Here is a 115,343-nt window from a genome sequence, read left to right as displayed (position 1 = left end):
TCCAGGGCGACGACGCGGCCCGCGTGGAAGCGCACGGGGCGGAGCGCGGCGCGCTCGCGCGAAAGCACCGCCGCCGTGTCATCGGTCGCCCACACCCGCGTGCCGCCGGCATCCACCGCGGCGGTGAGCGACAAAGTGGTGTCGGCCAGCAGCCTCGGCGGGAGCGCACCCACCGGCACCTCCACCACCGTGTCCGCCGCCTGAACGGCGCCGGAGCGCCAGACGACCTCGCGGGCCGCGTCCAGCACCAGCAGCTCCGCGCGCGCGTCCCCTTCCAGCGCCTCCAGCCGCAGGGCAACGCGGTCCCCCTCGAAGAGCGTGTAGCGGGCGGCGGGCAGCCGGACGCGAGGCGCGCCGTCATGAGTTTCCGGGTCGGGGCCGAACAGCGCGCCCTGGTCGATGCAGCCCGCGGCGCCGGCGAGCGCCAGGGCGAGGAGCGCGCGTTCAGTCGTGCGAGGCAGCCAGTTCATCGCTTTCGATCCGTGGCGTCAGGATGATGATCAGGTCCTGGTAGTGGTCCGCGTCCTCGTCCATCCCGAACAGGCCTCCCACCAGCGGCAGGTCCGACAGGAGCGGAATCCCGCTCTTCGCCCGGCTCCGGGCCTGGACAGTGAGGCCGGCGATCACGATCGGAGACCCGTCCGCGACGATCACGTCGGTGGTCGCCGTCTGGTTGCCGCCGCTGATCGACCGCCCGTCGGGCGACAGCTGGCCGCCGTCCCGCTGCAGCTCGATCCGCACGCGGATCAGTCCATCGCCCAGCGCGTAGGGGGTGACCCGGAGCGTCGTCCCGGTCAGGAACCGCGTGAATCCGCCCACCTGCGTCCCGTAGTCCGGCTGGATGCCCGTGGCGGGCTGCAGTCCCCCGCGTCCGTCGCCGTATCCGCCGGGAAGGGGCTGGGAGCCTCCGCCCTCCTGGCCGGTGCCCGGCTGGGCCCCTCCCCCCGGGAGGACGTAGCCGCCGCCCGCCAGGATCGGCTGGTTGTTGGGAAGCACGATCGCGTCGCCGATCCGCACCTCGGCCGGCACCTCGCTGGTCGTCGCCAGGAACGGCGTCGTCTGGGTCTCCGCGAACCCGGCGCCGAGCACCGCGTCGATGAAGACGTTGACGTCCACGCGGCCCAGCCCGCCGAGTGAGGACACCAGCTGCACCGCAGGCCCGCCCGAGCTCTGCAGCCCGCCCGGCGTCGTGGAGCGCACGTCCATCACCGGGGTGCGGGTGCCAGAGGAGTCCTGGGCGGAGCGGCCGAGCGCGTACATGATCCCGACGCGGCGCATGCGGGTGCGGTCGACGTTCACGATGCGGGTCTCGACGGAGATGGTGGGCGGCCGGCGGTCCAGGCGGGCGATCAGGCTGCGGACCTGGGAGATCTTCTCGGGGCTTCCCCACACCACGAGGCGCCGGGTGGTCTCGGGGTCCCCGACGAACTCCACGCGCGCCGTGGCGCTGTCTGCGCCCGCGCGGAGGATGCCCTCCAGCGCGGTGCGGACGTCCCGCGCGATCAGGAACCGGAGCCCGACCTCCTCCACCACCTGGTCGTCCCGCGCCGACTGCTCGGTGACGATCTTGATCACGCCGCTCGCCAGCTGGACGGGGCGAAGCCGATGGGCTTCCAGCACCGCCTCCAGCGCGAGCGGCCACGGGAGATCGTGGACCTCCGCGGTCAGCCGGGTGGCCCGGACGGCGCTGTCCTGGTCCAGCACGATGTTCACGTCGACGCTCTCCGACAGGCCGCGCATCACGTCCACGATCGGGTCCTCGTAGAGGATGAACGGGATCACCGGCGGGTTCGGGTCCGCCACCCGGATCCACCGGGGCGCCGGCCACCGGGCCGGGGCGCCCCGCCCTCCGGGACGCGGCGCCGGGGGGGGAGGCGCGGCCGGGGCGGGAGGCGCGACGGGCACCGGTGCGACCGGCGGCGCGTCGGGCGCCTGCACGTCGGCGGGCGCTGCCGGGCGCGCGGGCTCCGGACGGGGCGCCGGCGCGGTGGCGACGGGCGGGGTGGCGGCGTGGGGACGCGGCGCCGAGTCGGCGGGCGCGGCGGCCTGCCTGCGGGCCCGGAGCTCGGGCACGGTGAGCAGGTCGCCCCCGGCCGCTCTGGAGCCGCCCGCGCAGGCGGCCGTCGCGAGGAGCAGGAGCCCGCCGGGGCGGAAGGGGAGGCGCATCAGCGAATCCGGTCAGAGGTTCCGGCCGCGGCGCTCCGCAGCCCCGCCCGGGGGATCCACATCCGCCGCGGGCTTCCCAGCACGTACAGCCGCACCCAGAGCCCGTCGATCTGCACCCGGTCCACGACGTAGGGGCCGATCCGCGTCCCGGCGCGCACCACCCGGCGCTCCTCGAGCGGCTCCCCCAGCCGGACCACCGCGTGGAGCGGCGCGCCCCGGGCGCCCATCACCGCCGTCACGGAAAGCGGCGGCGCGAGACGGCCTCCGTAGAGGGCGGCCGGGGGCGCGAGCGGGTTCGCTCTCGCCTCGCTCCGCGGATAGCTCCAGCGTTCTTGCGCCCCCGCCGCGGCCGGGAGCGCCGCGGCGACGATCGCCACGACGGCCCACCGGCGGATCACCGGGCCTCCAGGGAGGAGGCGCCCGCACCGGGCGCCTGCAGCGCGTACCACCGCACCACGAACTCGACGACCGCGTCCAGCGGCTGGGCTCCCGGCAGCGGGGGCACGCCCGGCGCGGGCGGCGCGCCGGCGCCCGGCGCGGCGGGTGGCGATCCCCCCGCGGCCGCGCCCGCCGCCCGGAGGGTGGCCGTCAGCGAGTCGGGAACCGCGGCCAGGCGAGCCTGGCCCACGTCCAGCAGGCGGCCGTCGGAAAGCCCCTCGGTGATCCACGTACCCAGCGCGTGGTATCCCCCCGCGGCGCGGATCCGCACCCCGCCGATCTCCAGCTCCCCAAGCCGCTGGGCGGGCACGGCCTCGAAGCTAGGCGCATGCACCCCGTACCGGGCGGCGAGCCGGGCGAAGCGCTCCCTGACCTCCAGGGCCGCCGCGTCGCCGCTTCCCGCCGGCGCCAGCGCCTCTCTGCGCTCGACCTCGCTCCGGAGCACGCGGTTCTTCGCGGCGATCCCCTCCGGGCCTCGCCGGAGCAGCTCCGCGCGCGTGTCCGCCAGCCGGCGGCGGTCGGCGTCCAGAGCGGCCCGGCCCACGCCCAGGGACTCCGCGCGGGGGCGCAGCTGGACGGCCCACCGGGCCGCGCCCGCGGCCGCCCCGAGGACGACGAGCAGGAGCACCGTCCGGATGCGGGGAGCGAGGGATGCGGGACGGGTCATGGCGGGCTGGGCCGGAGCGTCGGAGAGGGAGTGCTTTCGCTGGACTGATACCCCGGACCTCCCGGCCGGGGCTGGTCGGGGGTGCCGGATGCGGCGGCATGATGGCCGGCCACGCGGAAGCCGACCAGCGGAACCGGGCCCGCCGCCAGGCTCTCGGAGTCGCCGGGCCGGACGTCGCCGAACCCCTCCACGCGGCCCAGCGCGCGCACGTACCGGCTGACGTCGTCCTGCGCCGGCAGGACCCCCTGCACCCGGAACTGGAGCGGGGCGCCCGGCGTCCCCGCCTCCAGCTCCACGCCTTCCAGCCACCCGTGCTCGGGGAGCGCTTCGGCCGCCGTGTGCATCAGGCGCGGCCATCCGTACCGGTCCGCCTCCAGGGACGCGAGCGTGCCGAGCGTACCCGCCAGCCGCGCGCTGTCCGCCCGGAGCGCTGAGACCCGCGCGCTGTCCGACGCCACCCGCGCCGCCTCCCGGCCGAACGCCTGGCGCGCCTCCGCCAGGCCCTCCTCTCCCCGGCGCACCCGGCGCTCCAGCTCCGCCGGAACCCCCGCCCCGAGGGCGAGCGCCGCCACGAGCCCCGCCCAGACGGCGCGGTCCCGCGCGAGGAGCACGACGCGGTCGCGGATCGCCACGCGCGCCGCCCCGGGTTCCGGGACCGACAGGTCCAGGAGCACGGGCCTCCGTGCGTCGTCACGGGACGGGGAAGATCCGGGCGACGCCGCGCTCGCCTCCAGCGCCGCGCCGAGCGCCAGGACCAGCCCCGGTCCGAGCGCGTCCCCACCCCCGCCTCCGCGAAACGCCTCGCCGGGATCCAGCACCCCGACGGCTCCCGGAAGCGCGCGCCCAAGGGATTCCATCACGCCGGGCAGCCGCGTGACCCCGCCGGACACACGTACCGGCAGCCCGTCAATGCTCAGCCGGAGGTGCCGCTCGGCCGCGCCCACCGCCGTGCGGTGCGCACCCCGCAGCCGCCCCACCCATTCGTCCAGCGTGGCGTCGCCGCCCGCCCTGTCCGGCTCGCTCCTCCCGCCGGACGCCAGCGTGTCCGTGCCCTGGACCACCGACAGGGCGAGGAGCGGAGCGCCCCCATGAACCACCACCAGCTCGCTCCGCGCGGAGCCGACGTGCAGCAGCAGAACGGGCTGGTCGCGCTCCTCGGGATGGAGCCGCGCATGGAGGGTGGCCAGCGCGGCGGCGGGCACCGCGAGCCGGAGCGGCCGCATCCCCGCGGCGTGGGCCGCGGCGGCATAGGCCCGGATCGCGTCTCGCCGCGCCGCCGCCGCGACCAGGCTCCCGCGGCCGTCCCCGCTCGCGGAGCCCGGGGTATCACCGACCGCGCAGACGGCGTAGTGAAGACCTCCCGGCGGCACGCCCGGAACGCGGAGCTCCGAGTCTTCCGCCAGCACACGCGCCAGGGACGCCGGATCGGGAGGAGCCTGAAGCCGCCGGACGCGGAGCGCGGCGGAGGGCAGCAGCAGCGCCCACGCGGACGGCGCCCCGGCGGAAGCGAGTCCGCGCGCCAGAAGGCCGGCCAGCACCCGCCCGGCGGCCACGGCGTCGAACCGGCCCTCGGGCCCGAAGACCCCCTCGGACGTCGGCACATCGGTCGCCCACACCAGTTCGGCCGCGCCGGGCGGCCCCCCGACCGCCGCGAGCTTGATCCGTCGGACGCCGAGGTCGGCACCCACCACCCATCGGCCGGTCCCACTACGGGCGGAACGGCCCAGATTCGAAAGCCACCCAGACATGACGAGAGCGAGATCGGAGGGAAGAACGGGGCGCCGGAACCCGCGCCGGGTGGCCCCTGATACCCCGCGCCACCCCGCCGGGAACGATGCGGGCTTCTCCGCGGCCGAGCTCCTGGTGGTCCTGGCGGCGCTCGCGGCACTGGCCACCGTCTACATGGCCCTCCAGCGCGCGCCCGAGATCTATACGGTCGAGAGCGCCGCCCAGCGGCTCGCGGCGGAGATCGAGCGGGCGCGCGCCGAGGCGGTCGCCCGCGAGGGCGAGGCGCTGATCGCGGTGCTCCCGGACGGCCGCTTCGCCGCGCGCGTGGGGGACGCGGGAAGCCTGTCCGTCACGGGCACGCCTTCGGAGGAGTGGGAGTCGCTGCCGGACGGCATGGGGTGGGGCGCGGGGGAGGCCGGAACGGATCCGCTGGGCCGGCCGGCGGGCCCGCTTCCAGCCCAGGTGTACTGCGGGGCGGACGGGGAATGCAGCCCGCCCGCCCCGTGGGCGGTCTACACGCTGCGCTCCGACCGGGAGCCGCACCGCGTCGCGGCCGTCACGCTGGACGCCGCCGGAAGCGTGGAGGTCTGGGCGTGGGCGGCCGGGACGGGGTCGTGGACGGCGGTGGCCCGGTGAGCGGCGCCGGCATGGGCGGGCGGCTTGAGCGGCGCCCGGGGTTCACGCTGGTCGAGGTGATGGTGGCGGTCGTGATCCTCGGGATCGCCGCGGCCGGGCTGATGGGGCTCCTCGACCAGGCACAGCAGCAGAACGCGCGGCGGAGGAGCTCAGGCATCGCGGGCCGGATCGCGGAGAGCGAAGTGGAGCGCGCGCGGATCGCGGGCTTGCGCAACGTGCCCGCGTCCGCGCCCCCGGCGCGCGTGGCCGCGGATGGCCGCGCGGCCACGGAAGGCGAGTACCGCGTGAGCGTGGTCCGGGAGACGGTGTGCGACGGGGCCGCCGCCACGCCGGACGACGCGGGAGGACCCTCCGCTTCGTGCGGGGGCGCCCGCGCGCGCGTCCGCGTGACGGTCGAGCACCGGCGGGGCGCGGGGTGGAGCACGCGCGCGGTCCGCGTAGTTGAGGAGGCGGGGGATCTGCCGGCCGCGGGTGCGTGGAGCCCCGTGGGGGCGCCGTGATGCCCGCGGAGGGAGCCGCCGCGCGCGGCCCGCGCGCCGGATTTACGATCATCGAGCTGCTGGTGGTCCTCCTCGTGGCCTCCGTGGTGGGCGCCATGGCGTGGACCCTGGCCCAGGTGGGGACGTCGGTGCACCGCCGGGAGCTGCGCCGCGCGGACGCCGAGCGCACGCGCCGGAACATCGAGACCGTAGTGGGCGGCGCGCTGGCCGGCGCCGCGAGCGGCGGGTTCTCCGCCCCGAACCTCGGCATGGTTCGCGTCGGCACCCCGGAAACCGCGCGCGGGGACGCCGCGGACACGCTGGTGGTGCTGCGGGTGTCCGGGGGAGCCCTCGCGGTGGCGAGCCGGCCCTGCGCGGTCGCCAGACCCCTCTGCATCGCGCTCCGGGGCGAGGCCGGAACGCGGCTTCGTCCCGGAGATCTCCTGGCCGTGGGCTCCTCGCGGGTCGGCTACCGCCTCCTCGAGGTGAGCGCCGCAGGGGCCCCGTACGCGGCCCCTTGCGGGGCGGACTGCCCGCCCGCCACGTTCTGTGCGCTGGAGGCGGTGCCCGGCGGGACCGTGGTCGAGGTCCTGCTCGGCAAGCACACCCCGGTCCGCGCCTCCGCGCCCTCCTGCGCCGAGTCCTACTATCCGGACGGCTCGCGGTGCACGGAGACCTTGGGATCCCGGCCCGTCGCCGCGCGGATGCGGTCGGTCTGCCGGTCCACGGAGGCGCGGGCCTGGTTCGTGGACGTCGAGACGTCGGACCGCACGGCGGCGCTGGGCTTCCCCGCCCCCCGTGAATGGGTGGGTGTCTCCGGTGGCGGGGCGCCGGACGTGCGGGCGATCCCGGTCGATGCGCTTCGCGTCTTTGCCGCGCCCGAGGGGCCGGAGCTCGCTCTCCAGGCGCAGCGCGGCTTTCAGGGGGGCAGCTGGGCCGCCGCGCGGCGGGTCGCGGGGCCGATCGCCTCGTTCCGCGTGGAGGCGACGCATGCGGGCTCCGCGGCGTGGATCCCGGGCGACGGCGTCGACCACGCCGGCCTCGCCGTCTCTCCCAACCGGATGGCGCACGGCGTGCCGGGCGGGGCCCAGGTGGGCTACCGCTACGCCCGCGGCTACCATACGCTGGTGGGTATCCGCGTGCAGGCGGAGGTGGTGGGGCAGGACCGGGAGGGCCGCCGGACAACGGAGCCCGTTCGCATCCTCCAATCGCTCGCGCCCGCCGCGCGAGGGGGTGCACGCGAAGAGCCATGAACGATCCCACGGGTACCGAGCAGTCCACATACACGCTCTCCGACGCCCTTGCCCTTCTCCGCGGGCAGGCAGCCGCCGATCCGGGCCACTGGAAGGTGGCCGGGAGCGAGAGAGCCGCGCTGACGCTGGAATGGGCCGTCGACCCCGAGGGCGTGGACACGCCGGAGGCACTCCGCCTCACGCGGCGGTACGTCCCGCCCGTGGGCGAAGACCTGGAGCGCACCGCGGCCGCGCTCCCGAAAGCGGTCGAGATCGGGCCGATCCGGCTGGACCGCGGCGCCCGGACGCTCACGCTCGGACTCCGGCCCCGGAGTGCCCGCGGGAAGGCGGAGCGCTGTGCCCGGTGCGGGGCGAGCCCCCGGTACGGCACCCGCCTGTACGGCGATGGCCAGCTCTGCGCGGTGTGCTCCCTGTACGGAGCAACGACCTCGGGCACGGAGGGCAGTGCGCTGATCGGCGCGCTGCTCGTCGCGATCCTGCTGTCGATCGTGGTGGGCGGCGCCATGCTGCGCCTGGAGGCCGCGGAACGGCTCCGGGGCGCGGAATCCGCGGCGGCCGGGCTCGACGCGGGCGGACGGGGAGTGATCGAGGCGATGACCGCCCGCCTCCGCGCCCGCGCGGCGCTCCGGCTGGGCGCGCTGGACGAGGCCGATGTCGCCGCCCTGAATGCCGACGTGGCTTCCCTCGCCGCGCCGGATGGCGTCACGATCGACGCCGCCGAGACCGGCTATCGCATCGTCTCGGTTCGCGAGGAGGATCAGGTGCCGGACGACGCGGAGCTCCTGGACCTGTGGACGGACCAGCCGCGCGACGCTTACGCGAGTGCGCCGCGGCCCCAGGGCCAGACGGCCAGCCGCACGCTGGAGGTCGAGATGCGCGTGCGGGTACGCGGAGCGGCCGGATCCCGCCGCACGCTGACCCGCGCCGTCGCGGTCTCGCGAATCCCCGCCTACCCGTACGCGCTGTACAGCCGCGGGGCGCCAGAGCTGTGCGCCGGGCCAGGCGGTGCGACGGTCTCAGGGGCGGTGCGGATCGACGGACTCGCGTACTTCCCCGCCTGCGCCGGTCCCACCACCCTGATCGGCACCCTGGACACGCGCGACGGCGTCCGGAACGACGATCCCCGCAACCGGTTCCTGACTGGGGACGGGAGCATCCCGATCGAGAGCTGGTCCCGGCTCGCGGCGGAGACCGGGGGGACGGTGCTGCTCGCCTCCTCCGGCGGGCGGCTCCGCGTCCCTCCGGCCGCGGGCGGGACGTACGAGGACGGGCGCCAGCAGGAGGCGAGCTTCGCGGGGACGGGGGAGTGCGCGGACGGACCCGGCGCCTGCGGAGGCCAGGGCTGGTTCGCGCCGGGCGCCTCCCTGCAGCGCACCGCCACGGGCGCCGCCCCCGGTGGCGCGATCACCTGCGGGCAGGCGTACGGCTTCGGGGGCGGGTGCCTCGCCGCGCTCGGCCCCGCCGTCCGCTACCACCCCTGGCCGTGGACGGCCCCGGTCCCCGCCGGTGTCGCGCTCCCCGACCCGTCCACCCCCGGCCGGCTGTGGAAGGGGCTCCTGTTCGACCCGCGGCGCGAGGCCCGGTGCACGGCGACCGTGGGGGGCCATGTCTACCCGACGCACCGCTGCCCGTCCAATACGTTCGGGTGGGTGCTGGACCTGGGGGCGCTGGGCCCCGTCGAAGGCGGGCTGGTGCACGTCCGGGCCGCCGCGGCTGACCCCGCCGGGCGCCGCGCGGCCGGCGCGCAGGAGGCGCTCGTCATCCGGAACGCCGGGCGGCTGGCCGCGCCGCTCACCCTCGTCTCCGAGATCCCGGTGTTCGTGGTCGGGAGCCTGAATACGGAGCCGCACGACGCCTGGCGCGGGCCGCCGCCGCTCATGATCGACGCGCCGCGGATCACGCTGGTGCCGGCGGAAGCGGACGTGCAGCTCGGGCTCGGGGCCGGCGATCTCGGCTGGGCGTCCGTGTGGGATCTGGTCCCCCCGGCCGGAAGCACTACGCCAAGTGCGCTTCCGCTCCGCTCCACCCGGAACGCTACGCTGTACGCCGTCCTCCGCACGCGCGTCTGCCACCGTCCCGGCGGCGACTACCAGGGCGGCGGCCTCGACCAGGCGCCGGCCGTCCTGGGCGACTGGTCCGAGGTGGAGGTCCGCGTGGCGGGGGCGGTGGAGCAGAGCGAGGATGCAGGGTTGAGCGCGGCGGAGTGCCGCTGGTGGGGCGCGGGGTACGGCGCCGCGGCGGACGGCTCCGCGTGGGCGCCGCCCGCCGCACGCACGCTGCTCTACGACCCGCGGCTCGGGCACCCGGGCTTCGTCGTCCCGGGATCGTTCCTGCCCGCGAACCTGCCGTCCGGAGGGGTGCCGGGGGCAGCGCGGCGCGACGAAGTCCGCCAGGCGCGCGCGACGGGTGGGTACGGGGTGATGCGAATCACTCGGCAGACCGCGCGGAGAGTCCCGCGTCCCGCCGTCCGAGCCATGCAGGCCGCGCTACTTCCCCCCTCTCCGGCCTCGTTGCCTGAATAGCTCGGAGCGGATTGCGGGGCGCGCGTCCGGGCCGTCGTGAGAGAGCGCACAAGCGAGAAGAACTCGCCTACTGCGACACGGACCTCCGTCCCTGAACTCGGGCGCCGTACCACTCCGCCAGCAGCTGAAACGAGTTCGACAACAGATCGCGAATGCGCATCGAAAGTGGGATGGATAATATTACCTGCCCAAGAGCGACAATGAAGAAGCCATCCCGGCTCTGTACGAGCGCTGACGTGCTCGATGCGCCGCCGTGGCCCTCGTAGCTGCGTTCATGGTGCATTCTTCGCAGTCGCGTACTGAAGACATCAGGATCTTCAATCGATCACGAGTTCCTCGTCGATCACTTCATCCTTATAAACCCACGTTCCACCGAGGCCCGGATTCCCGCAGTATTGCGGGGCAGGATGCAGCACGTCGGCCCAGTTGCACCGCCAGCCATACACGGTTCGCTGAACCGTCTTGAACTTCAGCCGGATTGCTTCGAAGAAGCACCGCGCCTGCTGGTGCGACGCAAAGATGCGCTCCTGGGCTTTCCGCAGTGCCTCCCGCGCCGCCTCTTCGGCGGTGTGACGCGCCTCTCGCGCCTCCTCGAGCCGCGAGCTGGCTCCGGCCGGAGCTGCATCCGGGTCGCTCCCCGACATTTGCGCGGCGTCCAGCGAGAAGTTGGATGTGACGCGTGGTCGCGCGTCCGTTGTCGTTGGGGCAACCCGCTTCGCGGCGGAGAGCCCCGACAGCTTGTCGAGCAGCCGGGCGGCCTCGCTCGGAGCGCCCGAGGAGACCGGCCGGCAGGGCTCGGCCACCTCCACGGCGGGGTCCAGGGCAGAGATCTCGGCGTCCAGCGCATCTACCGCGGCGAACGCCGACAGGACCTCCAGCACCGCCGCGTCTTCATCCAGCGCCTCGAGCATCAATTGGGCGTCGGCGGTCACCGGCGACTGGCAGTGCGGGCAGAAGTGGAAGTGTGTGATCGCCGAACACCGCGGGCACTCGGCACCCGCGGGCGGGTTGCCGCATTCCGTGCAGAAGCGCGCGCCGGCGGGCACCGGCGCCAGGCAGAACGGACAGGACCCTTCCAGCAGCCACCGCCCGCAACCCTCGCAGAGATCGCTACCCTCGGCCACCGCCGCCCCGCAGCCAGGGCACCAGCGCGAAACGTCCGCACTCCCTTCCGTCCCGGCCTCATCGGCCGATTCGATCTCGAAATCCTGCCATGCAGCGGCTTTCGGGGCCTGCTCGTAGGCCGAGAAGCGGTCGTCGGCGCGTTCGGACATGGTCACGCGACAGTTGAACGAGTCGGAACAGCTCGAATCGGGAGGTTGATTACGCCACTTTACGTGGAGGCTGGCAGCCGGTCAAGCCGATCCTCCGCCAGCCGATGAGCAACGTTGGGCGGAGCTCGCCCGGCCTCGCGTAACGATGTGCCGAGACAATGTCCTTTAGAGACGCTCGCAGTTACCTGATCTGATACAGCTTCGATTACGACAATTGATGATGGGTTGAGAAAACGTGCCCTCCTGTCCGACCAACAGAGCAACCTCACGGTGAGCATGAGCTCGCGCGAACGCCGTCCCTCCCAACCCATCCCAGAGCGGCCACCATGCCAGGAGACTCGCCCCCCGCTGCTCCCACCACCCGGGGCACGGAAGCGCGCACCACGCGCGGAACCCCCGGGCCCGCGCCTTCTGCGCCGGCGACGGTTCGCGGCGGCGGAGCCGTGCGCCGCCGCTCCACGTACGTGCCCGGCGACCTCGTGCCGCTGGGCAGGGGCGCCGTGGTGGTGGACGACTTCATCGCCGCCTCGGGCGAGGCCGAGCTGTACCGGGCCCACGTCGACGACTCCGAGCCCGTGGCCGACCTCCTCCCCGCGGCAACGATCGTGCTCAAGGTCTACCACCACGGCGCCGAGGCCAACCCGTCGGTGCTGGCGCTCTGGGCCGAGATGCGCGGAAAAGGTGTGCTCCGCCTGCTGGACTACGGAGTGCTGGAGCCCTCGGGGCGGGCCTACGAGGTGGTGGAATACGCGCAGGGCGGATCGCTCTCACGCCGTCTCCCGATCCGCGACGTGGACCAGCTGAGCCAAGTGCTGGAGCAGACGGCCGAAGGGCTGGAGGCCCTGCACCAGCGCGAGATCATCCACCGGGATCTCAAGCCCGACAACCTGCTGTGCCTGGACGCGGCCGGCCATACGGTAGTGCTGGCCGACTTCGGCGTGGCTACCGTACTGGGCGGCCGCTCTCTAGTCATCTCGCGCGCGGGGTTCGGAACGCCGGAGTACATGGCGCCCGAGCAGAGCACCGAGCTGTACGTGGACGGCGCCGCGAAGAACGCGCTCGCCCGCTCGGTGGACTACTACGCGCTGGGGATCACGCTGCTGGTGTGCTGGTCCGGCAGCTCTCCCTTCGGCCCCGGCCCGCACACGGCGGCCGAGCTGCTCGCCATCAAGCAGCACGGCCGCGTTCCCATCCCCGACGACCTGCCCGAGCGCTGGCGCCGGCTCCTGCGCGCCCTGCTCGCCGTGGACCCTTCGCGCCGGCTGGACTACGCGGGCGTGCGGCGCTGGATGCGGGGCGAACCCATCGACGTGCCCGAAACGCCGTCGAGCGTGGTGTATCCCCCGCTCGTCTTCCGCACCGAGCGCGGCGAGGACGTGCGCGTGGCGGACCCGCTGCAGCTGGCCACGCTCCTTGAGCAGAATCCCTTCGTGGGCCGCAAGTTCCTGTACGGCAAGTACGTGGAGCGCGCGGGGTGGGACGCGGCAAACCCCGGCCTGTGCGCGGCGCTCACCAACCTCATCGAGGAGAGCTACCCGCGCGACCAGGCGGCCGGCCTCACCGCGGCGCTGTACACCCTGGACCCGGGCCGCCCCTACCGCGCCGGGGAGAGCACGGTGGACACCTACGCCGGGCTGGCCGACCACCTGGCGCGGGAGGCCGGCACCTATCGCGACGCCCTCCGCGACCCCACGCACCGGGCCTGGCTGTACCTGGCGTCGCGGCCCGACCCACGGGTGCGAGACGGGATGCCGGCGCGGATCGAGGCGTTCGCCGCCGAGCCCTCCACCGAGGCCACGCGATCCACCGCGCTGCACCGGCTGATCCTGTGGCTGCGCGCGCTGGACGGCGACCGCACGCTCACCTTCGGCGGAGCGCGGCTGGAGGCGCCGGTCGAGCTCCTCTCGCTTCCCGACGCGGTGCTCACCTCGGCGCTGCAGGCGCTGGCAGCTCCGTCGTCGCTGCTGTCGGTGTGGGTGGAGGAAATGGCGCCCGAGCTGGGCCCGATCCTGGCCCGGTGGCGCGCGACCGCCACTCGTGACGCCTCCGCGCTGCCGTACGCGCTGGGCTTCGGCGTGCCCGTGGGCCCCGGCGAGGTTCGCCTACCCGCGGACGCCGTCTCCGACCACCCCGAAATGGCGGTGGCGCTGTGGGAGGGCCCGGCCCAGGCACGCGACGAGGTGGCCCGGTACCTGGAGACCTATCACAACACGCCGCTGGTCCAGGTCGCGTTCGAGTGGCTGGGGACGGCGCCGCAGGCGGACCACGTCGTCTCCGTGGTGCGCTACGTGGCCGGAGAGCTCGACGACCTGCTGGCGCTGCGCGCCGCGTCGGGGCGAGCCGCCGCGACGCCCGGCACCACTCTCCCCGTGCCGTCGGAGGCCGATGCGGTCGGCGCTCTCTTCGCCGGGGTCGCCAACGACGCGGCGCCGGACTGGGCCCAGCTCGCCACGCTCACGGAGGACGAGCCGTGGCACCTGCTGGTGACCGAGGTGATCCCCGTGCTCCTGCGCGCCCTCGACGAGGCCGAGGGCCGGGGCCGCCTGGCGCCGGAAGACCGTAATACGGTGCTCGACGCGCTGGCCGCGCAGGTCGGCGCCACGCTGGACGCGCCCAGCCGCGCCACTCCCCTGCGCCTGTATCGCCTCTCCGCCTGGATGCATGCCGCCGCCACCACGCCCGCCCTGGCGTCCACGCACGGAACCGCCGGGGAGCTGATGCGCTGCCTGGACAGCGTGGTCGAACGGCAGTACCGCCAGGGCTACGCGGAGATGGGCAACGCGCCCGCCTTCCTCGGCCCCGCCGCGGCGGCATTCCGCGCCATCGTGCCCCCCTTCGCATCCGCGACGGCGCTCTCCTTCGCGGAGCGCTTCGCGGACGAGGAGCGTGCCTACGCCACGCACGCCGCCGCCATCCACGGCTCCGTTACCGAGGAGCGACGGCTGCGGCGCGAGGAGATCGACTCCGCCGAATCGAAGGCGCTGACCTCCGTGCGAAAGGCGGAAGGCAAGGTCGGCCCGGTGGCCGACAAGCGGAAGGCTGCCAGGCGCGAGTGGCGGATGGTGGCCGCCGTGGTGACGGGGCTGGTGCTCCTGGTGCTCGGCGCGGTCAGCCAGGGAGGGCTGGGCATCATGATCTCCATCGCCCTAGGCATCGTGACGGGGCTCGCCGTCATCCGCCGGTTTCCCCGGCTCACGCCCCAGGCGGCGTTCGGGATCGGAGCGCTCGGGGCGATCGTGATCTTCCCCATGCTGCTCACGCTGGGCGTGATCGTCGGGCCGGTGCTGCTGGGGGTGGCTTTCTGGAGGGTGTCGATCGCGCTCAAGCTGAGCCAGGACGCCGCGACGGCGATGGAGGGCGTGGGGCTGGGCAACCAGCAATTGCGCGAGTTCAAAGACAAGCGGAAGGGGCTGGAGGAACGGCTGACGAACCGCGAGCGGGCGTGGGCGCTGGCCACCCGCCGCACCATCGCGCTGGCGCCCGACGTGGGGGCGGTAGACGTCCAGCGGGTGCGCGAGGAGGTAGCGAAGTGACCCCGGACACGGGCCGCCATCACCGGGTCACGTCACACGGCCAGCGCGGCGGAGCCCGCACGCGATGATGCTGCTGACGTGCCCATCGTGCCAGGCCGACACACCGAACGACGGCCGCCACTGCGACCAGTGCGGCACTCCGCTGCGCCGCTGCCCCACCTGCGGCACCGTGAGCACCGGCTCGTTCTGCCCGAACGACCGCACGCCGCTCACGGGCAACGCGCCGGCCGCCAGCCCGGTCCCGGTCCCGACGCCCGCCGGGCCCGGCGTCCGGATGCCGCCGCCCGTCTCGCCCGTCCCGGCACCGCCGGCCGGTCTCGTGCCCTCGCGCCCCGTTCAGCCTCCCTCCACGCGGCCGGGCGAGCGCCTGCGCCCCGCCATCCCCGTCCCACCGGCGGACGCCACCCGGCGCGGGCCCGCGCTTCCGGCCGCGCCGCCCGTGTTGCGCTTCGCCGCGGTGAACCTTCCCGTGGCTCCGTTCGACGTGGCGCCGGGTGACCTGCTGGGCCGGTCGGCGGGCCGTCACGCACCCGTACTGGCACCGCTCCACGACCAGGGCGTCTCGGGCCGGCACGCGCGCGTGGACTGGACGCCGGGTGGCGGCTGGACCGTCACCGACGTCGGCTCCTCATACGGGGTCGACGTGCGGCCGCAGAACGCATGGCCCACCCCGGAGCGGAACCTCCCCCGTGACCAGGCGCATCCGCTCTCCGGCACGTGCTACGTGCGGCTCGGCGACGCGATTTTCCAGGTAACCCCCGCACGCGAGGAACGATGACGGAGCTGATGGGAGACGTGCGTGAGGCCTCACCCCTGTGCGAGCTGACGCTGGCGATCTCGGCCTGGTCTCACCTGGGGCACGTGCGCCAGCGCAACGAGGACATGGCGGTGGTGGGCGATGCGCTGGTGCGCGACGGCGCGCACGAGCGCGCGGTGAAGCTGGCCACTCTCGAGCACGCGCTGGTCGTGGCGGTGGCCGACGGGCTGGGTGGGCACCTGGGCGGCGCCGAAGCCAGCCGCAGGGTGGCGGAGCGGGTGCGCGAGGCGGCGCCCGGATGGCCCGCGGCCTGGGGATACGAGCGCCTTTCCGGCGCGCTGCAGGCCGTCCTCTCCGCCGCGCACCTGGAGTTGCTGGCCGAGGGGGAGCGCGACGCCACCCTGGCCGGGATGGGCACCACCTGGACGGGGCTCGTGTTCACCCGCGAGGCGGCCCTGCTGGCGCACGTGGGCGACAGCCGCTGCTACCGCGTGCGCGACGGCGTACTCTCGCTCCAGACCCGCGACCACACGGCGCTCGCCTCGGTGGGCCCCGGCGCGACGAGAACCGTGCTCACCAACAGTGTGGGCGCGGGCGACACGGTGTCGGTGGACCTGGCGAACCTCACGCGACGGATGTACAGCGGCGACCAGTACCTCGTATGCTCCGACGGCGCCGCCGACGCCGTCGTTCCCGACGCGGAGGTGCTGCGCGCGCTCGAAAGTGCGCCAGGGGTCGAGGGCGTGGTGCACCACGCCCTAGAGCGGGGCGGCTCCGACAACATCACCGCGGTGCGCATCGTGGTGACGTAGCCACGCACCGGGCCATCTCCCGAACCTTCATTCATCTTCCACCTCGATCCTGGGCACCGATCATGGTTCTCCTCGCAAGCTCCGGCACGGCCCCGCTCGGGACCCTGCAGCAGATCGGCGTCATCTTCGCGGCGCTCTTCCTGGCTGGCGGCTACCTGTACGCCTTCCTGAACCTCGGGAAGCGCGGCGCCCGGTGGTTCCTCCGCATCTCCGCGCCGCTGGTTCTGGCGTTTCTGCTGTGGCGAGGGGAGCAGGGCGCGATCACTCTCTTCTTCGGGTTGGGCACCGGGCTCATCACCGCGATCGACCTGCTGGCCGACAACTTCAAGTGGCAGCCGGTGGTCATGCGGACGCTCGCGGTGCTGTTCCTGGGGGCCGTGCTCTCCGAGATGTACCCCGCGCATGGGTGGATCGACAACGTGGTGACGCTGATGGACACGATGTTCTGACGCGGCCGCCGCGCTGACAGAGACGCACCCGTCGTTCGTCCAGCCGCCACCCCAAACCTTCCCGCGACCATGCCGCTCGAGTGCCCTTCGTGCCAGCAGGCCAACCGCCCCGTTGCCCGTTTCTGCAAGGCGTGCGGAGCGAGCATCCCCGCGGCACCTCCGCCCGACCCGCTCCTGCAGCTCAACGGGCTGGTGGGGATGACGGAGATGAAGCGCGAGATCGACCGGCTGGTGCGCGTGGCGCGCGCGGCGGCGGGCCGAGGCGGCGGCCGCGCCAGCGCCCTCGGAAACCTGCACACCATCATCACCGGCAATACGGGCACCGGGAAAACCCACGTAGCGGGAATCATCTTCCGGCTCTTCCATCACCACGGGCTCACCGCCAGCCCGAACTACGTGCGCGTGGACGTGGTTAGCGTGAGCGAATTCGAGAAGGAGCTCGAGGGCCACTACAAGAAAGCCGCGGGCGGCGTGTTGTTCATCGACAACGCCCACCGGCTGGCGCGGCCGGGCCCTAGCGGCGGCACCCCACCCATCGACCGGCTGCTCAGCCGCATGGACGCGTCCGGGCACGACCCCGTGGTCGTGCTCGCCGGGCTGCGGCGCGACCTGCGCGACCGCGTGGAAGACAGCCCCGAGCTGCGCAGCCGGTTCCGCTACGTGTTCCACCTGCCGGACTTCGAGGCCGGCGAGCTCCTGGAGATCACCGAGGCGCACGTCCGCGGGAACGGGCTGTTGCTGCACCCCGACGCCGAGGAGCGGGTGCGCCTGCTGCTGCGTCACCGGGTGCGCACCCGCGACGCCAGCTTCGCCAACGCCCGCGTGGCGACCGACCTGGGCGAGGCCCTCTGCCTGCGCTACTTCCTGCGCGTGGACGGCGGCGACCCCGACGACGGGGTGATCCAGGCCGATGACGTGGAGAGCGACGCGCCACCCGAGCGCACGCTGGACCAGATCCTCGCCGAGCTCGACGGGTTCGTGGGGATGGACACGGTGAAGCGCGAGGTGCGCGCCCTGGCGCAGCAGATCGAGATCGAGCGCCGGCGCGCCGAACAGGGGATCGGCCGCGCGGGAAACGTGACGCGGCATTTCGTGATCACCGGCAACCCCGGCACGGGGAAGACCACCGTGACCCGGAAGCTGGCGGAGATCTTCTCCGCCATCGGCCTGCTCGACCGCGGCCACGTGGTGGAGGTGGACCCCGGGAAGCTGGAAGGGCAGTACATCGGCGAGGCTGCGCAGCGGGTCAACCAGGCGTGCGACGAGGCCTTCGGCGGGGTGCTGTTCGTGGACGAGGCCTACGGCCTGGCCGGCTCGGGCGTGGCGGGGAGCACCGGCGCCGGCTCGTACGGGCAGAAGGCCGTGGACACCCTGCTGAAGCGGATGGAGGACGACCGCGGGCGGTTCGTGGTGGTGGTGGCGGGATACCGCGACCGCATGGACGAGTTCTTCCGGATGAACCCCGGGCTACCGAGCCGCTTCGACAGCTACCTGCACATCGACGACTACACCCCCACGGAGCTGCGCGACATCTTCGAGCAGATGGCCGCCGCACAGCAGTTCCGGCTCTCTACCGAGGCGCGCGAGAGGCTGGAGCGGGTGACGAAGGACATGTACGATCGGCGCGGCCGCGACTTCGCCAACGGCCGAACGGTTCGGCAGCTTTTCGACCAGGCCCGCTCCGCGCTCGCCGGCCGCCTGGCTCGGCTCCCCGCCGGCGCGGTGGACGACGCGGCATTCTCCCTGATCGAGGCCGAGGACATCGTCCACGACCTTCCCGAGGCCCCGTCGCTCGAGCAGGCGCTGGGCGAGCTGCGCAAGATGGTCGGCATGGAGACTATCAAGGACTGGATCGGCGACCTGGCACGCCTGCTCCAGATGCAGGCCGAACGCGAGACGCGCACCGGGAGGAAGACCGTGCTCAAGCTGCACGTGGTCCTCACCGGCAACCCCGGCACGGGAAAGACCTCGGTGGCTCGGATCCTGGGGATGGTCCTGCGCACGCTGGGCGTGCTTCCCCGCGGGCAGGTGGTGGACGTGGACCGCTCGGGACTTGTGGCTCCCTTCCTGGGGCAGACCGCCCTCAAGACCAACGAGGCCATCGACCGCGCCCTGGGCGGCGTGCTGCTGGTGGACGAGGCTTACTCGCTGGCCTCGGACGCGTTCGGGCGCGAGGCCATCGACACACTGCTGAAGCGGATGGAGGACGACCGCGGCAAGTTCGTGGTGGTCGCGGCCGGGTATCCCGAGGAGATGCGGCAGTTCCTCGAAACCAACCCGGGGCTGTCCTCCCGCTTCTCCGACCATTTCCACATCGACGACTACCGTCCGGCCGAGCTGCTCGAGGTGTTCGAGGTCATGTCCACCGAACAGGGATACACCCTCGATCCCGCGGCACGCGAGCCGCTCCTGCGCGCCCTGGACGCGCTGTACGCGGCGCGGGACCGCAACTTCGGCAACGCCCGCACCGTCCGAGGGCTGCTGGAGAAGTCGATCGTGCGACAGAGCCGGCGCCTGGCCGCCGCCCCCGACCGCGACGAGGCCGACTTCGCCCTCCTCCGCGCCGATGACATCCCCGGGCTCGAAGCGGCGCAGCCGGTGGACCTGGCCACGTCGCTGGCCGAGCTCGACGCGCTCATCGGGATGGACTCGATCAAGCGCCAGGTGCGGGCCCTGGCCGACTTCCTGGTGGTGCAGAAGGCCCGCAAGCAGGCCGGCGAGAAGAGCTCGTCGCTCACGCTCCACTTCCTGTTCCGCGGCAACCCCGGGACGGGAAAGACCACGGTGGCGCGCGTCCTAGCCCAGGTGTTCAAGGCGCTGGGCGTGCTTCCCAAGGGGCACCTGGTGGAGGTGGACCGCGCCGGCCTGGTGGGGAGCTACCTCGGCCAGACCTCGCCGAAGACGAACGACGCCGTGGATCGCGCGATGGGCGGCGTGCTCTTCGTGGACGAGGCCTACGCGCTGGCCAGCGACGATTTCGGCCGCGAGGCGATCAACACCCTGCTCAAGCGGATGGAAGACGACCGCGGCAAGTTCGTGGTGATCGCCGCCGGGTACCATGCGGAGATGGACCGCTTTCTCGCCACCAACACCGGCCTGGCCTCCCGCTTCACCCAGTACGTGGACTTCGAGGACTACACGCCGGCCGAGATGGCGGAGATCTTCCGCCACCTGCTACGCACCGAGGGGTTCGTGCTGGAACTCGGTGCCGACGCGGCGGTGGAAGCGATGATGGAAGCCGTCTGGGCCGCGCGCAACGCGGCCTTCGCGAACGGCCGGACGGTCCGCAACCTCTTCGACCGGGCACGGCAGGCCCAGGCCACCCGCCTCGCGCAGGCAGGCGTCGGCGCGCCCGCCGACGGTTCGGACCTGAACCTGATCCTCGTGTCGGACCTGCCGCCGGCGTCCGGGTAGCACGCTTTCGACCCCGGCGTACGCGGCCGACGCATCAACACCAAGTCGGCGATTCGTTCTCCGGCTGGCGGCGGGTCGGCGCTGTTGTCATGAAGGGTGGTGCGTCGCTTCGTTTCCTGCTGAATTACTTCTTGCACCGACTCATCCATGCGCAAACGGTTGATCGTTAGGGAGTTCTGTGGATTAGTCCAAGTTGTGTTTCAACAGGTCGGGGCGGAGGTGCTGGAGGCCACGGTGGCGCCGCGACCGTTCGAGGCTCCGCTCTCTCACGGCGAACTGGAGGATCTCCGCTGGTACTTGGAGGACTACCTGACGGCGCCGTTCGCGGTGTACGAGGAGCGGGGATCGGCGATCCAGGGGCGAATCGAGGGGTGGGGAACACAGCTCTTCGAAGCGCTTTTCGGCCAGGGCAGGCCAGGGCGCGAGGCGTACCTGCGGGCCCGCTCGTTCGCCGGCGGGTGGAGCCTGTGGATGGAGTCTGGCTCGCCTGCCTTTCTTGCGCTCCCCTGGGAGCTGATGCGCGACCCGACGCTCCCGGCGCCGCTGGCGCTGGACGTCCCGGTGAACCGCACCATCGACACGCTCTCCGCGGCCGTGTCGGCCTCCTCCCAAGACCTGCGCGTACTGATGGTGATTGCCAGGCCGGACGGCGTGGACGACGCGGGGTTCCGCGTGATCGCGCGGTCGCTGGTGGAGCGCCTTCCCGCGGTTTCAGGGCGAGTAACGGTGGACGTGGCGCGCCCGCCCACGCTGGACGAGCTACGGCGGCGGATGGAAGAGGCACAGCAGGAAGGGAGGCCGTACCAGGTGGTCCACTTCGATGGGCACGGCACCTACGAGGGCGGACGCAAGCCCCAGGGATACCTCATCTTCGAGAAGGAAGGAGATGCGCACCCCGTCCCGGCGGATGAGATCGGAGCGGTGCTCGCGGGCGCGGGAGTACCGCTCCTGGTCCTCAACGCCTGCCATTCGGGAACGCTGACCCACGCCGAGACGGCGGAGGCGGCGGTGGCCACGCAGGTGCTGCGCGCGGGCGCCGCGGCCGTGGTGGCCATGGGTTACTCCGTCTACGTGCCGGCAGCGGCGGAGTTCATGGCGGCGTTCTACGAATCGCTCTTCGACGGCGAGACGGTGGAGGAGGCGGTGCGCTCCGGTCGCCGCCGGATGCACCGTGCGCCCCTGCGCCCCAGCCCGAGGGGGCCGCTGCCGCTGGACGACTGGATGGTCCCCGTCCACTACGCGCGCTCCGAAGTGCGCTTTCCGGGGCTGGCGCGGACGATCTCATCCCCACCGCCGCCGCCGGGCTTACCGACGCAGGAACCTCAGCCCGGCGCGGCGGCGGAGACCGCGGGGACGAGGCATGCGGAAGGCGCGCTCGAAGCGGCGGAAGGCGTGTTCGTGGGACGCGACCACGAGTTCCTGCGCCTGGAGTGGGGGTTGCAAAACCGGCGGGTGCTGCTGCTGCACGGGCAGGGCGGGACGGGGAAGACAGAGCTTGCAAAAGGGTTCGCGCGGTGGCTGCGCGACACGGGCGGAGCGGACCCCGGACTGGTGTTCTTCCACTCGTTCGAGCCGGGGGTCGCGTCATTCGGCCTCTCCGGCGTCGTGACGCCGATCGGCATCGAACTGTTCGGCGCGGACTTCGTGCGGGACGCGTCGGAGACGGCGGACCGCACGGCGGCGATCCTGGACCTGATGCGCCGGAAGCGCGTTCTGCTGGTGTGGGACAACTTCGAGACCGTCCGCGAGATGCCGGACCCCACGGGCACCACGCCACCGCTGGACCCAGCGGAGCAGGACGAGATCCGGGATTTCCTGGCGGAGGTGGCAAAGAGCGCCAGGGGCGGAGTCATCATCACCAGCCGCGCGCCGGAGAAATGGCTGGGCGACGTGCATCGGCTCGAGGTGCCTGGACTGGACTCCCAGGGAGCGGCGGAGTACGCGGACAAACTGCTCGCGCTCCATCCGGCCGCGCAGCCGCACCGGGAGGAGAGGGCGTTCGGGGAGCTGCTGGAGGCGCTGGGGGGGAATCCCCTGGGTATGCGCCTCACGCTGCCGCATCTGGAGCGCTCGAGCGCGCCGGAGCTCCTCCGGAAACTGCGCGAGGCGGCGCCCCTGGATGCTCCGGGGGGCAGGCTGGACTCCCTCGCGGCCAGCGTGCGCTATTCCTTCCGGCACCTGCTGGAAGGCGACCGGCGCCTGCTCCCCGCCCTGGCGCTCTTCGAAGGCGTCTGCGACGCGGATGTGCTAAGGGTGATGAGCGAGCATCCCGACGTGCCGCACCGGTTCCAGCGGGTCACGCGGGATACGTGGACCGCCGCGCTGGACGGGTGTGTAGCCGTGGGGCTTCTTACCGACCTGCGCGACGGCATGTACGGCATCCACCCGGTGCTCCCTTCGTTCCTGGAAGGATTGTGGCTGGAGCAGGCGGGGAGCGGCTACGACGCGGAGCGCACAGCGGCCCTCCGTGCGGCTGTCCGGGCATGCGCGGACCTGGGTGAGTGGGCGGCGTCGCAGATCGAGAGCGGAGACGCCACGTTCGCCTTCTCCTGGGTCAAGCGGCTGCGGCGCACGCTCGGTGCGATGGCCGTGTCGGCGGTGGGCGCGGGGGATTTCGCGGAAGCGTATCACATCCTCCTGCCGCTCCTGAAGGTGCTGGATGCAGAGGGCTGCTGGGTCGAGCTGCGCAGATGGGCGGACCTCTGCCGGACGGCGATCGAGGGCCCGCTCGGAGACGCTCCCGAGCCGGGGTCGGCCGCCGCCGCGCTCTGGATCCTGGCACTCACGGCCGAAGCCGGCATCGCGCTTCTGATGCGCGACGCGGCGGGGGCAGAGCTCACGCTCCGACGCATCGAATCGGTTCTCCGCGACTGCCGGGACGATGCGAGCCGCTTCTCGCTCGCGGCGATCCACCACCGCCTCGGAATCGCGGCGGAGCTGCGGAGCGACCTCGCCGCGGCGGATCAGTGGTACCGCAGGTCGATGGAGGTGATGGAGGAGCTGGGGAATCGTTCCTCCGTGGGGGACAGCTGCCACCAGCTTGGAGTGGCAGCACAGCGGCGAGGCGATCTCTCTGCGGCGGAGGAGTGGTTCCTCACCGCGCTGGAGATCCGCGAGGAATTGGGGGACCAGCCCGGCAGGGCGTCCGTCTTGCACCAGATCGCGGGAATCGCAAGGGACCGGGGCGACTTCTCTGCCGCGGAAAAGTGGTACAACAGGTCGCTCGCAATTGAGGAAGAGCTGGAAAACCGCCACGGCAGGGCTACCAGCTACCATCAGCTCAGCATCGTGGCGCAGAGGCGGGGAAACCTGGTCGCGGCAAAGGAGAAAGTCCGCAGGGCGCTCCTGATCTGGGAGGAGCTTGGGAACCGGGCCGGGGTGGCGCACAGCTGCCACCAGCTCGGCATAATCGCGCAGCTGGGAGGCGACCCCTTCGCGGCGGAGGAGTGGTACCGCAAGGCGCTCCCGATCATGGAGGAACTGGGGATTGGACCCGGCACGGCGTCCAGCTGCTTCCAACTCGGAAGGGTGGCGCAGGACCGGGGCGACCTCACGGCCGCGGAGGAGTGGTATCACCGGTCGCTCGCGATCACCGATCGCCTCGGTGACCGGTCCGGCGTGGCAACGGCGTACCAGCAGATCGGCATGGTGGCGCAGGAGCGGGGCGATCTCGCGGCCGCGGAAGGGTGGTACCGTCAATCGCTCGCGATCCACGAGGAGTTGGAGAAGCGGCCGGACCGGGCGCTGAGCTACGGCCAGATGGGAATGCTGGAAGAGCAGCGGAACAACCTCCCGGCGGCGATGAACTGGATGGTCCGCGCCAACGCCCTGTTCGCGGATTTCGGGAACCCGGCGACCGGCCCGGCTCCCTATCACCTGGCGCGCTTCACCCGCGCGCTGGGAATGCCCGCGCTGGAGGCGGCGTGGCTGTGCGTGGCCGGCGTGCCTCTCCCAGCGGATGCCTGGAACGCGGTCGGTTGGATGATCGAGCAACTCGAACGCATGGAGGCCGGCAATGCCGCCGATTCCTGAATACACTGAACTGGCGCGCGCGGCGGGCCAGCGGCTGGCCCTGGAACTCGATCCCGAGCTGGAGATGCGGGTGGAGCGCCTGCTCGCCCCCAACCGTTACGAGTCGTCCCCTGTGCGGTTCGACGCGGCGGGGATCGTCGCTGCGCTTGTGGTCGCGGTCGCGCAAGTGGCGTGGCAGATCTACCACGCCACGGCCATCCGCGAAAAGACCCACGAATCGATGGCTCGTCAGATCCGCATCCAGGTGGACCTGCCCGCAACCGTCACCCCGGCGGAGCGTGACCTCGTCATCGAAGCGGTCCTTGCGGAGCTGAAGCGTATGGACCCGCCGGAGGCCATCTCCGCCACTTTCGATTGTTCTCGTGGAAAGCGGCGGCGCGTGCCCCTCCATCAGCTACACGCCCGGGGTGTCGCTCCTTCTCACGCCATCGAACAAGGACGCATGAGCCAGGTGAGGGTGCTCTTCTTCGCCGCCGATCCCGCGTCGGCCGACGGAGGCCGTCAGCGCCTGCTGCTGGACGAGGACATGCGAGCCATACGCGAAAAGGTGCGCGCCGCGGAGTTTCGCGACGCGCTGTCGTTCGACGATCGCTGGGCCGCCCGCCCCGACGACCTGATCCAAGCGTTCAACGAGACGCGCCCGCAGGTGGTGCATTTCAGCGGCCACGGCAGCGAGCGCGGCCTCGTGCTGGTGGGTAACCACGGGACCCCGCAGTCGGTGGGTGCGCCGGCGCTCGCGCGCCTGTTCGCGACCTTCGCCGGCACGGTCCGGGTGGTGGTGCTCAGCGCCTGCCATTCGCGCGCGCAGGCGCAGGCCATCGTGCAGTGGGTCGACTGCGTGATCGGCACGCGCGGCGCGCTCCCCGACGAAGCCGCGCTGGCGTTCAACGCGTCGTTCTACCGCGCGATCGCCTTCGGGTGCTCGGTGCGCGAAGCGTACGACCAGGCGAGCGTGGCCGTGTCGCTGGGCGGATTCCCCGACGACGCCTGTCCCGAGCTGCTGGCGCGCGACGGCGTGGACCCCGCGCGGCTGTTCCTAGTCTCGCCCGACGCCGCCGAGCCGCGCCACTTCACCGAGGTGCGCTACGGAAGACGCGTGTTCGACCCATTCACCTTCAACCCCAGCGACGTGGGGACGCTGGCTATCGATGGCGCGCAGGCTCAGTTCCACGGTGAGAACGGCAGCGTCCGGATCCATCACGTCCGCGAGGTGAAGCACGCCCAGGAGACAGGCGGCCCGTTCAACAATTGGGTGAAGATCCGGTACGGCGCGGGCGACGGCGAAGTAGCCTATCTCTCCAGGGCGGGGGTGATGAACGAGCTGCTGGGCGGCAGCGACGACCTCTACGCCGCCCTCCGGGGCATGATGGAGAAGGGGCGGGGCGACGCTCCGGAGTGAGCCCGCCCGCCGTTCCTTCGTCTCCCCGCCGCGCCCCCGCTCCACTTCCGCGCCGCCCCGCCATCTTGGCGGACCGTCGGGGGGGCGTCAGCGATCCCAGCCACGACGAATGCCAGCACGATCAAAGGCTCGACACCCAACCCACTCGGGGTTCGAGCGAATCATCCGGTCGCGGAGGAGCTGGTCGAACGCATCGATCATCGACGCAAGCCGCACTTCCTAATTTAGCCAGGATGAGCGAAGTGGTGATCCTCCACCGGGAGCTCGCAAGCATGAAGACCACGGTTGCCGTGACGGACGAGCAGATCCGGCGGCTGCTGGCTGCGATGCCCTCGGGAAGATTGGCCGCGGCAGGGATCAGGCGCCTCGAGATTGTGCCGACCCTCAGAGACGAAACCTCCGTTCCGCCCCGTGATGCCTGAAACCATGCACCAGGCACCGAGTGCTAGCCGCCGCCTGGGCGAGTACCTCGTCCGGGAGAGGGCGGCGCACCACCTCTCCCGCAATCCCGAGTTCGCCAGCTTCCAGTTTCTGGCCTTCCACACCTCGGCGGCGGGCGTGGACCTGGTGGCGATGTGCGATGCGGACGCGATGACGGAGGGTGAGGTGGTGCGGCTTCGCGACGAGTTCTTCGATCTCGTCCGGCGGCTGCCGCACACCCTGAACCTCAAGCCGCGCGGCCGCAATCCCAACGGATTGCTGGGCTTCGTCTTTTCCGAAGGGTGCCCGGAGTCGATGGCCCGCTTCATCGCGCGGCAGACGCGCATCTCGCACGCGGTGGGGAGCGGCGGCGTATCGGTGTCGTGGGCCATCGACGCGCGCAATCGGCGGATTCACACGCACGACAACCCGGTGTCCATCCTCCCACCGGTCATCGTGGCAGCCCGGGCCGTTTATCCCGGATTGGAATTCCTGGACTCCCTGCTGGAGAGGACGGATCTCACAGGCGCGGAACCGGCGAAGGGCGATCGCGCAGCTGCCGGCGCACACGACGTCGTCACCTCTCCCCCGGCTGTCTGGAGAGCGCCGCCGGCTGACGCGGCCGCGCGGACGCCGACGGAGCTCCACGGCGCTGGGCCGGAGAGGATCCACATCCTCTTCTTGGCCGCCAACTCCGTCGACGCACCGATGGACCTGGAGCGGGAGCTGAGCCAGATCAAGAACAACCTTCGGCTGGCCAAGGAACGTGATCGACTGGAACTCACGGCGGTCATGGCGGCATCGATCGACGAGGTGATGCAGTCGATGCTGGACGCCCCGCCCACGATCGTCCATTTCTCCGGGCACGGCTCGGCGGAAGGCGTCGTGCTGCGGGATGCCGCCGGCAATCCGCACCTGGTTGCCGGCAAGGCACTCGCGAGCCTGTTCGCGCTGTTCCGGGAGACGGTAAGCTGCGTGGTGCTGAACGCGTGCTGGTCCGAACCGCAGGCGCGCGCCATCGGAAAGCACATTCCATACGTGATCGGCACGCGTGCCATGATTCCCGACAAGGCGGCCGTGGCGTTCTCGACCGGCTTCTACAAGGCGATCGCGGCCGGGAAGGACGTGCCCTTCGCGTATCAATTGGGGGTGGCGCGCAGCCAGGCGGACGGTGAAGACCTCAGCGATCTCGTCGTTCTTCTCTCCAGCGACGATCAGCTTGTCGTGTAGCTGTCCGCTGGCGCCGGCGGTCGCTTCCCCGGTCGCGCGGTGCCTGGGGTGGAGAGGGGTGAAGTCCATGAAAGTCCAGGCCGGGGAGTGGGCGTGGGCAACGCCCGCAGCCCGCACGCTCCTCGACCCGCGGGTCGGACATACGGGTTTCGTCGTACCGGGATCGTATCTGCCAGCGAATCTGCCGTCTGGATCGGTGCCGGGCGCGGCGCTGTCCGCCAAGTGCGCGACCGGGCGGTAAAGCGTGATGCGGATTACCAGACAGACAGACCGGCGGTCACCCCGGCCCGCAGTCAGCGTAGCCGGGTCTGGCTCCCTCTCGCCGGCTCCTGCGCGGCTTCCGGAGTAGTGACCATCTTGGAACGCCGACGAGAAGTATGACGTGATGATGCTGGTAAGGATCGGTGGCTGCGAGCGAGAGCGGCGCCGCACGCTTCGCCATTGGAGCGGCGGTGGGACATGCGCCGGGGAATAGGTAGCAATCCTCGATCATCCCCTTCCGGTACGGGTTCCGCTTTACCGAGGTAGCCCGAGGACAGCGCTGCATCGACCGGTGCCCGGAGTTCCACATCCAGGTCCACGACCTCGCCGTGCTTCTTGCCCTTCCGTGAACCGTTAAGCGGCCCAGTCCAATCCATCCACCGGATCCAGTACCAGATCACTGCTGCGTGCCCGGATAGCTGGTCGGCCCGCAGGTCAGCCGCGAGTTCAATCTGAAGTGGCAGGCGGGGTCTGCGAGGGCAGCCCCCGGAAGGCCGCCTCCATCTCATCCACCGGGTGGCGACGGATGTGAGAGTCCACACCGATCCTGAACGTAGGGTCGAACAGGCAAGTGTCGCATTCTTGGGTGCCATGTTCGCCAGCGGATATGCTTGACCATTCTCCTCTCACATAGCTATCTCCATCATCCAAGTCCTGGCCGACGACGAATGCAAGGCTAGCGCAAGCCACTCTGGATCCTCCTCGCTGGAAAAGCATGCCGCCCCACAATCCCATAGGCACGGGCCCCCTGCCCACCCTCCAGCTCCAATCCATTGTCGCGCTACGCGAATCGTTTGTGCCTTGGTCCCGGGCAGGGAAAGGGCTGTGGTTGCGGCTCGGAGGTCTCGCGACCGATGATGCCCGAGCGCATGGGGCGCTCTGCAACGCACTGGAACGCCTTTTCGCGCCGCCAGCCGGGGTGGGTCCCAAGGTACTGATCCTCGACTGGTCCGGCGTGAGCAACTGTTCGGCGGAAGGCCTCGCGCTGTTCGGTGTTGTCACCCGGCGGCTCGCCGAGCACGCGGTGCGGATCATTATCATCGAACCTGAATTTACCGACACCCGTTCCGCCGTGAACGGAAGCAGAATCCTAGACGGATGTGGCGGGCTGGAGTGGGTACCGTCCACCGCAAGCAAGAGAAGCATCTTGCACTGCTGCGCGCAGGCGGCCGCCTTCTCGGGATCTGCCAATGAGAGCGTGGATAACTTCTGCGACGGGCTTTCCGATACCCTGAAGGCGCATGCTGCGCCAAGGCGGGCAACCTTGGCGATGATGGGCACCGCGATCGAGCTGCTGCACAACGTGCTCTCTCATGCGGGTTCTTCCCACGCTGCCGCAGCGGCGTTCGTGCTGCCGAGGCGCCGACCGGCCGTCCTTCAAGTCGGAATCGCGGATGACGGAATCGGCATACCCGCCGCGGTGCTCCGGCACCCACGCCATGCGTGGTTGACTTGGTTCTCGGATGCTGGAGTTACCCGGGCCGTAATCCGGGAACAGCTCTCCGGTCGCAAAACTACCGAAGGGGAAACGGACTCCGGCGGAGGCGGGATGGCACGTGTAATCAAAAAACTGTTGGAGGAGACGTCGTCCGAGGTTACTCTGCGCAGCGGGTCAGCTCTCATCCGCCTCAGCAGCACCGATCCGGAGAGCTACAAAGTTCACCGGCTGACGTATGGGGCGGGAACACAGGTCCGTATCGAGTTGCGGCTTCCCTGACCAGGAGCTCCCCAAACTTTGTCGAATGGCCGAATCAACTCGTTGCGTTGACGAATTGGATCGCTTGCGCGTACACTTACCCACATGAACAAACTAGAAGCGACAGCACTCTTCCGAGACGCTCCCGTATTTCGGGTGCGCGAGCATACTCGCGGTCGATCGCTCTTCACCAGAGCAGATACGGAAACGGCGGAACTGGCCCTCCTTGAGCGGCTCGAGCGTGAACCCCCCGGCACACTTCTCACGGTGGACTTCTCCGGCGTGCGCATCTCTTCCGAAGCCGCGCGACAACTGCTTCGGCGTGCAATTTTGCGCATCACGGGCGGTGAACTCACGGAGAGGTTCCTTGTTCTCGGCGATCTCGGGGAAAGCCGTTACAATGTCGAGGTGATGTTGGCGGGAGAATCCCTCGTTGCGGTGGAACGATCAAAGGATGAGGGGGCGAAGGCTCGAGGGGCGGTTGATCCAGCCGTACGCACCACGTACGACTACCTGGCCAGCAAACCCACCGCCACCGCCAGCATGGTCCTGAACGATCTGGGGCTTTCTGCCATTGCTGCCGCGACAAACCGCCTTTCTAACCTCGCAAAGCTGGGGCTCGCCCGGCGCGTCGAACAGCGCCCTGTTTCTGGGGGCGGCCGCGAGTACGTCTACGCGGCAGTCCAGTGAATACAGAGGGGTCAACAGAAGCAGTGCCCAGAGGTCCGCAGTCTGTCGACAGTTCCCGGTGCGAGGCCCCGGACCCGCCGCTCTCCATCTCCCAACCAATAAGTTGTTCCTTCAGCAAGTGTTACACGGGAAAGCCTTGTCCGAAGACCCGCTGCAACGCCTCCCCTGCCCGTTTTTCGGTTCGCGCGCGACGCGCAGTTGCAAGGGCCCCATCCAGGCGCTGCAGCTTGGTTCGGAAAGCATAGACCTGCTCGGAGGTCATCATCCCGCAGAGGTTCGTATCAGGTACGACGGGTAGCATAATATCGACCCGCCACCGGCTTCCAAAGAACCATGCGCCTGGGCGATCATGAAATTGCTCCAACATCCCGCCTACTACGCCTTGGAGAGCAGCCAAGTCGTCCGGCCAATCGCGCGCCCGGTACACCGGTTCGAAAAACTCGTGACAGGCGACCGTAAGAGCGATACCCCGAGGAGCAGCGTTTCCGGTCACCCCGAACCGTTCATCCTTCCACCGCTTCAAATAGCGGATTACACGCCGGAACTGCCTTCCGTCATCCTCCCGGTAAGCGGACGTGATCCACTCGTGGAGCCCGCGCGGGTCCGCTACCTCCCAGCCCGAGTTTCCGGGCCCCGAATGCTCCTTCCCCATCGCGATGCGCGGCAGGCCATCTCTGAAGTTTCTGGAGTCCGCGTAAACGGCCAAGTCGACGTGGTACACCGGGCGTTCGTTCCGATGGTACTGGACGGTTACACACGGCCTGCGAATCCGCACTCCCGCCCTTCCCGGAGCGCCGTGCGTATGTCCCGCCAAGGCGTCTCGCACCCGCTGTTTCAGAGCGACTGCATCCCAACTCTCATCAACATCGAAGTAGAGTCCCTGATCGATGTCGAAGTCCCCGGTCAGCGGCACGATCCCGGTATTGGCCGCGTAGCTGCCCTGATCGAGAAAGTAGTAGTCGGGGCATTCCTCACCCCGGCGTTCGAAGATGGCTGGCAGCCGATCATCCAATCGCCGACGGATGACATCCCGCTTGTCACGCAGGGTTTGATTTTCGTCATAGCGGCGAAGCTTGATCGCCTCGTGAAAGGCGAAGATCTGCGCTTGCACATCTGCCATGGATCAAGAGAGCCTGGGTTAGAGGACGGAAGCAGTTCCGGAACTGTCAGGGTCGTGGGCACTCACCCCCCGGCTCCCGTCAGCAACCTGAAGACGACCCGGGATCCTGGAACTGAACGTCCGCGGCCCCGGGCCCGTGGGGATGAACGTGGATTTCCAGAAATGCCTCCCAAGACGGGTAGATCGCGATGCTGCTGTGCCCTGGGTTGTCGGAGCGCAGATCCGAGCGCCAGCAGACCACGACCTGGTCCGTGTGAAAGATCACGCCGTCGAGGATACGACCGGTCCCACTTACGCCCGTCTCATCGACATGGCGCACGAGCGTAAATACTTTCGGTTCGGCCATCGGAGCTTCAGAAAGTGAGAGTGGGTGCAAAGCCGCTCCGCATCTTCCCGGGATCATAGATCACCAGCCGCGGATCGACTTTGGGAAGCAGAGAACGACCAATCTCGACGGCGATGGCGTTGGGAACCGCAGGGAACAGGTGTACCTCGCAATTCTCACCGTGCTGCTCACGGAGGGTTCCCAGGAGCTGCCGCCATTCGTTGCGAAACAACTCGAGTTGCTCCTTCGCCTTGAGAAAGTCGGGCCGCGGCTGGGCAATGGTCATGGTGTACGTGGGCAACGACTCCCCCACCGCCCGCTCGATCTCGCTTGGATGGATGGTGCCACACAAAGAGAGGTTTACCGCGACTTTGCAGACCTCAGCATCGAGAGATTCGGGACGCAGGACCGTGTAGTTGAATCCGATGTCCGAGAGCTCCTGCCAGATCCAGTGGTTCGTGTTGCGGTGCCGCTGAAAGGCGTCGCCGGAGATTACATCTCCCACGGTCTTACCTAAGTAGATAAGCACAGGAATCGGAGCAAGCGCGAAAATCGATAAGTGGTTGATAGGATATCCTGTCGGGCCTTCCAGGCTGGACAGAAATGGCTGGAGCTTGCGGTCGATCAGCTGAGGGACCAGCGTCCAGTACACGGGATCCGATTCATCCACATCCAGTGAGGCAAGCTCGATCCTGATCCCGAGATCCGACGCAGGATAACGTTCCTCTGCGACAACGGCTTCCCGCGCCTGCTCGAAGTTGACCAAGCCCTGCCGGTCAGCGATCCGAGTGCTCAGCAGGAGAAGCTCGGTGCGCCGGTTCGTCTGGATCGCGGTCTGTCGCTCGATCCGCTCCTCATGCTCCCGCTTGTACCGGACAAGCAGTTCGGCCGGATGCCCCGCCACGTCCTCCACGTCGACGAGCCTGTGATGAGTGTCACAAAGGAGCATGATGTTCGCCGGATCCGCATTGAGCTTGTGGGAAAGCTCAGGATCACCTCGCGGCCCGTCGGCGGAATCCGCGACGATGTGCGCCAGGTAGGATCTGTTCATACGCTGGAGCGTGAGATCATCTCTCCAGAGCGCCTGGTTGCATCCCGCATACTGGCAGCGCCCGCCGGCACGAAGCCACACCTCGAACCGGGCCTTCTGCGGAATCGTCGTGATTGACATCGGTCAGATCTGAGCCAGGTGAAATACAGCCTTTCCGTTGCGTGCACCCTCCCACACGCGAATCTCTTCCATCCCGACGATCACGAAGAAGAGCCAGTCCGTAAATGCATCCTCCCGGAGCTTGCGCAGCCAGTCCTGCCGATCGACGCCGGACGGCCAAGGGTGGCGCTCCGGATGAGTGTGCCACTCACCCAGAAACGTGCACGTTCCCCCGCTCTCGCGCCAAGCCCGATCGATTGCCTCCTGATGGCGCTGCCGCGCGCGGACGAATCGGAAACGCTCTCTCTGGTCGCCCGGCAAGGGGATCGTCACGCCGTCCACTACTACGTCGGCCGTGTGCAAGATGTGGCGACCGAGCAGGACTCCCCCGGCCTCCCTCTTCTCACGCGAATCCTGAACATGCTGCCTCAGCACCGCCGCTGTTTGTCGGCTGATGTGCAGGCGCCCTCCTCCATGGCGTGCATACGTGAGCGCGCCGGGGTCACCGCCAGCGGCGGTCAACCGTTCCTCCCCTGATCGACGCTGCACACCGGGCAGGCAGAAACCCGGTACTCGTACCGCAGCCGGTCAAGCTGATCGTCACTCGCGGCGAATCGTTTCGAAAGCTCGAATCCGGCATCGAGGTATGCCGCTGGATCTCCCTTCCACGAGCGGAGTGGGTTGCCCGGCTCCTTGCCGGTCAGGGCGTCGATCGCCAAGCGTGTCGCAAGGCTGGCTGTTCGGACAGCATCCAGAGAGCCGTACGGAGTATGAAGGTTCCCGCACCCGGTAAGCACTCGTCCGAACGGCTTGGCGGGATCCGCGACGGCAAACGATGCCCGATTGACAATGCCAGCATCTGCGGCTCCAGGGTCCGTATACAGACACGAGAAGCAGCCGCCACCACCCGGCGCGTTGCCCGCCAGGAGCGCGTGCCCCCCGATCCCGAACGGGTCGACCCAGGTGAAGATCACTCGCCGGGAAGCGAGGTGGAGCTGCTCATTCAGGAGCAGCTCCAACGTTGGAGCACCCAATGCACAAATCACGATATCGTATGCTGCGATATCGATGAGTCCGCTGGACGTGACCGATTCGATGGAGTCGGTAAACGCACGCACACGCACGTACGGCAGATTCGCCTGGATCTCTTGCTTGAGCGCTTCAGCCTTCCTGATGAACCAGTACCGCCTGCCCAGAACGTGACGAAACGTATTCTCCGGGTGCAGCACGTCCGAATCCACCAGGGTCAGCTCCAGCACTCCGGCACGTGCCAGCTCGAGCGCGACGTGTCCACCAACCGCGCCACAGCCGATAAGCAGGACACGCTTGGATGCGAGGCCATTATCAGCTCCCCCGCGGGGAACGAGGAACGGTCTTTCCAAGCGGAGCAAAGCGAGCGGGCTTACTGCGCCAGCAGAACTGGAGGACAGCAGCGGATGCAGGCCGTCGGCGGCCGGGAGGCGGACCCCGAACAGATTGAAGCCACCCGAGGGCCGGGGAAGACCGACGATCACGTCCTGCGCCCCGGTGTACTTCCTAGAACCGATCAAGGACGTGGCTAGACGCCGGTTCTCTTCCGACAACGCGCCCAGCAGCTTCTCACGCGCTTCAGCCACCGACCACATCGGGCCGTTGGAACGGGGTGGAATGAGGAGCGTACCGGGCTCGAGCGGAAGGTACACCGCACCCCGGATCTTCCGGGGACTGGGCACCGTGTTCCCATTCCAGTACGCAGAGAGGGCGCTTTCGTTGGCGGCCACGAACGGCATCGCGTTGTCCGTCTCCACGACGGCGACAGAACGCACGAACGTCTCCGGCTCCAGAATACTCCACAGCCAGGTCGCACCCGGCATGCGGCTCCAGTGCGCCTCGAACTCGTCGACGAAGTCGGCCTGATTTGTCTTCCCGAATCCCGCCTCCAGCAGGTGGATCGTACGCCGCAGGCTTTCCGTCACCACCTGGGCCGGGCGAGCCCGATCCAGGATCACACCTTCCGGATCGAGGAAGCAGATGTACCCGTCCCCTTCGCGCACATGCGGAATGAACCCGAGAGCATTCCAAGGCATGAGGTAGATGTGGGGCAGGCATCCGGGGAACGAGTCCAGCAGGCAGATACGCAGCTTCACCCGCCGGGGACCAACCCTGACATCCCCCTCCAGTGCAGCCGCGTATCCACCTACGGGCGCAAGGATGCGGGGGGTGAGGAGGACTCCCCCCTCGCCCACCTCGCGCAACACCGCCTCAAGGTACTCCCTTCCCTTCCGCACGCTCAGGCGCTACTCGCCGAGGTGGCGATTGCCGGCGCGTGATACCTCGCCGTCTCCTGCTTCTCGGGAACCGGGAAGTCATCACCGAACTGCTTCCGGAGCTCCTTGCACGCATCGTGGGGGTCCACGGCATCGCTGGCGAAATCCAGCGCCTCCTTCAACCGCTTCAGCTTGTCCTCAAACGTCTCCATCTGCTTGTTGGACATCTGCTCGAAGACATCGTTGAAGGGCTCCACCGGAAGGGTCGCGGTAAGGCGGCGCATTAGCTTCTCCTCCTCGGCATCCCACACGGGCTTGAACCGTCCGAGCACCGCTTCGACCAGCTTGCGCAACGTCTGGAGATCGTCGGGCGTCCTAGCGAAGATATCGGAGTACGTGGCCTGCAGATCGTCGTACACGAGCACCGTCAAACCGATGCCCAAGGGCGCGGCGTTGCCGTCGGAGGAGAACTTCTTGTCCTTCCACCGCTTGAGTGCTCGCACTGCGCGGCGGAACTGCTTGCGGTCGTCCGCATCGGGAAACCGCTCCCGGATCTTCTCCTTCAGCGCTTTGGGGTGCGAAAGTTCCCACTTCCGCTTCTCGGTGGGGGTACTTTCGCGACCCACCGCAAGCCTCGCCTTCCCGTCGCCGTTAGCGTTCGCGTAGACCGCGATGTCCACGTGATAGACCGGTTCCCCGGCCTCATGGTACTGGACCGTGACGCACGGCCGGCGGATACGCACCTCGTCCGTGTGTCCGTCGAGGGCCTTCCAGACACGCTTCTTGAGGATGACTGGGTCCCACTCCCCCGTGCTCACCTCGAAGTACAAGCCCTGATCAATGTCGTAGTCGCTATCCAGCGGCTTGACCCCAGTTCCAACGTCGTAGCTGCCTTGGTCACGGTAGAAGTACTCGGGGCACTCCTCACCGTGATCTTTGAAAACGTCGGGCAGCTTCCTATCCAGCTTCCTGCGGATGATGTCCCGCTTCTCGCGCAGAGTCGCGTTCTCATCGAATCGGCCGAGGCGGATCTTCCCGTCGAACTCCTCGAACTGCTTCTGCACGTTCGCCATCTGCTCGCTCCTTCATCGGCCCCAGTTCCCGAATTAATACACCGTGTACCGGATTGCACACGGGACTCGCGGTGGCCTCGCATCGTGCAGGTTCCCGGACCCCGCCAACCAACGTTCACACGATCACCACGACATCGGACCCTTCCACGGGCACTCCGAATCTAGGCAGGGGCACTCAGCGCGTCAATGTATACACTCGTACAGGTGTACAACTGTAATCGATCACCTGCGGCGTGCGGGCCGCGCCCCCCCGGCGAGAATGGGGAAGGTGAAGCGCTCCCCGAGCACGGGTGGCTGGAAGGCGTGGAGCTGAAGGCGGGGGAGCCGGGCGCCCCGCTCCAGTTCCGGGTGCAGGGCGTCCTGCCGGCGCAGGACGCCGTCAGCCGGTACGTGCGCCTCCTGGGCCGCGTACAGGGGTGCGGCGACGTCCGGCCCGGCGACTCCGAGAGCCTGGCGGCGGGTCAGGTTCCGCTGGTCGGCTTCCGCGTGGACGGCCATCACGCCGCCGCGTCCGGCACCCCCGACCAGCCCCGGCCGGGAGGTGCGGGGTATCAGTCCAGCGACAGCACTCCCCCTCCGACCCGCCCAGCCCGCCATGATCCGCCCCGCATCCTTGGTGGTCGTGACGGGCAGCGGTGAGTCGGGTAAACCCGGCCCCGACGAACCACTCACGACCCTCTACCGGAGGCAACGCGTCTCTTCAGGTGCCTAACCAGCCGCTCGAGTGGCTCGACCATGCCGCGGCCCTCGTTGGCCTCTGGGTCGCTGCCGTCGCTCTGAACACCTTGTGGGAGGCAGCCGCCCCGAAGTCGTTTGCTCGAGACACACAGGCCCTTCTCACGATCAACATCCTGCTGCTGGGCGCGCTCGCCCGAGTCGTTTACGACAAGACACACAGCTTCAGCCTCGCCGCGATCGCAGTGGACATGATCTGGCGATGGTGGGCCGGTATCCTCGCGTGGGCCTGCGAGAATCTGGAGGAATGACGAGGCCCCCCGCCTGAAGTGAGACCCGCCCCGCCGCCCGGACCCCTGAGGTCTGGGCGGTTCGACGTTTTACCCCTCCCCCGGTTTGAAGCCATCCCGCCTCGACTCGCTCCGTCCCGCAGCCGCGGGCCGGGCGCGGCGGCGCCCGTCCGGGGAGAACGTGGCAAGCGGATCCGCCTCCGGGGACATCTCCTCCGCCCTCCTCACCGGGGAGGCACCCGCCGCCCGTTCACGAGACAACCCAGGAACGCCGTCATGTCGGGAAACCAGAACCGCGCGAAGCTGCTGCCCGGGTCGAAGAACGGACAGCCGATCATCATGTGGGACGGGGTGCCCGTCCACTTCCCCGTGCAGGACGAGCTGGTACTGCACGCGACGGAGGGCGGTACACAGCCTCCGCCTCAGGCCAAGGTCATCGACCGGTCGGGACGCGTGCTCTGCACCTATGAAGCGAGCCTGGAGGAGGTGATCACAGAGGCGGCGGAAGCCGAGGTCCGCGCGCGCGCCCGAGCGACGGTCGAGAGGCTGCAAGCGCTGCTTGAGACGGGACGCAACGCGCTGGCGGCCCGACCCGGTGGTCCGGCAGGCGGCGACATGAACGAGGACCGGGACGACGAGGACGACTATGACGACGATGAGGAGGCCGAGTCCTTCTCCGTCTCGGTTGAGGTCGATGCAACCGGCGCCCGGTCGCCCGTGCGGTCGTTTCTGCGCCACGCCAGCCGCGGAGCGGCCGCCTACCTGATCTGGGCGTTCCTCCTGCCGGTCATCGCCACCATGGCGGCCGGAATGCCCGGCGAAGGTGGCATCCTCTTCATCACCGGCATCACCGGCTTCTTCCTTCCCATCATCGCGTTTCTGAACGGAATCGCGGCCGTGTTCGACCTGTTCGACATGCTCTGACCCGGCCCGGACCGCCGCTCGGAATCGCGATGGAAGGCAAGCTGACCATCTGCTTCTCCGCGCCCGCAACATCGCCGGCCGCGACCGCACCAACCGTCGCGGAGACCGCGGAGGACCGTAGCGAGGCTCCCGGCGGCGACGCGAGTCCGCCGCGGGCCGCGGGTGACGCACTCTCGCCGCGTAGCGCTGCCACCGCGGAGCGTCGGTCCGGGCGCGGCGGCGCCCGCCCCGGCGGGAGAACGTGAGGAAAAATCCCCCGGGCGGCCCACGCACCGGCTCAGCGGTGACCCTCTCGACGATCCCCGACATGCGAACCATCGGCTCCGGCATCTTCACCTGGTGCTCCAGCGAGCGCCGGTCCGGCCGCTACGGCACCTTCTTCCTCGCGCCCAGCGACTTCGAGGAGCGCGTCCAGCGCGGCGTCCACCTCGACCTGGACGCCCTGCGTGCGCTGGAGGGGCGGAACGTCCGCATCGCGCTCCGCATCCTGGAGTCGCGCCAGCGGCCACGCGGGCGACCAGTTCCTCCAGATCTTCCCCGGCGCTCCCCCGGCCGTCGGGAGCGTGATCGAGCTCGCCGTCGGCCGCCTGCTGCTGGCGGACCAAAGCCATCACGACGTCCGCTACCATCCGACACAGGTCGGGATCGGAATCCTGCCGAGCGACGGTCGCACCGAGCTCTGGCTCGACCCGCGGATCCTGTACGTGCTGCACGACCAGACCGTGAAGCTGCTGATCGAGGAGACCGCCGCCCCGGAGTCCGCGCCGTCGCCGCTGCTGGACCAGCCGGTGGAAGACGGGGTGATCGTGAACGCCGACGGCGAGACCCTGCAGTTCCGCGGCGAGCGCTTCGAGGCGTGCGGCTCGGTGACGCTGCTGCCCGACGTCCAGCCGATTTCCGGCGGGTTCCTGATCACGCCGCCGCAGCCCGAGCCCGGTAAGCGGCTGAAGGCCCTGCCCGGGTCCCGCGGCACGGGGACGGACCTGAACTAGCCATCCGGCCCGTGCGCACCATCGCCGCGCCGCCGGAGATCTGCCGGCGGGTGGTCGAGCTCCGCGCCTGCAACCTCGCCGGCCGCGACCGCACCCACCCATCTCCCCGCTCCTGACGTCCATGACTTCTTCATCCACACCGCCGGGCTTCCGGCTGGCGCGCGGCCCGCGCATCCTCGCCCGCACTGCGGAGGCGGAGGTGCCGGTCGCGGAATTCCCCGCGTCGGGGAACCCTGCCCTGGACGCCCTCCGCCCCGTGTTCGCCCGCCTCTGCTTGGCGGCGCTCTCCAGCGGTTTCTCGCCCGACGGATCGGAGGCGGCCGAGACGCCTCCGCTGGAACTCCTCGGGCTCGCCCTCACCGCCTGCGACGAGGCGGACGTCGCCTTCGCGGTGCTGAACATCAACGACGGGCTCACGCCGCAGGCGCGGCGGGCACTGGGCGAGGCGTGGGCGCTCGTCCAGGAGGCGATCGGCGCTCGGCGCGGCGCCGACTCCGTCCATGCAGAGGCCGCGCGGGAGAACCGGGCTCTCCTGCGCGGCTGCGTGGCCGCCGACGCGGTGGACCGCTACGTCGCCGCCCTGTCGGCCGGCGCGGACCCCGGAGCCGCCCGCGAGGCGGCGGTGGCCGCCGCCATCGAACCGCCCGCGGCGCTCGATCCAGCCGTCGAGACGGTCTGGGATCTCGCGCGAGAATGCGTGACGGCTTGGCCGCAGCTGGGCGGCGAGGACCCGCTGAGCGGCGCAGACGTGGTCGAGTGGCTCGCCGGGATGCGCGACCGATTCCGCCGCGCGCTCCAGTTCCGCCCCCGGTGAGGCGGCGCGCACGGGCGCGGTGCGGCACGGGCGTGCTCGACCTGTTCGCGGACGCGCCTCCGTCGCCGCCGGAGCGCGTGGCGCCGGTGGAGGCGCGCGAAGCGCTCGCCTGCTCCCCCGCGCCGCCGGTGGACGCGGCGATGTGGGCGGCGGCGCTCGCCGCCGAGGCCGCCTCCACCGGAATTGATGCCCCCGACGGCGGCCCGCTGACCCAAGCGGCGGCCGCCGCGATCCGCGACGCGGTGATCGAGGGCACCCGCGTGGTGCTGGACCGCGCGCTCCCGCGCGAGGTCTACGAGGAGGTCCGGGATGCGTTCGCGCGCATCGGGGGACGGTGGGTGCGGGCGGGCCGGCGGCGCGACGACGGCATTCCGTCGGGCTACCACGCCTTTCCACCGGAGAGCGTGGACCTGGTCCGGGCCCTCGCGGAGACGGGGCGCATGCCGCCCCGGAACCCCACCTCCTTCTTCCCGAGTCCCCCGCCCGTCGTCGACCTGGTGGTGGAGGCGGCGGACCTGCCAAGCCCCGGCGCCTCCGGGTACCGCTTCCTCGAGCCGCACGCAGGCCAGGGCGCCATCGCGGACCGCATCCGGGCGCTCTACCCCGAGTCCGCGCTCGACGTGGTGGAGATCCTGGAGCTGAACCGCCGGGTGCTCGTCCGCAAGGGATACCGGCCGATCGCGGCGGACTTCCTCCGGTTCAACCCCGGCCCGGTCTACGACCGCATCCTGGCCAACCCGCCGTTCCGGCTGCCGGGCGCGCCGCGCGCGTACCAGGCACACATCCGCCACGCCTGGGACCTCCTCGCCGAGGGTGGCGTGCTGGTCTCCGTCGCTCCCGCCGGGGTGCTCCACGCGCAGCGGCAGGACCGGGAGTTCAATCGGTGGCTGGCCGACCGAGGGAGGATGGAAGAGCTCCCGGACGGCTCGTTCGAGGCCAGCGGCACCGGCGTCGCAACCGCGCTCATCACCCTGGAGAAGCGCTCGGTCGGGTGGAAGCGCCGGCCCTTCCAGGGCTGGGTTTCCTGGAATGCGTGGCAGGCGGCGCTCTGGGCCGACAACACGTCGGAGCTCTACGAACAGGAGCTTCGAATGTACGAGCAGATCCGCCGCGGCGACTTCGGCCGCGCGCCGTTCGACGAGGGAGCGAGCGGTCCGCTGGCCGCCGCGGCGCGGGCGTTCTACGAGAAGGCCGCCGAGCAGCTGAACCGCCGGCCGCTCTACGCGGGCGTGTACCTCTCCGACGAGGACCACCGCGCGCTCCTCAGGCACCTCGCTGACCGCTACCAGGAGTACGTGGCCTACCCGGAGAGCCGCGACGGGTCCCTCCCCCGCCCAGTGCCTCCGTGCCGGCCACCCGTAGCCCCACGCGGCCCGCGGGCCGCGCCTCCGGAAAGAACGGGCGGTTGCGTCCGGCCTCCGGCCGGTGCGCCCAGCGTGTACCCAAGCCCCCGATCCCTGATGGATTTCACGATCCCCAGCAAGACGCTTCGCGCGGCGGTCAACGCCGCGGCGGACCCCCTGCCCAGGCGCACAGGAGTCCTGCCCGCTCTCATCCTCCTTCGCGTCGATGCCCACGCGGACGGCCGCACCACGTACCAGGGTACCGACCTGGAGTTCGCGGTCCAGGCGGAGGCTGCCGCCGAGGTACGGGTGCCCGGAAGCCTGTGCGTGCCCGGCAACCAGTTCAAGGACATCGTCGACAAGTGCGATCCGGAATCCCCGATCCGAGTACGGTCGGTTGGCAGCGGGTGCGTGATCGAGAGCGGGGAATCGCGATTCCAGCTCGCGGCCGGGTCCGCCACGGAATACGTCGGCGGCCCGGGCGTGCCCGGCGGGCCGGCGTTCGCGGTCTCCGGCGACGTACTTGGCTCCATGGCCGGTCGGGTCTCGTGGGTCGCGTCCGCGGAGGAGACGCGTGGCCTGCTGTGCGGGGTCCTGATGGAGGTCGGGGCTGCCTCATGGCGCATGGTGGCCACCAACGGCCACCGGCTGGCCATCACCGAGGCGCCCATCGATGCGCTCCCGCACGGATTCAAGCACGTGGTCCCACCCCAGTTTCTGGCCGCCGCCGGGCGCTTGGTGAAGGGTCGCGGGCCCGTCGCGGTCGCGTTCGCGGATTCGGCGGTCGAGTTCCGCGTGGAAGGGCTGAGAATCGCGGGGCGTACGCTCGCCGGCTCCTATCCGAACTACGCGCAGGTGCTGCCGAAGGGCCCAACCGCCGTCGTGCAGCTGCCCACGGCCGCGCTCCTGCAGGCGGTCCGCCGGACCGCGACGGTCGTGCGTGGCGCGGAGTACAAGCCGATCATCTTCCGGGCGGAAGGGCACGGGCTCCGGATGTGGGGCCGGAATCCCGACATCGGCACCTCGCACGAGGAGGTGCAGGCGGCCGTGCTCGGGAGTGCGACCACGGTGGCGTGCAACGCGGGATTGATGGAGGAAGTCCTCGGCCACGTCACGGCACCGGAGGTCCGGCTCCGCATTCACGGCGAGCAGGGTGGGATCCTGGTGGACGGGCGCGGGGACGATCACATCCGGTCTCTCTGGATGGTGATGCCCGTCTCGCTCTCGAGCCTGGATCCATCGGAGCCGGAGCGCGCACCGGAAGCCGAGCTCCCCGAACTCCCGGTGGCCGCGTGAGGCGCAGCGTGCCCACGGCGCCCGGCGGGGGGTATCACCAGGGAGCCGCGGCAGAAGCGACCGCCCGGTCCCGCGGTGGGTTGCTCGTGATGCAGACGGACCTCTGCTTCGAGATCCGCGAGCTGGAGATCCCGGCCGGCGTCCGTCGTGGCGCGCGGCCCAGCCTCGCGGATGCACGGTGGATGCTCCAGCGCGTGTGGGGCTTCCGCGACTTCCGGGGAGCACAGGCGGAGGTGATCGAGGCCGTGCTCGCCGGGCGTGACGTGCTCGCCATCCTCCCGACCGGCGCGGGCAAGAGCGCCATCTACCAGACCGTCGCCACGCTGATGCCGGGCACGACGCTCGTGATTTCGCCGCTGATCGCGCTCATGGTGGACCAGGTCGACGCCCTGCAGGCCGCGGGCGTGCCCGCCGGCTACCTGAACTCCAGCCTTACCGCATCCCAGGCCGACGCCACGCTCGCCGCGCTGGAGGCGGGACGGTTCAAGCTCTGCTACGTCGCGCCGGAGCGTTTCGAGAGCCCCGAGTTCCGGGCGCGGCTCGAAAGGACGCCGACCCCGCTGGTGGTGGTCGACGAGGCGCACTGCGTCTCCGAATGGGGCCACGACTTCCGGCCCGCGTACCGGCGGCTGGGCGCGTACCGTGATCTGCTGGGGGGCGCCCCGCTCCTCGCGCTCACCGCCACCGCGACTCCCGAGGTGCGCGCCGACATCGTGGACGCGCTCGGGATGCGGGGCGCGGCCGTGATGGTGCGCGGGGTAGACCGCCCGAACCTCCGGTGGGAGGTCGCCTGCGCCCCGGACGACCATGCGAAGCGCGCCGCGCTCGCACCGGCGCTCCGGAGCCTGGACCAGGGGAGCGCGATCATCTACACGGAGTCCCGGCGGGAGGCGGAAGAGATCGCGGAGTGGGTGGCCGGCTGCGGGCTGCGCGCCGGCGCATACCACGCGGGGCTCGGCATGGCGGAGCGCCGGCAGGTCCAGCAGGGGTGGATGGCGAGCGAGATCCCGGTGGTCGTCGCCACCAGCGCCTTCGGGATGGGCATCGACAAGCCCGACGTGCGGCTGGTCGCGCACTACAGCTTCCCGTCGTCCCTGGAATCCTACTACCAGGAGGCGGGGCGCGCGGGGCGCGACGGGGAGGAAGCGCGGTGCATGCTGCTGTATTCGGGGGACGATGTCCGGATCCACGAGATCCGGATCGACGAGATGCACCCGCCGGCCGAAACCGTCGCCCGGGTCTACCGGGCGCTGGACGCCGCGGTGGACGGCGAGGGCCGCCTGGAAGGCTCGCTGGCGGCCTGGGCGAGGGAGGTACGCGTGGCGAGCGAAGGACAGACGACCGCCGCCTTCCGCGTGCTCGCCTCCGCGGGGATCGCGCTGAATCAGCGGCGCGGCCGGGAGGGCGCGTTCGTGCGCCTGGTCTGCCCGACACCTGAGATCCGGACGCGGATTCCCGCGCGCTCCCCCGCCCTGCGGGAGGTGCTTGCGCGTGTCTGGCGGCACGCGGACGAGGCCGCGCTCCGGGCGGGGCTGCGCCTGGTCGGCACGGACGTCACCGCGCTCGCCGCGACCCGGACCAAGGCCCGCGAGGCGCTCGACCGGCTCGCCGCCGAGGGCATCCTTCAGGTCGAGTGGGAGAACGCCGGATGCCATGTGCTCCGCCGGGGGCTGGACCCGACGGCGCTTCCCGTGGACTGGACGGCCCAGCGCCGCGTTCGGCGCCGGCTCGAGACCCAGCTCGCGGAGGTCCGCCGGTACGCGCTCGGCGCGGGCTGCCGCCGCCAGCACCTGCTGGAGTACTTCGGCGATTCCGCGCCGCCGCGGTGCACCGGATGCGACCGGTGCTCCGGCCCGCTCCGGAGGGCGGCCTGATGGGACTGCCCTGGGCGCCGGTGAACGAGTCCGATCCGGCTCACGTGGCCGACCTGCTCGAGCTGCCCAGGAGCCCGCGCGGCGGCCGGAAGCGCGTATGCCCCTTTTGCGGGGGCCAGAGCTTCGCGCCGCTTCGCCGCGCCTTCTTCTGCTACTCCGGCTGCGGCGGCCGGGCATACAGCATCGTCGACACCGCGGCGGCTCGGTGGAACGCGGGCCCCCCCGACGCGTGCCTCCGGCTCGCGGCACTGCTCGGCATTCCGGCCAGCGAATCCACGGTGCCCTGGGCCGCGGTCCGGGAGCACGGCACCGGTGCAGTCGCCGCGGTACTCGGACTCCGCGCCGGAGACGCCGCGGGCACCTGGGACTGCCCGTCCTGCGGCGCGGCGGGAACGCTCCGCGCACGCGGCAGGCACTGGCGCTGCGCATCGCCCGGATGCGCCGGAGACCGGCACCGCGGATGGCGGAGCCATGTGGATGTCGCGGCCGCCGCGTGGGGCATCTCCGCGTGGGAGGCGTGCATCCGGCTGGGCGACGCGCTCGGGGTCCGCCCGCCGTCCGCGCCACGCGCGCGATCCGCACCGGCACCGCCCCCCGTACCGACGCCCGGCGCGCGTGAGGTGGCGCTCGCGGCGCTCGCCACACGTCCCGGAGCCTGCGCCCCGGCGGCCCTCTACCGGCTCCTGCTGGACCAGCTGCGTCTCGGAGCGCTCGGGCGCGGGGAGCTGGAGCGCCGCGGGATCGACGCCGTACGCGCGGAAGCGTACGGCTTCCGGTCCGCGGAGCCGGGAGACTGGGCACGGCGCGTCCGGCCCTTCCTTGCGGCGTTCAGCGAAGACGAGCTCGTCGCGGCCGGGTTCCCGCTCCTCCCCGCGCCCGCCGGCCGGCCCCAGGGGCCGCGCCTGCGATGGTGGCCCGGCCTCGGCCGCGCACCGCTCCTCGTGGTCCCCGTGTGGGACGCCGACCGTCTGGCGGGCGTCCGCTTCCGGAACCTCGGCGACCCCGGGGTGACCCGCTGCCCGAGATACGCATCGCCCAAGGACGCGGGACCCGACGCGCCGTTCCACGCGGCGGCGCTGGACTCCGGCTCTCCGACGCTGCACGTCGTCGAGGGCGAGCTGAACGCCCACGTGCTCGTCGAGTCGCCCTACGGGGCGCGCGCCACCGGTCTCCCCGGCGCATGGACGTGGAAGGACGACTGGGCGCTCCGGATCCCGGACGAGACCGAGCACGTGGTCGGCTGGTTCGACGGGGACCCGGCGGGCGAGAAGGGCGCCCGCCGGGTCAGGGACTCGCTCGCGCGGGTGCGCGGAAACCAGTGGGCGCGCACCCGGTGGCGCGCGCTGCTGCTGGAGCGGGATGCGTCGGACCTTCACGCCGCCGGCCTGCTGGGCGGCCTTCTCGCCACGCGCCCCTGGATTCTCCAGGACACGGCCGCCCTCTGGCTCGACCGGGATCCCGACGGACCTCCCGGCCCCACAACCACTCCGCCTGAATGACGCCGATGGACAGACCCGAGTGGGAGCGGTTGGACGCGGGGGACTTCCGGTCGCGGCTGGAGGAGCTGTCCCGCGCGGGCGAGCGCCGGCTGTTCCATCCGCTGGACGCTGGCGACTTCGTGGTGAGCATCCAGGCCTCGGCCGAACACGCCTCCCGCCCGCGCGCGGCTGCCGCGGCGGCGGAGATCGAGGCATGGGAGGTGGCGGTGTTCAACGGCGACGGACGGCTGCTCGACGAGGGCAGCGACCCGGAGCTGGTGGGGATGCCCGCCGAGTGGCTCCGCTACTGGCGGGCGGGCATCGGACGGTGCGTGCCGACCGCGGTCCTCCACGCGGTGCTCGACCGGCTCACGCTCGGCCCCGACGCCTTCGACCGCTTCGTGCTGGACGGCCCCGAGTAGGCGCCGCGCCCGCGGGAGCGGCGAGCCGCGCCACGGGCGCGGCCGGCGAAACATGAGAACGCGGGGTCGGCCCATCCGGGTCGGCCCCGCGCCGTTTTCCATCCAGCGAAAGGTTTCCAGATGACCTCCGAGCCCAGCGGCGGCCTGATGCAGGCACTCGCGCCGATCACCACGCGCCGGCCCGTCCACCTGATCGTGAGCGCGGCCGAGGACGGAGACCTCCACGTGGTCTGCCAGCCGGTCCGCGCCAGCAACGACGAAGAGCCGGAGCTGGCGCAGGGGTTCACGGTCACGGCCAGCCCGGCCGAGCTGGACCAGGATCTCCCGGGCCTGGTGGCCAACACCTGGGTGCCCGCGCGCGAGAGCCTCCAGCGGGTGCTGGACCAGGTCGCGGCCGCGGCGGAGCAGAAGCGCCAGGCGGTGATGAAGAAGCCTCCAAAGGGCGGCCGGGCGACCGACGCCCCCTCTCCGGCCAGCGCCCAGATCAGCCTCGATCCCCCGCCGGCCGGGCCGCCAGCCTCCAGCCCCCGGGTCCCGGCTCCCAGCGACGCAGCCGCCGAGGAGGGCGACCAGCCCGCCCAGCCGGCCGACACCGCCGCGCCCCCCGCCACGCCGGAGCCGGTGCTCGTGGCGGCCGGTGCCCCGGCGCCCGCCGGAGACGAGATCAGCGCGATGTTCGACTGAGAATCTCTGGGGCGGCCCGTGCCGCCCGTCCTGCCACCCGCACCTGAGGATCACACCCCAATGCCGACCACAGCCTCGCCCGCGGCTCGTCCGCGCGGCAGGACGACTCCCCAGCGAATCGTCCGTGTGTTCATGTACAACGGAATCAAGCTCGAGGATTCGCTTCCCGGCCGCAGCCCCGAGGCCGTGCGGCGGGTGCACGCCACCCACTACGCCGCGATCGCGACGGCAAAGATCGACGGGCCGGAGATGCAGGGGAACGAGGCGATCTACACCTACACGACCCAGGCCGGGGTCAACGGCTGATGGCGCGGCCGGCGCTTGGCCCCGCTGGAAGGTAACCATGCGGCGGCCCCTGGCGCTCCCCGGGCTCATGGGGGTTCCCGCGCGAATGACCGTGTTCCGCGCCCGGCCGGGGCTGGTCGACCTTGCCCGCGTGCTGGTGCGGTGCGGAATCGCGAGCCGGCGCGACTGGATCTCGGAGCTACCGACGCCACCCGGGCTCGTGGAGCGGGCGGTCAGCCGCACCGTCCGGCATCTGAGCCGGTGTCTGCCCGATCTCCTGTCGGTGGGCGGGTTCCTCCGGTCGTGGTCGGATTTCCGGGACGAGATGGGGGAAGAGTCCCCGCCACACGACAGCCGCTGGGTGCTGGGCATCGACTGCCGGGAGACCTGCCGGATCCGGGTCCGGCGTGTCATCGCCGCGCTCGGCGAGCGGCAGGCCGCGGCGGTCCTCCATGCGCTCTTCCGGCATACGCCTCTCGCGACCGGGGATGCCGGCGACCTCGAATGGATCATCGACGGCTGGGCCTGCTGCGAGGAGGAGAGCGAAGAGGGAGAGGAAATCCGGCATCGTGCCCGGGAGGCCGCCGCGCTTGGCGAGCAGCTGGACCATTTCCGCCGCCGCGGGATCAGTGCGCGGTCCGACGCGATCCCGCCCGGCAGGATCCGGCGCCTCCTGGAGCTGCTCGCCGCGCTCGACCGCGTGAGGTCGCCGATCAACGAGGTGGCGTGGGCGGAAGCAGACGGCGCCGGGTGGGCGCCTACCCCACCGGCGATCCACCTGGTGTGGGACGACGACTGCGCCCTTAGCCACGCGCTCGATGAGGCGGAGCACCTGAATGCGCAGGACAGCTCCCCGTGCATGCCGCAGTACATGTGGCTGCTCGATCCCGCCGACCCGTCCGCGTGCCATCTCGCTTGGGCGCGCTGGGTCCATACGCTTCGACAGGTACGCACGACGGCGAGGGTCGTGGCGGCACTGGAATCCCCATCTACCGAGTAGAGGATGAGCGACGACGAATGGCTCCTTCAGGAGCTCGATCGATGGTCGGACCCCGCCTACTGCGGCGAGACGCGCGCGCAGGTACGGGCCGCCGTGGCCTCCCCCGCCCATCAGCTGCTCGGGACGCGTCTCCGCGCGGCGATCCGTACCGCACCGGCCCGCTCGATCGACCGGGGCCTGCCCGCGCCGTGCTGACGGGCGGCGGCCGGCTGCCCCCGGCCTCGGCGCTGCCGCCCCGCGTGAGCATCGGCGGCTCGGCGACCGAGAGCGAGCTGGCACAACTGGCGGCGCCGCTCGTCCGGGCGGGGATTCTGGGGCCGGATGATTGGCGCCGGTCCGAGGCCACGCCGAAGGGGCTGCTCCTCAGAGGATGGCAGCGGTGGGTCCGGAGGCTCACCGGCACCTCACCCGACGCGCTGGATCTCCACCTGATCCTCGCCCCCTGGGCACAGGTGCTGGGCCAGGAGCCCGAGGAGCGAACGGCGGCCAGTCGCGCGCGGCTCGCGATCACGGTGGACGCGGGCTCCTGCATCGTCGCGCCGCTGGAGGCGATGGCCGGGCAGTGGGGCCCCAGGGCCGCCGGCGTGATTGCGTACGCGCTCCGCCACGGGCTCGGCCGCGCGGTGCACGTGTGGGACCCCAGCGACCTGGATTGGATGCCCATTTGGTGGGCGGAGTGCCTGGACTGCTCCGACGAGGAAGACGCCGCCGCGGAGCGGGCGGCGACCCGCCGCCGGATCCGGGAGTTCGCCGCCGTCGATCGCCACGTCCAGCGGAGCTACACCCCGCTCGCCACCCGCGCGGACCGGATCACCGCCCTGGGATCGCTGCCCGGAGCCATCCGGCGGAGCGCCGCGGCACTCGTGGCCGAGTCCGGCGTGCCGAGGCGGCACACGAGCGGCGGGGCGCGGGACGAGATGCGATCCGGCTTCGAGGGGCACTCATCCGCGGCGGTCCTTCTCACGCGGCGTGCCCACGACGTCGTTCACCACGCCTACGACGAGCTGCAGGAGGACGAGATGAACAGCGGCTACAGCGGCGCACCGCACGCCGTCGTGCTGATCGACACCCGCTCCCCCGCCCACCTGGCCGCCTCGCTCCGGGAGGCCCGGAGAGTCCTCCGCACGCTCGTCCGCGGCGAGCAGCTGATGGACGCCGTACGGGGGATCGCCGGATGATCCACACGCACATCGACACCGGGGCCAGCGTCGATCTGGAGCTCCGCGAGGCGCTGCTCGTCTACGCGAGTGGAGGCTACGGCACGGAGCGGGTCTACGTCGAGGTCCGCCCCATCATCGACGGGCCGGACGGACCGGAGTACGGCGCCGGGGTTCCCGCCGACCCGGAATACCTCGCGCGCATGCTGCGGAGCGGGACCTCCCGAGGCCTGGATCTGCTGAGCCCCCGCCTGCTGGCCCAGGGCCCCGAGGAGGCCGCCTGGTGGTCGCCGGCTGGACTCCACCGGCCGCTGTTCGTCGCCGGGAGCCGCATGGCCCGGCACAGCGGGATCGCCGTCCGGATGCCCGCGCTGCTGTACCACGTCCGCGACCGCCGCCTGCGCATCCGTGCCCTCGCGTGCCGCGGGCGGCCGGGCCCAAAGACCCCGCTGTACATCGCGCCGCTCTGGAACATCTACCAGAACGGCAGTCTCTGCATGGGAACCATGCCGGTCCCGACCGCGCCCCCGGCCGAGTGCATGGATGCCTGGGAGCGGGCCTTCTGGGACTCCGCGTTCACCACACCCCATGACGCGCGGCTGTGCGGGCACCCGAAGGGCTACGCCGCGATGCTGCGGGCCCTCCGCACACTTCCCCGCTTCCCCACACCCTGGCTCGTCCCGAGCGAGGAGCGGCTCGAAGAATGGCTGACAAAAAGGTAGAGACGCACCGCATCGACCCGCGCCTGCTGGAAGGCCCCGTCCGGATGCTCGTGGTCGGGTGCGGCGGCACGGGGGCGGCGTTCGCGTCCGGGCTGCCGAACCTTCACCACTCCATGGTCGCGCTCGGCCATCCCGGCGGGCTCGAGGTCACGCTGGCCGACGGGGACCAGGTCACCGACGCCAACCGGGGGAGGACGCCCTTCACGGAGCATCACATCGGCCGGAACAAGGCCGAGGTGCTGATCACCGGGATCAACCGCTTCTGGGGGCTGAACTGGAGGGTCCACCCGCGCTACATCACATCCGACGACAAGCTCGACTTCGACATCGTGGTGGGCTGCATGGACAATCGCGCGGGGCGCCGGATGATCGCCGCGTCGACGCGCAGGGCGGCCAAGGTGCGCTACTGGCTGGACGCCGGGAACGGCCCGGCGTTCGGGCAGGTGGTGCTCGGGCAGCCCGCCCGCGGACAAAAGGACCCGCTCCGGCTACCCACCGTGGACGAGCTGCTGTCCGACACGGTCCGGCTGGGCCCGGAGGACAATGGGCCGTCCTGCTCGGTGCGTGAGGCGCTGACGAAGCAGGCCCCCTTCATCAACCACCTGCTCGCCTACCACATGCTGTTCCTCCTCGCGCAGATCTTCAGCCGGGGAGAGATCACACATCACGGGGCGTTCGTCGCCGCGGAGATCGGCCTCGTCCAGCCAATCCCGGTCGACCCGAAGCAATGGGCCGCCATGCGGGGCGGTCCCGCGGAGGTCGCCGGGGGTACCAGACCGGTACGCGGCCGCACCCGGCCGGCGCCTCCCGCCGTCCCCCTGGCCGCCTGAACAGGCATGCCCCGATGAACCGCACTCCCCAGCCCGGCGACCGGGTCGCCTGGTCCGAGCACGGCCGCGGCGTGGTCGTGGATGGCGACACCGCTCCCGCGCCCCGCCGCCGTCCCACGGTCGCGATCCTGGGACCGGAAGGATTCCGGCACGTGACCCGGATTCCCGCCTCACTCCTCTATTCCACGCCCAGGCTCCACAGCCGGAGCGACCGGCCGTGAGCAGCGTGCACGACGAAGGTCCGGTGGCGGGCACACCCGCGGAGGGCGCGGTGCGTCCCGGGCAGCGTCCCCTGCTCGGGCGCCTCCTGCGGAGCCCCGGCGCCGCGCTGGCGGGGATCGCCGCCGTGCTGATCGCCGCGGGGCGCGGAGTCCCGGCGGCGACGCCAGACCTCGCGGGAACTCGCTGTGAAGCAACACACATCGTGCGTGCTCCTCGCAGAGTTCTGGGTGAGGATTCTACCTAGCAAATGCTTGTGAATTCCTCGCTGACAAGTAAGTTGGGGAGATTTTTCCGGTGTTCCGCCCAGCCGCCTCGTGACGACATCCCTATGAGCACATCGATTATCGAAAGAATGGAGTCTGACTTGAGGGATGCGATGAAGCGGCTCCAAGATGCACGCCGCCTCGTCGAAAAAGCTGAGAATCGCGTCAAGGAACTAAAACTTTCAATCCGCACGGTCCGTTCGTACCTCGGTGACGAAGTCGGCGGAAAGAATTCCGTTCCACTGGGTACCGGAGAAGAAGAAGAGGGTACCCAGTCCACTGACCATCCGCGGAAATTGTCTGTGCGCATGGCGGCCGTTGGTGTGCTGGAGGCGTCACCCGGTACGCCGATCACAGCCCGAGCGATCGCGGAGAAGCTGCTGTCGGAAGGATTCCCGTATGAGGCGCAGGGGTACTCGGGCAAGAGACTCCTCTCCCGCTTCCGCGAGACAATTGCCGCTGTACTGGGTCAGCACATCAAAGCTAATCAGCGCCCGCTTGTCATGAAAACGGATCTCGCCGAGTACATGATCTTGCCCCCGGATGTAGATGGTGGACGAGCGCCGACAATCGACGAGGAAAACTCACAGAGTGAGTCCCGGTTGGACACGGGGCAACCGAAACCGAACTCTTAGCCGGGTGAACCTCCTCCCGCCGCAACATCTAGCGGAAACCGGGCGTCGGCGAGCAATCAGCGTGGCGGTCATGCGGGGCGGTCCCGTGAAGGTCGCCCGGGGTACCAGACCGGCACGCGGCCGCCGCACCCGGCCGGCGCCTCCCGCCGTCCCCCGCGCCGCCTGAAGAGGCATGCCCCGATGAACCGCACTCCCCAGCCCGGCGACCGGGTCGCCTGGTCCGAGCACGGCCGCGGCGTGGTCGTGGACGGCGACACCGCTCCCGCACCCCGCCGTCGTCCCACGGTCGCGATCCTGGGACCGGAAGGATTTCGGCACGTGACCCGGATTCCCGCTTCGCTCCTCTACTCCACACCCAGGCTCCATGCCCGGAGCGACCGGCCGTGAGCAGCGTGCGTGACGAGAGCCCAGGGGCGGGCACACCCGCGGAGGGCGCGGTGCGTCCCGGGCAGCGTCCCCTTCTCGGGCGCCTCCTGCGGAGCCCCGGCGCCGCGCTGGCGGGGATCGCCGCGGTCCTGATCGCCGCGGGACGTGGAGTCCCGACTGCGGCGCCACCGCGCCGGGATCTCGCGTCGCCCACCGTGGGCGCCACGCAGAGCGCTCCCTTCATCGACACCGTTTTCCGGGCCACGGCACCCAGCGGCCTGCAGGACCCGGCCCTCGATGCACTCTTCGCGCGCTATGACGCGCTGATCCGGCACATCGAATTCCGCAGCGCACAGGCTCCATCTCCCGCGCTCGATTCCGCGCTCCTCCGCCTGCGACGGCTCCGCCAGGAGACGTGGGCGGAGACACGGCGCGCGCTGGCACCCGCCGAGTCAGCACAGGGCGCCCCGCGGAACAAGGCCGAGGCTCACCGGCCGAACAGGCCGTGCAGCCGGGGTGAACCGGACATGAAAAGCCGAAGCTGCGGGTCCGCGTGTTGGGACCGCATGGCACCCGCACGTTTCGCGAGCCACACACCGCGTTCAGCTGCGCCTGCCAGACAGAGCACCCGCGAACCCTGTGAAGCAGATCCAAGGTCCTTCGCGTCGGCAGCACGGGGGGGTGCCGCTGCCGGCCCGCGCCGCGCTTTCGGGCCTGCCTCGCCTCTGGGGAGTGGCCCGGCGGCGCCCGAGTACAGCAGGCACGCGCTCATGCCGTCCCGTTCACGTGGGAGTTCGTGAAAGTGGGAACCCGCAACAACGTATTTCACGCCGAAGTACGTCGGGCCATCAAGCACCGCCGCTTCCGAGCGTTTTCCCTCGAACCAACCCAGTTCCAGGCATTCGGCCCGTCCCTGCCGATGCGAAGCGTACGTCCAACCTCTCCAAGCGGGGTCGATGCTACCCCGGACTCCCGACCAGCATCAGCCGGAGCCGATGGGTGCTCGCGTTTGCTGCACCCCGGACTTGGCTCAATTCAGGTTGTCGGGCGAGATCCTCTGGAATTCCCCTACCCCGAGCAACGCGAAGTTCCCCATGCTCAGCGCATCGACCAAGCTTTCCGCTGATCTGGTGGACGGTGCCCCGCTTCCGCATTCCCACTGAAGGAGCTCCTCCGACGGTGCGGGTCCAGAGATCCAGTAGAGCCGTCTCCGGTCGTCGGAGCGCAGTGGCTCCTACCGAAGCACCTGCGTCCCATAGGTTGAATGAGCGGATAATGTCTCCGCGCTGGCCGTGTTTTGGCGCATACTGGCGCATCCTCCTCACGCGGAGTAGCCTGAGCGCGCCGTGAAAGGCGCCCCTTTCCGGCTGAAACGTTTTTCGCTACTCTTCCATGGAGGCCGGATGATCAAACGCGTGCGTTGGCTGCACACAATCTACGCTGGCGTAGCGGCCATGCTGCTGGCTGCCTGCTCGGACACTGCCACAATGCCGGACCTGCATCCGGCCTATGAACTGGCCGACGCCCCGCAGAGCGGGCTGCCGGGAACGGCGACGAGCAATCTGGACCCCGATCCGAACGTCGGCTGCGTCATAAGCGGCGGCACGTGCGTGCTCGGCCCGCTGGGGGAGCCAGTTTCCTCCCCCACTGACATAGACATCATCAATCCGTGCGACTACGATCCCTACGCGTGCAACCCGAGTAGCGGCGGAGGCGGAGGCGGGGGTGGCGGGGGCGGCGGAGGTGGCGGGGGAGGGGCAGGAGGCGGTCTGCCCGGCGACGGCGACGGGGACGGCGACACCATGGACGATGGGCCCGCCGCGTTCGCAATCTGTGTCGCCGCCAGCTTGGGCCCTGACGGGATCGCCGCGCTGGTCGGAGCAGGCTGGTCGTCGTACGAGGTGTACTCGATGCGACAGGACACGCGTGCTGCGTACGATCGCTGGGCGAGCTATGTCCGCGACTACGGTCAAAGCTCCACCTACGATCCGACCTTGGCCGCGCTCCTGAAGTCCCTGTATGAGGACGCGCAGGAGTCTGAAACGACGGCTTACATCGCGCTCTCGGCCTCGAGTGTCTATCTCGCCGGCAAGCTGAGCTTGGCGGTCGCGGCGTGTGCGCCGCTCGCGGTGGCTCCCACGGTATGAGGAGAACGATGGTACAGGAGAAAACGATCCATGGTGCGGCACTGACCCTCGCGGTGGGGGCCGGCGTGGCTGCGCTCTACTTCGTGGTAGATCAGATCGCGCATGGGCGCGTAGCGTACGCCTTGGTTTTCGCGCTACTGCTCGCCTACATGCTCATGGTCGTCCGGGTTACCTGGCGCGCCTGGGCGAGCGGCATTCGCGTACCAAGTGAGCAGCCGTTGGTCATGCGTGCGATGGGATGGAGTATTATCGCCGTGATCTTCCTCATCCTCGCGATCTGAGGACGTGGATGCTGGACCGCAGAAGCCCTCCTTCCGATCGCGAGAGGGAGGGCTTTTGCTGCCGCCGGGGCGTAGAGCAAAGCACGTCGAGTGGAAGCTGGAGATGAACAACGGAAGAACCCGTTCAGGGACGGTGCGGATCATCGCCATGGTTCTCGCGGTGGTCGTCGTGGGAATCGGAGCCGCCTGCGTGTTCAGGATGTGGGTTCGTGATCCGCGCAACCCCAACACGGCGTTCACCAGTGCGGTACTGGACCGGTACTCCCCTGGATCGCGCTTCGGCAAGCCCATCGACTGGTTGGGCGCCGGAGAAGAGCTCGTGACGCTGGACAGGCAGTCGCTTGGCTTCGCCGTCAAAACAGTCGCGAACCCTGGAGACGGCATCTCGGAGGTAAACGTCTGGGCACCACGCGCGCGGGACGGCGGACCGACGGACTCGCTCGTGGCGGACCGATTCGCCTTTTCCGTGGATCTTCCCAAGGAGCGTTCGGAGCCACCCTTCCAGGTCACGGCGGCCGTCGAATCGCTGTTCGGCGCGCGCCCGGAACCCCGATGTGCCTCTGGCCGCGAGGAAGCGCCCACGTACCGAGTGTACGTCTGGGAGAACGGGTCCGGCGGAGGGGTGATCTTCAGCATGCAAACGGATGGCAGGTCTCCGCCGTTGCAGAGCCCCGAAGCCGGTCTGGTCGTCTACCCCGCGGGTGTCTCCGCCCAGGATGCCTTGGAGCCCCTGCGGGTACGGCCCTGCCCCGGGCAGTAGCACGAGTCCGGTCCTGCGTTGTGCGACGGGGTGGCGACCCGCGGTTCTGTCCTCTCGCCACACGCACCGGTGTCGCCGCTGGGCGAGTGCTGGTCAGGACCGCAGGCCGACGGGCGCGGGATCTATGGGGAACAGGAGTGTTGTCGCACCTGTGAGCGCGACACCCCTTCATGCTGACGGCTGTGCCTGCGCATTTCCCCCCAGAGCTCCTCAGGGTTGGGGGGCGGGTGCTCACGGGCACCCACGGGCGCAGCGGAAGGCGGGGGCTCGAATCCTGACTGGCTCCGCCCCGGCTCCAGAGACTTGGAACCCGTCCGGCCTGCAGCCTCTCACGGGAGTGGACGGACCGCCGGGCGGTCCACGAAGATCCGGTGAAGTCCAATCGTGAAACACGGGTCCGCGACGTCGCGGACCCGTGTTTCCCATTCAGCACCTTCCCCCCTCCCCGCCGAGGGCGGATTCGCGCGCCGGGAGCGGCGCGATGCGGGAGAACGGAGGGGCCGACTTTGCCACCGGCCGAGCGTTCCCGCGCCGTACCGCGGGCGTGCCCCGAGCCGCCCATTCCGCCCCCGATCCGCCATGCAATTCGAGATCTTCGCGCCCTCCGCCGTTCGGCAGGGCGCGATTTCGCGTCCACCCACCCTGCCGGCGCACCCCGGGGAAAGTCTCGGGCCGCCGCCCATCCGACGCCTGCTGGATGCCGCGGCGGAAGCCCTGGCCTCGGGCCGGGCACCGTTCCGGACCGCCGCGGAGTCCGCCAGCTGGGGCGAGCACGTACTCGGATCCCCCTACGAGCCCGAGGGCAGCTGGACGCTGGACGACGTATACGACGCGCTGGAAGGCGCGGCGCACCGGCATCTGGCCGCCGAGCTGGCCCACCTGGCCGCCCCGGACCGGATCGCCGCGCTGCGCGAACGCGAGTGCGAGTGGTTCCACGGCCGGGCACTGACGGAGTCCGCGCGGGAGCAGGCGCAGTTCTCCACGCCGCTGCCCATCGCGGAGGGCGTCGCGGCCATCGTGGCCGCCGCCCATGGCATCCGCATGGTGCTGGAGCCGTGCGCCGGGACGGGAAGCCTCGCGCGGCCGATTCTGGGCGCCGCCGGGATACACCTGCAGGTGAACGAGACCGACCCGCGGCGCCGCGAGGTGCTCGGCTGGCTCGGCCTCCGCCCGAGCGGCCGGGACGCCCTGCGCCTGCCGCTGGATCCGGCGCGCTTCGACGCCGTGCTTTCGAACCCGCCGTTCGGCGCCATGAGCCGCGGCCGCGCCGGACGCGGGGCCACGGAATTCGCCGCCACCAACATCGGCCAGCGATTCGCCGCCGCGCATCTCAGGAGTCTCCGCCCGCATGGGCTGCTGGTGGCACTGCTCCCCGCCAGCACGCTCTCCGACGCGGGCGCGGACTTCCGCCGCTGGATCGCCGAGCGCCACACCCCGCTCCTGTACCTCGAGTGCCCGGAGGGGTCCTACCGCAGCCGCGGCGCGTTCCGGGATGCGCTGGTGATGGTCGCGCGGCAGGGTCAGGGGTCCGAAGCACCCGCCCGGGAAGTGGTCCGGAGCCCCTCCTGGGAAACGTGGACCCGGGTGGTGCTGGAGACGGCGGCCGCGCTTCGCGGGTCGGCCGCGGCGGCTCAGGCGCCACGGACGCTCCCGGCGCCGGTGGCGGTCGCCACGGACCCGCCCGCCGCAGCCGCGCCGGAAGGCGTGGAGCTGGCCGGAGAGCCGGCGGTGCTGGAGGACACGGCACGGAGTGGAGGAGTGCCGGATGCCGCACCCTGCCCCTCCGATGCGGAACCTCCGCTTTCCGACCATGGCGCCACCGGGTCGTCTTCCCCGGCGGTCGACGCGCTTGGTGCCGTGGTGCCCCTGGCGGTCCCGAAGCGGAGGCCGACCCGGCGCCGGTGGCGGACCCCGCCGATTCCCCGGTGGAGATCGCCGAAGGTCTCCCTTCCGCGTCCGCGTACCCGACGCTCAATCTGGACTTCTCCAGTTCCGAGCCCCTGCCGCGCGCCGAAACGGACTGGGAGCGGGATGCAGCCGAACGCGGCGAGGCGGCGACGAGCCCGGTGTTCACGCCGTTCAGCCTGTCGATCACCGAACGCCGCGCACCGCATCCGCGCCTGGTGGTGGAAACGCGCAGCATGGCCGGGATGCCGCCGCCCCCGCTCGTCCGCCAGCGATTCGAAAGCCCGCTCGCCGATGATGCGTGGGGCCGGAGCGGCCTCTTCGGCGGCGCGAGCGACGAGCAGGCCGAGCTGGCGCTCCGCATCCTGGACGGGTGGGACGCGGGACACGGGTGCCTGTGCGCCGACGACGTGGGCGTCGGAAAGAGCAGGGAGATCGCGCTTCTCGTCCTGGAGGCGCTCGAGCAGGGGGAACGCCGGATCGTCGTGACGACGAAGAACGAGAACAACGTCCGCGACCTGGAGCATGAGTTCCGCCGCGTCGCCTCCGGCCACCAGCATGGCCCCTTCCCCGCGCAGTTCATCGAGGTCGGCGCGTACCGGGAAGCGAAGGGCGAGGGCGGGGTGCTTCCCCTCCCCGACGGGCCGGCGGTCTACCTCGCCCACGCGTACAACCTGGCGGACTTCCAGCCCGCGATCGCCGCGGTCCGTCCCACCGTCTGGCTCGCGGACGAGGCGCACGAATTCGCCAACATCGCCGACAGCAAGCGCGGCATGGCGTGGACGGCGCTCCACGAGGCCATGCTCCCCTGCACCTCCAAGCTCGCGTACTTCACCGCGACGCCCGCCGTGACCCTGGACCAGCTCTCGTACCTGTACGGGCTGCGTCTCTGGCGGATCGGCGCCTTCGATTCGTGGATCGCGCGCAAGACGGGCAAGAGCACGGCGGACCAAGACGAAAATCCGGGGGCCGCGGAAGAGGCGGTGACCGCGCACGTGGCCGAAGCGGCGGCGCTCGGCGACGCGGCCGGCGTCGACGCGGACCAGGCGGCGGCTTCGGGGAAGCGCCGCTTCATGGTGCGCCGAAACGATGCATTCACCATCCGGACGACGCCCGCGGAAGCGGAGCAGGTGATGCGGGAGCTCAAGGGCTCGGGCCACTACCTGTCACGCGACCTGTGGCGCGGCGGCGTCTCGTTCGAGGTGGAGTGGATCGACCTCCCGGAGATCCCGGGCGCGATGGAGCGCTACGACCGGGCCGCCGCGGTCTGCCGGGACCTGTCCCTGGCCGCACGCCAGTTCGGGGCGATGAACGCGCGGGTGAAGACCGCCGGACTCGACCGGGCGATGATCCAGGGGTATCTGAAGCAGCTCCTGTTCGACCTTCGCCTGGATTCCGTGCTGGCCCGCGCGGACCGGGCGATCGCCGCGGGGCGCCAGGTGGTGATCAGCATCCACTCCGTCGCCGGCGACGACGAGGGCACGGCGGCGCTCGGCCGCGACGCCCAGGACCACGCCGTCAACCGCCGGCTGGAGTCGGCAATCAACCGCATCAACATCCGGGAGATCCGGAAGCAGGGAGACGACGGGGAGACCTCGTACGTGGATCTCGGAGACATTCCCGAGGCGCTCCTGGCGCGGGAGGAGCTCCGGCTGCGCGCCCGCGCGCTTCCCCCGCTCCGTGATCCGGTCCACGTCATCGAGCAGCATTTCGGCGCGTCGCGGGTCGCCGCGATCACCGGCCGCATCCCGGCGCGCCTCCGCGCGCTCCGCATGGGCGAGTTCCAGGCGGGCGGGCGCGACGTCGCCCTGATCAGCCGCGCCGGGAAGGTGGGACTCAGCCTGCACGACGTGAACCGGCGGCCGAGGACCATGCTGGTGGCGGACTACGAGTGGTCCGCCGACCTGTTCAAGCAGGAGCTGGGGCGCGTCGACCGGACGGGCCAGTTCACCTCGCCCGAGATCGTGCTCGCCGCCTCGGTGGCCGCGGGGGAGCGGAAGTTCGCGGCGACGATCGCGGCCCGGATGGCGTCGCTCGGCGCGACCTGCAAGGGCAGCGCGGAATCCACCGGCACGGATGCGCTGGACCAGTTCGACATGTCGGGCGGGATCGCGCTGGAGGCGATGAAGAACGCCGTCGAGCGGATGGACGACGAAGCCCGCCGGTACTTCACCGGCAGCCAGTTCCTCGAGCGGCAGAAGACCAGTGACGGCGCATGGATCTGGACGCCGAAGCGGCGGCCGGATGAGGGCACGCAGATGCGCCACTTCCTGCTCGACCTGCTCATGTTTCCGCTCGCGGTGGCCAACCGGACGCTGGCGCTCTGGGAGGAGGAGCGGGAGAAGCTGCTGACCGCCGACACGATCGACGCGCTGGCGGCACGCCGCACGGGGCGCGTGCGGGGGACCGTTCTCCGGGAGCGGGCGCTCCCCGCGAGCCCGCCCATCGTCCTGGTGGACGTCGAGAACGAGGACGGGGAGGTGCGCGCGATCGCGCGCGGCTTCGTCACCGAGCACATGGTGAGGATCCAGGGCGCCCGGGGGCCGGACACGGATGGGGGTCCGCGGACCCGCAGATACCTCCAGTTCACGGCCGAGGACGGGCGCCTGGTCAGCGGGCTCGACCTGTCGGCGAGCGAAGCGCACCGGGTGCGCTGGGCCTTCGGGGTCCACGAGCGCCGCGACACGTCTCCCCGCGCGGTGCTGGAAGACCTTCGCGTCGGCGAAAAGATCGATGTCCGCTCACCCGGACGTCTTCAGTGGACCCTCCACCTGCGCCGGGACGGACGGATCGAGATCCGGGGGGCGAAGATCAGCCGCGACCGGGACGCGCTGATGCGGCCGGGGCTCTACGGCGCCGTGCGGTACGAGCCGCTCGGCAACTTCCTCTACCTCGCCAGCCACGAGCACCTGGAGGGGTTCCTGGAGATCTACCCGGCCGTGGACGGCGAGCCCGCGCTCGAGGCGGCCGCCTGACCTCGGGGAGCAAGAACAAGGATCACCGGCGCGGCGCCTTCAGGCGCTGCGCCGCTCTTCATCTCCGGCCTGCACACCTCCGGATTTCACGGATCCCGAACGCGTGCCGGCCCTACACCGGAGAAGCCATGGACCACCTGCAGCCCTCCCCCGGCAATCCGAACCGCTTCCGCTATCGGGATGGTACGGAAGGCGACGTGATCGAAGTGGAGATCTGGTACTCGAAGGGCACCACGCCCGCATCCCGGGGGCTGCACGTCGGCGTCCACGCCCTGACGATCACGGGCGAGTTCGAGTTCCGCGGGTTCTCCGCGGGCATCCAGCGGATGGTACGGAGCCTGGACCGTGCCTCGCGGCAGACGCTTGAGCGGACCGCGGCGGCGGCCGACGCCAGGGTGCCCGAACTGGCGGCCGCCTACCGGGCTGATCCCGACGGCCTCGGCCGCACGGCGTTGGAGCTCCTCGCCGCGGACCTCACCGGCGCAACGGGGCTCTGAGCCCAGGCGGCTTGGCCTCGCGCGTCCCGCTACACCGCCATGTTGGGCAAAAGGATTCCAGGCGCGCGGCGCCCACCGTCCCCGAGAGAAGGGAGCGGGCAACCGGTGACCTCGATCGCGAGGCGCGGCCGGTGGCCAGCGCGTCCCCATGCCGCCCGCCGGGCAGCATGGGGATTTTTCGTTCCCCATACCCAAAACGCGATCATGCCCGTTGTTGGCAGCGGGATCCTGAGCTGGTCCGTGTTCGAGCGCCTTGGCGGGCGCTATGGAACCATCTTCCTCTCGCCCTCGGATTTCCTCGAGCGGGTTCACCACCCCGTCATGCTGGACACGGACGCACTTCACGCGCTCGAAGGGGAGAGCGTTCGTCTCGCGGTGCGCGTCCTGGAGTGCCGCTCCAGCGGACACGCCGGCGATTCCTTGCTGTACCTCGTGCCGGGCCCGCCGCCGGCTCCGGGATCGGTACACGAGCTTGGGGCCGGCCCTCTGTTCCTGGAAGACCAGCGGGAGATCCCGGTCGCGGAGCATCCGACCGGCCTCGGGATCGGCATCCGGCCGTCGGACGGGCGCACGGAGATGTGGATGGACCCGCGGGTGCTCTACCGCGTCCACGACCAGACGGTCGAACTCCTCATCGACCGGACGACGGCGCCCGAGACACCGCCCTCCCCGCTGCTGCCTGGCGCCGGGGACGATGCCCCGGCGGGGTGACGGGGTGCGTCCCACGACCGGCGGCTACGGCGACCCCCGGCCGCTGGCGCCCCAGCTCGACGCGTTCGAGGTCACGCGGGAGCCGATCTCGGTGGCCTATGGGATGGGAGTGGACTCGACCGCGATGCTGGTCGGCATGCGGCGCCGAGGGATCCGCCCGGACCTCATCCTCTTCGCCGACGTCGGCGGCGAATTGCCCGAGACGCTCACGTACGGCGAGCACGTGCTCCGGCCGTGGCTCGCGGCGGTGGGATTTCCGGATCTGGTTCCGGTCCGCTACCGCCCGGCCCATGGGCGCTACACGACGCTGGAGGAGAACTGCACCCACCTTCGCGTGCTGCCGTCCCTCGCGTACGGGAGAAAGGCGTGCTCGGCGAAGTGGAAGATCGAGCCGCAGCGGCGCTACGAAGCAGCGTGGGCCCCGGCGGTGCGCGCGTGGAGCGCGGGGGGACGCATCTGGAAGTGGATCGGATACGACGCGGGACGCAAGGACATGCGCCGCGGCCACCAGCTCAGCGATGACCGCAGGTACCGCTACCACTATCCGCTCCGCGAGTGGGGATGGGACCGGGAGCGCTGCGAAGCCGAGATCCTGGCCGACCCGGAGCTTGTACGCATCGCCGCCGGCGCGGGCGTGCCGGCGGTGCCGCGGAAGTCCGCCTGCTGGTTCTGCCCCAGCAGCACCACGGACGATGTCCGATACCTCGTGGACCACCACCCCGGCCTCGCGGACCGGATCATCGAGATGGAACGGCTCGCCCGCCCGGGACTGCGCCGGATCGAGGGTCTCTGGCGGCGTGAACGAAAAGGGACGCGCGGAGCGGAGCCCCGGCCGGGATCCATGACCGCCTTCATCGAACAGCTGCGCGCCCGCCCGGAGGAGGCGCGACCGCCCGCCCCGGCGTGCACGCATTGCCCCGGATGCCCCACGTGAAGAACCGAACGTCATCCCGACCCCGGCGCCGGTCGCGCCCGCCCTCCGGGCCCCCTGCTCCTCCCGCGCTCTCGAAGCAGGCCCGGCCGTCCGAGATCATCTTTCGGTGTCCACAGCCAGCTTCACTGAACTATTCCGAGTATATCATAGCTTCCAGACTTGAGTCCAAATCTGCTCGTGGGCGGAACCGCTCTGCGAAAGCCTCACTTAGCTCGTTCGGGATCGCCGGCTTCGGCCACAGTGAAGTGCGGAATTTCCCGAGTGAGCCTCCAGAGATCCTTCGAACTCCGTCTCACCCCAGGAAAACCGTAGGCACAATCCACGGCAGTCGCAACCGCAGAGAGTGTCAGGTTTGCTGCCATGAGGATCACCATATGATTATCGCCCATCCGGTTCAAGGGATCCACGCCCTCACTCGGGACCGTAAGTCCAAAACAGTGGTGTACACCGAAGTGCGTTCCGTGGAGAACCTCTGACGAGTGGCGGTAAATCATGAAACGAGCGAAGTGCAGATCGGATAGAACTGACTCGCCCAGTATATCCCCTGCACGCTGAATACGCTTGTCGATACTCTCGTCCACCCACTGCTGCTTCTCTTGACCGCTCTTTGATTCGAATTCGGCAAGCTCTTCCACCAAGCCGTCAATTGACGAGGGATCTGGCCGGCCAGAGAACTCCAGCCCAATTCCACTCCCGCCTATTTTCGACTCCCGCTGCAACTCTCGGAATGATTTCTGTCTGGTGTGACGAAGGGCCCGCTCTGCTAATTCCTCTCCACCGGCCACGATGAAGCACACATTCACACCCAACTCTACAATCGAGCGAACGATGGAATAGCAGTCTCTAGTATGAAGGCCTGGCTGATCCGAGAGTCGGATCAACGTGTGGGATGATGACCCCAGAGCTTGGACCATCAGAGGAAGCGTTCGCGAAACGCTCTCCGGGACCGGCCGCACTGTTCGGATTGTCGGTGCGGCGGGTTCCTCGATCAAAGCGGCGATAATCGCATTCAACGACTCCGTCCTCGCAGCCAAGATCGAAGCAAGGCGACGCACGCAGTCGAGTAACTCCGCCTTGAGGGGGGGTGGACTATACATAAAGTACCTCCTAAGCTAGCACGATCTACGTTGCCACACCGCCACCAAAGTAAGACTCTCCTTCGGTTCGGCGAGCCTTACTCAGTGAAGCTCGCACGAACGCAGGATTCCCTCACGATTGACGCGAGTTGTCTCAGCCGCTCCTACTGAACGCTTCCACCGCGGCATCGTCTATTTCATCCTGATCGGCCGCTCCTCCGAGAAGGGAAAGCCGTTCAAAAACCGGATCAGGGATCGTCGCCAGCGCGGGAATACGTACTTTGCGTAGCGTCTGTGCTTGGTAGCGAAGTGCCCCTTTCATCATCTGGACCGAATAACCCGCCACTTGTTCTCGAACAAGGCGGCTCCGGAGCAGTGCCTGCAGCGCTCTTAAGTTCCACGTCTCAGACGTGACCCAGTAGAGATTATGGTGAGGGTAGAGTCGCCCGGGATCATAGCCCACGGTTCCCCCACGTTGAATATCTGGAATGAGCAGCTTCTCTCTCGTGCGCAACGCCACGGTAATCTTGTCGATCGTCCGATACCAGACATGGGGTCTTGCTCTCGCGACGTGGCGATTCTTCAACTGCATTGCGTGCTCTGCCAGATAACGGGCCAATCCTTGGAACTCGCTTAGATCAACGAGATCCGCCGTCTCGTCGCCAACGAAGGGATTGAGCAGAATCTTCCCTGACCACTCGACGCCAGAGTTCCGCACGTCAGCGGCCATGGCGAGAGGAACTTGCCTCGATGCCTCGATCGCATCTGCAAATTGCGGTAGGATGAAAACTCGATCGGCCCCGGTAGCTACACCAATACCGAGACGCGTTCCCGGCGCTGATTCAAGCAATGGGGTGTGCTTGGCGGAAATATCCTGCCACTCGCCATGGCGCTTGAGCGACGTCGTCACCCATGGGCCTCCGTCAGGATACCAATTGGTGAACCGCGAGGTCAGCGTACCTTCGGACGTGCGCGCAAGCAGCTCGGTGCGGATAGCATCTAAGGTACCTTCCTCAACGTTCGCCAATCGCGCTGCTTGAGTACTGAGCCCACGCTCGCGGTCCACCACAAGGATGGCCGGATATGCAGAGACGTCCGACTGAAACGGCTGTGTATGCTCCAAGTTCAGATAGTATCGGACATGGTAGCGTTCAGCGATCAACGAACGGATTGCGGCACCGTACTGGTTTTTCGCGAACCGATTCGCGCAAATAAACGCTAGAACACCCTGTTTCGAGATCAAATCCAGGCCACGTTCAAGGAACGCGACGTAAAGGTCTGCTCGATGCGAGAGAGTTGAGAACTCGGCCCGATATCTCTCCAGCAGCGGGCGCGGTACATCTTCTATCCGCACATACGGGGGATTCCCCAACACGAAGTCGAAGCGAGTGTCCCAATCTCCGATGAGGAAGTCTCGGTGTTCAGTCCAATTCTCAACCAACACTTTGGCACGTTTGACCGGACAGCCAGCGTCCAAGAGCTGCTGCTGCATCATTCGGCGTGCCGAAGCGAGCGAGGCAAGGTCGAGGTCAACAGCGCGGATCGAATCCATCAATTCCGGCGAATCCCAAGCTCCACCTGGGCAGTACTGAGCCTCTGACTCTATGAGTCTTCGCAAAACCTCGCTCAGAAAAGCGCCATCCCCGCAGCTTGGCTCTAACACTCGCTTGGTTGCTAAGCGCGTGGAGTTGCTCCTGTATCCTGCAAGGTCGAGGATGACGTTCACCACGCTCGGCTTCGTGAACACGGCTCCAAGCACTGCAACAGCTTCGGCGGATTGCTGCACCGTATCCGACCACACCGACGGAATCGACTCGACCATGCGTCAGGCACACCCAATCAGATGGCCGAATAGGGCACGACAGAAACTCTCGACCCCTAAAGCCGAAGACGGTTCGTCGTAGGCTCCACCGGAGTCCCGTTCCGAAGTAATCAGCGCGGCGGCATTGTAGTTCCGTTCGAGGACCATCCGGGTACAAAGGATTTCGTACCTGTCGCGGTATGACGTGCCTCGGAAGACCTCGTCGGGGGAGAATACCGATGAGGCGAGTTTCACGGGCTTCGTTGAAGCAGGTGCATCTTCAAGGAAGAAGAAGTACCCCACCCAAGGCTGCTGAACACCCAGGAGACCTTCCCGAAAAGCTAACCAAAGATCGGTTGAACTGCCGACTGCTTCTTCGGTTCGGTTGTTGAAATTGTTTCCGAAGCTCGGCCCAACCTGACTCTTCATCTCGATCGCAGCACAGAGCCGCCCGTTGCGAACGACGACGATGTCCCACTGTTTCGTGGGTCGGTAGAAACCCGGCAGTTCCACCCCTGATTTGAAGCGCAGTTCGGAACTCTGGTATCCTGCCGAGGAGATGAGGTCGCACAAGAGACCAGTGAAGCCTTTTAGATGCTGACCGCCCGTCACCTCACTACGGGTGCCTGCGTCTGTAACGATGCCTCCGGCTTTCTGTTTACCGGCCTGCCCCCCGCGTGCCGACCAGTAGCTTTGGACGGCCGCCCCAACACGTGCCCGAAGTTCTTCTTCTGTCCACGGAAAAGACACGATCAGCTCGCTCGTGAGTGCGCGGGAGCGTGTGGTTACCACCTCAGTGCGCCCAATTTACTCTCTCTCCCCACCAAGGACAAAGAGGCGACCTTGCTCGAAGAGTTCATTCGCCCCCGACCGATGATCAGAGCTTCCAGATCCCGGCGTTCCAGCAAGGGGGAGCCGCGGGTCGAGGTGGATTTGAGCCTGGGCCCGAGGCCCCCCGCTCAAGCTGCTTGGTCGACGGGCGAGTGATCCGCCTGGATTCCGGCGAATACACGACGATTACCGTGGGATGCCTCCGCCAACCCTGACAATCGCCGCGCTCGCTGCTGGATCCTGAGTCGCTCCCACGCTCGCGCGGGCTCGAGTACGACTCACGGCGATCGCTCCCGGGGTCCAGGAAGCCGCGGCCCGCGGGCCGCGCTCGACGAAGAATGGGGGTGCGAGCCCGGGTTCGCGCGCTACCGGATCGATGATACACGGATGGTCCGTCCAGCGCGGGCGCCTCTCACCTCGGGAGTCGCCCGCGCCGCTTTTGGCTGCACGGAGAGGGTAGAGTGATGACTGGATTTGATTGGCGGGCCGTGCCGATCGAGACGGTGCGCGCGTGGGTGCGGGACGAGGCGGACGCTTCATCGCTGCGGTTGGTGGCCAGGCGAGCGGGATTGGGCCGGACGACGCTCAAGAAGTTCATCGGTGGCGAAACCAGCCCACATCCACGGATCCGGCGGTCGCTCACGCTCCTGTACCTGTCGTCCGTCCCATCCGTCGCTGACGCTGCGCTGGATGTGCTCACCGCCAATGTGCCGGATCAGGCCAGGGCGGGGGCGCGGGGAGCGCTCTTGGAGTTGCTCGCACGGCTACACACGGCCGAAGGCGTGAATCCGCCCTCGTGGGCCGTGGAGGGAGCTGGAACTGGAGCGCTAGGCGATGGAGCACCGCTCATTGCCGCTTGAAGTGCTGCGTTGGAACCCGCTGGGGCGCGACTGACGAGTGGTCCGCCTGGATTCCAGCAAATACACGACGTTCCCCATCAGATGCCTCCGCCGGCCCTGACGATCACCGCGCAGAAGCCGCCTCAGCTTACAGAGCGCGTCCCCGCTCCAGAATTCCACGGGGAATTGCGGAACGCACCGGATCCCATCAAGCCGCACCACCAGCGGCCCGCGGGCCGCGCCGGGAAAAGAATGGGGAAGTGAGCCCGGACGGCGGCAACCCGGCTCTTCCTGCACACCGATGCTTGTCCAGTGCGGGCGCCTCCCTCGATAGGCGCCCGCACTGTCGTTCCCCACCTTCCCAAACGAATGGAGCTTCAACCAGCCATGATCACCCATCCCGATTCCAGCATCTCGGCCGATCAGCTCGCCGCCGCGTACGCCCGCGTGCTCCAGACCATCGCCGCGGACGATCCCGAGGCGCTCAGGCGCGCGGCCATCACCCTGGACCAGAACCCGATGCTGGCGGGCCGGGAGGTCGATCCCGCGGCCCGCCTGGCGTCCGCGTGGCTGGTGTTCGCCGGGGAAGCCACGCCGTCCCGCGAGGAGACCCGGGGATTCACGTTCACCTATCCCGCGCACGTCGTCTTCTCGGTGTCCGCCGGCAGCGTCCAGGCGGCCAAGCGGATCGCGCGGGCTGCGATCAACGCGCTGCTCGGTTCCGACCAGCCGGTCGGAGGCATCCAGGGCGCGTATCCGGGCACGCCGGCCGTCCACGACATGGTGCTGTGGCTGGGCTCGCCCACCGAGCGCAAGGACGTGCTGGAGCTGGAGCTCGCGGACCGCTAGCACCCGCGGCGCCCCCGGCCACGACAGGACGGCGCTGGGGCTCGCCATGCGTGCCTCGTTCGACGGCGCTCATTGCTCCCGACAGGGACCCACCCCCAGCCATCCGGAAACCATGGGTGCGATCGGACACCGGACGACGGGAGCAGCCGTGGGTTCGGGCGGCGGTCCCGTACCGCCGGACATCTCAGCTGAACACCCGCTTTCGAGCGGTGACGACGTTCTGACGGGGCACCTGGCGTTCGGGATCGAGTTGGGGCGCCTCGCGCGTGCGCTTCCGCTCCAGGCGAACAGCCTGGGCGGGCGGCGCTTCCGGGTCATGGGCGGAGCGGAGCCCCACTACGTGGACCTGTCCCCGTGCGCGCCCCTGCCCTGCGACTGCGGCGACCTCGCGTGGCGCGGGGGCCCGCGGGAGGGTCCGTGCAAGCACATGCTGCGGGCCCGGCTGGTGGAGGGCGATCCCGTGGTCGTGCGTGCCGTCGCGGTCCTCGTTGGCGGGCTCGGTGAGCTGGCCGCCGGGCTGGAGCGGAGGCTCCGCGGGACACCGATCCGCCTGACGCGCGGGATCCTGAGTCGCGGCGCGCTGGCGGCGGGCTATCCGCTGGAGGAAATCGACTTCAGGCGCACCGGCCCGCGGGTGCAGGCGCGGGTCGAACTCGTCCTGAGATCCACCGGCGTCTCCCTGGGCCACTTGGTGCGGACTCCCGAAGGGATCGAGTTCGTCCGGTAGCAGGTGCACGACGCGGCGGGGGCGCGGCACGCGCCGCCAGCGGCCGGGGGGCCGCGGGCGGAAGGATGAGGAGAATGCCGAAGCGGGTTTTCCGGCCGGGCCGGCGTCCGCCGCTCGCTGACCGCGCGGGGCGGAGGACGTGCGCGGGTGAACCGTTGCCGGCCGGACATCATCCCCCCACTGACCACTCAGGAGGAGGAATGCAGACTGTACTCGACCCGCCGGAGGTCGCGATCGTGGCCGCTCCGGCCGCGGGGACGCCGAATCCGCTCGTCGCGCAGTTCCGGGCGGCGCGGAGGGTCAGCGTGCCGCTGGTCGCCATCACCACGCCGGATGCCGCGGCCACGATCCAGCTCCTGGCGGAGAGCCTGAAGGAGTCCGTGCCGCAGCTCGCGTGGGACGCCGCAAGCGGCCTTCGCGCCTCGAATTCCGAGGGGCAAGCCGCGCGCGCCATGGTGGTGGGCGATGGCTTCGACGCGACCCGCGGCAACCCGCAGGAGCTCTTCACCGGCGCGGCGAAGCTGCCGCCCGAGACGGTGCTGTTCGTCCTCATGGCCAACCGGTGGCTCGGGAGTCCCGCCGTGATCCAGGCGCTCTGGAACCTGCGTGACCGATTCAAGTGCGACCGACGCACGGTGGTCCTTCTCGGCACCGCGGCAGAGCTGCCGCCTGAACTGGCGGGCGACGTTCTGGTCATGGATGACCCGCTGCCCGGGCCGTCCGAGCTGGCGCAGATCGTCCGGGAGCAGTGCGCGGCCGCCTCGCTGGAGGTCGCGGATCATGTGGTCGACGCGGCTGTCGAGGCGGTGCGCGGCCTGTCCGCGTTCGGCGCGGAACAGAGTGTGGCCATGAGCCTGAGGACCGACGGGCTCGACCTTGAAGAGCTCTGGGAACGAAAGCGCCAGCAGGTACAGCTGACGCCGGGCCTCCGCGTGCACAAGGGGGGCGAACGGTTCGAGGGGGTCGGCGGGGTGCCGACGATCAAGTCGCTCCTCAGCCGAGTTCTCCTCGGGAACGACCGTCCGGGCGCTGTCGTGTTCCTGGATGAAATCGAGAAGTTCATGGGCGGGGCGGCCGGCCAGGGCGCAGATACGAGCGGCGTCGCCCAGGACCAGCTCGGCACGATCCTCGGCTACATGCAGGACCACGGGGCGGCTGGAGCCCTGTTCGTCGGTCCGCCGGGGTCGGCGAAGTCGATGATCGCCAAGGCCTGCGGCCCCGAAGGGGGCATCCCGACAATCCAGCTGGACCTCGGCGAGATGAAGGGGTCGCTGATGGGGCAGAGCGAACACAATCTGCGGACGGCGCTCAAGGTGATCACGAGCGTCAGCAACGGCCGGTCCCTCTGGCTCGCCACCAGCAACAACATCTTCAGCCTTCCGCCGGAACTCCGCCGACGCTTCACCCTCGGCGTCTACTTCTTCGATCTGCCTTCCCCGGCGGAGCGAAATCAGATCTGGGACATCTGGCTCCGCCACTACGGCCTTTCCGGCCCCCTGCCGCCCGACCCCGAATGGACCGGGGCGGAGGTGCAGACCTGCTGCGACATCGCGCACCGGCTCCGCTGCACGCTCGTGGAAGCCGCCGCGTTCGTCGTGCCGGTGAGCCGCTCGGCCCCGGACCAGGTAGATCGCCTTCGAAGCTCCGCGGATGGCAAGTACCTGTCGGCCAGCACACCCGGCGTCTACCGCCGGACGGACGCCACGCTCCCGCCGGGGTTCGGCGCCCGGCGCATGTCCACTCTCCAGCAGGATAACTAAACGTCCATGACACCCGCTCTCGCGATCATCCCTCCGGACCCGGACGCGCGCGACTTCGCCGCCGAGCTGCAGGCCAGCACGGTCGCCTGCCGCCTGCGCCACGAGCGGCTCGGCACGCGCCGGGCGCTCACGCGCGGCCAGATCGAGCAGGTGGCCGAGCGCTTCGCCGCCGACCGCCGCGCGCTGTCGGGAAGCAAGCGCCTGCTCGACACCAAGGACCCGGCGTTTCGCGCGGTGATGCGCGTGCACGCCGCGGCGACCGACTACTGGCACTCCATGACCGTCCCGTTCCCGGAGGCGGGCATCCGGCTGATCCGGCGCGAACGCGTGCAGGAGTTCCAGCAGCGGATGGAGGAGTTCCGGACCTCCCTCGTCCGCTCCGCGCGCCAGCTGCAGGCGAAGTACGCCGAGCTTCGGGAGCGGGCCCGGGACGAGCTGGGCTCGCTGTTCAACGACGGCGACTACCCGCCGCGGGTGGACGACGCCTTCAGCCTGGACTGGGACTTCCCCTCCGTCGAGCCCCCCAACTACCTCCGCCAGCTCGCGCCGGAGCTCTACGCCCGGGAGTCCGAGCGGATGCGCGGGCGCTTCGAAGAAGCGATCCGGCTCACCGAGGCCGCGTTCCTGGAGCGCTTCGGCGAGCTGGTGCGGCACCTGGCCGAGCGGCTGAGCGGCGAAGCGGACGGACGCCCGAAGGTGTTCCGCGCCTCGGCGATCACGAACCTGAGCGCGTTCTTCGACGAGTTCCAGCGGCTGGACATCGGAAGCAGCAGCGAGCTGCAGGACCTAGTCAGCCGTGCGCAGCGTCTCGTCCAGGGCGTGCGCCCGGACGACCTGCGCTCGGACTTCACCACCCGCACGGCGGTCGCCGCCGGCCTGGCCGAGATCCAGGACGTGATGGACGGGATGATGGTCGCCCGCCCCCGGCGCGCCATCAGCCTGGTGGAGGACTGACCGCGGGCTCTCTGCCGATCAACATCTCTGATCGCCGCCCCCCGCCTCCGGTAAATGGAGGCGGGGGCGGTTTCGTTCAGCGGGCACCCGCGCGGCCAAGCGCGGGTGCCCGCTGCTGTTCGCGTCCCGGCCACCCAGGAGACCCGCACCCATGTCACACATCGCGACCGTGAACCTCGACGTCCTCGACCTGGACGCGCTGGCCCAGGCGGCCCAGCGGCTCGGCCTCGAGCTCGTCCGGGACCAGAAGACGTACCGCTGGTATGGCGTCAACCTGGGCGGAAACACGCTGCCGGCCGGGTTCAGCGCGGAGGATCTCGGCCGTTGCGACCACGCCCTCCGCCTCGTCGGGGCGGAGGAGATGCACCCCGCGCCGTACGAGATCGGCGTCTCCCGCCGCCGGGACGGCCAGCCCGGGTACCTGCTGTTCTGGGACTTCTGGGCGGGCGGCTTCGGCCTGCAGGCCCGGGTCGGCGAGAACTGCCGGAGGCTTCGGCAGGAGTACGCGTGCGTCCAGGCGATGCAGACGGCCATGGCCGACCAGTTCGCCGTGGAGACGCTCCGCCGCGAGGACGGCTCGGTCCGCCTGCAGTTCACCCGCTGACCCTGGTTCAGGAGACCCCATGGAGATCGTGATCGTCGAGATCGACCCGGACGCCAACATCACCGTCAGCGCGGACGGGGTGAGCGGGCCCGGCTGCAAGGCCCTGACCGAGGCGATTGAGCGTGCGCTCGGACGCACGGTGGACGACAACCCGACCCCCGCGTTCTTCCAGGAGGCGGATGCCGGACACGTTCATCGTCACGGTTGACCTGGAGGGCAGGCTCTGCTTTCTGTGGGACGACCGCTTGGCGCCCCTTGCCGCGCAGGGGACCACCGACATTCGGCGGGCCTCCCACGTCGAGCCGGCGGAGGGAGGAGGATGGATGGCGGACCTGTCGCCGTGCGGCGGGCCGGCCCTCGGCCCCTTCCCTCTTCGGGCCGACGCGCTGAACGCCGAGCGGGCGTGGATCGAGGCACGCCTGTGAGCGGCCCAGCCGCAGGCCGGCGCCCCGCATGAGGACGCACCAGCCGCCCCCCGTGATCCGGGATCTCTGGCGTATCGTCCGGGAAGTCGCCAGCGCGCAGCCGGACCCGGCAGCGCTGATCGACGCCATCGCGGAAGCGCTCGGCGCGCGTGGGATCCCACAGGTTCGCGAACTGCCGCTGACCGGCTTTGGACAGCCCGACGACTGGATCGATCTGTTCGTCGAGCCCGGCCTGGCGATCCTGATCGACACGCCCGCTTCGGCGCCTCCCTTGGAGCGCGTGGGGCGCTGCGCCCGTCCACCCGGTGTGACCGCGGTAGGGGTGCTGACGACCCGCTCACCCTGTTCTTTCCCCACAGAAACCGGGGCGCGGGAGCTGACGGGTGGAAAGCCGCTCCTGGTCCACGCGCTACCCGCGAATACGTCGTAACGTCTGATCAGCCACGAATGAATGCGGCAGGCCCGGGACCCGGGCCTGCCGCCTGTTTTTTCCCCAATCCCTTGAGGACGGATCCATGGCCGCAATCCAGCGCCACAGCACCCGCATCATGGGCTTCCATCTCCGGGAGCTCCAGACCGCGCGCGGCGACGAAACGGAGATGTACAGCGCCCAGATCTTTCACGGCGACGTGGAGGCCGGCACGGCGCGGAACGACGGCAACGGCGGCTCCGACCTGGTGCGCATCGACCCCGGCCACCGTGAGGCGTGGGAGCGTCTCGTCCGCTACATGGAGGAGCACCCCCGGGCGGTGCGCGAAGATGGCTCCCGCGAGGAGTACCACAGCGGCGAGGACGCCGCCACGGCGCTGCTCCGCGACCTCCACGATGCGGACGCCCGGCTCTTTCGATCACGGAAGTTCAGGTCCGCGCTGGTGGGATACCGGTGGACCAAGCCGTTTCCGGGCGGCGGGTGGTGGGCGGAGGGGCGCATCCTGTTCTCTCCGGACAGCGCCATCCCGCTCGACACGGTGCCGGGAGACCTGTTCCAGATGCTCGTGATCGGCACGGACAACCTGCGCCTCGCGCGCGAGACCGCGCCCGCCGTCCCGGGGAGCGCGGAGCCGAAAGGCTGATGCGCCCGCCTCAGTCTTCGCGCCGGCTCCGTCTTCTTGCGCATCCACCCGCGATGAACGCGGGCGCATGCGCTGGTCACGGTGGCTGGGCGCCCGGTGGACGCACCCGGGCGCATGAAGACCCGGAGCCGTGGCCTGCTTCGCCGATGGCAGGTGCCTCACGCCCGGATCGCGGCCACTCCGCCCCGTCAAGGAGCCCTGCCCTTTCCCTCATCATTCCCGTTTCCAAGGAGCGTATCGATCATGCGACGGACCGACACCATCCGGCGCACCTACACGCCTGCGCAGGATGAGCGCCGATTCCGGGAAGAACGCGAACTGGAGACCCTTCGCCACCTGGTCCGCCGCGAACTGCGGATCCACGCCGGCCAGCGCACGCTGGCACGCGAGATGGGAATCGACCGGGGGAGCCTGCGGAAGTTTGCGGCGGGACAGAGCACGCCGGGCGAGTGGACGCTCCGGCAGATCCGGGAGTGGGCCGCGGACCGGCCGGAGCTCCCCGTTCCGATCGCCGCGGTCGCGCTGGCGCTTCTGGTAGACGGCCTGCCCCCGGACGTGCGCCCCCATGCCCGCCGGGAAGTCTCCGCAACCTTGGCCGGCCTCTACGAGTCGCGGCGTGAGGGGGTTCCTACCTGGATCGCGGACGAACTCGAGGGCGCGGAACTCCCGCCTGCGGTGCGTGTCCCGGCGAGCACTGCGAACTCGTCGCCGGACCGGGCTCTTCTGCTCCGTCTCCAGGAACTGGTACGAGAACATCTGGCCCTCTCCTGAGAAGCCCTTCTGTGCAGGGCGTCAGCCAGGTGCCCCAGTAGTGTTGCCGTGTGCGCCGGATGGTTGAGCGGCACGGACGAGCAACCGGCGAACCCAGTCGGGACGGTCTTCCCTGTACACCTGGCCCAGGGTGACCAGGAATTCTGTTTTGCAGTGCTCTCGATACTCGGCCGGAATTCCCTCGGTCAGCAGGCTGATCGCGGCGTGGCCGTCACTCGCTGACATCTCCACGTGCCGGGCTCCCTCGAGGACATACCACGATTGGAGCTTGCGCAGCGTGCCTGGGGACGGCCTCGCCCCGCGCAAGAAGTTGCTGAGCCCGGTCGGCGACATACCCACCTCACGCGCCGCTTCCCGCAATGAGGTCTGCTCCTGGGCAGCGTTTGCGGCCGCACGGATCTGCTGCAGCGGAACGTGGGTCATGTGAGAGATCTCCGGGTCGGTGACTACGGATAAGCAGCTGCTCGCAACGTCCCTTCCTGGCCATGGTCAGACCCGTGCGGGCGCGGGGCCGGTCCACGTCCGCGCTCAGGCGCAAGATCGCCACACGCGTGCCCTGCATCTCACGGATGCAGGGAAAGCCAGCCACAAGGCGCGCCGATACGCTCGGCGGCTTGCTCGACCCGCTAGTGGACTCGCTGGCCGCCGCCGTAAGCCTCTCCGAAACCGTCTCGGTCTATGATCGTCGACGCGAGGCACGCTCCGTGACCCAGCGTCGCATCACCGAGCTGCAGACCCTGTTCGACCAGAGTACCGAGCGTACCCGGGCGGTCCTAACCCCAGCCGAGTGGGCCCTGCTGCCAGCCGCCCTGCGTTAGCCGGGGCTGCATATCCTTCCCGAGCGGCGTGTCCGTGTCGGATGAGGAGAGCTGTGGTGACCGGGGTCCGGCAGCCGGCCTACGCACGTCCTGTCTGGAAACATACCGCAACTTTCAGACAGTTGTGTGCGCTGTTTACCTTCCGTACTTTCCGACATGAATCGCACGTTGGCGGTTTGCTCCGTGCCATGAGTTGCATCGACCTGCCATCATATGCATGGGCACCATGGGATCTGAGTCAGCCGAGGGGGCGAACGCCGGCCGGAAGCGCGTGCGGCTGACACCGCCGCCCATTACGCGGACGGAGGACGGTCCCGAGGGTGGGGAGATCGTGAGGGAGCTGCCAGACGCGCGTGGGGTTCTGCTCTGGGGCGCTCTTCGGGACGTGCTGTGCTGGGCCGCGGCGCCGCCACGTACCCGCACGGGTCTGTTCGCTGCGGACGGATCCACCATCCGCGTCCGGGAAATCAGAACGCATCTGGAGAGCTCAGACGATCTCGCGGTGCCGCTCCTGACGCTTGCGATGCTAACCGAGGAGGGCGATTCAGCCGACACGGCGCGCGTCGTACATGCGTGCCGACGCCTCGCCCGATGGGCGGAGGCGTGCGGCGCGCCGGGGACCCGGCTGGCGTTCACACAGGCCGCGGCGCTCGTCCGGCCGGAGGACGCCTCGCTCGCGCTGGAAACGGCGCAGCTCGTCCGCGACAGCGGGGATGCCGCCCGTGCGGAGACCTGGTTTCGCCGGACGATCAAACTGGCTCGCAACAGGGATTGGGCGAACTACGTCTGGGCGTACATCGGCTTGGCCGTCCTGTACCGCCGCTTGGGTAATCTGCCCGCGGCGATGGCCCTCGCTGGGCGGGCATTGCGAACCGCTACCCGTCACGCGCTTCCAGCCCTCGAGGGCACCGCGCTGCATCACCTGTTTGTGATCTCCTCCGACGCGCCGGATACCACGAAGTTGTACGGATACGCATCCGCTGCGCTGAAGGCGTACGGGCAGGATCACCCTCGGCTTTTCGCGCTTGCGCACGACGTGGCGGTCTACTGGACGGACCAGGGCCGGTATGCGTGGGCGCTCCCGGTGCTGGAAGCCGTGGTACCCGATGCCTCCGATCCGAGCCTTCGAGCCCTGGCGTACGCGAGCCTGGCGCGCGCGGCCGCAGGGGCCGGCGCAGCGGAGGTGTACGACCGGGCAGCCCGGCATGCATGGGGATTCCTCGATCTGCTTCCCACCGGTGCGGGCCGCGGCGAGGTCCTGATGACCCTCGGCCGCGCGGCGGCGCTCGCGGGCGAGATCGACCGAGCGGAAGAGGCCCTGAACGCCGCCCTTCGGATCTCCGCGCAACGGGGAGAGGCACAGGTCCGGATGATCGCCGAGCGAGAGTTGCAGACCCTCCACGACCAGCATCGGGAGATCCCCGTCAGGCGCGTCGAAACGGTCAGCGCCGTCCAGCAAGCGGAGCGGCTGGTCGTCGACCTGACGACGTCGCTGGTCGGGTAGCGGAGCGCGGGGCGGGGTGGCCGCGGTCATCCACGCCACCCCGTTTGGAAGGATCAGAGAGGCAGGACGATCAGCGTATCCGTGGGAAGACCGTCTCCGGCTGCCGTATCCGTGGTCGGCGGATCCTCGTCCTCTCCGTCGCTCCGACCGCCGCCACCCATCATTCCCACGCCGTTGAAGGACGGGGAGGTCTCGTCGGGAGGGGTGATCGGGTTGGTCGCCTGGCAGGCGCCCAGCGACAGGATCGTGCATGCGAGTCCGAGGGCAAGGACACGGCTGGCGAGTCTCATGAGTGTACCCCGTAAAAGTGTTCGTCCGTCGTCCCGGTGGCCCGGGGGAGCCATAAGTTGCCGACATTTCTCGTTTGTGGTCAAGACTTGTCGGGAAAGTTTCACCGTGTGTTCGAGAGATGCAGCCCGTAAGCCGACCGTTGTTCATCCTGCACGAAGATCGTGCGTTCCTAGGAATGCTGCGCCGCATCGAGAGCGGGTATGAGCTCCGTCAGGTCTCGAGTTGGGAGGACCTCACGAATGCCTTACGCCGGGCGCCGCTCACGGCGGTGTCCGTGGTTGACCCGTGGCACCGGAGTGGCGGAACCGCCGATCCGCCGCCCATTCACCGGCTCACGACCGAGTTCCCGGCTTTCTCTGTGGTCGCGGTAGGACGCTTTCCGGCGACAGCGGCATCCGACCTCCACCGCTTGCTCGGTTTTGGAATCGCAGACGCTCTGGATCTTGACCGGGAAAACACGCCGGGTGCGGTCGCACGGCGACTCCGTGTCGTCCGGGGACGGAGCGCGCGGATTTTGCTCGCGCGGGCAGTCGACTACCCGCTGCCGAGCCGCACCCGCGCATTGCTGCAGGCCGCGGTCGAGGTGGTCGGAGATGGGGGGCAGGCACCGCAGCTCGCGGCCGCGCTCCGGGCCGATGAGCGGACGGTGCTCCGCTGGCTCGACCGCGCCGGGCTCCCTGCCCCGCGTCGGCTGCTTGCGTGGCTGCGGCTGCTGTTCGCCTCGGAGCTTCTCGACGATCCGGCTCGAACCATTGAAGGAGTGGCGAGACTGTCGGGATACGCTGGGGCGGTCACGCTGAAGGCCGCCTACCGCAACTTCCTGGGCCAGTCCGTTCCGCAACTGCGAGCGTGCGGGGCGTTCACCTCCACGGCCATGGCCATGAAGGCCGAGTTCCGCCGGATCCGGGAGAATGCGCGTGGGGCCGGGCAATCAGAACGGGTCTGGCTGAACTGAAGCCGCAACCCCGGACGCCTATCGGCCGCCTACCTTCCGCAAGTTTTACGACCTAACGTGCGCCGCTCTGGTTACTTCGAAGCTCAGGATCATGAAAGTCTCAGCGGAGCGCGGGGCCCACTACACGGTGAAGCAGCACATCGGTGTTGGATGTCGTCACCCGACCCTACTCCCGAGTGGGTGGGGAGACGCGATGAACCTTCCGGCGGTGTCTGGAACCGGCGAGCTGGGTGCCGATCTCCGGCGGGATGGCGATCTACAAGGCAAGCGAAAAGCGCTTCGTGGGATCGCGCTGCTCACCGGCGCTGCAGCATTCGAGGAAGGGTTGCGGGCGGCGGTTTCGGCCGAGGTTCTCATCGAGGTCATGGACGACTCGCGGTCACTCGCGGAATGGTGCCGTGCCGCGGCCTGGGGCTCGATCGCCGTGGTGGACGGCTTTCATGGCGTGCCAGCCCAAGACGTGGTCGCTCCTGATCTGCCGGATCTGCTTGGGAAATCGATGACCACACGGCTGGACCTCACGCGCTCAGGCGCTGGGGCGATCTCCTTGGATCAGCTGCCAGGACAGCTTCGATCCATTCATCCCACCAACTATGGCGCGGTTAGAGGCTACTCCGTCTGTCCGACCTTCATTGGGTCGCCCTGCCTTGTACAAGTACGCTCACAATGAGTACACGCGCTGAGCGGATCGGCAATGTGCGAAGGCCCCGAAAGGCTCCACGCGCTCCGCTTCCCGGGAACTGGTTCGAGTTGTTGTCGGAACCGATGCCTGCCGAGCTCGCCATTGAACTCGCCATGCTGCTTCGTCAGATCCGCCTCTTTTCTGATACGCCTCCGCTGCACCGCAGCAGGCTGTTCCGTGTGCCGACGCCGGCTCACGCCGGCCGCCGCCGCGTCGACGCTCTGCGCGCAAGCCCGGCGGATCTCCGTCCGGACCTGCGGACGCTCATGCGCGTTGCCACGCGACGAGCTCCCGATCACAGAGAGATCGCCGAAGCGTGCCGAGCCGTCGCTACATGGGCCCAAGGCAACGGGTTTGCCCGGACAGCCGTGCACTTCGCCGAAGCCGGCGCAGCCGCGGCGCCCCGGGATCCACACGCCGCCTTCATAGCGGGGAGGACCAACCGTGCGGTGGGTACTGCTTGGCGAGCCGAGATCTACTACTTGCGGGCGATCCGAAAGGCATCTCGGGTTCGGGATCTTTCTACGCTCACCCGCGCCCACTTGGGTCTGGGAAACCTGTTCGCACACACCGGCCGACTTCCGCAGGCGACCGATCATTTCGCCAGTGCCGCGACAACCGCAATGGATTGTGGCGAGGAGTGGCTGGCGGCGCAGACCTACCACGACATCATGGGTCTGTATTTCGAACTGGACGACTTGGAAACCGCGCTGAAGTTCGGACAGAAGGCGCTTGCGGCCTATCCGATCCACAACGAGCGGCACCCGGTCGCAGTCCACGACATCGCAGTGTTGTTGATTCTAAAGAACCAGTTCACCGAGGCGATGATGCTGCTGGATCTGATTTCGCCAGCGCCCCTGCCGTACGAGGACCAGGTACTGGTCGCGGGCTCCGTCTCTAGGGCCGCCGGCGGGCTCAACCAACGCGACCGGTATGAAGCGGCCCAAGAACTGGTGCTCCACCTCGGACCACAACATGATCACCATCTGGACAAAGCATACGTGAATCTCGGATTCGGGGCGCACGCTCTCGGTGATTTTGAACTGGCGCGTGATTACGCCGAACGCGCCTTGCAGGTAGCCGTAGCGAAGGAGCACAGCTACGTCGTCGCGCTGTCACACCGCCTGATGGAAGATATTGACAACAAACGACCTGCGCACGTACCCGCTCCCCCGCTTTCGGGAGAGCGGGCGGCGGAACACCAGGAACTGATAGCTACGCTCCGTCCCCAGATGCAGGGGTGGAGAGCGCAAACGTGGGGACGGAAAGAGAATCAATTAGGTCCCGACTCACTCGGACCCGTGTAAAGCTGTCAGTTTCCAGATCCGCCCAACAATCCATTTCGTCCGGTGCTGGTGGAATCGGTCGTCGCGACATCCGCGGCGGCCGATTCATTGTTCTGGACGCTCGCGTTTCCCGATCCGCCAAGCAGACCGTTGTCCCCCGCCCCATCGCCCACACCGTCGTTATAAGCAGGCCGCATTGGGCTACGCACGGGCGATACTGCGGTGGGCGTATCGCCACAGCCCGCAAGGACAGAAACCACCGCCACAAGAAAAAGGGTTCTACGCATCGATCATCCTCCCAGAAGTCGGGGATGGAGGTGTGCAGTGCGCCGCCGCATTTCGAAAGCGCGCAGTCAAGGTAGCAAGGCCCATACGGTTTCCGCCATATCACACGGGGAACCCGAAGGCGACGTTTGGCACGGGTGACCCACGGGCTGGATCACCTGATGGGCCGCAATGACTTGCACCAGACTCACTTTTCGGACGCACGCTTCCCGACAAAGTGCACGGAATACCCAACCAGCGGAGGAGTCTCTCATATTTCCTGAAGTTCACGACGATCATCCGGCGAGGCGTCGAGCACCTCGCCTTCAGAATCATGATCGCCGCTACCTCCCGTATAGCCGGGAGACTTGCCGTGGTGCGCCCCCACCACCCGTGTGTCCAGCAGAATGACTCCAGTTCTCCGATCCATCAGCGAAATTTACATCCTACGGTACATGGACGACCTCGCCCGCGCCGGCTATGGCTATGAACTTCGAGGCGTCCGCGGCTGGGCCGGGTCGGCCAACCTCGAAGATTCCCTGAAGGTCTACGACGCCGCCGCAGAGCTCCGGAGGGCGTATCGTCGGGGCAGCATCACCCGCGCGAATGCGGGTGTGCCGGACGCTAGGCGGCCTCTGTGGATTTACCGGATCGCGGATGCCGGCGCCCGCCGCCTGGCTACCCTCCGCGAGCAAGCGTACGTGCCCGTGGCGCCCCCCTCTCTCGGCGGAGAGCCGCGGGCGCTCATGCCGCCCACCGTCGTCGCGGCGATGGATGCGCTACGCTATGCAGCCGAGCATCCCGGTGACCAAGAGCGGGTCCAAGGCGAGCCCGAGTGGCGGACCAGCCTCGAGCTTACCCGGTGGCTCTACGCCGAGGCAGAGCACACGGGCGTCAACCGGGTGTTCATGCCGGGAGATCTCGAGCGGCTCGTCACCAACGGCCTCGCGCAGAGTCGGCGCGTTCCACCCCTTCTGCCGGACGGGAAGAGGCCCGTGCTCCTGTATCGGATCTCGATCACAGGGGCGGCTCTGCGGACGTTGGTGTGGCACGGGGCGGATGATCATGACGCGGGGGCGAGCTGACCCATGGCGGATGAGTACCTGGAGTTCCGGGTGACGGAACTCGCGACGACAGTCGCCGAGATGGGGGTGGAGCGGGCTGAAGACCACGCGCGACTTAGAAGGATCGTCGTGATCGGCTTTGTCGCATTCGCGGCGGTGATCATCGCCTTCATGGCCCTGTCCATCTTCATGATGCTCCGGTGTCGCACATAAGGAACGCCTCCCGGGACGACGCGGCCGCCTGCCCGGAACGATGCGCAAGGAGCGCGGGCGGCTCGATCCGCCGGAACGGCGAATCAGAACCTCGCGCTCCTGGCCCGCACGGCCGCCGGCGCGGGCACGCCCGCTCTACGAATCATCCTGGGGAGGGGCGTGGCCTCGCGTGGACGAAATGACGGCGGGACCCGACCGACCACCACGCCATGCACGAGGAGGATCTCCGGCGGAACTGAATTGGTGAACCACCCGTGCTCTCAACGAATCACCGGATTCGGATCAGCGAACGGGAACACCGGTGACGCCCCGAGTCTCGGGACAGCTCACTCGCCGTCTGAACAGCGCCCCCCACTCATGCGCCGTGTGAGGGAAGCCGACCCGGTCAGCTCCCGCATGATGAATTTAGTGTGTCTGGCGAACACCGCAGTCCTTGTGCAACAGATGCCCAATACCCCAAGCGGAAAGTGCGGATGGCGCGAGCGAAGCAGCGGGACGGAGAAGCGAAGCAGGCGAGGCGGTGGTGCATCCCGCCGGTCCTGCTGCAACGCCCGGGGGAAACACTCGAGGGGATGAGCCTGCTGGAGGAGGACCCGACCGAAACGGGGGTCCTCCTCTGGACGTGCCTCCGCGACATCATGCTGTGGGCGTCCGTCGACCCTGCGGATCGCGACGATCTCTTCCCGGCGGGTGCGGCCGCGAGGCTCCTCGACCGGATCCGCGGGGTTGCACCAGACCGGGAACTCGAGATCGCGCTCACCACGCTCGGCGCCGTCCTGGACGTACCCGCGACCGTGAACCCTCAGATCGTCGCCCTGGTGTGCCACGCGATCGGCCGGTGGGCCGAGGAGCGGGGCCGGCTCGCGACCGCCGTGGCGTTCAAGGTCGCTGCAGCCGCGTCCGTTCCGGGCAGCGGCGGCCCCGCACGGGAGGTGGCTCGCGTCGCCGTACGCCTGGATGAACTCCCGTGGGCGGAGACATGGGCGCGCCGCGCCCTCACGCTGTCCCGTCGCGCAAGGGAATGGGAAGTCTACGGGCTCGCGCTGCTGGACCTCGCCGAGATCAGCCTGCGCCGCCGCACGACTACACGCGCGGAGCGGTACTTTCGGGCATCAGTCCGCGCGGGGCGCCGGTTCGGCCTCGCGGAGGTCCGGGCGGCCGGACTGCACGGTCTCGCGCGCCTCCTCGCGGAAGATGCCGATTACCTCCGCGATGCCGAGAAGTATGCCGGGATGGCGCTCCGCGCCTACGGCCGGGGGCACGCCCGCGTCCCCGTCGTCATGCGTGACCTGGCCCGGATCTGGGTCACGGCCGGAATGTACGCCCGCGCCGTCCCGGTTCTCCGAAAATACGCGAACGCCACGGATAGCCCCGACTGGCGAATCAGCATGCTGGCCCTGCTCGCCCGCGCGGCCGCCGGTGGACGGGACGGCGCACTGTACGAGAGCACGTGGAGTGCTGCATGGACAACGATTGACAGTGCCGGGGCGGACGTGCAGGAAGAGGCGCTGATGGAGCTCGCGCGGGCAGCCGCGCTGTCCAGGGACGGTCGCTATTTCACCCAGGCGGAGTCTCGGCATCGATCGATGCCCCAGGCTGATCATCGAAATCGCGCGGAGTTGCAGCGACTCGCGGCCTCCCTCGCCAGCCGGAGGGCGGGGTGAACGGCGGCCTGCCCGCACGCGCCCACGCTGAGCCCTCTGCGCCGTCCGGGCTGGTCGCCCCACACCGGAGCGTGGTGAATCTGCCTGGAATGAAATCCAGACGATTGCTGCCCTTGGGGATGACTCCCCCGCCCTGCCCTGGAACTCCTGCACCGCGAGAAACACCGGGATGCTGAAACGGAGAGACACCTGCACGCCGAGCGCCGGTCGGCGGCGCGGGGCGCACGTAAAGGGCAACCGAGCGGGCCTGCTTTTCTTCTCGGTCCAACTGGGGTACGGTGCGATGCTGATCGTGCAAGCAGCCCAGCGACTCCCGGAGCCGTCGTGGGTCGGGCTTGGGGCGATGGGGTTCTTCTTCGCGGCAGCCGCCATCCTGTTCATCTGGGCCGCGGTGGCGGGCCTGCGGGCCGGGACGGCAATGCGGGATCATCAGGTAGTGTATCCGGCGTCGGTGTTGATGCTCGCCGGATCCGCATGCATGGTAGCAGGGATGATCATTTCGCACACTCGACGGATGTAGACCGGCAGCAGCCTCGGCAGAGCGCGACGCCATCGTCACCCCGGCTGCGAGCCAATCGACTTTGGATCGAGCCCTCCGTCGTGCTACACAGTCACTCAGCTCCGGAAGCCGGCCTCTAGCTTGACGACTCGCCACCCTTGCCGCCGGCGATCAAGAAACACGAACCACTGTGTGATGCTGGACGGCTGCTCTCGGGATTGCGCAACGATCACCCTCACACTGTCCCTGCCCAGCCAGGTCACAGGCGAGAACACGAACAGACAGGCACTCTCAGGAACGGCTCCATTCACCACCGAGGCCGAATCCACGACCCGGATGTCGCTCCAGTATCGATGAAGGAAATCCGGGCCCAGATGCTCGATGTGCATCACCGGCGGAGACAAAGGAAGACCAAGCCTTTCCCCCGCAGAACTCGCTCGGGAGCCCGGAAATACGGTGTACGGTGCGAGGTGCAGGGTGCGTAGCACAAAGGGTGGGGTAGCGCCACACGAGTTCTCATGACGAAAAACTGTGTCCAACGCGGTGACGAGCACCGTCACCTCTTCGCAAAGCGCCGCGCCGCAACCGGGAATTTCATGGCTGTCCTGTACATTCTGCCCAACCGCGGGTGAGGCCAGCGATGCCAAGACCGGCACGAATGCCATGACAATCAGATGGAAACGCTTGTACATCCTCAGTTCTCCTCATTTTCTTCTTCGGACGTAGCAGCGGAGCCACGAAGCAATCCAGCCGCTCCCGAAGCGTGCGGGCGAGCACCGGCATCGACAGTACACTCGTCTGCATACGATAGCCCTCCGATGGACATGACCCATGGAAAGGCTATTGTTGGTTCATGTTTCGGTCCAATCCCGTACTTTAGAAAATCGCGAGTGTGTAGACCTAGCCAAAGTAACGGCGGAGACTGACGCTCCTGTATGTCGGGTCTTCTGCATCGGTCACGGACGCGGCGCTGGAAGCAACTGACGGCCAGCCTGCCGGACGAAGCGAAGCCGGAAGCGCGTCCGAAACTGCTGCGCGTGCTGGAGGGCGGGTACAACGCACACCGGAGCGAGGCCGCGAGCGTGGACGCCCCCAGGCACCGCGCCCGGGGCCGTGTTGAAGATCCGGCTGTGAAGCAGCGCCCCAGACCTGCACTGGTGTGGGGCACTGTTGTATCCGGCTCAGATCGAGCTCCGTTTCGGGTCGCAACGGAGGCAGGACCGACTCACAAAGGATCCGGTGCTACCCGCCCCGCTTCGACCACTGCCTGTTTGGGCTCATTGTACACACTCGCGAAGAAAATTGGGATGATTCATGTTTGCTCATGGCGAACATCTGCCTTGGATTGGAGCAACCGAAATCCGACGTTCGCCAGTCTAAGTTATTCTCTCGCCTTGGCGAACTCGGAGAACCGGAAAGGATTGATGGACTTATATATTAGGGGAGAACCAAGAGATCCTGAAGATCGTAGCAGCCATCGCGAAGCCCCTCGGGTAGCGCAAAAACAGTGGCCCTTTCCCTCACGACGAGGGGGAGGGCTACTGTGTGAAGTCGTTCGGGTTCTGCCTAGCGTGTAATCGCCGCCACGAGACGCGGCGCGAGCGTCGCGATCAGCGCGGATGTGCTTGCAACCCTGAACGCAATGGATACGGGATCACGGGCGGGCATCTGGTAGCCGTGAAGCGCACGCCAGCACATGTACACCACAAGCAGGCTCGCGACGGCTCCCAGCCCGGCCCCGGCGACCAGTGTTCCTGGTGACCCATCCATCGAGAATCGGACTGTACAGTACAGCAGCCCGACGGCTACCACAGTTGCTACCGCCATCCCCGCGATTGCGATTTTTGCTTGGCTGGTCATCGTGTTTCTCTGTGAGGATTGTCAGATGGGGATGAGGGCTGTCGCCGAGCAAGCCGCAGCAGCCTTCACCAGCTCCGCCGCGGCGATCCCGCTGGTGACGCCGAGCGCCTTCCACATCATCGCTTCGCTGTCCTTCGCGTCCTGCCACATGACATAGTAGATATGGGCGACGGCGGGGTCGTGCCCGGCCAGCATCGCGTAGTCGTTGTACCGCGTCTCCGCCTGCCTTGTTGAGCTCCGCGCATCCCACACCTGGTAGGCGGAAAAAGCCGATCCACCAATCGCGGCCCATCCACCGACCCCCAGCTTCCCGGCAACGCAGAGCGCAAATGCGCCGGGTCCATCGTCCAGGGTGTCACCGTCGTTGTCTGCGTCGCCGGCCAACCCACCACCACCACCACCAGCACCACCTCCACCGCCGCTGCCCCCACCACCCCCGCCTCCGCCAGGATTGCACACATGCGGATCGTAGTCGCAGGGATTGATGACGTCGATGTCAGTGGGGGAAGAAACTGGCCCCCCCAGCGGGCCGAGCACGCACGTAGTGCCATTCAGCCGGAAAGGGGCGTCTCTCACGGCACGCTCAGGCTACTCAGCGTGGGGATAATGCGCCAGTATACGCCAAAACACGGCCAGGGCAGATACACAATACGCCTCTTCGCATCGGTGTAGGTCAGTTACAATCAGGAGTGAGTCTGTACGAGAAGCCCAACTACATGGCCCCGCAGGCGGATGAAGAGCGGTCCATCTGCGTTTCGCATCTCGCCTGTGCAGCCGCAACGCTCTGAGACCGGGAATGGACCATGGAACTTCAGCGGTTCCCCGGCATGCGCGTGCGGAGCACGACGACCTCCGCGGGATCTCTTCGCCCGCATCCCTGCAGCCGCGCTCGATGGCGTCCGCCACGTCACATCGTCACGCGCCCGCGCGAACCCTCCGGCATGTCCCTCATCAGGGCCTCCACCGCGAAAACGTACAGGCGAGCGGGCTGCTCTTCTTTCTCCGTCCAACTGGGTATGGTGCGATGCTGATCGTGCAAGCAGCCCAGCGAACTCTCGGAGCCGTTGTGAGCCGGGCTCGACGCAATGGGGTTCTTCTTCGCGGCGGCCGCCATCCTATTCATGTGTGCCGCGGTGTCGCTGGTGTATCTGGCGTAACCGTTCAGTGGGGGCTGTCGAAATTGTAGACATTTTCATGGTGGACGGCTGCTCGATGTAGCTCATGAGCTACATCGAGCAGCTGGAAGCGGCCGGTGAAGTGCTTTCGCCCGCTGTACGCGCCGAGTCGAGGGGCTGGAGCGGACAGTAGCCGCGCTTGAACCGCGCGTGTGCGAGTTGGAGGCGCGCTTGGCGCAGAACTCGACCCACTCGTCCCAGCCACCGTCGTCCGACGGTCCCGGGGTGGTCCGGGAGCGGCAGGTGCCGACGGGGAAGAAGCGTGGCGGGCAGAAGGGGCACCCGGGGCACCATCGCGCGCGGCTTCCGGCGGAGCGCGTGGACGAGGTAGTGACGCACCGTGCTGCGGCCTGCGGCCACTGCGGCCACGACTTGGCCGGTGCGGCGGAGGCCAGGCCCGTGCAGGTACAAGAGGTGGTTGAACGTGGCACTCACTCTCGCGGTGGGGGCCTGCGTGGCGGCGGTCTACTTCCCAGGGGATCAGATCGCGCATGGTCGCGTAGCGTACGCCCTGGTTTTCGCGCTACTGCTGGCCTATGTGCTCATGGCCGCCCGGGTCACCTGGCACGCCTGGGCGAGCGGCATTCGTGTGCCAGCTGAGCAACCGTTGGCTGTGCGTGCGATGGGATGGGGCATCATCGCCGTTATTCTCCTCATCCTCGTGGACTGACCACGTACACATCTGACCACAGAAGCCCTCCCTCTCATGGTGAGAGGGAGGGCTTCTGTCTTTCGAGATGGCGGGCGAACTCCGCAGGTTCGCAGTATCCGCGACCAACTTCAGGAACTCGTGATCCCCGCCCGATGGCGGTTCGTGTGCAGCGGATGGTGATGGTCCAGGACGGTCGCGCTCGGGGAGGAGGGCCATCATCTTCCGAACCACTTCCTCAGCAGCCGCCTTCGGCGAACCCGTAGCCATTCAACCCGCCGGCAAGCCCGATGGGATCCGTCTGCCTGAACTGGCCTGTAGCGGGGTCGTAGCAGCGGTTGCGCGTGTACATCTGGCCGCTCGCGTCACGCATGCCGTCCACCGGCCCGCCGAATCACGCCTGCACACCCGGCCCTGAGTCCGAGAGTGCGTGGCGGAGATTCCCGCCGACATACGGCGAGTACGACAGTCCAGCGCCGGACTCTCGCTCGGAACCGGGTTGCGCGGTGACCATAAAGGAACAAACGCCAACGCGGTGCATCTGGGCGCCGTTGCCGGCTGCGAAGCCCATCGCTGTCCGGGCCCGGGGCACACAAGCCCGGCCAAATGGCCAAGCCTTGTACTGGTACGCACTCTTTTTTATCTGTTGGTGCAGAGAGCTCCACGAGGGCGATACACGATTTGTAGACATGTAAGACTTCGGCTCCGTAACGGTCCAGTGATGTGGCGGAGCTACCGACAGGGGCCTTCCTGAACCTGTATCGCCGAGTTGCTGGCGTATACTTTGTGAGGGAACACGACTAGCCTTGTGATCTGCCTTGCCGGAACTCTGCCTGGTTCGAGCTCCGGGATCATGAGCGCGGCGCCGCCACCGGTTGGCTGTTCCCAGACGAGCATGGAATCGCGGCCCAACTCGTGAGATCCGCTGCAGCCCATGCGGGGTTCCACACCGAGCAACTGCCGAAGTTCAGCCCTCACCTGTACGGAAACCTCCCTGGCCTTCTCCGGCGTCGAGAAGAACACGTAGTCTGTTGCTACCGACCGCCCCGGAGAATCGAATTCCGTTCCCAGAACGCGAACCTCCTCCAAGCCCGAACGCGGGCTCTTCAAACGAAGGTGCATTGTGGCATGCCCTTCCCGTTCAGCCAACTCCCGAACGCTTCCACCCCGTTTAAGCGCGTCCATGGGTTCGCCGAACCGGAACTGCGGCGAGTAGAGGTCCAGAACCCGGTCGCTCATCGGCGTGTTCTGGGGCGGCTCTCTGTCACAGGCGCTGACCGTCAGGAGAAACATCGCTATGAGTGCGTGTCGCATCGGTTATTCGCTTCAGGGATTAGAGGCGGCGGTAATTGCCGCCTCATTGTAGTATCCTGTTTGTATATTCCTCTCTACGGCTGCTTGGCAGTTCGTGCTGGGATGCCGTCCTGCGGCGCGCCCGACATTGTTGTTCGCCTGATCATCCTTGGAATCCTGACTATCTGCGGGCTCCTCCGCCTCGTGCACATCGGCGGTCTCCTTCGCGGTTCTCTCATCCGTCCGCTGCGTCATGATGCATTGGCCCATCTGATGTCGCGAAGCGTTTACCACATCCCCGGGTAGGCCAGCGTACGTTTTGCCCATTTGCTGAGCGAAGATGTCAGCGGCCGTCGCCGCCTGGGCGGCTGCCAGCAGGGTTACCGGATGGTCCGCATAGTACCGGACTTCTGTTTCAGTAAGCGGTCTCCCCGCCAGACGCATGACTCCTCGTACCATTCTTTCCCGACATTGTCTGAAGACCAATGGGCATGGAGTCAAGCCGTACGGGTCACTGTAGGACACCGGATCTCCCGCCGCAAACCCGTAGCTGTTTAGCCCGCCCGCGAGCCCGATGGGATCCGTCTGGGTGAACTGGCCGGTGGCCGGGTCGTAGTAGCGGTTGCGCATGTACATCTGGCCGCTGGCGTCGCGCATGCCGTCCACCAGGCCGCCGAACCACGCCTGCACCTCCGGCGCTGTCCCCGTCTGCGCGTGGCCCGCCGTGGTCTGCCAGCCGGGCCAGGGCGCCCAGATGCACCCCGTCGGGCTCGCGCCCGTGCAGTCGCCGCGCAGGCCCGTGGTGGGCGATGTGCCCGCATGGAACTGCCCGCGCCACGTGTCCCGCGGCACCAGGCTGCCCACGTTCTCCTTGGTGATCAGCAGCGGCTTGTCGATCCCGCCCGCGTGAAAGTAGCTCACCCGGCCGTACCAGTCGCCGGTCCCGGTCGTCGCCTCCAGATTGATTCCAGTCGCCGACTGGCCCGGCGCGCGCAGTTCCCACAGCAGCTGGTCGCCCGCCCAGACGAAACGCGTAATGGTGCTCACGCACGGCTCGCTCGCGGTCACGTAGCACACCGGCCACTCCCGCCGCGTACGCTCCATTATGCGCCGCCCCAGCGCGTCGTACCGGTACTCCGAAACCAGCCCTTCCCTCGTCCAGCCGGTCGCCGTGCTCGACTCGTCCCACGTCTGCAGCACCCGCAGCTTGCCGTCCGCGCCGTACCAGTTACGCGTGTTGGTGAGGTAGGTGGTGTACGAGCTGCCGCTCAAGGTTCTCCAGCTGTGGATGGCCCACGTCACGTTCCCCGAGCCGTCGTAGTACCGGAAGGTGCTGTCCCGCTGCTCCAGGTGCGGGTTCGGACTCGGAATCACGCGCGCGATGACCGCGATGCGCCCGCCCGACGCCGTGTACGTGTTCCAGAACGTGGGATTGATCACTCCACCGTTGATGGTGGTGTTCTGCTGCTGATTGCCCATCGCATCCACCGTGAATACCTGCGAGTTGCGCCCGTTGTCCAGGACGTTGCCCCAGTCCGTCGCCACCAGGTTTCCGAGCCCCGAGTACCAGTTGCGAAACTCGCTCGTCCCCCCGGCCACCCCCCCGTAGATGTACGTCTGCTTGCCGCGCGCGTCGTACTGGAAGGTGTCGTACTCCAGCACCGCGCCGCTGGAGAGCGAGTCCGTGCGCGTGAGCCGGCGTCCCTCGACATCGTACGTGGTCCGCTCCCCGCCGCCGCCCGGGTACGCCATCCCGGTCTGCCGGCCCTGCTTATCGTACGCGAACCCGTACACGTGACCCTGCCGGCTGCGCGCATACGTCAGTTCGCTGGTCACCGGGTCGTACGCGAAGCTGTCCGCCTGCGCCGCGCCCGACAGGTTGTACGGGTGCGACAGCCGCGTCATCCGCCCCGCCATGTCGTACGTATACTCGAGCCCGTAGACGTGCTCGCCGTAGTCCAGCCCCGCATACGTACGCATCCGCGTGGTGTCCGTCCGGAGCGCGCCGTTGTTGTAGTAGCTGCGCTGCACCCTCGAATCCAGGTTTTCCGCCCACACCTGGTTGCCCGCCGCGTCGTACCCGAACGTGAACACCTCGCCCGGAATGTCCAGCGCGCCGTTCGGGCCGGTGGGATAGTAAGGGAACTTGGCCTCGCCGCAAACGCTGTCCAGCGGAGGACACGCGCTGCCGGTGCTCACCCCCGGCACCGTCCGCCGCACCAGCCGGTTCAACGCGTCGTACTGCATCGTCACTTCCGGAAAGTTGCGCATCGTGGTGCCCAGCACGTTCCCCGCCGGGTCGTACCGCGTCGTACGGTAGTCGCCCTGCGTGCTCGTCTCCAGCGTCTTTCGCCCTACGACGTCGTATCCGTAGCTGGTGGTGAGGGTGCCGATCCCCGCCACGTCCGGCAGGCTCTGCCGCTCCACACTCACCAGGTCGCCGTGCCCGTCGTACCCGTTCACTACCGATACAATCTCCTGCGGCGTGTCGGCCGGGTCCACCGACCCGTTCTGCGAGGCTTGCACCATCGCGGGGCCGATGCTCTGAGTCCACCTCACCCGGTTCACCACGTCGTACGCCGTGCGGCTGCGGGCGCCGTTGGCCCGCACCGCCGCCTCGGTGGTGTCGCCGGGGGTGACGGGCGTGATGACCAGCGTGTCGCGGCCCACCCCGTCAGCGTAGTGCATGGTGTGAAAGCCCAGCGGGCTGATGCTGGCCCGCAGCAGCCCCCATTCGTCGTACATCACCGAGTCCACACGCGCCACCCCGTTCACCATCGGCGACTCCACCGCCCGGAGCTGCCCGTTCGCGGTGTACCGGTAGCTCACCCGCCGCGTGGCGTCGCCTACCTGCTCCCAGAGCCGGTTCCCGTTGATGGTATCGTACCCCATCGTCACGACGCCCTGGCCCGGCGTGGTGATGGACGTCACCCCGTTCCACTTGTCGTCGTACGTGTAGGTCGTGATCGGGTTCTGCCCGTCGCCCAGCGGGTTGAGCGCCGTGCTGCTCTGCAGCCGTCCGTGCGTGTCATAGGTGGCCGACTGGCGGGCCACCGGCGCGCCGTTCGCGTTGGGCCTGCGCACCTCCGTGACCAGCGCCGGAAAGCTCGCGTCCCCCCGCAGCAGCAGCGTTTCACTGCCGAGCGCGTCGCGGATGCGGCGCGGCGCCCCGAAGCGCCCCACCCAGATGAGCGTCGTGTCGCCCACGTCCGTCCGCGGCCCGTCCAGCAGCGTGTGCGTGCGCGACAGCGGCAGGGCAGCCACGATGCCGCGCCCCTCCACCGGCTCGAAGCGGTGGATGATGCTGTCGCTCGCCAGCGGCCCCAGCCACACGCGCGACGAGGTGACCGTCCGCCCTGCACCGTAGGTGAACACCGACTGCACTCCGCGCCGGTCCGTGCGCGAGGTCGCGTACAGGCCGTCGTAGCCGAAGGAGACCGCCACGCTGTCCGGATCGGTGATGGAGGTCACGCGGTTCAGCCCATCGCGCCCCAGCACCACCACGCGCCCGCGGACGTCGTTCAAGTCCGGCGCCTCCACCGACGTCACCTTGCCGGCCGCGTTCGTTACGAACCGGTAGTGCAGACTGGCGCCCGTGGAGCCCGGCTCCCGCGGCACCTCCAGCCAGGTCAGCGGCCCGTTGCTGATGTCGCGGACGAAGCGGGTGTGCTGGTTCAGGCGGTTCGCCGTCGACAGGTGCTCCCCCTGCGGACCGAAGCTCACCACGGCGCCCTGGGGCGTCCGGCGCTGGTACCCGCCGCCGGCCCTGGCCCACATCGTGTCGGCGCGGTCCACCCGCGCGGCCACCCACATCCCCGTGGACGCCGGGCTGTAGATGCGCGTGCTTCCGTCACCGCCCACACGCAGCAGGCGGTTCCCCGACACGGTCACCACCTGCTCCATCCCGGCCAGCCACCACCCCGGCCCGAACTGGCTCGTGGCTCGGTTCACCACCGCCACCTCGCCGGCCACCGCCACGGGATACGACACGCCCGTGTAGTGCGCGGTGACCTGCATCGTGTACGGATACACCCCGGTCAGCGACGCCAGCGTGTCCATCACGATGGAGATGCGCCGCGCGGTGCCCGATCCCCACTGGCTGCCCGGGTACACCGTCCGGTAGAAGGAGCCGTTGGGCTTGAATACCTTCACCTCTACCGTCGTCGGCACCATGGAGCCGACGGGAAGCCGCACGTCCGCGTACACACGCGCCGTCCCCGACACGTGCGCGCTGCTGTACAGGAGCGCCGGCGCGTGGGTGCGCCCCAGCACCTGCACCGCGGGAAGCCCGTGCGCCAGCCGCAGGTCGCCGCACTCCAGCGCCGCGCCGGGTGCGATGGCCACCGTGACGCACTGGTCGCGGGCGATGGTGGCGCTGGAGTTCAGATCCACCAGGGCGACCGTCATGGCCGCGGGCGCGGTGCCGGTGCCTACCCCTTCCAGCTCCGCCCACCCCGCGTCCTCGATCGCGGCGTTCGCCGTGCTGCGGGCGGAGAGCCGCAGGGTGATCTCCTGTCCGGCGGACAGGGCGGGGAAGCTGAGTCCCACGGACGCCGAGTCCCCCGCCCCGAGCGTCAGTGTGGACACGGACGGCGCGCCGCATCCGCTCAGGAACGTGCCCTGCGCGTCGCGGCACGAACCGAGGAGCGAAAAGGTGGCGGGCAGCGCGCCCGTGTTGCGCACCCACATCGCGTACGCCCCCGCCGCGCCCGACGCCACCTGCGCCCACGACCCGTTCGGCGTGACCCGTGCTCCGGGCGCACCGAGCTTGTACTGCGCGGAATCCGCGTTGCAGTTGAACCTGCCGCAGGCCGTCACGCTGATCATCTTGGGATCCGACGTGATGCTCACCTGCCCGGTCAAGTACAGACGCTTGAGTCCGATGCCGCTCCTGCGGGTCTGAAAGGCCGACGTGATCGTGTCACCCTTCCACCTCACGATTACCGTAGTCACCGAGTCACCCGGCGACGCCGTCAACGTGATGCTGACCGGCACGGTGGGCTGCGAGAACGTCCCGCTGTCAGGCTGAAAGTTGATCGATGGCGCCTGCCCCTCCTGGGGGCAGTCTTCCAGCGTGGTACACGATTGGGCGCGTGCCTGAGGCGCGAACAGCAGCAGGCCCGCGAACAGCGCGAGGAATGCCGCCGTCAGCCGGCCGGCGAGGGAAGAGCGGATTGGCATGCGGAGTACGAGAGCGGGAGAGGGGGGGACGTGCGGGGTGCCGCAAAGGGAAGCGAGATCCGGGGATGGCTCTCACGCGTCCATTTTTGACTCTGCCGGGTCGGCGGAGCGGCTTCCGGAACATGCTTCCAGAAGGGTGTTCTGTCCAGCGGACTTCAGTGCCGGATCATCTGCATCTTTCGCTTATTTGTTCGATCAAGATGCTGTCCTGCAAAGCCTTGCATCGATCTTACCGTTTCGACGTCCGCGTAGATACGGCCGTCCCGATTCTCGGCCTTTCGGGCGTGCTTTCACTGACGGTAACCGTATGCAATAAAAATGGACACATTGCGTCGGAAGGATTGGTCCGGAGAGTGACGCAAGCCGATTACGCCGTGCTTACCCCCTAATCGGATCCGGACTTCGCCGAGATCGTGTCAAAGCGGCAGGTGGGCAGCCTCGGTACTCCATCAGTTGAATTGGGCCACGGACCTATTCGCGCCGCAGTCCCACTCCCCCCCAACTGCCAGCAGGCGCCCCTACCATGCCTTCAGAATCACCTTGATCTTATACGCACCCTGAAAAGTTCGTGCATGTTTCCCGTGGCCTCCTGAAGCTTCAAGGCCACCATAAGCGTGCACGAACTTACTCCGGTGGGTATTACCGGGGACGGCGATTGTGGCCCCGCCACCCTGCGCCCGCTCGTTCTGCTTCCCAACCGTGCGGCCCTCGAAACCGCCACCCACGCAACCCCGAACCTCCATCTCCGCCCCCGAGGAAAAAGACAAGGGAAGAACCGAGAAGGCGTGATTCTTCGCCTTCTCTCTCTTCCCGCACACATCCCGATGGAGGATGCAATGAGCCAGGTCTCCCCACCCGCCACGCGACGCGCCGCCGCCCAGTCCGACCGCGCCGCCCGCTTGGCCGCGCTGGAGCGGGCCGCCGCGCGCTACGGGTTCGAGCCCGTTCCGAACGAGCTTCCGTTCACACCCGAGCGCGAGGACGCCGATGCCCCGCTCCGCCGTCACATGGCCCACCTGCGCCTGGACGGAACCGTTCTGGATCCCCGCTACCCTCCTCGGCCGCGGCTCACCGAGACGGAAGCGCTGGATGGAGTACCGCTCGTGGTGACGTCGCTGGACCGCTACCCGCCGTTCCTCCGCTGCATCGTATGCGCGGGCGCGAAGGGCGAGACGTACATGATCTGCGCCGGGTGCTACACCACCCAGATTCGCGTCGCCGAGCACGTCCTGCTCCAGATCCTTCCGAACATCGATGAAGCGGCGCTCGGCAAGGTGAAGGCCTTGGAGCACGGGCAGTTCGTGCGCGCGACGCGTGGAGCGCCCCGCTTGGAGCCCAAGCGCCGCGGGCAGCTCGATCCGGGAGCCGAGGCGGCGCGGCGCGCGGCCCGCCTCACCGCGTCACGGGCCATTCGCGCGGCGCGGATCGAGATGCTGCGGGCCGCGGCCGAGGAGCCGGGGATCACGCCTTGGACTGCCCGCCGGCGCGCAGCCGAGCTCCGGGCCTGCGAGGCGGCGGAGCCCTGGAACGCCGGGGAGTGGGAGCGCGGCCTCGCGGCGTTGTCGCTCGACGATGCCTGGCTGGGGCTGCTGGGATTGGAAGCCCCGGCCCACGAGCGGGAGGCGCCGGACGACGAGTACCCGGTGGAATGGCTGGACGACGACTGGATGTCCGCTCCCGACCGGGTCGCCTTCGTGGAGGACGCCACCGGGCCACTGATCGCCCGCACGAACACCGCAGCCGGCGGCCCGGAGCACGCCGCCGCCCTGCAGCGCAACGAGCTCTTCAGGCAGTACCAGTTCGCGCTCCGCGAGGCGGAGCAGGCGGAGGGGCGGCCGAGTCCGAATGACTACTTGGACTGGCTCGTGCGGTCCCTGAAGGAGTGCGGAGGAATCCCGGTTCGTACCCGGGCGCGTATGCCCGGCGATTGGGACGACGAGGAGTGCGGCCGGTGGGACCGCTGGATCGACGGCATCCTGAGCGGGGGCCAGGCTGCGCCCCCCGAGGGGCTGGATCCGCTGGACGTCCTCCGCGCCGCCGCGTGGGCGCGGGCGTCGACCACCGCGGAGGACGGCGAGGTGACCCCCGTCGTGCTGCCCCGGCTCGACACCGGCCTGCCGTCGGGGCGGCTCCGGTGGAGCCGATTCATCAGCGAGGAGATCGAGGCGGAGTTCCAGCCGTGGGGGCGCTGGGCGGAGATCCCGGAGGAGGACGGGTCGGTGGTGCGGGTCTGGACGGGCGAGGCCGAGGGGGTGGGCCGGCGGCTCCGACCCGGCGTGGTACGGTCGGTCCTCGTGCGCCGGCTGAAGGAATGGACCGGGAAAGCAGGGACGCCGCCCACGCGTCCGACGGGTGGAGGAATCCGCCAGCGGGGCACGCGCGCGGCGTGGGAGCGCGACATCCGGGCCGAGCGGCGCCGGAGAAGGTTCGAGCGGATGGCGATCCGGACCCTCGGGGTCGATCCGTTCCGGATGCAGGGCGGCCTGACACAGCCCGTGTGACCGCTGCGCGCTGCCCGTTCCCGCCGCCCGGAACCCCTGCCCGCGGGTGGGGGTTCCGGGCGGCGGTCAGGCGGACGGCCGGCGCTCGAGCTTCCGGGCGTAGGCCCGGAAGCCGTCCAGGACATCCTCCGCCGCGGCGAGTATGGTTCCGACCCCCACCTCGGCCCCTTTCGGGATCGCCTGCTCCAGCCGCCCGACGGCACGGCGGATCGCGGCCGCGCGCGGATTCTCCCCGCCGGACTTCCGGCCGCCGGTCCGAGCCGGGGCTGGCTCGTCGAAGAAGACCCGGCCGGCCGCGGTGGGGGTCACGACATCGTCCGCAATCGTCACCAGGCCGCGCGCCAGCAGCGGCTTGGCAACCCTGCCGTCCAGTGTCTCCGCGGCGACCGATCCCTGGCGCAGGACCCTGCGGAGGGCATCCGCCTGCAAGCTGTTCAGGCGCACGGGCGAGGGAGGCGGGGCGCGCCGGGGGGGCGCAACGAGAGCTTTCCCCTCGGCGGTGGCCCGCACGAGGGTTCCGGACAGTTCCACCAGCCCGGCCGCCCTAAGCGGGCGGAGGACCCGCCCGTCGACGTCCCACGACGGCACCTCGCCCCGGCGGACGATCTGGGAAAGGAGTTCGCGCTGGGGTGGCTTGAGGTCTCGCATCTTCGGCTCGGCTGGGTGCGGCGGACCCGCGGGCCGCGCCCATCCCGTGCGCCCGCGAAGGGGAAGTCTGGCGCACTCCGATGCCCTCCGCCAGCCCCCGCGCCAGGTCGCGGCGGCGTCCCCGCTGGTCCCGCACGGGGTAGAACAGGGCAGCGAAGGACCCCCGTCCGTTCGGGGGATGCCCGACCGCCGCGCCCCGGATGCAGCATGCCCCCGATCTCCGATACCCCGCCGCCTCCCGACCACCACCCTCCCTTCCAGAGCCCCGCGCCGTCCCCCGCGGACGCGCCGCCCCGCGCATGGCCTGAGAGCGCGCGGGTGCTCGCGCCCTCGTCCGCCCTCGCCCTGCAGGAGCTGCGGGACCAGGTGCGGGCCGCGAGCAAGCCCCGGAAGCGGCTCCTCGCGAGGCACCCCGCGCCGGCCCCCGAGCCACCCCCCCGCCCGGAGGCGATCCGCGCCGCGGCGCGGATCGAGGCGCGCCTGACCGCCCTGGATCCTGCCGTCGCCACGACAGGGGGCGGCGCCGGGGACGCCAAGGAATCCGTACTCCGCGAGATGCCGCCGGCCGTACACCCCACCGTGCTCCACCGGATCGCCGAGGTGGTCCGCGCGAAAGTGGCGGAAGCCGAGCAGGCGCAGGACGCGCTGGAAACGCGCGTCCGCCTCATCCGGCCGAGCGCGGCGACGCGGGTGGTGAGAGCCGTCACGACATCGGACGTAGCCACCGCGGAACAGGGGTCGGCCGCCGCCGCCGCCGCGCTCGGCCGGCCGGCGCTCACGCAGGAGGCCGAGGCCGTCCGGCGGCTCGCGGGCGCGGCCTGGAGCGAAAGCGCCGGCCTCCAGCGCGTCACCGACCGCGCGGCGGTCGTGCTGGAGATGGCGGGTACGCCGTCCACCGGGGGTGGGCCCGGGGCCGCGCCGGCCACCGCGTCCCAGGTGCTTGGCGAGGTCGACCGGCGGCTGGCCGGGATCCGGCGGGCGGACTTGGCCGCGCGCGCGTGGCGGGACCACGCCCTGCTCCCGAAGGCCGAGCCGCGGATGCAGTGGGGCGGCGTGTATCCGGACATCCGCTCGATCGACTGCCTGCGCTGCGGCACGACGCGGGGGCGCGAGGACGGGCAGGCGCGTCTGAACCCGGACGGCACCCTCCGCCTGGACGCGGACGGCAACCCGGAGCGCTTCCACCCGCGGGACGGCGAGCTGTGCACGCCCTGCTGGCTCTCCGGCGCGCCCATGTCCGTCCCGGAGCTCAAGCTCCGGCAGCGCGAGTCCCGGTTGATCGAGGCGACCCAGGTGCATTTCCGGCCGGGCAAGGTCGGATGGGAGGAGCGCGCCGCGGAGTGGAGCGCACGGGACCGTGCACGCCGCACGCTGGTCGATCCCGTGGAGGAGCGCCTGGACGCGCCCTCGCCGTGGGTCGTGGTGCCGAGCCCGGCCGAGGTGGGCAACCGCCGCACGGAAGAACTTCTGGAGAGGGAGGCGGCGCGCGAGGAGGCCCTCGAGAGCCGCCAGTGGGACCTTCCCGGCGACCGGGAGGCGGACTGGTGGGACCTCAAGTTCTCCGGGATGGCGGATTCCCCCGAGCGCCCGCCCGAGCTTTCCGCCGAGCGGCGGCTCGAACTCGAGACCGCCCGCCTCGCGGAGGCCCAGCGCCGCCTGCGCGCGGTCGTCGGCGTGGACGACCCCGCGCTCCGGCGCGTGCTGGAGACGGAGGCGGACGTCCGGCTGCATCTGGGCCAGGGAGGCGCCATCCGCGAGGCGTGGGAGGCCACGCGGGGGATCCCCCGCGCCGATCTGCGGGCCGCCGCCCGGGAGCAGCTCGAGCAGCGGCTCCGCGGCCCCGACGCGCTCCTCCACCACCGGCGGCTCCGCGAGGCGCGCGGCCTCGTGTTCCCGAAGGACGTCGCCCCCGAACTGCAGCCCACCATCCGCGCGAGGCAGATCGAGCGCGTGCTCGCCGACCTGGACGTGCCGTCGCTGGTCGGCCGCCTCCAGGATCTCGCGCGCACCGCGGAGCGCCCGGGCACCGCGCGCGCCGCCGAAGCCGTGCTGGACGGCTTGGCGCCGGCCCTGGCCGACCGACGCCTCCAGGGGGCGGTCGCGCAGGGGCGGCTGGCGGAGACCGCGCGCCAGGACCGGACGGCCTTCCACAGCGGCATCGACGAGGCCGTGCTCCCCGGCGAGCGCCGCGGCGAGGCGCACGCGCGTGGACTGGATCGCTGGCTCAAGCCCCAGGGCGGAACCGCGGCTGCGTTCAGCCGCGAAGTCGGCGACCTGAACCCCCGGGGCGAGATCCGGGACCACCGCCCATCGAAGCCGGACGGCACCCTTCCCTGGCAGCTGGCGGAGCGCGACCGGATGATCGCGGCCGAGGTCCGGGAGGGCGGCATGAGCGCCCCGGACCGCATCCTGTCGGCACTGCAGCAATACGGGGCGGAGGCGGCCGCACGCGGGCCGGCCGGGGGGCAACCCTTCGGCGACGACGTGCGCGAGCGCCTGATCGAGGCGGCGGCGCGCCAGGCGGGGTTCACGCAGGGCGAGGTGGACCGCCTCTGGGAGGTGCACCGGCTGGCCGGCGGCGTGGAGGACCCGGCGGCTTTCGACCAGCTCATGCGGGAGGCCGGCGCCTGGAAGGCGCAGCCGGAAAGCGACCCCGCCCGGCTCCGGGATGCGCTCGCGCTCCGCACCCGTGGCGGCGCCCGGCTGGTCTTCTCGACCGAGGACCTGGAGCTGGTCGCCCGCGCGGAGCGGGCCGCCGCGCCGTACCTCGATCTTTTCGACCAGGCCCGCGCCCGCTGGAGCCCCGCGGGTCCCGACGAGGCCCCCGCGACCGAGGAACCGGCCACGAGTCCGGCCACGGCTGACCCTGCAACCCCGGCCGCCGTGCCGGGGGCACCGGAAAACCCGGACGTCGCGGTCATCCAGGAGCAGGTGGCCGCGCTCCGGGCGTTCGAACGGCTGGATCCCGCCTACCAGGACGCGATGCGCCAGATCGACCGCGCGGAGACGATCCTGGCCGCCACCCGCGAGGCCCGCGAAGCGGCGTTCCTCGCGTGGTCGGAGACGAAGCGGACGCTGTCGGCGCAGTTCAGCAACCCCGAGCGCCTACTGGCGCGCGTGTGGGAGATGGACGCCGCCGAGGTCCGCGAGATGGCCGCGGCGCTCCGCGCCAACCCGCTCGCGCTTTCGGCCGCCCATCCGCGGACCGGGGGCGTGCCCCGCATTCCGGGCGTCAACGCCGCGGGCACGGCGGAGCGGCTGGAGCCCGCGCTCAAGACCGTCCGCGCCCAGGGGCTCCGCGGCCTGCTGGGCCAGCCGGACGCCGGCCAGGCGGAGCGCCAGGCGCGGATCGCGGCGGTCGCGCTGGAAACCTGGGCGGCCGCCCGGAGCCGCGGCGAGGAGACGCGGACCTGGGCGGCCACACAGCTCGCGCTCCCCGCGGACACCCCGCTCACGAAGGTCGGCGAAGCGGCTCAGGCGCGCCTGGCCGAGCTCGCGCGCGAGCACCAGGACCTCGTGCGCTCGTGGCGCGAAATGGCGTCGGCGCCGACGCTCGCCCAGATCGAGCGCCAGATCAATGCACTGCACCCCGAATCCGCCCGGCGCGCCCGCGCCGCGCTCCCGGAGCTGGACACGAGGCCGGCCTCCCGGGCGGCCGGCCGCTCCCTTCCCCAGCCCGCCCTGTCCCGATGAACCGACTCCGACCCGAAGAGCTGGAAACCCTGCTCGGCGACACGCACCAGGCACTCCACACCGCGGGCGCGGCGCAGCGGGTCTGGGCGCGGCTCGAGTGCACCTGCGGAAGGCCCGAATGCCGGGTCCACGACCCCGCGCGCCACACGCTCACGCTTCAGCTGGACGCGCTCGCGGCGTATTGGCGGGCAGAGGAGGCGAGCGGGGAGGACCTCGCGCGGATCACGGCCGCGCTCAGCCGGCTCGCCGACGTGCTGGGACCCGTGACCCCAAGCGCCCGCCCCGCAGACCCCGCGGACCCCGGCCGGCTGCTGCACGCGGTGCGCGACCACTGGCTGGCCGGCATGGGAACCCCGCTCGGCGGCCCGCCCGGCGAGGCGTGGCTCGGGGAACTGGTGCTGGTCGAGGCGCGCAACGAGCTGCTCCTAGACCAGCTGCTCTCGCGCATGGTGGCCACGCCCTTCGTCCGGCTCGCGGACGCGGGCGCCGCCCATGCGCGCGCGGGCACCTCCCGCGCGGCGCGGGAGGGCGGCGCCGCCTGCAGGCGGGCGCTCCGGACGTGGATCCCCGACCACGAGGCGCGTCCCCTCAGGAACCTGCTGCACCAGCACCTGCTCAGGGTCTTGGCCGAGGCGCCGTGGAGCGCGGGGGAAGCGCGCGAGGTGGTCCAGATGGCCGAGGACGCCGCCCACGCGGTGCTGGCCTTCGGCATCGTGGACGATCTCTGGGTCGCGCCCGCGTACGGAGCGATGGAGCAGGTGGCGCCGTTCGCGGCGCTACGCGTGGCGCTGGTGCTGGAGGACGACCCCGAAGCCGACCGGCGGGCCATGGCGCCCGCCGGAAACTCTGATCCCTGACGGAGGCGAAGCCCACCGATGCAGACCATGCCCCTGCTGGGCCCCGCGGAGTACGTCTGGATTCCGGGTCTGGACGCCGGCGCCGCCGAGCCCGCTCCCGTGACCGCGCCCCTACTCCGCGCCGTGCATCTCGAGCGGCGGGAAGACGTCGCCCCAACCACCCGGAAGGTGACTCTCGAGACTCTGGACGGAGACCTCCCCCTCCCGAGGCGAATCCACCAGCATGGAGACGTGGGCGAGGGGTGGGACTGGGGGTGGCGCGGCAGCGCGCCGCTCGAAACCGCCCTCAACCTGCTCGCCGCGCTCGTGCACCCCAAGGCGGCCTGGCGCCTTCAGTGGGCCTTCTGCGACACGTTTCTCCTGCCCATGCGGACCGCCGGAGGCACGCTGGACGGCGACCATCTACGCGCGTGGCTCCGGGAGCACGACTGGATCGGCCGCGCGTCGGGCGGGTGGGAAGCCGCGGCACGCGCGGAGTACCAGGCGCCGCTCGCGCGGGAGCGCCGGCGTAGCCGATGGATGAGCCCCGCGGCCCGCGCGGCGCACGCCCTGGACCTGGTCACCTCGGCAATGCGGTGGGATGCGGAGGACCGCCGGGCGGCGGCGGCCGAGGTGGCGGCTCCGAGCACCCGCCTCTGGGGCGCGGCCGCGCTCCCAGGCCCCGCCGAGCCGCCCGGATCGGCCGCCTACCAGCTCGAGCGCGCGGCAGCGGCTCTGGCCGGCGCCCCGGCGGACGCGTGCTGGCCCACCCTGGCCGCGCTGGCGGCACGCATCGCACCCCGTGGAAGTCCGGGGTGGACGGCGTGGCGGGACGCCGCGCACCAACAGCCGGCGCTTCCGCGGCCGGAAACCCTCGAGCTCATCGCCCGCATGGGATCTCCGGAGGGCGATCGATCCCCGTGGACCGCCGCCGCCCTGCTTGCCCGGTGCATCCGTCGTCACGCGTCGGATGCCGGCCCCCCCGCGGGGGACACCGTCCCCGAGCTCGCGCTCTTCCTCGGGGCGGCCCTGGAGGGGGCGCCACAGGGCGAGCCCCGCGTCACGGGCGACCCGGCCGCGCTCCGGGCGACGCTCCACGCACTGGACCAGGCACTCGTGCAGGGTCCCGAGCTTGCCGACCGGGCCGCGCGCATGGGCGTCACGTCCAAACTGGTTCGTGCCCGCGCCCGGGCCGCACTCGCGCCGCAGGTGGCGGCACTCCGGGAGCACCGCGGCGCCCTGCGGGAAGAAGCGGAGATGGAGGCGGAGTACGCTCGGCAGGCCACGACGCTCCGGCTTCCGCGCGGCCGCAGCGAGCAGCCGGCCGATGCCAGCCGGGAACTCTGGGAGTGGGCGGCGGGCGCCACGGTCCACACGCTCGTCGGCGTCGCTCGGGCCGGCCCTCCGCCGCGTGGAATGATCGGGATGGATGGGTTGCTGCGCCTGACCGGGCACTGGCTCCCGGATCCGCACGCGACGGTCGTGGCGGCCGCCCGGTGGCAGCTCGAGGAGCGGGCGCCCATGCTTGTCGGCCTGGCGCCGTTTCCCGTGCGGGGGGACGGACTGCTCCGAACGCCCGAGTGGAGTCCCCCACAGGTGTGGAGCGAGGGTCCGCCCGCGGAGCAGTCCTCGCCCGCACGGCGGGCCGTCGCGGTGGAGACCGAGCAGGCGTGGCTCGCGGCCAAGACGGAGCAGGCGCCGTGAAAACCGTGATGGTCGCCTCGACCAAGGGCGGCACCGCGAAGACGACCACGGCGCTGGCGCTCGCGGCGGCGTGGGCCGCGGCGCACGAGCGGCGGATCGCGGTCTGGGACGGCGACCCGCAGGGGACGCTCACGCGCCAGCTTCGGCACGCCGTGATCCGGGATCCCTGGGCGGCGGCGCCGGTCGCGCTCGAGATTCCCCGGATCGCGGGGCGCGTCGAGCTGTTCCGGGGCGGGAGGGCACTCGGGCTCGCGGCTTTGCCCGAGATCGAGCGCTTCTTCCGGCGCCCGGACTGGGCGGGACGCGGGGGCACCGACCTGGGGGTGATCGACACGCCGCCCGGCGGGCTGCTCCACATCGTGGCGGCCGCCGGCACGGCCGACCTGCTGCTGGTCCCCGTCGACACCACCCCGCTCGGCCTGGAGGGGCTGATCGAGACCATGGACCTGCTCCGCGCCATCGACCCTCCGCTCCCCACCCGCGTGCTGCTGACCCGTGTGGTGGCCCGCCGCGGCATCACGCGCGAGATCACGGAATATCTCGACCGGCGCCACCCCGGCATCCGGCTGCCCGTGGGCATCCCGGAGGACGCGCGCGTCCCCGAATCGCACAAGGAGCGGCGTCCCGTGACACTCGGCGTCCAGAGCCGCGCCGCGGACGCGTACCACGAGGTCGCACGGCACCTGCTCCCGGTGATCGCCGGCCTCCGTCGCATGCCGCACGGCGTGGACACCGCGGCCGTCGCCGGGAGCGGCCGGTGAGCGGCGGGCAGTCCGCCCGGCGCGGCGGGGCCAAGGGCCTCGACTGGCTGGCGCGGGAGGGCGGCGGAGACGCGGCCGCGGTCCTCGGCGCCGACCTTCGCGCGCTCGCTGGCCCGCCGCTGGACGGCGAGCCCGTGGAGAAGGTGCCCTGCGGTCACATCGACCGGTCTCCCTTCCAGGCCCGGCGGGTGTTTCCCGAAGCGGCCACGGCGGCGCTCCGGGAGTCCGTACGTGCCAACGGGCTCCTGCAGCCCGTGGTTCTCCGCCCCCGGCCGGGGGGCCGCTTCGAGCTGATCGCGGGGGAGCGCAGGCTCCGGAGCGTGGAGAGCCTGGGATGGTCCCATGTGACGGCGGTGGTGCGGGTGGTCGACGACCTGACCGCGCACCTGCTGGGGCAGGTCGAGAACGACGACCGTACGGACATCTCCGCGTGGGAGCGTGCGCTGGGCTTCGTGGATCTCCGCGCCCACATCGCGCGGGCGCGGGGCGGCATCCCGACGCTCTCCGAAATCGGCGAGGTACGCGGCGGGGTCGACAAGTCCACCGTCAGCCGGTACCTGACCATCGGAGAAGCGTTTGCCCCCCCCCTGGTGGCGCGGGCCGGCGTCACCGAGGAGGACATGGCCGCCCTGTCGCTCCCGACCCTGATCCGTGCGGCGAGAAGACCGGAAGCACACCGCTTCACGCATATCCGCGACGTGCTGCGCAAGCGGCAGATCCGCGCGGAAAGAGCGCGGCACCGGAAGCTGGATCCGCAGGAGGCGGGATCACGCGCGCCCGAACCAACGGCGGCGGATCGTGCAAAGCCGACACCGAAGTGGGAAGACTACTTCCGGGAACGTGCGGTACGCATCGAGACGCCCGGGCCGGCAAGAGAAATGACGACGAAGCAGGCCCATGCGGCCGCGCTCCGGATGATTCTACCACTCGCGGCGCTGGCCGCACGGGTCGCCGAGGCTGGTAGTCCAACGGCACTCGTGCTGGAGGGCGACGGCGGTCGCATCATCTACCTTCCCGAGCTTCTGGACGGGGCGGTCCTCACTGCGCTGGAGCGCCTCAAAGCCGCACTTGGAGCCGATGCAGCTGTCGACCCCAAGCGGCCGTTGACAAGCAACACACCACAACGCGGACGCTTGCCGGGGATGTCAGGCACCCATGGTGGATGATGAGGCAGCGCCCGAGGATTGCAAGGCGATCGCAATTAGCACGGTGTAGACCGCGGAGCGATGGACCCCACCACCCCTCCAGATCTAGATGATGGAGTCGGCGAGAGGCTCCGTTCGACGACGCTTGTGTCCCACAGGTCGGAGTTCTTGTGGTCCCGCTGCGGCTGCCTTCCACCGCGCACCGGTTCACTCCCTCAGCAGACCCGCAGTCCAGCCCTCATCGTCTCGTACTTCATCCGGGACTTCTCCGAAGCAGATCCGCAATGCGAGCACCTGCCCTGCAAACTCCGGGATATCGGGAAACTGGCCCGCAATGTCGGCAACCTGTTGCGCGAACTGCGCTGCCCGTTCCGGATCGCCCCCGAACAAGGCGCACGCGAGATGACGCCATGTCGACGCCAACACCAGTTCGAACTCCGGATTTCCGGCAAAAGGCGCGGTGAGTGCCTCGAGTCCACCCAACAAACTTTCAGCCCTGTCGAAATCGCGGCATTCTGCCGAACCCGTGCTCAGCAGCCCGGTTATTGCCCAGTTCAACGCCCGGGCGCGCTCCAACTCGAACTCCCGGTCACCCGCGAAGGGGAGAGCCAGCGTGTCCACCCGCTCGGCAGCCTCTTCGCTGCGCGCTGCCCCGCCCTCCTGATTGCCGTACGCGAATGCCACAAACCGCCACGCCTGGGCCCGCTCCAACTCGAACTCCCGGTCATCCGCGAAGGGGAGAGCCAGCGTGTCCACCCGCTCGGCAATCTCTTCGCTGCGCACTGCTCCGCCATCTTGGTTCGAGTACGCGACTGCCACAGACCGCCACGCCTGGGCCCGCTCCAACTCGAACTCCCGGTCATCCGCGAAGGGGAGAGCCAGCGTGTCCACCCGCTCGGCAGCCTCTTCGCTGCGCGCTGCTCCGCCATCCTGGTTCGAGTACGCGAATGCCACAGACCGCCACGCCTGGGCCCGCTCCAACTCGAACCCCCGGTCACCCGCGAAGGGGAGAGCCAGCGTGTCCACCCGCTCGGCAGCCTCTTCGCTGCGCGCTGCTCCGCCATCCTGTTTTGAGTAGGCGAATGCCACAGACCGCCACGCCTCGGCGCGCTCCAACTCGAATTCCCGGTCACCCGCGAAGGGGAGAGCCAGCGCGTCCACCCGCTCGGCAGCCTCTTCACTGCGCGTTGCGCCGCCCTCCTGTTTCGAGTACGCGAATGCCACAGACCGCCACGCCCGGGCCCGCTTCAACTCGAACTCCCGGTCATCCGCGAAGGGGAAAGCCAGCGTGTCCACCCGCTCGGCAGCCTCTTCACTGCACGCTGCCCCGCCCTCCTGTTTCGAGTACGCGAATGCCACAAACCGCCACGCCTGGGTCCGCTCTGCCTCGAACTCCCGGTCATCCGCGAAGGGGAGAGCCAGCGTGTCCACACGCTCGGCAGCCTCTTCGCTGCGCGCTGCCCCGCCCTCCTGATTGCCGTACGCATAAACGACGTACCGCCACGCGCGGGCGCGCTCCACCTCGAACTTCCGGTCACCCGCGAAGGGGAGAGCCAGCGTGTCCACCCGCTCAGCAGCCTCTTCGCTGCGCGATGCCCCGCCCTTCTGTTTCGAGTACGCGAATGCCACAAACCGCCACGCCTGGGCCCGCTCTGCCTCAAACTCCCGGTCATCCGCGAAGGGGAGAGCCAGCGTGTCCACACGCTCGGCAGCCTCTTCGCTGCGCGCTGCCCCGCCCTCCTGATTGCCGTACGCGAATGCCACAAACCGCCACGCCTGGGCCCGCTCTGCCTCGAACTCCCGGTCATCCGGGAAGGGGAGAGCCAGCGTGTCCACCCGCTCGGCAATCTCTTCGCTGCGCGCTGCTCCGCCATCTTGGTTCGAGTACGCGACTGCCACAGACCGCCACGCCTGGGCCCGCTCCAACTCGAACTCCCGGTCATCCGCGAAGGGGAGAGCCAGCGTGTCCACACGCTCGGCAGCCTCTTCGCTGCGCGCTGCCCCGCCCTCTTGGCTCGAGTACGCGAATGCCACAGACGCCCACGCCCGGGCCCGCTGCAACTCGAACTCCCGGTCACCCGCGAAGGGGAGAGCCAGCGTGTCCACCCGCTCAGCAATCTCTTCACTGCGCGCCGCGCCGCCCTCCTGTTTCGAGTACGCGAATGCCACATACCGCCACGCCCGGGCGCGCTCCAACTCGAACCCCCGGTCACCCGCGAAGGGGAGAGCTAGCGTATCCACCCGCTCGGCAATCTCTTCGCTGCGCGCCGCCCCGCCATCCTGATTCCCGTACGCATAAACAACGTACCCCCAAGCCTTTACCCGTTTTAGTGCAAAAGCATGGACAGCGCCCAAGCCAGCCCCAAACGATTCCAGACCTGCGGCCAGCTGTTCGGCCTGCCCCGACCCTCCAGGCTGCGTCGAGAATTTATATATTACGAGCCGCCACCCATCAATCCGCGCCAGCTCCACACTCCGATCACCCACGAAGGAAGCCAGTTCCGAATCCATCCGCTGAGCGATGCTCTCTCCCCATTCCGACGCGCCTTCCTCGGAACTCGTGGCGCAGACATAGATCGCATCAGCGTAGATCCACGACTGACTGAGTACAACAGTTCTGCTCAGAGGCGCTCTCAACGATTCTCCTACGCGCTGGGCAATCGACTCCAGTTTCCACGCGGATGCAACGGATCCAGCTCCTCGGAGCGAGAACGCCGCTGCCCGCCAGACCTCGGCTACAATATCCATCCCCGCGGGATCATCACCGGCGGCGGAGTCAAACCGCTCGGCCAGATCCATCGCTTCCTCAGGTTTCCGCTCCAATGCGAGAACCTGCACGCGCAAGCACGTTTGCCTCCCCTCATTCAGGATGGGAGCCGCTGCGAGGAGCCTGAGGATTGAGATTGCAGCCGGGCCATGAACGTCCCTTGCAGTCCAGAGCGAATCCCCGAGGTCTTGAAGCGCATCTACAAGCTCCTCGCATCGATCTAGGGATGCGTGGCTCAGGCCAGCCCGCTCGACCAGTGCGCAAGCCGGCGCGACCAGGCACTCGATATCAGCTTGATTCCGATACCCGCGTTCACCCCCCCACCGGATCGCGTCTGCAGTCGCGTGTAGCGCCCGCACCGCTTCGGGTGTGGCGGTGAGCAGAGAGCCGTCCCGAAGCACCTGCTCCAGCACGCACGCGTAACAGGCGAGTCCGGAACCCGCGCGCGCGCCGACTGTGGCAAGCAGGCCAGAAAAGTCCTTCAAGTGCGCGTCCGCTTCCGCGGGAGCAAGCAGACGAATTTCCCGTTGCGCGATGTGGATGTCACGATCCGTCCGAATACAGTGCTCCGCGTACGCCAGCGCCAGTTCGTAGCGGCTACCCGGCCAGTCAGCGGGAGGCCCCGCCTTCAACACCGCCGCCAGAACATCGTTATGCAAGATGAGCCTGGGGAGTGCCCGAAGCGTCCCCCCTGGGTTCGCGACCCAGGCCGCCTCCGCGACATCGATCGCAATATCCTCCGCTCCCTGAACCACCTCGCGCACGAACTCATCACCGATCATCGTCGGACGAACCGGCGGAATCGAGACGCGCAGACTCTCGGCCTGAAAGGGAAACACGCCAGCCAACTGAGAGGGAGTCGGCAGCGTCGATAGCCGCTTCTTCAATCCCTTGCGCGTTGCGCCTCCACAGAGCGTCGCCGCCGCGATGGCGAGAACATCTGCATCGGCCTGCTTGACAGCCACGACCAGCCGGCTCGCCCGATCCTGCAGCAGGCCTTGCCCCGACATCTCCCGCAGCGGGCGCTTGTTCTTGACCCAGTCCAGACCAAGTTCCACGAGAAGGGGGATCTGCTCCGTTTCGTCGATGAAATGTTGCAGATCATGAGGCCTTTCCAATGCTACGGAGGCCGGGCCGGGAATCCGGCCCGCGAGCCATGTGATCTCATCCGATGTGAAAACGGCATTTTCAGCAAACTTCAGGGGTGCTCGTCCTCGCGGATCCCGAGCTTCCAGCCGCTCCGCGACAGCCTTGGGAATCGTCTGACTGACAATCAGCAACCGGACGGGGTATCGGAACGACCCCGCACGGCCGCCGAGGATCTCCAGCCCGTTCTTGATGTCGTCACCCTTGGGATCGTCCAGCACCAGGAGAGTCGGCCTGCGGGGGATCCATTGGGCCAGCGACTCGGACCGATCCTGCAAAAAGTCGGAATCCAGTTCGCCTGCATCCCACGGATCATCCACATGGCGATGCCCCCATAGATTGCGCAGGTAGGCACCCCAGGCGAGGTGGAACGCACGCAGCCTCCCGGAGAGGTACTTCTTCCCCGGGGAGAGTTCCACTGTGCCGAATACATCGCGCCGGGCAAGCCGCCGCGCGAACTCGTTAGCCGTGCGCGTCTTCCCGATCCCCGGGCGCCCCACGAGCAGGATCCACCGAAACGCGCTTCTCACAGGCGGCTCCTCGGTTGCCCAGGTGAAGAGATCATTCCAAAGCATAAACCGCGAGCCGGCCGGCTCAACCCAGGGAAGTGCCTCGCCCCCCTTGATCTCAAGTCCCGCGGGACGGCGGACCGGCATGAGCACGTGCGGATCAAACGTGTCGAAATACCGCTGGTACGCCCACGCTGCCACCCGTGCCGAACGGATGAGTCCGGCTACGCCTCCGATCCCCGCCATCGTCCAGTACGGGTAGCTCGCCGCCAGCATCTCAATTCGGCTTGGGGATAGAAAGGAGCCGAATCCGCTGAGGAAGCTTTTGATGTGTTCCTCGATCCACTGGCTCCGGTCGATACCACTGCCGGCTGAAGCGAAAATGTCCGACGAGATGTACACCAAAAGCACCGCCCCTGCCGCACCCGCCATGAAACAGGCTGCTCGAAGCATGGCCCGGATCATCACCTTCCGCCGCCGATAGCTTCTCTGCGCGACTTCGGAATCCGTGAACCTTCCGGGCGTCATTCGGCACTCACCCGGCTTTGGTACTGCGCTTCGTATTGGTTCCTGAAAGCGCTGTATCGAGCGATCATGATTCCGCCGTTTGGATGTGTGAGCAGATCGATTGTAGAAACTGTTTGGTCAGTCCTAGTGCAGTTTTTGACACGATGTAGTCGTGCCCGATCAGGCCAACATCCCGACAAGGATGCTCCTTAACCCAAGCTCTTTGCCACAACATTCGAAGCGGCAGATTGTGGATTGTCTGAGCGGGAGGAAACGACTGGCTCTCAAACAACACGCGGCAAGGAGTCGGAGCTCGCGCCTGCGAAGCGGTGGACGAAGCCGAACTCGAACGGGAGAGGGGCGGCACACCAACGCTCGCTGAAATCGGCACGATGCGCGATGGGACCGACAAGTCCACTGTAAGCCGCTACCAGACGATCGGCGAGGCGTTTGCCCCCGGGTGGTGCCGGGCCAGCGTGGCGGACGACGACATGGGGCTCCGTTGCTTCCGACGCTGATCCCGGGCGACGTACGGACGCCCACGGCCGGATCCCGCCGAACCTCCCCAAGGCGGAGGGGGCAATCCAAGTCGCGGATAAACCCGAGGTGTGGGAGCGCTCCTTCGGAGCGTGGAGCTCGGGTCGAAACGGCGGGCCCGGCGGCCGAGATGACGCCGGTCGAGGCTCGGGCTGTTGCGGCGCACACGACCCCGGCACTTCCCGCCCTCGCCGCGAGCGAGGGGGAGACGAGGAACTGTGGAGTTCGGCAAACTCACCCCACGATGACCCGCCCCTACATGAAGGTTCGTGCTCGGGGGCCGCGGCACGTCCGCCACCTGGGCACGATTGGCCTCGGATCCGCTTGCCGGGGGCCGGGCCTCCGGCGACTAGGTCGCCGCAGGGTCGGACCCGTGCTGGGAATATGCATGGAGCCACGACCAGTGCAGCGGGATCCACGCGAATTCGTGGTGCGCGGGGTTCGACTGAGACGTCCGCCCGCGACTGCATGAGCCGCGTCACGGCGTAGAAGAGGGAAGAACCTGACCGACGGCAGCAAGCCCCCTCGACGGCCCGCGCAAAGCGACCCCACCGTTGCACGCGTGCAACGGTGGGTCTTCCCTTTTCCTCCTACGGAGTGATCCCAGGTCGTCGTCGGCCAAGTTTTTGCCGGCAATTTGGAGAAAAGCTCCCAGAACCAGCGCCTCACCGCGGCTTTCCTTCCCACCGCTCACAGTCTCTCCGCCGAAACCGGTCTTTACGCCCGCGTGTGGGGACTCGGACGGGCAGGGAGCATCCGGACGGACGGGACGACGCGCTGAGTGAAGTGCTCAGGAGGTTCGCCAGCGTCGTCGCGAACCCGACTGGATCTGCGTAAAGATGATGGTTCCGGCGCGGGGGCTTACGCCGAGGCAGGCGTGCGGATGGTCGGCTCCACGAACTGCATTGAGTCGTTTTTCCAGATTACCTAGGATTGCAGCGGATGGCGAAGACGTGCCGGGTCCATCCGTCCTCGCTTCGCAGGTAGATGATGAAGCATTCGCCCCGGCTGTCGGCGAACGGAATCCGCGTTCCGGGTTTCATCTCTCTCGCTTCCCCATTCACTGCCACCGCGAGGTCGCTGGTGAAAGCCTGCAGCACCGCGAACGTCGTGTTCCGGTCTCCCACGATCACGCTCTGCCCGGTCGACATAAGGAGATCGGGTTCACTCGACGCAGTGCCCAGCCGGGGCGGCGGGCGGTTGCCCACTCCTTCCACCGGCGGACCAATGAACGCGTCCCTAACCAGCCGGTCCAGCAGGTCACTTCGCAACACGCGCACCCGCTCGCGAGCCCCGTCCGCCCGGTCGGCGGAAAGGACCATCCCCGCGAACACACCGTTCACCAGCAGCTGTGCGCCGCTCATCCCGGCGGAGATCTGGCTTCCCACGATTCGTGGTGAAACGGTGATGAACTGCCCCTCCACACGCTCGACCCAGACCGGCGTGGAGATAATGATGTCCTCGTTCCGCTCCCGCAGAACGGCGCTGACCGAAGCATCGCTGATCCGGGTGGCGAGATCGGCGGGGATGTTCCAGTTCGGACAGTTGGATGTACGCGGCTGGACGAACGCCAGGATCGCGACATCCATCCCCTCGTACTCCCGCGCGAGCCGAACTGGGTACGTGCCGGTTTCGTCGGTCGCCGTGATCCGGCGCGCGTTCCGCACTACGTGAAGCGGCGCCACGATCAGGCAGTCCCCCGCAGACCGCGGCCGCGCCAGCCCTTGGCCCGCCTGCTGGCCCGCGTTCAGCGCATAGACCTGCGCCTGCGCGGGCAAAGCGACGATTACAGCCCACGAGCAGGATAGCAAGGCACTACGGATATTCATCGGCTTTGCTTTGCTGGGTGCCCTTGCTGTATCCGATCAGGGACGTGAAGCAGCCGAAAAGAAACAGAAGAGTCGTCCACAACGCCTGCAGCATAGGGTCGGCGAGCACCCGCTCCACGGCGTACATACGAATCCGGTAATCGCTGCCCCCGGGGCGGCCGACGCGGACTGACCGCGCATCGGCCCGGTAGGCGACGGACATTGCCGGCCGCTCGTCCACCCGGACCAGGCCCAACTCGGGGGAGAGCGGCCGGTCGATGGTCACCTCGTCCCCGATGCCCAGTTCGCGGCTTCCGGCCATCACCACGCCGTTGCCCCACAGCGACCGAACGAACTTCGTCACCTTGCCCGATCGCAGCAAAGCCAGGCTGGCATCCGGCTCCGATTGCACCGACCGCCCTACCTCGAGCGATCCCCTCACCGCGAATACAATTGGCTTTCCGCGCTGAATTGAGCGGCCCTCAATGCCGTGGATTTCAATGACGGCATTTTCGTACAACGTGCGCGATTCTCCGCCGTGCTCCCGGAAGACTCCGATGCGTAGCGCTAAATCACTCCCCTCCTGCTTCCTCTCGCGCGTCGGCTCAAGCTTGACCAGCAGGGGCCCCCCGGACCGCCGCTCAAGGGTGACTTGTACAGGGTCCGTGAACCGAAGATCGCCGGAAACTACGCGCGGCGTCGTTTCCTCGGCACCGAACAGGCTCACCGAGTCCATGGGCCAGTGCTGGGCGGGATCCAATTGCGGAAGGTACCGCACGTACTCGGTTTCGGCAGTGATGTCGAATGTGGCCTTCCCTGGGGAGAACGTAATTATCAGCGCGATGACGAACGCCAGGAACATCACGACGAGTTGCAGAACGCGCCATAGCACCACCGGGCGGCCACGAATTCGCATCATGGGGCGGAGGGACCGCCAGCGCGGCGTCCTCACTGTTGCGCGACCACAAAGACACTGTTGTAGACATAAGTACCCCCATCCCGTCGCTGGCGGATGATCAGTTCGGTTCTTCCCCGCACCCGCGCGGCGGGAATGCGGCAGACCTGCCGGTAGGTGACCTGGGAATCCCCCGTTTCGTAACACCTCGCTGTGTCATCCCGTCCATCCGGTCCGCGCCAGTTGACGTCCGTGAAATCCCGTGAGTTGACGTACAGGAAGATGTCGTCGGCCGGCGATGGCGGCCCCCCCCCCTCGCCCCACTGCGGCACGACGTGGGGAGCCAGTTCGTCGCGGCAGTCACCCCCAAGCGTCGCTGAAATGACCAGTTGGCCGGCTTGATACCGGCGCAGCTCACCGCGGTATCGAGTGGGGCCCATAAGCCGGACCGTCCGAGCGGCACCCGCGGGCACCAGGAAACGTGCTTCGGCGGTGTACAGGCCGTCCTGCGTTTGCACAGAGATACACAAGTTCTCCGTGGCACCACCCGGGTGCCGCACGGTGATGACGGCTGATTGCGCGAGCGCCGCCGGACTTCCCGACATGACACCCGGAACCAGGACACCGGAGAGAGGCTTCCGTGGATCCAGTCGCTCCTGCCAGCGCCTGTCCGGTTGCAACGGCTGCTGCGTCTGCCCCGCGAGCGGACGATGCGCCACATGCGCAGAAAAGATCAGAGAAATCCCGATCAAATGTCGGATGAGAGGCATGCGAACCATGGTAGGTGAGGATAGAGAACCCGCTCCGGAGCTTCATAAAAGAATGGCGGATTCAGAATATCGCGACGAGAGCCGGCCGGGCAAGGGCGCCGTGACACGGCCCCGCCGGCCCGCACGCACGGTGTACCGGTCCGACCTCGTTGGCCGCGTGCGGCAAGCATCGCCTCCCCTCGTCCCACGGACGGAGGATGAGCGCATCCGTCCACCACAGTGCGAAGGATAAACAACAAGTAGAAGGCAGCGTCTACCCGCCGTGCGGTGCATGGGCACGCGTCTCCAAGGAAGCACCGGGAGCGGGACAGGGCAACGACGCCCTTCACCAACCCTCCCGAAGAGAACCCCGATGGCCACCACCGAAAGCGCTACCCTGCTCCTATCAACCCCATGGAGCCCGGATCCGCGGTCCAGAGTACGGCCGCGATCCCACCCGTAAGCCCCCCGCCGAGATCGTGCTCGGCCCTTCAAGCGCGCCTGCGCGGTCGAGCTGCCCGATGGCCGGACGTACCGCTTGGGTCGAGCGGGAAATCATGGAGTTCTTCGCGCAGACCGGCTCCCTGGGTTTGAGAATCTCACCGGAGACCCCGGGGCGTGACGAGACGCCTACGGAATGGTTCATCCGGACCATCACGCGGTTCACAACGGAGGAAGTAACAGCCGAGGTTCAGGACGGGACCCCTACCCGCGAAGCACTGTCCCGGGCCTTGCTCGCCGCCTGCTCATACGCGGTTCCCGCCTACTATGTCGGGCGAGCGGTACAGCTCGATCCGTCAGCCGAAACCGATGAGGCATTGATCTCCTACCTGCAGCGCCATCCCTCGCAACTCCGCCAGCTATGCGCGGCTCCCCACGTTGCCGCGGTCCCCGATCTGGAACCGCGGATCCGGAGCCTGCTGTCCAGGGCACTCCAGGATTCCTGACCCGCCGTACGTGCACGGCGAACCGGGCCCAGCCTCATCCGCTCCGCGGAGTGCCGGCTCGGACATCATCCCACTCGCCGGCCCCTGCCTGACCCGCCCCGTGAGGCCCCGACCGGACATGCGCCCTCTGCGTTGCACGCATGCAACACAGGGCGGAGAAGGAAGAACCCGGGTGGACGTCGCAGGTAGACCTCCATCCCGAATCCTTTCTTCTCATGCCGAATCCCCGCTATCTCCACACGCCCGCAGGACTCCGCTACCTCGCCGCGGACTCCGGCATCAGCCCTCCCTTCCAGAACGGGCTGTCTCTCGTCTACGACCCTGTCGAGCGCGCGCTCCTGAAGCACGGCGATCCGCCCGCCGTCGAGGAGCACTTCCGCGCCCTGGTGGCCAGCCTGGCCGCGACCACCCTTGCCGGTGAACTCTGCCTCCTGGTCATCTGCCCGGCGCAGCTCACCCGTGAGGTCGTGGCAGAGGTGAACCGCGCAATCGGAGCCGGACGGCTCACTCCCGATACCGCTCACCATCTGAACCGGCTGATCGACGCAGGGTGCGGAGCCCGCGCATGAAGCCGAGGCACCGCGACACCGGGGCCGGGCGCCCTCCGAGTTGCCCGTACTGCTTGCGCCCTTCACGATTCCTCGCGAGCTCCGCTCCCCTCTACCACGGCCACGACTACGGGCCGGTCTACGTCTGCGAGCCCTGCGGGGCGTGGGTGGGCTGCCACCGGGGCACCGAGCGGCCGCTCGGCAGGCTCGCCAACGCGGAGCTCCGGCGCGCCAAGGTACAGGCCCATGACGCGTTTGACCGCGTGTGGCGGAGTGGCGACG

At 69.3% G+C, this 115,343-nt stretch carries 99 protein-coding genes and 1 pseudogene (2 of these 100 cut by a window edge); 71 read left to right on the top strand and 29 right to left on the bottom strand.

The window, feature by feature from the left end:
- The 5 genes in view from HNQ61_RS09830 to HNQ61_RS09810 are tightly spaced (each overlapping or abutting the next) and all read right to left on the bottom strand, a layout consistent with a single transcriptional unit that may run on beyond the window.
- Positions 1–470, bottom strand: partial view of a hypothetical protein gene (locus HNQ61_RS09830; RefSeq protein ID WP_170035774.1) — the 5' portion only. Its footprint begins 1,165 nt before the window's first position; only the first 470 of its 1,635 coding nucleotides appear in the window; its start codon is at positions 468–470; its stop codon lies beyond the left edge, outside the window.
- Positions 445–2,166: a type II secretion system protein GspD gene (locus HNQ61_RS09825; RefSeq protein ID WP_183685606.1), complete on the bottom strand. Its 1,722-nt coding sequence runs from the start codon at positions 2,164–2,166 to the stop codon at positions 445–447. Before HNQ61_RS09825 ends, HNQ61_RS09830 begins: the two co-directional genes overlap by 26 nt.
- Complete coding sequence (locus HNQ61_RS09820) at positions 2,166–2,564, bottom strand: hypothetical protein (protein WP_170035772.1); 399 nt, start codon at positions 2,562–2,564, stop codon at positions 2,166–2,168. Before HNQ61_RS09820 ends, HNQ61_RS09825 begins: the two co-directional genes overlap by 1 nt.
- Complete coding sequence (locus HNQ61_RS09815) at positions 2,561–3,271, bottom strand: hypothetical protein (protein WP_170035771.1); 711 nt, start codon at positions 3,269–3,271, stop codon at positions 2,561–2,563. Before HNQ61_RS09815 ends, HNQ61_RS09820 begins: the two co-directional genes overlap by 4 nt.
- On the bottom strand, positions 3,268–4,959 hold the full coding sequence (locus HNQ61_RS09810) for a hypothetical protein (RefSeq protein WP_170035770.1): 1,692 nt from the start codon (positions 4,957–4,959) through the stop codon (positions 3,268–3,270). Before HNQ61_RS09810 ends, HNQ61_RS09815 begins: the two co-directional genes overlap by 4 nt.
- A gap of 109 nt (positions 4,960–5,068) precedes the next feature.
- On the opposite strand from HNQ61_RS09810, the gene HNQ61_RS09805 reads away from it, so the two are divergent.
- The 4 genes from HNQ61_RS09805 to HNQ61_RS09790 are packed head-to-tail and all read left to right on the top strand — an operon-like array spanning position 5,069 to position 9,889.
- Complete coding sequence (locus tag HNQ61_RS09805; protein WP_170035769.1) at positions 5,069–5,635, top strand: prepilin-type N-terminal cleavage/methylation domain-containing protein; 567 nt, start codon at positions 5,069–5,071, stop codon at positions 5,633–5,635.
- Complete coding sequence (locus HNQ61_RS29200) at positions 5,632–6,135, top strand: prepilin-type N-terminal cleavage/methylation domain-containing protein (RefSeq protein ID WP_338088111.1); 504 nt, start codon at positions 5,632–5,634, stop codon at positions 6,133–6,135. The genes HNQ61_RS09805 and HNQ61_RS29200 overlap by 4 nt, the downstream gene beginning before the upstream one ends.
- The gene (locus tag HNQ61_RS09795) at positions 6,135–7,367 is read left to right on the top strand and encodes a prepilin-type N-terminal cleavage/methylation domain-containing protein (RefSeq protein ID WP_170035768.1); all 1,233 of its coding nucleotides are present in this window, start codon (positions 6,135–6,137) and stop codon (positions 7,365–7,367) included. Before HNQ61_RS29200 ends, HNQ61_RS09795 begins: the two co-directional genes overlap by 1 nt.
- Positions 7,364–9,889: a hypothetical protein gene (locus HNQ61_RS09790; protein WP_170035767.1), complete on the top strand. Its 2,526-nt coding sequence runs from the start codon at positions 7,364–7,366 to the stop codon at positions 9,887–9,889. The genes HNQ61_RS09795 and HNQ61_RS09790 overlap by 4 nt, the downstream gene beginning before the upstream one ends.
- Before the next feature lie 317 nt (positions 9,890–10,206).
- Here HNQ61_RS09790 and HNQ61_RS09785 read toward each other — a convergent pair whose 3' ends face one another.
- Positions 10,207–11,163 carry a double zinc ribbon domain-containing protein gene (locus tag HNQ61_RS09785; protein WP_170035766.1) on the bottom strand — a complete coding sequence of 319 codons (957 nt, stop codon included), beginning with the start codon at positions 11,161–11,163 and terminating at the stop codon, positions 10,207–10,209.
- Positions 11,164–11,606: 443 nt separating this feature from the next.
- Here HNQ61_RS09785 and HNQ61_RS09780 point away from each other — a divergent pair, with 443 nt between their 5' ends.
- The 11 genes from HNQ61_RS09780 to HNQ61_RS09730 all read left to right on the top strand — a co-directional run bounded on the left by HNQ61_RS09780 (position 11,607) and on the right by HNQ61_RS09730 (position 29,856).
- Entirely contained in the window at positions 11,607–14,696 is a 3,090-nt protein-coding gene (locus tag HNQ61_RS09780) for a protein kinase domain-containing protein (RefSeq protein ID WP_170035765.1), read from the top strand.
- 64 nt (positions 14,697–14,760) lie between these two features.
- On the top strand, positions 14,761–15,474 hold the full coding sequence (locus tag HNQ61_RS09775) for an FHA domain-containing protein (RefSeq protein ID WP_170035764.1): 714 nt from the start codon (positions 14,761–14,763) through the stop codon (positions 15,472–15,474).
- Complete coding sequence (locus HNQ61_RS09770) at positions 15,471–16,265, top strand: PP2C family protein-serine/threonine phosphatase (RefSeq protein WP_170035763.1); 795 nt, start codon at positions 15,471–15,473, stop codon at positions 16,263–16,265. Before HNQ61_RS09775 ends, HNQ61_RS09770 begins: the two co-directional genes overlap by 4 nt.
- A gap of 62 nt (positions 16,266–16,327) precedes the next feature.
- Positions 16,328–16,714, top strand: coding sequence for a hypothetical protein (locus HNQ61_RS09765; RefSeq protein WP_170035762.1), 387 nt, complete (start codon positions 16,328–16,330; stop codon positions 16,712–16,714).
- Between the two features lie 69 nt (positions 16,715–16,783).
- Positions 16,784–20,128, top strand: a complete 3,345-nt coding sequence (locus HNQ61_RS09760) for an AAA family ATPase (protein WP_170035761.1) — start codon at positions 16,784–16,786, stop codon at positions 20,126–20,128.
- A gap of 195 nt (positions 20,129–20,323) precedes the next feature.
- Complete coding sequence (locus HNQ61_RS09755; protein WP_170035760.1) at positions 20,324–24,160, top strand: tetratricopeptide repeat protein; 3,837 nt, start codon at positions 20,324–20,326, stop codon at positions 24,158–24,160.
- Complete coding sequence (locus HNQ61_RS09750; RefSeq protein WP_170035759.1) at positions 24,144–25,559, top strand: CHAT domain-containing protein; 1,416 nt, start codon at positions 24,144–24,146, stop codon at positions 25,557–25,559. Before HNQ61_RS09755 ends, HNQ61_RS09750 begins: the two co-directional genes overlap by 17 nt.
- Before the next feature lie 272 nt (positions 25,560–25,831).
- Positions 25,832–25,981 carry a hypothetical protein gene (locus HNQ61_RS09745; RefSeq protein WP_221305262.1) on the top strand — a complete coding sequence of 50 codons (150 nt, stop codon included), beginning with the start codon at positions 25,832–25,834 and terminating at the stop codon, positions 25,979–25,981.
- The gene (locus HNQ61_RS09740; protein ID WP_170035757.1) at positions 25,974–27,209 is read left to right on the top strand and encodes a CHAT domain-containing protein; all 1,236 of its coding nucleotides are present in this window, start codon (positions 25,974–25,976) and stop codon (positions 27,207–27,209) included. The genes HNQ61_RS09745 and HNQ61_RS09740 overlap by 8 nt, the downstream gene beginning before the upstream one ends.
- Positions 27,210–28,389: 1,180 nt before the next feature.
- Positions 28,390–29,187: a hypothetical protein gene (locus HNQ61_RS09735; RefSeq protein WP_170035756.1), complete on the top strand. Its 798-nt coding sequence runs from the start codon at positions 28,390–28,392 to the stop codon at positions 29,185–29,187.
- A gap of 84 nt (positions 29,188–29,271) precedes the next feature.
- Positions 29,272–29,856: a hypothetical protein gene (locus tag HNQ61_RS09730; RefSeq protein WP_221305261.1), complete on the top strand. Its 585-nt coding sequence runs from the start codon at positions 29,272–29,274 to the stop codon at positions 29,854–29,856.
- A 121-nt stretch (positions 29,857–29,977) separates the two neighbouring features.
- Here the strand turns inward: HNQ61_RS09730 and HNQ61_RS09725 are convergent, their stop codons facing one another.
- From HNQ61_RS09725 to HNQ61_RS09700, 6 genes are all read right to left on the bottom strand, one after another.
- Positions 29,978–30,976 carry a nucleotidyltransferase domain-containing protein gene (locus HNQ61_RS09725; RefSeq protein WP_170035754.1) on the bottom strand — a complete coding sequence of 333 codons (999 nt, stop codon included), beginning with the start codon at positions 30,974–30,976 and terminating at the stop codon, positions 29,978–29,980.
- A 79-nt stretch (positions 30,977–31,055) separates the two neighbouring features.
- The gene (locus HNQ61_RS09720) at positions 31,056–31,322 is read right to left on the bottom strand and encodes a hypothetical protein (RefSeq protein WP_170035753.1); all 267 of its coding nucleotides are present in this window, start codon (positions 31,320–31,322) and stop codon (positions 31,056–31,058) included.
- 7 nt (positions 31,323–31,329) lie between these two features.
- The gene (locus tag HNQ61_RS09715) at positions 31,330–32,472 is read right to left on the bottom strand and encodes an SAVED domain-containing protein (RefSeq protein ID WP_170035752.1); all 1,143 of its coding nucleotides are present in this window, start codon (positions 32,470–32,472) and stop codon (positions 31,330–31,332) included.
- Between the two features lie 3 nt (positions 32,473–32,475).
- A complete protein-coding gene (locus HNQ61_RS09710; RefSeq protein WP_205761687.1) occupies positions 32,476–32,973 on the bottom strand; it encodes a Mov34/MPN/PAD-1 family protein in 498 nt (165 codons plus the stop codon).
- Positions 32,970–34,676 (bottom strand): ThiF family adenylyltransferase, encoded by a 1,707-nt coding sequence (locus HNQ61_RS09705; protein WP_338088114.1) that lies wholly within the window; start codon positions 34,674–34,676, stop codon positions 32,970–32,972. Before HNQ61_RS09705 ends, HNQ61_RS09710 begins: the two co-directional genes overlap by 4 nt.
- 44 nt (positions 34,677–34,720) lie before the next feature.
- Positions 34,721–35,770: a nucleotidyltransferase domain-containing protein gene (locus HNQ61_RS09700; RefSeq protein WP_170035750.1), complete on the bottom strand. Its 1,050-nt coding sequence runs from the start codon at positions 35,768–35,770 to the stop codon at positions 34,721–34,723.
- A 186-nt stretch (positions 35,771–35,956) separates the two neighbouring features.
- Here HNQ61_RS09700 and HNQ61_RS09695 point away from each other — a divergent pair, with 186 nt between their 5' ends.
- From HNQ61_RS09695 to HNQ61_RS09570, 26 genes are all read left to right on the top strand, one after another.
- Positions 35,957–36,409, top strand: a complete 453-nt coding sequence (locus HNQ61_RS09695) for a hypothetical protein (protein ID WP_170035749.1) — start codon at positions 35,957–35,959, stop codon at positions 36,407–36,409.
- Positions 36,410–36,474: 65 nt separating this feature from the next.
- A complete protein-coding gene (locus HNQ61_RS09690) occupies positions 36,475–36,756 on the top strand; it encodes a hypothetical protein (protein ID WP_170035748.1) in 282 nt (93 codons plus the stop codon).
- A gap of 255 nt (positions 36,757–37,011) precedes the next feature.
- Entirely contained in the window at positions 37,012–37,659 is a 648-nt protein-coding gene (locus HNQ61_RS09685) for a hypothetical protein (RefSeq protein ID WP_170035747.1), read from the top strand.
- Between the two features lie 563 nt (positions 37,660–38,222).
- The gene (locus HNQ61_RS09680) at positions 38,223–38,651 is read left to right on the top strand and encodes a hypothetical protein (RefSeq protein ID WP_170035746.1); all 429 of its coding nucleotides are present in this window, start codon (positions 38,223–38,225) and stop codon (positions 38,649–38,651) included.
- A 121-nt stretch (positions 38,652–38,772) separates the two neighbouring features.
- Positions 38,773–39,465: a hypothetical protein gene (locus HNQ61_RS09675; protein WP_170035745.1), complete on the top strand. Its 693-nt coding sequence runs from the start codon at positions 38,773–38,775 to the stop codon at positions 39,463–39,465.
- Positions 39,466–39,593: 128 nt separating this feature from the next.
- Positions 39,594–42,104, top strand: a complete 2,511-nt coding sequence (dnaN, locus tag HNQ61_RS29540) for a DNA polymerase III subunit beta (protein WP_170035744.1) — start codon at positions 39,594–39,596, stop codon at positions 42,102–42,104.
- 89 nt (positions 42,105–42,193) lie between these two features.
- The gene (locus HNQ61_RS09665; protein ID WP_170035743.1) at positions 42,194–43,978 is read left to right on the top strand and encodes a RecQ family ATP-dependent DNA helicase; all 1,785 of its coding nucleotides are present in this window, start codon (positions 42,194–42,196) and stop codon (positions 43,976–43,978) included.
- Complete coding sequence (locus tag HNQ61_RS09660; protein WP_170035742.1) at positions 43,978–45,477, top strand: toprim domain-containing protein; 1,500 nt, start codon at positions 43,978–43,980, stop codon at positions 45,475–45,477. The genes HNQ61_RS09665 and HNQ61_RS09660 overlap by 1 nt, the downstream gene beginning before the upstream one ends.
- Before the next feature lie 5 nt (positions 45,478–45,482).
- Positions 45,483–45,878 carry a hypothetical protein gene (locus tag HNQ61_RS09655; protein WP_170035741.1) on the top strand — a complete coding sequence of 132 codons (396 nt, stop codon included), beginning with the start codon at positions 45,483–45,485 and terminating at the stop codon, positions 45,876–45,878.
- Positions 45,879–45,998: 120 nt separating this feature from the next.
- On the top strand, positions 45,999–46,562 hold the full coding sequence (locus HNQ61_RS09650) for a PRTRC system protein E (protein WP_170035740.1): 564 nt from the start codon (positions 45,999–46,001) through the stop codon (positions 46,560–46,562).
- 60 nt (positions 46,563–46,622) lie between these two features.
- Positions 46,623–46,868 (top strand): PRTRC system protein C, encoded by a 246-nt coding sequence (locus HNQ61_RS09645; RefSeq protein ID WP_170035739.1) that lies wholly within the window; start codon positions 46,623–46,625, stop codon positions 46,866–46,868.
- A gap of 85 nt (positions 46,869–46,953) precedes the next feature.
- Positions 46,954–47,847, top strand: coding sequence for a hypothetical protein (locus tag HNQ61_RS09640; RefSeq protein ID WP_183685602.1), 894 nt, complete (start codon positions 46,954–46,956; stop codon positions 47,845–47,847).
- Positions 47,848–47,850: 3 nt separating this feature from the next.
- The gene (locus tag HNQ61_RS09635; RefSeq protein ID WP_170035737.1) at positions 47,851–48,042 is read left to right on the top strand and encodes a hypothetical protein; all 192 of its coding nucleotides are present in this window, start codon (positions 47,851–47,853) and stop codon (positions 48,040–48,042) included.
- Entirely contained in the window at positions 48,036–49,025 is a 990-nt protein-coding gene (locus HNQ61_RS09630) for a hypothetical protein (RefSeq protein ID WP_170035736.1), read from the top strand. The genes HNQ61_RS09635 and HNQ61_RS09630 overlap by 7 nt, the downstream gene beginning before the upstream one ends.
- Positions 49,022–49,726, top strand: coding sequence for a hypothetical protein (locus HNQ61_RS09625; RefSeq protein ID WP_170035735.1), 705 nt, complete (start codon positions 49,022–49,024; stop codon positions 49,724–49,726). Before HNQ61_RS09630 ends, HNQ61_RS09625 begins: the two co-directional genes overlap by 4 nt.
- On the top strand, positions 49,708–50,556 hold the full coding sequence (locus HNQ61_RS09620; protein ID WP_170035734.1) for a PRTRC system ThiF family protein: 849 nt from the start codon (positions 49,708–49,710) through the stop codon (positions 50,554–50,556). The genes HNQ61_RS09625 and HNQ61_RS09620 overlap by 19 nt, the downstream gene beginning before the upstream one ends.
- Positions 50,557–50,570: 14 nt before the next feature.
- Positions 50,571–50,777, top strand: coding sequence for a hypothetical protein (locus tag HNQ61_RS09615; protein WP_170035733.1), 207 nt, complete (start codon positions 50,571–50,573; stop codon positions 50,775–50,777).
- Between the two features lie 329 nt (positions 50,778–51,106).
- Positions 51,107–51,676 (top strand): hypothetical protein, encoded by a 570-nt coding sequence (locus HNQ61_RS09610; RefSeq protein WP_170035732.1) that lies wholly within the window; start codon positions 51,107–51,109, stop codon positions 51,674–51,676.
- Positions 51,677–51,856: 180 nt separating this feature from the next.
- A complete protein-coding gene (locus HNQ61_RS09605; protein WP_170035731.1) occupies positions 51,857–52,063 on the top strand; it encodes a hypothetical protein in 207 nt (68 codons plus the stop codon).
- Positions 52,064–53,445: 1,382 nt separating this feature from the next.
- Positions 53,446–54,189, top strand: coding sequence for a hypothetical protein (locus HNQ61_RS09600; protein WP_170030557.1), 744 nt, complete (start codon positions 53,446–53,448; stop codon positions 54,187–54,189).
- A gap of 8 nt (positions 54,190–54,197) precedes the next feature.
- On the top strand, positions 54,198–54,470 hold the full coding sequence (locus HNQ61_RS09595; RefSeq protein ID WP_170035730.1) for a hypothetical protein: 273 nt from the start codon (positions 54,198–54,200) through the stop codon (positions 54,468–54,470).
- A gap of 133 nt (positions 54,471–54,603) precedes the next feature.
- Positions 54,604–55,230 carry a hypothetical protein gene (locus HNQ61_RS09590; protein WP_184430722.1) on the top strand — a complete coding sequence of 209 codons (627 nt, stop codon included), beginning with the start codon at positions 54,604–54,606 and terminating at the stop codon, positions 55,228–55,230.
- Between the two features lie 1,901 nt (positions 55,231–57,131).
- Positions 57,132–60,110, top strand: a complete 2,979-nt coding sequence (locus HNQ61_RS29535; protein WP_170035728.1) for a strawberry notch C-terminal domain-containing protein — start codon at positions 57,132–57,134, stop codon at positions 60,108–60,110.
- Between the two features lie 128 nt (positions 60,111–60,238).
- Positions 60,239–60,607: a hypothetical protein gene (locus HNQ61_RS09580; protein WP_170035727.1), complete on the top strand. Its 369-nt coding sequence runs from the start codon at positions 60,239–60,241 to the stop codon at positions 60,605–60,607.
- Positions 60,608–60,811: 204 nt separating this feature from the next.
- Positions 60,812–61,318, top strand: coding sequence for a hypothetical protein (locus HNQ61_RS09575; RefSeq protein ID WP_170035726.1), 507 nt, complete (start codon positions 60,812–60,814; stop codon positions 61,316–61,318).
- A 4-nt stretch (positions 61,319–61,322) separates the two neighbouring features.
- On the top strand, positions 61,323–62,252 hold the full coding sequence (locus HNQ61_RS09570) for an adenine nucleotide alpha hydrolase family protein (RefSeq protein ID WP_170035725.1): 930 nt from the start codon (positions 61,323–61,325) through the stop codon (positions 62,250–62,252).
- A gap of 203 nt (positions 62,253–62,455) precedes the next feature.
- Here the strand turns inward: HNQ61_RS09570 and HNQ61_RS28265 are convergent, their stop codons facing one another.
- From HNQ61_RS28265 to HNQ61_RS09555, 3 genes are all read right to left on the bottom strand, one after another.
- Entirely contained in the window at positions 62,456–63,166 is a 711-nt protein-coding gene (locus HNQ61_RS28265) for a DUF5677 domain-containing protein (RefSeq protein WP_221305260.1), read from the bottom strand.
- A gap of 316 nt (positions 63,167–63,482) precedes the next feature.
- A complete protein-coding gene (locus tag HNQ61_RS09560) occupies positions 63,483–65,150 on the bottom strand; it encodes an Eco57I restriction-modification methylase domain-containing protein (protein ID WP_170035723.1) in 1,668 nt (555 codons plus the stop codon).
- 3 nt (positions 65,151–65,153) lie between these two features.
- Positions 65,154–65,879 carry a PaeR7I family type II restriction endonuclease gene (locus HNQ61_RS09555; RefSeq protein ID WP_170035722.1) on the bottom strand — a complete coding sequence of 242 codons (726 nt, stop codon included), beginning with the start codon at positions 65,877–65,879 and terminating at the stop codon, positions 65,154–65,156.
- Positions 65,880–67,168: 1,289 nt separating this feature from the next.
- Between HNQ61_RS09555 and HNQ61_RS09550 the strand changes: the two genes are divergently transcribed.
- The 10 genes from HNQ61_RS09550 (at position 67,169) to HNQ61_RS09505 (ending at position 73,962) form a co-directional block, all read left to right on the top strand.
- On the top strand, positions 67,169–67,648 hold the full coding sequence (locus tag HNQ61_RS09550; protein WP_170035721.1) for a hypothetical protein: 480 nt from the start codon (positions 67,169–67,171) through the stop codon (positions 67,646–67,648).
- 112 nt (positions 67,649–67,760) lie between these two features.
- On the top strand, positions 67,761–68,375 hold the full coding sequence (locus HNQ61_RS09545; protein WP_170035720.1) for a hypothetical protein: 615 nt from the start codon (positions 67,761–67,763) through the stop codon (positions 68,373–68,375).
- A 200-nt stretch (positions 68,376–68,575) separates the two neighbouring features.
- On the top strand, positions 68,576–70,135 hold the full coding sequence (locus HNQ61_RS09540; RefSeq protein ID WP_170035719.1) for an AAA family ATPase: 1,560 nt from the start codon (positions 68,576–68,578) through the stop codon (positions 70,133–70,135).
- Positions 70,136–70,141: 6 nt separating this feature from the next.
- The gene (locus HNQ61_RS09535; protein ID WP_170035718.1) at positions 70,142–71,089 is read left to right on the top strand and encodes a hypothetical protein; all 948 of its coding nucleotides are present in this window, start codon (positions 70,142–70,144) and stop codon (positions 71,087–71,089) included.
- A gap of 151 nt (positions 71,090–71,240) precedes the next feature.
- The gene (locus tag HNQ61_RS09530; RefSeq protein ID WP_170035717.1) at positions 71,241–71,693 is read left to right on the top strand and encodes a hypothetical protein; all 453 of its coding nucleotides are present in this window, start codon (positions 71,241–71,243) and stop codon (positions 71,691–71,693) included.
- 19 nt (positions 71,694–71,712) lie between these two features.
- Entirely contained in the window at positions 71,713–71,901 is a 189-nt protein-coding gene (locus HNQ61_RS09525; RefSeq protein ID WP_170035716.1) for a DUF2997 domain-containing protein, read from the top strand.
- Positions 71,873–72,118, top strand: a complete 246-nt coding sequence (locus HNQ61_RS09520) for a hypothetical protein (protein ID WP_170035715.1) — start codon at positions 71,873–71,875, stop codon at positions 72,116–72,118. Before HNQ61_RS09525 ends, HNQ61_RS09520 begins: the two co-directional genes overlap by 29 nt.
- A 52-nt stretch (positions 72,119–72,170) precedes the next feature.
- Complete coding sequence (locus tag HNQ61_RS09515) at positions 72,171–72,548, top strand: hypothetical protein (RefSeq protein ID WP_170035714.1); 378 nt, start codon at positions 72,171–72,173, stop codon at positions 72,546–72,548.
- 85 nt (positions 72,549–72,633) lie between these two features.
- Positions 72,634–73,191, top strand: a complete 558-nt coding sequence (locus HNQ61_RS09510; RefSeq protein WP_170035713.1) for a hypothetical protein — start codon at positions 72,634–72,636, stop codon at positions 73,189–73,191.
- 243 nt (positions 73,192–73,434) lie between these two features.
- Positions 73,435–73,962: a helix-turn-helix transcriptional regulator gene (locus tag HNQ61_RS09505; protein ID WP_170035712.1), complete on the top strand. Its 528-nt coding sequence runs from the start codon at positions 73,435–73,437 to the stop codon at positions 73,960–73,962.
- Positions 73,963–73,983: 21 nt separating this feature from the next.
- On the opposite strand, the gene HNQ61_RS09500 is transcribed toward HNQ61_RS09505, so the two are convergent.
- Positions 73,984–74,385, bottom strand: coding sequence for a helix-turn-helix domain-containing protein (locus tag HNQ61_RS09500; protein ID WP_170035711.1), 402 nt, complete (start codon positions 74,383–74,385; stop codon positions 73,984–73,986).
- Positions 74,386–75,051: 666 nt separating this feature from the next.
- Here HNQ61_RS09500 and HNQ61_RS09495 point away from each other — a divergent pair.
- Positions 75,052–76,284, top strand: a complete 1,233-nt coding sequence (locus HNQ61_RS09495; protein WP_170035710.1) for a tetratricopeptide repeat protein — start codon at positions 75,052–75,054, stop codon at positions 76,282–76,284.
- Between the two features lie 53 nt (positions 76,285–76,337).
- Here the strand turns inward: HNQ61_RS09495 and HNQ61_RS09490 are convergent, their stop codons facing one another.
- Entirely contained in the window at positions 76,338–76,574 is a 237-nt protein-coding gene (locus tag HNQ61_RS09490) for a hypothetical protein (protein WP_170035709.1), read from the bottom strand.
- A gap of 119 nt (positions 76,575–76,693) precedes the next feature.
- Between HNQ61_RS09490 and HNQ61_RS09485 the strand changes: the two genes are divergently transcribed.
- The 7 genes from HNQ61_RS09485 to HNQ61_RS09455 all read left to right on the top strand — a co-directional run bounded on the left by HNQ61_RS09485 (position 76,694) and on the right by HNQ61_RS09455 (position 83,223).
- Positions 76,694–77,530 (top strand): helix-turn-helix domain-containing protein, encoded by an 837-nt coding sequence (locus HNQ61_RS09485; RefSeq protein ID WP_170035708.1) that lies wholly within the window; start codon positions 76,694–76,696, stop codon positions 77,528–77,530.
- Between the two features lie 193 nt (positions 77,531–77,723).
- Entirely contained in the window at positions 77,724–78,200 is a 477-nt protein-coding gene (locus HNQ61_RS09480) for a hypothetical protein (RefSeq protein WP_170035707.1), read from the top strand.
- Positions 78,201–78,295: 95 nt separating this feature from the next.
- Complete coding sequence (locus HNQ61_RS09475) at positions 78,296–79,519, top strand: tetratricopeptide repeat protein (RefSeq protein ID WP_170035706.1); 1,224 nt, start codon at positions 78,296–78,298, stop codon at positions 79,517–79,519.
- A gap of 698 nt (positions 79,520–80,217) precedes the next feature.
- Positions 80,218–80,847, top strand: a complete 630-nt coding sequence (locus HNQ61_RS09470) for a hypothetical protein (RefSeq protein ID WP_170035705.1) — start codon at positions 80,218–80,220, stop codon at positions 80,845–80,847.
- Between the two features lie 3 nt (positions 80,848–80,850).
- Positions 80,851–81,039 carry a hypothetical protein gene (locus HNQ61_RS09465; protein ID WP_170035704.1) on the top strand — a complete coding sequence of 63 codons (189 nt, stop codon included), beginning with the start codon at positions 80,851–80,853 and terminating at the stop codon, positions 81,037–81,039.
- A 572-nt stretch (positions 81,040–81,611) separates the two neighbouring features.
- Positions 81,612–82,703 (top strand): hypothetical protein, encoded by a 1,092-nt coding sequence (locus HNQ61_RS09460; RefSeq protein ID WP_170035703.1) that lies wholly within the window; start codon positions 81,612–81,614, stop codon positions 82,701–82,703.
- 283 nt (positions 82,704–82,986) lie between these two features.
- Positions 82,987–83,223, top strand: coding sequence for a hypothetical protein (locus HNQ61_RS09455; RefSeq protein WP_184430720.1), 237 nt, complete (start codon positions 82,987–82,989; stop codon positions 83,221–83,223).
- A 95-nt stretch (positions 83,224–83,318) separates the two neighbouring features.
- On the opposite strand, the gene HNQ61_RS09450 is transcribed toward HNQ61_RS09455, so the two are convergent.
- The 4 genes from HNQ61_RS09450 to HNQ61_RS09435 form a co-directional block, all read right to left on the bottom strand.
- On the bottom strand, positions 83,319–83,894 hold the full coding sequence (locus HNQ61_RS09450; RefSeq protein ID WP_170035701.1) for a hypothetical protein: 576 nt from the start codon (positions 83,892–83,894) through the stop codon (positions 83,319–83,321).
- 874 nt (positions 83,895–84,768) lie between these two features.
- Positions 84,769–85,062: a hypothetical protein gene (locus tag HNQ61_RS09445; protein WP_170035700.1), complete on the bottom strand. Its 294-nt coding sequence runs from the start codon at positions 85,060–85,062 to the stop codon at positions 84,769–84,771.
- Between the two features lie 21 nt (positions 85,063–85,083).
- On the bottom strand, positions 85,084–85,446 hold the full coding sequence (locus HNQ61_RS09440) for a hypothetical protein (RefSeq protein WP_170035699.1): 363 nt from the start codon (positions 85,444–85,446) through the stop codon (positions 85,084–85,086).
- A 523-nt stretch (positions 85,447–85,969) separates the two neighbouring features.
- Entirely contained in the window at positions 85,970–86,176 is a 207-nt protein-coding gene (locus tag HNQ61_RS09435; RefSeq protein WP_170035698.1) for a hypothetical protein, read from the bottom strand.
- Between the two features lie 178 nt (positions 86,177–86,354).
- Between HNQ61_RS09435 and HNQ61_RS28640 the strand changes: the two are divergent.
- Both HNQ61_RS28640 and HNQ61_RS28635 read left to right on the top strand, forming a co-directional pair.
- Positions 86,355–86,522 (top strand): annotated as a pseudogene (locus tag HNQ61_RS28640) (DUF6444 domain-containing protein); the annotation flags it as partial.
- 139 nt (positions 86,523–86,661) lie between these two features.
- On the top strand, positions 86,662–86,907 hold the full coding sequence (locus HNQ61_RS28635) for a hypothetical protein (protein WP_184430718.1): 246 nt from the start codon (positions 86,662–86,664) through the stop codon (positions 86,905–86,907).
- 217 nt (positions 86,908–87,124) lie between these two features.
- Here HNQ61_RS28635 and HNQ61_RS09425 read toward each other — a convergent pair whose 3' ends face one another.
- The 3 genes from HNQ61_RS09425 to HNQ61_RS28255 all read right to left on the bottom strand — a co-directional run bounded on the left by HNQ61_RS09425 (position 87,125) and on the right by HNQ61_RS28255 (position 93,360).
- On the bottom strand, positions 87,125–87,259 hold the full coding sequence (locus tag HNQ61_RS09425; protein WP_170035696.1) for an RHS repeat-associated core domain-containing protein: 135 nt from the start codon (positions 87,257–87,259) through the stop codon (positions 87,125–87,127).
- Positions 87,260–87,618: 359 nt separating this feature from the next.
- The gene (locus HNQ61_RS09420) at positions 87,619–88,200 is read right to left on the bottom strand and encodes a hypothetical protein (protein ID WP_170035695.1); all 582 of its coding nucleotides are present in this window, start codon (positions 88,198–88,200) and stop codon (positions 87,619–87,621) included.
- Between the two features lie 12 nt (positions 88,201–88,212).
- Positions 88,213–93,360, bottom strand: coding sequence for an RHS repeat-associated core domain-containing protein (locus tag HNQ61_RS28255; protein ID WP_170030556.1), 5,148 nt, complete (start codon positions 93,358–93,360; stop codon positions 88,213–88,215).
- An 899-nt stretch (positions 93,361–94,259) separates the two neighbouring features.
- Here HNQ61_RS28255 and HNQ61_RS09410 point away from each other — a divergent pair.
- Positions 94,260–95,861 carry a hypothetical protein gene (locus tag HNQ61_RS09410; RefSeq protein ID WP_221305259.1) on the top strand — a complete coding sequence of 534 codons (1,602 nt, stop codon included), beginning with the start codon at positions 94,260–94,262 and terminating at the stop codon, positions 95,859–95,861.
- A gap of 66 nt (positions 95,862–95,927) precedes the next feature.
- Here HNQ61_RS09410 and HNQ61_RS09405 read toward each other — a convergent pair whose 3' ends face one another.
- Entirely contained in the window at positions 95,928–96,509 is a 582-nt protein-coding gene (locus tag HNQ61_RS09405; RefSeq protein WP_170035693.1) for a hypothetical protein, read from the bottom strand.
- Between the two features lie 207 nt (positions 96,510–96,716).
- Here HNQ61_RS09405 and HNQ61_RS09400 point away from each other — a divergent pair, with 207 nt between their 5' ends.
- From HNQ61_RS09400 to HNQ61_RS09380, 5 genes are read left to right on the top strand one after another with little or no spacing between them, the layout of a single operon-like run.
- A complete protein-coding gene (locus tag HNQ61_RS09400; RefSeq protein ID WP_170035692.1) occupies positions 96,717–100,202 on the top strand; it encodes a hypothetical protein in 3,486 nt (1,161 codons plus the stop codon).
- Entirely contained in the window at positions 100,199–101,059 is an 861-nt protein-coding gene (locus tag HNQ61_RS09395; protein WP_170035691.1) for a hypothetical protein, read from the top strand. The genes HNQ61_RS09400 and HNQ61_RS09395 overlap by 4 nt, the downstream gene beginning before the upstream one ends.
- Positions 101,060–101,077: 18 nt before the next feature.
- Positions 101,078–102,742 (top strand): DUF6166 domain-containing protein, encoded by a 1,665-nt coding sequence (locus HNQ61_RS09390; protein WP_170035690.1) that lies wholly within the window; start codon positions 101,078–101,080, stop codon positions 102,740–102,742.
- Complete coding sequence (locus HNQ61_RS09385; RefSeq protein WP_170035689.1) at positions 102,739–103,503, top strand: nucleotide-binding protein; 765 nt, start codon at positions 102,739–102,741, stop codon at positions 103,501–103,503. The genes HNQ61_RS09390 and HNQ61_RS09385 overlap by 4 nt, the downstream gene beginning before the upstream one ends.
- Positions 103,500–104,669 carry a ParB/RepB/Spo0J family partition protein gene (locus tag HNQ61_RS09380; protein ID WP_170035688.1) on the top strand — a complete coding sequence of 390 codons (1,170 nt, stop codon included), beginning with the start codon at positions 103,500–103,502 and terminating at the stop codon, positions 104,667–104,669. Before HNQ61_RS09385 ends, HNQ61_RS09380 begins: the two co-directional genes overlap by 4 nt.
- A 186-nt stretch (positions 104,670–104,855) precedes the next feature.
- On the opposite strand, the gene HNQ61_RS09375 is transcribed toward HNQ61_RS09380, so the two are convergent.
- Positions 104,856–109,535, bottom strand: a complete 4,680-nt coding sequence (locus tag HNQ61_RS09375) for an ATP-binding protein (RefSeq protein ID WP_170035687.1) — start codon at positions 109,533–109,535, stop codon at positions 104,856–104,858.
- A gap of 434 nt (positions 109,536–109,969) precedes the next feature.
- On the opposite strand from HNQ61_RS09375, the gene HNQ61_RS29195 reads away from it, so the two are divergent.
- Complete coding sequence (locus tag HNQ61_RS29195; protein ID WP_276510130.1) at positions 109,970–110,095, top strand: hypothetical protein; 126 nt, start codon at positions 109,970–109,972, stop codon at positions 110,093–110,095.
- Positions 110,096–111,037: 942 nt separating this feature from the next.
- Here the strand turns inward: HNQ61_RS29195 and HNQ61_RS09370 are convergent.
- The 3 genes from HNQ61_RS09370 to HNQ61_RS09360 are packed head-to-tail and all read right to left on the bottom strand — an operon-like array spanning position 111,038 to position 113,587.
- Positions 111,038–111,943 carry a hypothetical protein gene (locus tag HNQ61_RS09370; RefSeq protein WP_170035686.1) on the bottom strand — a complete coding sequence of 302 codons (906 nt, stop codon included), beginning with the start codon at positions 111,941–111,943 and terminating at the stop codon, positions 111,038–111,040.
- Positions 111,930–112,841, bottom strand: a complete 912-nt coding sequence (locus HNQ61_RS09365; RefSeq protein ID WP_170035685.1) for a hypothetical protein — start codon at positions 112,839–112,841, stop codon at positions 111,930–111,932. Before HNQ61_RS09365 ends, HNQ61_RS09370 begins: the two co-directional genes overlap by 14 nt.
- A 29-nt stretch (positions 112,842–112,870) precedes the next feature.
- Positions 112,871–113,587, bottom strand: a complete 717-nt coding sequence (locus tag HNQ61_RS09360; protein ID WP_170035684.1) for a hypothetical protein — start codon at positions 113,585–113,587, stop codon at positions 112,871–112,873.
- Positions 113,588–114,087: 500 nt separating this feature from the next.
- Here HNQ61_RS09360 and HNQ61_RS09355 point away from each other — a divergent pair, with 500 nt between their 5' ends.
- The 3 genes from HNQ61_RS09355 to HNQ61_RS29845 form a co-directional block, all read left to right on the top strand.
- Positions 114,088–114,513, top strand: a complete 426-nt coding sequence (locus HNQ61_RS09355; protein ID WP_170035683.1) for a hypothetical protein — start codon at positions 114,088–114,090, stop codon at positions 114,511–114,513.
- 215 nt (positions 114,514–114,728) lie between these two features.
- Positions 114,729–115,082: a hypothetical protein gene (locus tag HNQ61_RS09350; protein WP_170035682.1), complete on the top strand. Its 354-nt coding sequence runs from the start codon at positions 114,729–114,731 to the stop codon at positions 115,080–115,082.
- Positions 115,079–115,343, top strand: partial view of a zinc-finger-containing protein gene (locus HNQ61_RS29845; protein WP_170035681.1) — the 5' portion only. It continues 167 nt past the right edge of the window; the window shows 265 of its 432 coding nt (coding positions 1–265); its start codon is at positions 115,079–115,081; the stop codon falls past the right edge of the window. Before HNQ61_RS09350 ends, HNQ61_RS29845 begins: the two co-directional genes overlap by 4 nt.

Origin of the sequence: Longimicrobium terrae, from assembly GCF_014202995.1 — a bacterium.
GTDB lineage: Bacteria > Gemmatimonadota > Gemmatimonadetes > Longimicrobiales > Longimicrobiaceae > Longimicrobium > Longimicrobium terrae.
This window is presented reverse-complemented; position numbering and strand designations above follow the sequence as displayed.

Bases quoted from the DNA above. Each gene is read 5' to 3' on its own strand.
- HNQ61_RS09825 (WP_183685606.1), bottom strand. From the start codon at position 2,166: ATGCGCCTCCCCTTCCGCCCCGGCGGGCTCCTGCTCCTCGCGACGGCC.
- HNQ61_RS09815 (WP_170035771.1), bottom strand. From the start codon at position 3,271: ATGACCCGTCCCGCATCCCTCGCTCCCCGCATCCGGACGGTGCTCCTG.
- HNQ61_RS09795 (WP_170035768.1), top strand. From the start codon at position 6,135: ATGCCCGCGGAGGGAGCCGCCGCGCGCGGCCCGCGCGCCGGATTTACG.
- HNQ61_RS09790 (WP_170035767.1), top strand. From the start codon at position 7,364: ATGAACGATCCCACGGGTACCGAGCAGTCCACATACACGCTCTCCGAC.
- HNQ61_RS09785 (WP_170035766.1), bottom strand. From the start codon at position 11,163: ATGTCCGAACGCGCCGACGACCGCTTCTCGGCCTACGAGCAGGCCCCG.
- HNQ61_RS09775 (WP_170035764.1), top strand. From the start codon at position 14,761: ATGATGCTGCTGACGTGCCCATCGTGCCAGGCCGACACACCGAACGAC.
- HNQ61_RS09770 (WP_170035763.1), top strand. From the start codon at position 15,471: ATGACGGAGCTGATGGGAGACGTGCGTGAGGCCTCACCCCTGTGCGAG.
- HNQ61_RS09765 (WP_170035762.1), top strand. From the start codon at position 16,328: ATGGTTCTCCTCGCAAGCTCCGGCACGGCCCCGCTCGGGACCCTGCAG.
- HNQ61_RS09760 (WP_170035761.1), top strand. From the start codon at position 16,784: ATGCCGCTCGAGTGCCCTTCGTGCCAGCAGGCCAACCGCCCCGTTGCC.
- HNQ61_RS09750 (WP_170035759.1), top strand. From the start codon at position 24,144: ATGCCGCCGATTCCTGAATACACTGAACTGGCGCGCGCGGCGGGCCAG.
- HNQ61_RS09745 (WP_221305262.1), top strand. From the start codon at position 25,832: ATGAAGACCACGGTTGCCGTGACGGACGAGCAGATCCGGCGGCTGCTG.
- HNQ61_RS09740 (WP_170035757.1), top strand. From the start codon at position 25,974: ATGCCTGAAACCATGCACCAGGCACCGAGTGCTAGCCGCCGCCTGGGC.
- HNQ61_RS09730 (WP_221305261.1), top strand. From the start codon at position 29,272: ATGAACAAACTAGAAGCGACAGCACTCTTCCGAGACGCTCCCGTATTT.
- HNQ61_RS09725 (WP_170035754.1), bottom strand. From the start codon at position 30,976: ATGGCAGATGTGCAAGCGCAGATCTTCGCCTTTCACGAGGCGATCAAG.
- HNQ61_RS09720 (WP_170035753.1), bottom strand. From the start codon at position 31,322: ATGGCCGAACCGAAAGTATTTACGCTCGTGCGCCATGTCGATGAGACG.
- HNQ61_RS09715 (WP_170035752.1), bottom strand. From the start codon at position 32,472: ATGTCAATCACGACGATTCCGCAGAAGGCCCGGTTCGAGGTGTGGCTT.
- HNQ61_RS09700 (WP_170035750.1), bottom strand. From the start codon at position 35,770: ATGGCGAACGTGCAGAAGCAGTTCGAGGAGTTCGACGGGAAGATCCGC.
- HNQ61_RS09695 (WP_170035749.1), top strand. From the start codon at position 35,957: ATGTATACACTCGTACAGGTGTACAACTGTAATCGATCACCTGCGGCG.
- HNQ61_RS09685 (WP_170035747.1), top strand. From the start codon at position 37,012: ATGTCGGGAAACCAGAACCGCGCGAAGCTGCTGCCCGGGTCGAAGAAC.
- HNQ61_RS09675 (WP_170035745.1), top strand. From the start codon at position 38,773: ATGACTTCTTCATCCACACCGCCGGGCTTCCGGCTGGCGCGCGGCCCG.
- HNQ61_RS09665 (WP_170035743.1), top strand. From the start codon at position 42,194: ATGCAGACGGACCTCTGCTTCGAGATCCGCGAGCTGGAGATCCCGGCC.
- HNQ61_RS09660 (WP_170035742.1), top strand. From the start codon at position 43,978: ATGGGACTGCCCTGGGCGCCGGTGAACGAGTCCGATCCGGCTCACGTG.
- HNQ61_RS09655 (WP_170035741.1), top strand. From the start codon at position 45,483: ATGGACAGACCCGAGTGGGAGCGGTTGGACGCGGGGGACTTCCGGTCG.
- HNQ61_RS09650 (WP_170035740.1), top strand. From the start codon at position 45,999: ATGACCTCCGAGCCCAGCGGCGGCCTGATGCAGGCACTCGCGCCGATC.
- HNQ61_RS09645 (WP_170035739.1), top strand. From the start codon at position 46,623: ATGCCGACCACAGCCTCGCCCGCGGCTCGTCCGCGCGGCAGGACGACT.
- HNQ61_RS09640 (WP_183685602.1), top strand. From the start codon at position 46,954: ATGACCGTGTTCCGCGCCCGGCCGGGGCTGGTCGACCTTGCCCGCGTG.
- HNQ61_RS09635 (WP_170035737.1), top strand. From the start codon at position 47,851: ATGAGCGACGACGAATGGCTCCTTCAGGAGCTCGATCGATGGTCGGAC.
- HNQ61_RS09625 (WP_170035735.1), top strand. From the start codon at position 49,022: ATGATCCACACGCACATCGACACCGGGGCCAGCGTCGATCTGGAGCTC.
- HNQ61_RS09620 (WP_170035734.1), top strand. From the start codon at position 49,708: ATGGCTGACAAAAAGGTAGAGACGCACCGCATCGACCCGCGCCTGCTG.
- HNQ61_RS09615 (WP_170035733.1), top strand. From the start codon at position 50,571: ATGAACCGCACTCCCCAGCCCGGCGACCGGGTCGCCTGGTCCGAGCAC.
- HNQ61_RS09610 (WP_170035732.1), top strand. From the start codon at position 51,107: ATGAGCACATCGATTATCGAAAGAATGGAGTCTGACTTGAGGGATGCG.
- HNQ61_RS09605 (WP_170035731.1), top strand. From the start codon at position 51,857: ATGAACCGCACTCCCCAGCCCGGCGACCGGGTCGCCTGGTCCGAGCAC.
- HNQ61_RS09600 (WP_170030557.1), top strand. From the start codon at position 53,446: ATGATCAAACGCGTGCGTTGGCTGCACACAATCTACGCTGGCGTAGCG.
- HNQ61_RS09595 (WP_170035730.1), top strand. From the start codon at position 54,198: ATGGTACAGGAGAAAACGATCCATGGTGCGGCACTGACCCTCGCGGTG.
- HNQ61_RS09580 (WP_170035727.1), top strand. From the start codon at position 60,239: ATGGACCACCTGCAGCCCTCCCCCGGCAATCCGAACCGCTTCCGCTAT.
- HNQ61_RS09575 (WP_170035726.1), top strand. From the start codon at position 60,812: ATGCCCGTTGTTGGCAGCGGGATCCTGAGCTGGTCCGTGTTCGAGCGC.
- HNQ61_RS28265 (WP_221305260.1), bottom strand. From the start codon at position 63,166: ATGGTCCAAGCTCTGGGGTCATCATCCCACACGTTGATCCGACTCTCG.
- HNQ61_RS09560 (WP_170035723.1), bottom strand. From the start codon at position 65,150: ATGGTCGAGTCGATTCCGTCGGTGTGGTCGGATACGGTGCAGCAATCC.
- HNQ61_RS09550 (WP_170035721.1), top strand. From the start codon at position 67,169: ATGGAGCTTCAACCAGCCATGATCACCCATCCCGATTCCAGCATCTCG.
- HNQ61_RS09545 (WP_170035720.1), top strand. From the start codon at position 67,761: ATGGGTGCGATCGGACACCGGACGACGGGAGCAGCCGTGGGTTCGGGC.
- HNQ61_RS09540 (WP_170035719.1), top strand. From the start codon at position 68,576: ATGCAGACTGTACTCGACCCGCCGGAGGTCGCGATCGTGGCCGCTCCG.
- HNQ61_RS09535 (WP_170035718.1), top strand. From the start codon at position 70,142: ATGACACCCGCTCTCGCGATCATCCCTCCGGACCCGGACGCGCGCGAC.
- HNQ61_RS09530 (WP_170035717.1), top strand. From the start codon at position 71,241: ATGTCACACATCGCGACCGTGAACCTCGACGTCCTCGACCTGGACGCG.
- HNQ61_RS09525 (WP_170035716.1), top strand. From the start codon at position 71,713: ATGGAGATCGTGATCGTCGAGATCGACCCGGACGCCAACATCACCGTC.
- HNQ61_RS09520 (WP_170035715.1), top strand. From the start codon at position 71,873: ATGCCGGACACGTTCATCGTCACGGTTGACCTGGAGGGCAGGCTCTGC.
- HNQ61_RS09510 (WP_170035713.1), top strand. From the start codon at position 72,634: ATGGCCGCAATCCAGCGCCACAGCACCCGCATCATGGGCTTCCATCTC.
- HNQ61_RS09505 (WP_170035712.1), top strand. From the start codon at position 73,435: ATGCGACGGACCGACACCATCCGGCGCACCTACACGCCTGCGCAGGAT.
- HNQ61_RS09500 (WP_170035711.1), bottom strand. From the start codon at position 74,385: ATGACCCACGTTCCGCTGCAGCAGATCCGTGCGGCCGCAAACGCTGCC.
- HNQ61_RS09490 (WP_170035709.1), bottom strand. From the start codon at position 76,574: ATGAGACTCGCCAGCCGTGTCCTTGCCCTCGGACTCGCATGCACGATC.
- HNQ61_RS09485 (WP_170035708.1), top strand. From the start codon at position 76,694: ATGCAGCCCGTAAGCCGACCGTTGTTCATCCTGCACGAAGATCGTGCG.
- HNQ61_RS09480 (WP_170035707.1), top strand. From the start codon at position 77,724: ATGAACCTTCCGGCGGTGTCTGGAACCGGCGAGCTGGGTGCCGATCTC.
- HNQ61_RS09475 (WP_170035706.1), top strand. From the start codon at position 78,296: ATGCCTGCCGAGCTCGCCATTGAACTCGCCATGCTGCTTCGTCAGATC.
- HNQ61_RS09470 (WP_170035705.1), top strand. From the start codon at position 80,218: ATGGACGACCTCGCCCGCGCCGGCTATGGCTATGAACTTCGAGGCGTC.
- HNQ61_RS09465 (WP_170035704.1), top strand. From the start codon at position 80,851: ATGGCGGATGAGTACCTGGAGTTCCGGGTGACGGAACTCGCGACGACA.
- HNQ61_RS09460 (WP_170035703.1), top strand. From the start codon at position 81,612: ATGAGCCTGCTGGAGGAGGACCCGACCGAAACGGGGGTCCTCCTCTGG.
- HNQ61_RS09455 (WP_184430720.1), top strand. From the start codon at position 82,987: ATGCTGATCGTGCAAGCAGCCCAGCGACTCCCGGAGCCGTCGTGGGTC.
- HNQ61_RS09450 (WP_170035701.1), bottom strand. From the start codon at position 83,894: ATGTACAAGCGTTTCCATCTGATTGTCATGGCATTCGTGCCGGTCTTG.
- HNQ61_RS09445 (WP_170035700.1), bottom strand. From the start codon at position 85,062: ATGACCAGCCAAGCAAAAATCGCAATCGCGGGGATGGCGGTAGCAACT.
- HNQ61_RS09435 (WP_170035698.1), bottom strand. From the start codon at position 86,176: ATGGCGGCCGCCGCGAAGAAGAACCCCATTGCGTCGAGCCCGGCTCAC.
- HNQ61_RS09425 (WP_170035696.1), bottom strand. From the start codon at position 87,259: ATGCGTGACGCGAGCGGCCAGATGTACACGCGCAACCGCTGCTACGAC.
- HNQ61_RS09420 (WP_170035695.1), bottom strand. From the start codon at position 88,200: ATGCGACACGCACTCATAGCGATGTTTCTCCTGACGGTCAGCGCCTGT.
- HNQ61_RS28255 (WP_170030556.1), bottom strand. From the start codon at position 93,360: ATGCCAATCCGCTCTTCCCTCGCCGGCCGGCTGACGGCGGCATTCCTC.
- HNQ61_RS09405 (WP_170035693.1), bottom strand. From the start codon at position 96,509: ATGCGAGACCTCAAGCCACCCCAGCGCGAACTCCTTTCCCAGATCGTC.
- HNQ61_RS09400 (WP_170035692.1), top strand. From the start codon at position 96,717: ATGCCCCCGATCTCCGATACCCCGCCGCCTCCCGACCACCACCCTCCC.
- HNQ61_RS09395 (WP_170035691.1), top strand. From the start codon at position 100,199: ATGAACCGACTCCGACCCGAAGAGCTGGAAACCCTGCTCGGCGACACG.
- HNQ61_RS09390 (WP_170035690.1), top strand. From the start codon at position 101,078: ATGCAGACCATGCCCCTGCTGGGCCCCGCGGAGTACGTCTGGATTCCG.
- HNQ61_RS09375 (WP_170035687.1), bottom strand. From the start codon at position 109,535: ATGATCCGGGCCATGCTTCGAGCAGCCTGTTTCATGGCGGGTGCGGCA.
- HNQ61_RS29195 (WP_276510130.1), top strand. From the start codon at position 109,970: ATGCGCGATGGGACCGACAAGTCCACTGTAAGCCGCTACCAGACGATC.
- HNQ61_RS09370 (WP_170035686.1), bottom strand. From the start codon at position 111,943: ATGAATATCCGTAGTGCCTTGCTATCCTGCTCGTGGGCTGTAATCGTC.
- HNQ61_RS09365 (WP_170035685.1), bottom strand. From the start codon at position 112,841: ATGATGCGAATTCGTGGCCGCCCGGTGGTGCTATGGCGCGTTCTGCAA.
- HNQ61_RS09360 (WP_170035684.1), bottom strand. From the start codon at position 113,587: ATGCCTCTCATCCGACATTTGATCGGGATTTCTCTGATCTTTTCTGCG.
- HNQ61_RS09355 (WP_170035683.1), top strand. From the start codon at position 114,088: ATGGCCGGACGTACCGCTTGGGTCGAGCGGGAAATCATGGAGTTCTTC.
- HNQ61_RS09350 (WP_170035682.1), top strand. From the start codon at position 114,729: ATGCCGAATCCCCGCTATCTCCACACGCCCGCAGGACTCCGCTACCTC.